This is a genomic window from Pseudomonas sp. B6(2017) (assembly GCF_002112765.1).
GTDB lineage: Bacteria > Pseudomonadota > Gammaproteobacteria > Pseudomonadales > Pseudomonadaceae > Aquipseudomonas > Aquipseudomonas piscis.
The window spans coordinates 112,803-223,819 of sequence record NZ_NEIQ01000014.1; the positions used below are offsets into that span (position 1 = coordinate 112,803).

The following is a 111,017-nucleotide window of genomic DNA, read 5'->3' on the forward strand; positions in this document are numbered from 1 at the left end:
AACCGCTGGTGGGCCATCGGCATCACCGTGTTGTTGTTCGTCGCCTCGGTGTTCGGCATGGGCCTGGTGCAGAACCAGTTCTTCCCGTCCTCGGACCGGCCGGAGATCCTGGTGGACCTGAACCTGCCGCAGAATGCCTCGATCAACGAGACTCGCAAGGCGGTGGATCGCCTGGAGGCGACCCTCAAGGACGATCCGGACATCGAGCGCTGGAGTACCTACATCGGCGAAGGGGCGATCCGCTTCTACCTGCCGCTGGACCAGCAACTGCAGAACCCCTACTACGCCCAGCTGGTGATCGTCAGCAAGGGCCTGGAGCAGCGCACCGCACTGACCGAGCGCCTGCAGAAGCGCCTGCGCCAGGACTTCGTCGGCATCGGCAGCTATGTCCAGGCCCTGGAGATGGGACCGCCGGTGGGCCGGCCGATCCAGTACCGGGTCAGCGGCAAGGATATCGACCAGGTACGCAAGCACGCCATCGAGCTGGCCGCCGAGCTGGACAAGAATTCGCACATCGGCGAGATCATCTACGACTGGAACGAGCCGGGCAAAGTGCTGCGCATCGACATCGCCCAGGACAAGGCGCGGCAGCTGGGCCTGTCTTCGGAAGACGTGGCGCAACTGATGAACAGCATCGTCAGCGGTTCCACCGTGACCCAGGTGCATGACGACATCTACCTGATCAAGGTGGTCGGCCGCGCCGACGACAGCGAGCGCGGTTCGCCGGATACCTTGCAGAACCTGCAGATCGTCACCCCCAGCGGCACCTCGATCCCGGTGCTGGCTTTTGCCAGCGTGCGCTACGAACTGGAGCAGCCCCTGGTGTGGCGCCGCGATCGCAAGCCGACCATCACCATCAAGGCGGCGGTGCGCGACCAGATCCAGCCCACCGACCTGGTCAAGCAGCTCAAGCCGACCATCGACAGGTTCGCTTCCGGGCTGCCGGCCGGCTATTCGGTGGCCACCGGCGGCACCGTGGAGGAGAGCGGCAAGGCCCAGGGGCCGATCGCCAAGGTGGTGCCGCTGATGCTGTTCCTGATGGCGACCTTCCTGATGATCCAGCTGCACAGCGTGCAGAAGATGTTCCTGGTGGCCAGTGTCGCGCCGCTGGGGCTGATCGGCGTGGTCCTGGCCCTGGTGCCGACGGGGACGCCCATGGGCTTCGTGGCGATCCTCGGGATCCTGGCGCTGATCGGCATCATCATCCGCAACTCGGTGATCCTGGTGACCCAGATCGATGAGTACGAGCAGGACGGCTACGAGCCCTGGGATGCGGTACTGGAAGCCACCCACCACCGACGGCGGCCGATCCTGCTGACCGCCGCGGCGGCCAGCCTGGGGATGATCCCCATCGCCCGGGAAGTGTTCTGGGGGCCGATGGCCTACGCCATGATCGGCGGCATCATCGTCGCCACCTTGCTGACCCTGCTGTTCCTGCCGGCGCTGTACGTGGCCTGGTACCGGATCAAGGAGCCCAAGCCGGACCAGGACAGCCGCTGATTCGTAGGCGCGAAGCGTGTTCGCGATGGCGGTGTATCAGGCGCCTCGCTAACGCGGGCAAGTCGGATCGCCGCCTGCTCGCTCCTACGCAGAGGGCGGCTCAGGCCTTGCGCCAGACGCTGGCCAGCCAGGGTTGTTGTTCCCGGGGCAGGCCGGCGGGGCGGTAATAGTGCTCCAGTTCGATGAAACCTGCGGCGGTGAGCAGTGCCTGCCAGGCCGCGAGGTCGTGGTAGGCGCCGTAGCGGGCGCCGTTCCAGCCTTCCTGGTTGTCGCCCCTGGGGTTGGAGCTGAACAGCACCCCGCCGGGCTTCAAGGTGCCATGCAGTTGCTTGAGTACCCGGGGCAGTTCCTGGCCGGGGACGTGGAACAGCACGGCGTTGGCGAAGATCCCGTCGAAGCGTGCCGCTGGCAGGTCGAGCTTGAGGAAGTCTTGCTGCCAGACTTCGCAGCCGCTGTCTTGCCGGGCCATCCGGGCGAACTCCTGGCTGCCGTCCAGGCCGACGGCCACATGGCCCAGGCGGGTGAAGGTGCGCAGGTCGCGCCCCGGGCCGCAGCCGAAGTCCAGCAGGGTGAAGGGCGCGGTGCCCTGGATATGCCGCAGCAGGGCGTCGATGTTCTGGCTGACGTCGTGGTCGCGGGTGCCTTCGCGAAAGCCTTCGGCCACCTGGTTGTAGTGGCCCAGGGTGGTGGCGGTGATGGTGTCGAGATCGTCGGGGGCAAGTTTCATGGCGGCAGGACGGCGTGATGGGGACCGGCTCAATATACACCTGTGCAAAGGCAAGGTTGGCGGGCGCTGCCTGCGGCAGCGGCTACACGAAGCGGGTCTTGTGGGTACGCGCTTGGAGCCGCTGCCGGGCCTGCGAGGCTGTGCCAAGGCCGCCGGGCCTTCAAGTGCGCGAAGCGGCTCAGCGCTTGTTGAGGCGCCGGGCCAGGCGGTCGCCGCCGAGCTGGATCGCCGCCACCAGGAGCACCAGCAACACGATCACCGTGAGCATGATCTGGCTGTCGAAGCGCTGGTAGCCGTAGCGGTAGGCGATGTCTCCCAGCCCGCCGGCCCCGATGGCCCCGGCCATGGCCGAGGAGTTGATCATGGTCACCAGGGTGATGGTGAAGCCGCCGACTATGCCCGGCAGCGCCTCGGGCAAGAGTACGTGCCAGACAATGTGCCAGCGTCGGCAGCCCATGGCCTGGGCCGCTTCGATCAGCCCGTGGTCGACCTCGCGCAGGCTGACTTCGGCGATCCGCGCGAAGAACGGCGTGGCGGCAATGGTCAGCGGCACCACGGCCGCCCATACCCCGTAGGTGGTGCCGACGATCAGCCGGGTGAAGGGGATCAGCGCCACCATCAGGATCAGGAACGGGATCGAGCGGAACAGGTTGACGAAGGCCCCCAGCGCCCGGTTCAGCGCCGGGGCCTGGTAGATCCCGCCCTTGCCGCTGGTGACCAGGATCACTGCCAGGGGAATCCCCGCCAGCAGGGCGATCAATGACGACACGCCGACCATCAGCAGGGTATCCAGGACGCCCTGGAGCAAACGTTCAAGCCACATAACCCAGCACCTCTACCTGTTGTGCCCATTGCCTGGCGCGCTGGCGCAGTTCTTCGGCGCCCAGGGACGAGCCCTGCACCGCCAGCAGCAGTTGGCCCAGGGCATGGCCCTGGATGCGCTCGACCCCGCCTTGCAGCAGCCGCACGCGCCCGCCCAAGGCGTTGAACAGCGCCGCCAGGTCTGGTTCGTCACGCTGCGTGCCGGTAAAGCGCAGGCTCAGTAGCACGGCCGCTGCGGCGCTCTCGGGATGGCTGCGCAGGCGTTGGCGCAACTCTTCGGGAAGTTCATGTTGCAAGGGCGCCAGCAGGGTCTTGCTGACCTCGTGCTGCGGGTCGCCGAAGACCTTCCACACCGGCCCCTGCTCGACGATCCCCCCACGCTCCAGGACCACCACCCGGTGGCAGATATCGCGGATCACCGCCATCTCGTGGGTAATCAGGATGATGGTCAGGCCCAGGCGCTGGTTGATCTCTTGCAACAGGCCGAGGATCGACTGGGTGGTCTCCGGGTCCAGGGCCGAGGTGGCCTCGTCGCACAGCAGGATCTCGGGGTCGTGGACCAGGGCCCGGGCGATTCCCACCCGCTGCTTCTGGCCGCCGGACAGCTGCGCCGGATAGGCCTGGTGCTTGTCCTTCAGGCCTACCAGTTCCAGCAGTTCGCGGACCTTGCGCTGGCGCTGGGCCTTGGGCACCCCGGCCACCTTCAGCGGCAACTCGACGTTGTGCCACACGGTCTTGGCCGACATCAGGTTGAAGTGCTGGAAGATCATGCCGATGCGTCGGCGCAGGGCCACCAGGCGGTCTTCGTCGTATTCGCCGATGTCCACCTGGTCGATCAGCACCCGGCCGCTGCTGGGGCGTTCCAGGCGGTTGATGGTGCGGATCAGCGACGACTTGCCGGCGCCGCTGCGGCCGATGATGCCGAACACCTCGCCGCGCTGGATCGCCAGGTCGATGTCGTGCAGGGCCTGGACCGGACCCTGCTGGCCCTGGTAGGTCTTGCCCAGGCCGATGAAGCGCACCTGGGCGCGGTTCAGGTCCGGATGCAGCTCGGTCCGTTCGGCGCTCTGGGGTTCGGGTTCGGGGAGCGCAAGCTTATGTGTGGCGACTGTCATCTCAACCTTCCCAACCGGCCTGGTAGAGCTTGCCGTGGGCCTGGTCCAGGGCGGCGCGCACGGCGGGCGAATGCTGGTAGATATCGACGAACTTGATCAGCCGCGGGTCGTTCTTGCTCTTGGGCTGGATCACGAACTGGATCACGTACTCCTTGTGGTCCAGGCCGTCGAACAGCAGCGCCGAGCCGGCATCGAAGGTCTTGGCCAGGCGGATGTAGGCCGGGTAGCCCTGGACCAGGTCGGCGTCGTCGTAGGCGCGCACCAGTTGCACGGCCTCGACCTGGAGGATCTTGATCTTCTTCGGGTTGGCGATGATGTCGTCCTCGGTGGCCTTGTAGCCGACCCCGGGCTTGAGCTCGATCAGCCCGGCCTTGGCCAGCAGTTGCAGGCCGCGACCGCTGTTGATCGGGTCGTTGGCGATGGCCACGCTGGCGCCTTGGGGCAGTTCGTCGAAGCTTTGGTACTTCTTCGAGTACAAGCCGACGTTGTTGATGATCCCCGGGGCGAAGGGCACCAGGTCGAAACCGGCGGCGGCCTTGGCGTTTTCCAGGAACGGGATGTGCTGGAAGTAGTTCACGTCGATGTCGCCGGCGGCCAGGCTGACGTTGGGCGCGATCCAGTCGCTGAACTCCACCAGTTCCACTTTCAGGCCTTGCTTGCCGGCTTCGGCGACGGCGGCCTCCAGGGGAATGGCGAAGGCGGCGGTGGTGCCGACCTTGAGTGGCGGTTCGGCGGCGAAGACGCTGCTGGCGAAGAGCCCGAGGGCGAGGGCCAGTGCTTTGACCGGATGGCGCGGGAGCTTGGTGTTCATGGTCTTGGATTCCAGTCAGTGCATCGAGGTTTTTGGGGTATTACGGTCTTATCCCGGGCAAGCCTCGCTCCTGCGCATGCATCTGCAGGAGCGAGCGGGCGGCGATCCGGCTTGCCCGCATGCCGTTAGCGGCGGTAGGCCGCACCGGTGTGGCGAACGGGCAGCTTGCGGTCCTGGTGAAAGAGCTTTTCGCGCAGGGTCCCGGTCTCGTAGGCGGTCTTGTAGGACCCGCGTCGTTGCAGCTCCGGGATCACCAGGTCGATGAAGTCGACATAGCTTTCCGGGGTGACGATGCGGGTCAGGTTGAAGCCGTCCAGGCCGGTCTCGGCGATCCAGGATTCCAGGTCGTCGGCCACCTGCTGCGGTGAACCGACCACGGTGAAATAGCGTCCGCCCAGGGCGTGCTGCTCCAGGAGCTTGCGCCGGGTCCAGTCGTTGTTCTGCAGGTGCTTGGTGGCCGACTGGATGGCGTTGTTCTTCACGTACTGGATAGGTTCGTCGAGCTCGTACTGGGCGAAGTCGATGCCGGTGGAGGCGGAGAAGTGCGCGACCCCGGCCTCGGCGCTGGCATGGCTGCGGTACTCGGCGTGCTTCTTCCAGGCCAGCTCCTCGGTGGCCCCGACGATCACGTTCAGGCCCATGAAGATCTTGATGTCCTCGGGATTGCGCCCGGCGGCCACGGCACTGGCGCGGACCTTGTCCACCTGGGCCTTGGTCGCGGCCTTGTTCTGCCCGCTGATGAACACGCATTCGGCGTGGCGTCCGGCGAACACCAGGCCGCGCTCCGAGCTGCCGGCCTGGAACAGCACCGGGGTGCGCTGGGGCGAGGGCTCGCACAGGTGATAACCGCTGACCTGGTAGAACTCGCCCTGGTGCTCGACCTTGTGCACCTTGTCCGGCCGGGCATAGATGCGCTGCTCACGGTCGTTGACCACTGCGTCGTCCTCCCAGCTGCCTTCCCAGAGCTTGTACAGCACCTCCAGGTATTCATCGGCCTGGTCGTAGCGGCGGTCGTGCTCGATCTGCTCCTTGAGGCCCATGGCCTGGGCGGCGCTGTCCAGGTAGCCGGTGACGATGTTCCAGCCGACCCGGCCACGGCTCAGGTGGTCGAGGGTGGAAAGCCTGCGGGCGAACAGGTAGGGCGCCTCGTAGGTGAGGTTGGCGGTGAGGCCGAACCCCAGGTTGCGGGTGACCGCGGCCATGGCCGAGACCAGCAGCAGCGGGTCGTTGACCGGCAGCTGGATCGACTCCTTGAGCGTCACGTCCACCGAGTCCTGGTAGACGTCGTAGACCCCGACGATGTCGGCGATGAACAGCCCGTCGAACAGCCCGCGCTCCAGCAACTGGGCCAGCTCGGTCCAGTACTCGAGGCTCTGGTACTGGGTGGAGGTGTCCCGTGGGTGGGTCCACAGGCCGTGGTTGATGTGCCCGACGCAGTTCATGTTGAAGGCGTTGAGCAGGATCTTCTTCTTGGTGGGGGCGAGGGCGCTCATCAGATGGTCCCCCGCAGTGGCGGGTTCTGCTGGTTGAGGTAGTAGTTGCCCACGGCGTGGTACTTCCAGCGCACCGGGTCGTGCAGGGTGTGCACCCGGGCATTGCGCCAGTGGCGGTCCAGGCCGTACTCGGCCAGGGTCGCCTGGCTGCCGGCCAGTTCGAACAGGGTGCTGCCGGCGGCCAGGGAAATCTCCGTGCTCAGGGCCCGGGCCTCGGCCACGGCGATGGAGGCGGCCGCCACGGTCTCGGCGTTGGTCTGGGCCTGGGCGCGGTCGAGGAATTCCCCGGCCCGTTCCAGCAGGGCCTCGGTGGCGTGCAGGCGAATGCTCAGGTGGCCGAAGCTCTTGATGGTCAGCGGGTCGTCGGTGGCCTTGTCGTGGCCGGAATCGATCCACGGCCGGCTCTTGGTCCGTACGAAGCGCAGGGCGTCTTCGTAGGCGGCGCGGGCGATGCCGGTGTCGATGGCGGCGTGGAGAATCTGCGCCAGGGGGCCGACCGGGGTCGGACGCTCGAAGGCGCTCTGGAAGGGCACCACGTCGGCGGCGTCCACCGCCACGCTTTCGAAGACCACCGAGCCACTGCCGGTGGTGCGCTGGCCGAAGCCGCTCCAGTCGTCGATCACGTTCAGGCCCTGGCTGTCGGCGGGGACGAAGGCCAGTTGCTGGATGCCGTCCTCATCCACCACCGAGGTAGGGATGCGCTGGGCGTAGATGGCGCCGGTGGCGTAGAACTTGCGCCCGTCGATGCGGTAGCCCTGGCCGCTGCGGTCGCGGCTCAGGCGGGTGGTGCGGTCGTGGGCGGTCTTGGTACCCAGCTCGGCCAGGGCGTTGCCGAAGCGTCGGCCGGCCAGGACCTCGGCGTACAGCCGTTGCTTCTGCTGCTCGCTGCCGTTCACCCGCAGCACTTCGAGGGCATAGAAATGGTTTTGCGGGATCTGGCCCAGGGAGGCGTCGGCCTCGGCGATCAGCGCGGTGACCTTGGCCAGGGTGACGTTGGAGACGCCAGCGCCGCCGTATTCCTTGGGTACGCTGATGCCCCACAGGCCGGAGCGGCTGAAGGCTTCCAGCTCGGGGTGCGGCAGGCGCCGCTCGCGATCGCGCAGGGCGCTGTCGCGCTTGAAATCTTCCGCCAGGTCGCTGGCGACAATCAGGGCTTGCTCGTCGCTGGTGATGACCGCGACGTGTTGAGAAAGAGACATGTGTTTCTCCAGAGATCTGGTCAAAAGCGTTCTGGGCGGTTAAATCCAGGAATGACGGGCCGGCAGCGTGCCGTTCAGGTGATAGGCGCCCACGGCGTGGTACTTCCAGCGCACCGGGTCGTGCAGGGTGTGCACCCGGGCGTTGCGCCAGTGACGGTCAAGGTTGAATTCGGCGAGGGTGGCGCGGCTGCCGGCCAGCTCGAACAGTTTCTCGCTGGCTTGCAGGGAGATCTCGGTGGTCAGCACCTTGGCTTCGGCCACGGCGATGGAGGCGCGGGCCGCGGCCTCGACGGTGACCGGTGCCGCGCTGACCTGGTCCAGTACTTGGCCGGCCTTGCGCAGCAGGGCCTCGGCGGCGTGCAGTTCGATCTGCAGCTTGCCGATGTCGGCGATCACATAGAGGTCGTCGCTGGCCCGTTCGACGTTGGCGTCGATCCACGGCCGCGAGCGTTCACGGACGAAGCCAATGGCATCGGCCAGGGCTTCGCGGGCGATCCCGGCGTCGATGGCGGCCTGGATCAGTTGCGAGGCGGCGCCCTGGATGTTCGGGGTCTCGTTGATCTTCCAGTTGTCCAGCACCAGCTCGGAGTCCACCCGCACGTTGTTCAGCAAGATGGTGCCGCTGGCGGTGGTGCGCTGGCCGAAGCCCGACCAGTCATCGATGATGCGCAGCCCCGGAGTGCCACGGCGGACGAAGGCCAGGACCTGGCGACCGTCGTCGTTGAGCGCCTTGACCGCCACCCAGTGGGCGAACAGCGCACCGGTGGAATAGAACTTCTGGCCATTGAGCACATGGCCGTCGGCGTCGGCGCTGATCCGCGCCTTGAGCTCCAGGGTGTTCTTGGTGCCGCGTTCCGGGCCGGCATTGCCGATGCGCCAGCCTTCCAGGACGCTTTGCAGCAGTTGTTTCTTCTGGCGCTCGGTGCCGCAACCGAGAATCAGGTTGAGGATCCCGAACTGGTTCTGCGGGATCTGCCCGAGGGCCGGGTCCGCCGCGGAAATGATCGCGAAGACCTCGGCCACGGTCACGTAGGACACCTGGGGCCCGCCATAGGCCCGGGGAATGGCGATACTGCCCAGGCCGCTGCGGGTGAACTGCTCGACCAGCGCCCAGGGCAGCTTGCGCTGGCGGTCGCGCTGGGCGGCCTGCTGGCGTGCCGCATCGGCCAGTTCATGGGCGGCTTGCAGGGCCTCGGCGTCGTTGAGCAATACCTGTGCGGGCAACAACAAGGGGGCAATGTCCAGGTCGCTCTGGACCTGTGCTTCTACCAGACTGGACATCAGTGCCACTCCTTGGCTGCACGCAATGCCCTGGCGATCTGCACTGGGGTGATTGTGTTCCGAACCATACCTACCTCACATCTTTGGATAGGCCGCGTCATGCGGCGAAATCAGGATCAAGAATGTCCGGTGGTCCGGTGGCATATACCCTAAACGTGGATAAAAATTAAATAAACTAACTTTTAGGAATATGCATAGAAGAGGGTTACGTATACGTCAGGCGGGGCATTGGGCGTGTGGGTATCGGGGCTTGTGCCGCCGCGCCGCAGGCTGCGTACGAGTGCGCAGCGGCTGTGGGTTTTGGGGTTTGAAGGCCCTGCGGGCCTTGGCGCAGCTCGACAGCGGCTACAGGCGAGGGTGGCGTTTGGCGTGGCCGCTGCCGCAGGTTGCGTAGCGGCCTTGGGGTTTGGAGGGTCAGGCCGAGGTGAGGAACTTGCTGAGGAACTGCCGGGTGCGTTCTTCCCGGGGGTGGGCGAACAGGGCCTTGGCTTCGCCCTGTTCGACGATCACCCCCTTGTCGAAGAAGATCACCCGGTTGGCCACGTCGCGGGCGAAGCTCATCTCGTGGGTGACGATGACCATGGTGCGTTTCTCCTCGGCCAGGCCGCGGATGGTCGCCAGCACTTCGCCCACCAATTCCGGGTCCAGGGCCGAGGTGGGTTCGTCGAACAGGATCACCTTGGGCTCCATGGCCAGGGCCCGGGCGATCGCCACCCGCTGCTGCTGGCCACCGGACAGGCGCCTGGGGTAGGCGTCTTCCTTGCCCGCCAGGCCGACCTTGGCCAGGAGCTTGCGGCCCAGGGCCAGGGCCTGCTCGCGTGGGGTCTTCTTCACCACCAGCGGGCCCTCGACGACGTTCTCCAGGGCGGTGCGGTGGGGGAACAGGTTGAAGTTCTGGAACACGAAACCCACTTGCTGGCGCAGTTGGCGGATCCGCCCTTGCTGCTGGCTCAGCGGGACATTGCTGTCGATGGCGATGTCGCCGATGCGGACCCGGCCGCTGGTGGGTTGTTCGAGGAAGTTCAGGCAACGCAGGAAGGTGGTCTTGCCCGAGCCACTGGGGCCGATGATGGCCACCACTTCGCCTTCCTTGACCTCCAGGTCGATGCCATTGAGCACCGTCTGGCCCTTGAACTGCTTGGTCAGTTTTTCCACCACGATCATGGCTTCAAGACTCCTGGTCGTGCCGATTGACCCGCTCTTCCAGACGGTGCTGCAGGTGCGCGAGCACGCTGGCCAGGACCCAGTAGATCAGAGCGGCGGCAAGATACATGGTGAAGATTTCGAAGGTCCGGGCGGTGATCAGCTGCGCCTGGCGGAACAGTTCCGGGACCTGGATGGTGGCGGCCAGGGCGGTGTCCTTGACCAGCGAGATGAAGCTGTTGCCCAGAGGCGGCAGGGCGGTGCGCATGGCTTGCGGCAGGATCGCCCGGCGCAGGGTCTGGGCCCGGGTCATGCCGATGCTGGCGGCGGCCTCCCACTGGCCACGCTCGATGGAGCCGATGGCGGCCCTGAGGATTTCACAGGCGTAGGCCGCCATGTTCAGGGAGAAGCCGATCAGCGCCGCAGGCAGCGGGTCCAGCTCCAGTCCCAGTTGCGGCAGGCCGTAGTAGATCACGAAGAGCTGCACCAAGAGCGGCGTGCCGCGAAAGAACGACACGTAGATCCGGGCGATCCAGCTCACCAGCGCGAAGCGCGACAAGCGCATCAAGGCCAGGCCGAAGCCCAGCAGCAGTCCGAAGAACATGCCGCCCAGGCTCAGGATCACCGTGTAGTACGCGCCCTTGAGCAGGAATGGCGCCGAGTCCAGCGCCAGTTGCAGGCCTGCTTCCATTATTGGGTGACGTCAGCGTTGAAGTATTTTTCCGAGAGTTTCTTCAGCGTGCCGTCGGCCCGCAGCTCCTCGATCGCCTTGTTCACTGCGGCCAGCAGTTCCGGTTCGCCCTTGCGCAGGGCCACGCCGGATTCCTGGCGGGAGAAGGGGGCGCCGGAGACCACCAGGGTGTCCTTGGTTTTCTTGATCAGCTCGAAGGCCGCCAGGCGGTCCACCAGGATGGCTTCGATACGGCCTACACGCAGGTCCTGGTACTTGGTCGGATCGTCGTCGTAGGTCTTGATGATGGCGTTGGGTACGTTGTCCTTCAGCCATTGCTCGTAGTTGGTGCCCAGGCCCACCCCGACCTTGTGCCCGGCCAGGTCGGCGGCGGTCTTGAACTTGCCCTCGTCCTTCTTCTGGGTCAGGGCCTGGATGCCGGAGACGGTGTAGGGAGTGGAAAAGTCGTATTTCTTCTTGCGCTCCTCGGAAATGGTCACCTGGTTGACCACGGCGTCCAGGCGCTTGGATTCCAGGGCCGCGAGGATGCCGTCCCACTTGGTCGGCTGCAACTTGACCTTGACCCCGAGCTTGTTGGCCAAGGCTTCGGAGAATTCCACTTCGAAGCCGGTCAGCTTGCCGTTTTCGTCGACGTAGCTGAACGGTGGGTAGGTGCCTTCCAGGCCGACGTTGATCACGCCCGCGTCCTTGATCTTCTGCAGTTGCTCGCCGGCAACCGCTTGCCCCATCAGTCCGGCACCGAGGGCCAGGCCCAGTGTGCCAATCAGCAGATTGCGACGCAGTACGGAAAGATTCATGACAAGCCCCTGTGGTTTCTTATGCACGATGCGAATGGGTGGTGCGGGTCGAACGGTGAGCCGGAATGCAGGTTTCATCCTGCCCTAAATGCAGCGTATGCGTCTCCCGGCAAATTCGCCTGCGGCGCGACTATAAGTGCTCTTTTATAGATGTAAAAATAATATAAATTCACATTTATATTCCTTTAGGGAATATTTGATCCGCCTTTCGCAGTCGCTGCCGCCGGCTGCGCACGAGCGCAAGGCGCTCGCCTTTGCCGATGTATTTCCTTGCTCTGATCTTCAGCTGAAAGCTCCAGCATAAGCGAACAGCGCCGGGGCTCCGCCGGTATGCAGGAACAGGATCGGACCCTCGTCGAATCGCTGGCGCCCGATGCCGTCCAGCAACCCGGCCATGGCCTTGCCGGTGTAGACCGGGTCCAGCAGCAAGCCCTCCTGGCTGGCCAGGAGCCTGACTGCGGCCAGGGTACCGGCATTGGGCTCGCCATAGCGCGGGGCGAAATACTCATCCCACAGCTGCACGTTGAAACTCTGCGGCAACGGCACGCCCAGTAGTTCGGCGGTGCGCTCGGCCAGCCCCTGGACCTTGGGGCGCTGGTCTTCCTCGGTGCGCGAGACGGTAACGCCGATCACCGGCAGTTGCGGCAAGGCTTCGCTCAGGCCCAGGGCCAGGCCGCTGTGGGTGCCGGCGCTGCCGGAGGCCAGGACCACGGCGGCAAAGCGCAGGCCGCTGTCCTCGATCTGTTGCGCCAGCTCCAGGCCGGCGCGCACGTAGCCCAGGGCGCCCAGGGCATTGGAACCGCCGATGGGCACCAGGTAGGGCTTCTTGCCGTTGCTGCGCAGGCGCGCGGCCAGGGCCTGGAGCTGCTCGTCGGCCTGGTCGAGGTTGTCCACCAGCTCGACCTTGGCATCGAACAGTTCCAGCAGCAGGCGGTTGCCGTTGCCCAGGTAGTTGGCATCGTCGGTGCCGGTGGGGTTTTCCAGCAGGGCGACGCAACCCAGGCCCAGTTGGGCGGCCAGGGCCGCGGTCTGGCGTACGTGGTTGGACTGGATGGCCCCGGCGGTGACCAGGGTGTCGGCACCCTGGGCCAGGGCATCGGCCGCCAGGTATTCGAGCTTGCGCAGCTTGTTGCCGCCCATGGCCAGGGGCGTGGTGTCATCGCGCTTGATGTAGATGTCGCGGCCGGTCCAGGCCGACAGGCGTTGGAGCTTTTCCAGGGCGGTGGCGTGGCCGAGCAGGTCGAGGCGGTCGAAACGGGCGAGCTGTTGTTTGATCATGAGTCCGCACGGAACAGGGAAGGTGCAACGACTATAGGCAGCGATATTTGGCCGGGCAACCGCCGATCGCTTATGCCAAAAAATGCTTATGTGCGCACAATTAGTTCTTAAGGGTGGCCGTGACCGGGCGTAAAGTGATCGCCGTTTGCGCGGCCTGACAGTCCGGCCGCCCGAGTCTAGGAGTCTTATCGTGAGCGAGCGTTCCAGCCATTGGCAATTGCAGACCATCGTCGGTCAACTGCGCGATGCCCGTGATCAGTGGCGTAGCCGCAACGGTCGGGTCAGCGGCGAGCAGGGTGGCCGCGAGCTGCCGTCGCGGGCGGCCATGGCGGAGATCCTCGAGGCCCTGTGCGGTGCGCTGTTCCCCATGCGCCTGGGACCGGTGGACCTGCGCGAGGAGAGCGAGGATTTCTACGTCGGCCACACCCTGGACGCGGCGCTCAACGCCTTGCTGGCCCAGGCGCGCCTGGAACTGCGCTACGTGGCCCGGCAGAACGGTGAAAGCGATACCGACGTCAATGCCCGGGCGATTCGCCTGATCCAGGATTTCGCCCTGGCCCTGCCCGGCCTGCGCGTATTGCTGGATACCGATGTGCTGGCCGCTTACCACGGCGATCCGGCGGCCCGCAGCGTCGACGAAGTGCTGTTGTGCTACCCGGGCATCCTGGCGGTGATCCACCATCGCCTGGCGCACCACTTGTATGGTGCCGGTCTGCCGTTGCTGGCGCGGATCAGCTCGGAAATCGCCCACTCGGCCACCGGTATCGACATCCACCCGGGGGCGCAGATCGGCAAGAGCTTCTTCATCGACCACGGTACCGGCGTGGTGATCGGCGAGACCGCGATCATCGGCGAGCGGGTGCGCATCTACCAGGCGGTGACCCTGGGGGCCAAGCGCTTCCCGGCGGACGAGGACGGCCAGTTGCAGAAGGGCCATCCGCGCCACCCGATCGTCGAGGACGACGTGGTGATCTACGCCGGCGCGACCATTCTCGGACGCATCACCATCGGCAAGGGCTCGACCATCGGCGGCAACGTCTGGCTGACCCGCAGCGTGCCGGCGGGCTGCAACCTGACCCAGGCCAACCTGCAGCACGACGACGGTTCGCAGAAGTAACCTGTGGCCGCTGGCGGGCTTGCATGGCCCGCTGGCCCTGCCATCCCCAATTTGCCGCCGCTGCGCGCCCGTGCGCAGCCTGCGACAGCGGCTACACGAAGCGGCTGCGCATGCCCGGCAGGGCCTTCCGGGGCCGGCCGGGCTTTCTCGCATCCGGTGCGGTCGCAGCGCTGAACGATTGCGCCCGGCATACGTCATACCCTTCCTTGAGCTAGCGTACTGACAGTACCGCTGAGCCCTGCAATTGGTCCTGAACCCCTTATCCATGTTTAACTTGAACGCTTGTTCAAGTTAAACCGGTGGTTCGCTGCCCGCTCACAACAGGAGGCTTGCCTTTGCTGAGTCCGTACATTTCAGCCATGTTTCACCCCTTCGAGGTGCGCCATTGATGAGTGCATCATCCACCCCCGCGAACAGCCTGGTTCGCATGAATCCCCCGGTGTTCTACTTCGCCGCCAGCTTCATCCTGATCTTCGGCGTGGTGGTGATCGGCCTGCCGGAACAGGCCGGTGCCTGGCTGCTGGCCGCGCAGAACTGGGCGGCCAATACGGTCGGCTGGTACTACATGCTGGCCATGACCCTGTACCTGGTCTTCGTGGTGGTCACCGCCCTGTCCGGCTACGGCAAGATCAAGCTCGGTGCCGACCACGACGAACCCGAGTTCAGCTACCTGTCCTGGGCCGGCATGCTGTTCGCCGCCGGGATCAGCATCACCCTGTTCTTTTTCTGCGTTTCCGAACCCCTGACCCACATGCTCCAGCCGCCCAAGGGCGAGGCGGGCACGGTGGAGGCGGCGCGCCAGGGCATGCAGTTGCTATTCCTGCACTGGGGCCTGCATGGCTGGGGCGTGTTCGCCTTCGTCGGCATGGCCCTGGCGTATTTCGCCTACCGGCATAACCTGCCGCTGGCCCTGCGTTCGGCGCTATATCCGTTGATCGGCAAGCGCATCAATGGCCCCATCGGCTATGCGGTGGATGGCTTCGGCATCATCGCCACGGTGTTCGGCCTGGGCGCCGACATGGGGTTTGGCGTGTTGCACCTGAACTCCGGCCTCGACTACCTGTTCGGCATCGCCCATACCCAATGGATCCAGGTCTTGTTGATCACCTTGATGATGGGCGCGGCGATCACCGTGGCGGTATCCGGGGTCGACAAGGGTGTGCGGGTGATGTCCGACATCAACATGCTGCTGGCGGTGGCGCTGCTGCTGTTCGTGCTGTTCGCCGGCCCGACCCAGCATCTGCTCAATACCCTGATCCAGAACCTGGGTGACTACCTGGGCGCGCTGCCGGCCAAGAGCTTCGACGTCTACGCCTACGACAAGCCCAGCGACTGGCTGGGTGGCTGGACGGTGTTCTACTGGGCCTGGTGGATTGCCTGGTCGCCGTTCGTGGGGCTGTTCATCGCGCGGATTTCCCGGGGCCGGACCATCCGTGAATTCGTCTTCGGCGTGCTGCTGATTCCCCTGGGCTTCACCCTGGCGTGGATGTCGATCTTCGGCAACAGCGCCATCGACCAGGTGCTCAACCATGGCATGAGCGCCCTGGGCATGTCGGCCATCGACAATCCGTCGATGACCCTCTACCTGTTGCTGGAGACCTACCCCTGGAGCAAGACCGTGATCGCGGTCACGGTGTTCATCAGCTTCGTGTTCTTCGTCACCTCGGCGGACTCCGGCACCGTGGTGCTCTCCACCCTGTCGGCGCGGGGCGGCAGCGCGGACGAAGACGGCCCGAAATGGCTGCGGGTGTTCTGGGGCGCGATGACCGCCCTGGTCACCAGCGGGTTGCTGTTCGCCGGTAGCGTCGATTCGCTGAAGTCGGCGGTGGTCCTGACCTCGCTGCCGTTCTCGCTGATCCTGCTGTTGATGATGTGGGGCCTGCACAAGGCGTTCTACATGGAGTCGCAGAAGCGCATCGCCCAGCTGCATTCCCTGGCGCCGGTATCGGCCTCGCGCCGGGGCCGGGGTGGTTGGCGCCAGCGCTTGAGCCAGGCGGTGCATTTCCCGTCGCGGGACGAGGTGTATCGCTTCCTCGACCAGACCGTGCGCCCGGCCATCGAGGAGGTGACGGCGGTATTCGTCGAGAAGGGCCTGAACGTGATCACCCAGCCCGATCCGGCCAACGACAGCGTCAGCCTGGAAATCGGCCACGGCGACCAGCATCCGTTCGTCTACCAGGTGCAGATGCGCGGTTACTTCACCCCGTCCTTCGCCCGGGGCGGCATGGGCCCGAAAGAGCTGCGCAACCGCCGTTACTACCGTGCCGAGGTGCATCTGTCCGAGGGTAGCCAGGACTACGACCTGATGGGCTACAGCAAGGAGCAGATCATCAACGATATCCTCGACCAGTACGAACGCCACATGCAGTTCCTGCATCTGGTGCGTTGATCCAGAGCCTCGCGGCCGGGGGCGCTGCTGCCCCTGGCCGGCGGCTCAAGCCTTCGCTCCGCCCATGGCCAGGTACAGCCCCAGGGCGGCCACCGGCAGGGCGAACACCAGGCAGCCGACCAGCAGTTCCGAACCCAGGGGCTGCTTGGCGCTGACCACTCCCACCGCACCGTTGAGCACGCTCAACGCCAGCCATAGCCCGCAAAAGACATAGCCCAGGGTCTGTTGGCCGAAGCCCAGCCGTTCACCGATATACAGCACCAGGGCCAGCAGGAGCAGGCCGAAGGCAATGACGATGGTGGTGTGCATGAGGGGCATCTCCTGGCGCCAGCCGACAGGCCGGAAAGAGTCCGGCGGCCCTGTTATCCAGCATAGGTCTCAAACCAGCCCGCCGTTGGCCCGCAGCACCTGGCCGTTGATCCAGCCGGCCGCGGGGCTGGCCAGGGAGGCGACGCTGGCGGCGATGGTCTGGTGGCCGGCCTGGCGCAACTGCACCACCAGCCGCGAGGCCTCCTGGTCGAATTCATGGTGGCTGGCGAGCGGCGTGAATTGGCCATCGATGGCGCGCTCTCGGTATCCGGTGCCCAGGTCTACGGCGCCGCGGCCCTGGCCGGGCTGGGCATCATCCAATGTCCGCGCTACCACCTGGCCGACTCCCTGGCCCGGGGATTGATGCGCGAGATCCTCGCCGACACCCCGCCACCGCCGATGCCGGTATCGGTGGTCTACCCCTACAACCGCCAGCTTGCGCCACGGGTGCGGGTGTTCGTCGACTGGCTGGCCCAGGTCTTCGCCGAAGCCGGCTGACCCACTCCCGCGCTTCCGGGCGCCTGGAGCGCCCCTTTCCACAGGCCTGTCACGGGCTGTTTTTTCCTGCCGACGGTGGCTGCCACGGCCCGGGCAGGAGTGGTTTTTGCCGTCTATAAACAATGGATGCGGCCTGCCTGATGCCGATCGGTCAAGGCAATGTCAGGAGCGCAGCTTGCCCGCGGTGAAGGCCAGGACGCTGCGTTTTCCAGTCAATACGCGCAGCCGTTAACGACCATCGCGAGCAATCGAGCATCGACCGGCTGCTCCTTCAGGAGCTCAACTCGCTTGACTGGCTGGCATATGGCTTTCGGCGAATTTTTTGCGCGTTGCAGGTGAGTGTCAGCGACTGCGAGCCCTGGGTATTTTCCAGGACCGGTGTTGGCGGCGGTTTTTGCCTCAGGGGCCGGTGTGGCTACTTTTGAGCATCGTCCAGGGGCTGAAAAGGCAAATTGCCATTAGCTACTAAGGATGATTTCGTATTGTGCTACGTGGTACGTAATATATTTCATGTCGTGCTTTTCGGCGCGATTCTTCGATCCGTCGATTTCAAGGTTGCATGGTCTGGGCTTCGTGGTACGAAGCGTCAGTCGTTACGCCTCGTTCAATGCCCATCTCGGGGTTTAAACCCAGTAAACACGGGGCTTCTCGCTGCTGTAGGAAGCCTGGGGCCTGATGCCCTGTGGCAAGCAATTTTTTGGCTGAAAACTGAGCAAAAGTTTGTTTTCCAGCGATTTTATAGTACGAAATTAAGTATGAATTCGGTATGAAATACGGCATCTCATATCGTTGCAGTTTTGCGGAACTGCCTTGAACGAGGTAGTTCACAACAACAGGAGGAGGCTGGCCGTTGCGCCAGCCGCCATGCCGGAACCGGCCATCCAGAGGTGGCCCCAGTCCAGATGAGGATTCGATGACTTATTCAGCTGCTGAACATCGCTACGACTCCATGCCCTATCGCCGCGTCGGCCGCAGTGGCCTGGTGCTGCCGGCCCTGTCCCTGGGGTTGTGGCACAACTTCGGCGACAGCACGCCGATCGATACCCAGCGTGCCTTGCTGCGCACGGCCTTCGACCTGGGCATCAACCATTTCGACCTGGCCAACAACTACGGCCCGCCCTATGGCAGCGCCGAGATCAATTTCGGCCGTCTGCTGCGCGAGGATTTCCAGGCCTATCGCGATGAGCTGATCATTTCCAGCAAGGCCGGTTGGGACATGTGGCCCGGGCCCTACGGCCAGGGCGGCGGCTCGCGCAAGTACGTGCTGGCCAGCCTCGACCAGAGCCTGCAGCGCATGGGCCTGGACTATGTGGATATCTTCTATTCCCATCGCTTCGACCCGGACACGCCCCTGGAGGAAACCGCCAGCGCCCTGGCCAGCGCGGTGCAGCAGGGCAAGGCGCTGTACATCGGTATCTCTTCCTACTCCGGAGCGAAGACCCGGGAGATGGTCGCCTTGCTCAAGGAGTGGAAGGTGCCGCTGCTGATCCACCAACCGGCCTACAACATGCTCAATCGCTGGGTGGAAAGGGACCTGCTGGAGACCACCGAGGAGCTCGGCGTGGGAGTGATCGCCTTCACCCCGCTGGCCCAGGGATTGCTCACCGACAAGTACCTGGACGGCATTCCCGAGGATGCGCGGGTCAACCGTCCTGGCGGCGGATCATTGCAGGCCTCCCACTTGTCCGAGACCAACATCGCCCATGTGCGGGCCCTCAACGATATTGCCCGGAACCGTGGGCAGAGCCTGGCCCAGTTGGCCCTGGCCTGGACCCTGCGGGATCCGCGGGTGACCTCGGCCCTGATCGGCGCCAGCCGGCCGGAGCAGATCGTCGAGAACGTCGGGGCCTTGCAGAACCTGGGCTTCAGCGTGGAGGAGCTGGCGGAAATCGATCATTTCGCCCGGGAAGGGCGGATCAACCTGTGGGAAAAACCTTCCACCGCCGAGTAGTGTGTACCGCCGCCAGGGCCATGGGCCTGGCGCCTGCCGGCCGCCTGGAGCATGGCGACCGGCAGTGGGCGTGAGCTTCACTGGCTGTTGGCGCTGACCTTGAGCTCGGAGTGGGTACCGCCTGCGTTGCGCTGCTGGGGTTCGTCCAGGTCGACCTTGGCGATCACCGACAGGCCCGGACGCAGCCGTTCCAGGCCTGGCTGGTCGGCATCGAAGCGGATGCGCACCGGCACCCGCTGGACGATCTTGGTGAAGTTGCCGGTGCCCGGCTCGAAGGGCAGCAGGGCGAAGGTCGAGCCCGAGCCCGGGGCCAGGCTTTCAACGGTGCCGGTAATGCTGACTCCCGGCAGGGCGTCGATCTTGATGCGCGTCGGCTGGCCTGGAAGCATGTGCTGGGTCTGGGTTTCCTTGAAGTTGGCCAGGACGTAGAGCTCGTGCAGCGGGACCAGGGTCAGCAGGCGCGAGCCCGGCTGTACGTAGTCGCCCACCTGGACCTGGCGATTGCCCACGGTGCCGTCCATGGGGGCATAGATGGTGGCGTGGCTCTGGTCCTGCTGCGCCAGCTCCAGCCGGGCCTTGGCGGTCACCACCTTGGCCTTGGCCATCTGCAATTGCGCCTGCAGGCGTTCGCGCTGGGCTGAAGTCACGGCCTGGTCGTTCTCGGCCACTTGCAGCATGGCCTGGGCATGGGCGTGGTTCTGCTCGGCGGAGATCGCCTGGGTGCTGTATTTCTCCACTTCGTTGCGCGCCACGGCGCCGGTGGTGACCAGGGTGTTGAAGCGGTTGCGCTCGTCCCCGGCGCGCTTGGATTCGGCCTGGGTGGTGCGGATCGAGGTGCGGGCCGCGAGTACCCGGGTGTTGGCCAGGCGCTGCTCGGCGTCCTGGATGGTCAGCGCCGCCTGGGCCAGGGCGACTTGGGCCAGGCTATCGGCCAGGTCGCCTTCGGCCAGGGTCACCCGGCTGTCGAACTCTTCGCTGTTGATGCGCACCAGGGGCTGGCCGGCGGTGACGCTCTGGTGGTCCTTGACCAGCACCTCGGTCACCAGGCCGTGTACCCGTGGCGCGACCGAGGTGGCGTCGGCGGCGATATAGGCATCGTCCGTGGATTCGGTGGACGGCGCCATCAGCACCCAACCCACTCCAACCGCCACCAGGGTCAGGGCGACGGCGCCTGCAATCAGCGGCCGCTTGGAGCGCTTGCGCGGCTTCTCCGTGTCCTGGGCGGCTTGCAGGATAGCGTTCTGGGTCTGGGTGCTCTGCTCCATGTTGAAGCTCCATGCGGTTTTGAATTACGATCATAATATTCACATGACGACCGCAATACTACAGGGAAGTAACCACGTGACGACAAGCGCATCCGACCTCCCTGGCGCGGGCGAGCAGCCGGCTCAAGCGACCCTGCGACGCAAGTTCCTGGTCTTCACCATCATGGCCTTCGGCATGTTCATGGCCCTGATCGACATCCAGATCGTGGCCGCTTCGCTCAACGACGTGCAGGCCGGCTTGAGCGCCGGTCCCGATGAAGTGAGCTGGGTGCAGACCGCCTACCTGATCGCCGAACTGATCATGATTCCCTTCTCGGCCTTCCTCGCCCAGGCGATTTCCACCCGCTGGCTGTTCGCGACCAGCGCGGCGCTCTTCACCTTGTTCAGCGTCGGTTGCGGCATGGCCTGGAACATCGAGTCGATGATCGTGTTGCGGGCGCTGCAGGGCTTCACTGGCGGGGCCATGGTGCCGACGGTGTTCGCCGTCGGCTTCGTGTTGTTCGAGGGCAAGCAGCGGGCGATGGTCCCGGCCATCCTCGGCATGACCGCGGTCCTGGCGCCGACCCTCGGGCCCACCGTGGGCGGCCTGGTGACCTTCTACCTGGACTGGCGCTGGATCTTCTTCATCAACGTGCTGCCGGGCCTGGTGATCTGCATTGGCGCGGCGTTGTTGATCGATGTCGACCGTCCCGACCTGCCCATGCTGCGGCGCATCGACTGGCTGCATTTCGCAGCCATGGCCCTGGCCCTGGGCTGCCTGGAATACGTGCTGGAGGAAGGGCCGCGCAAGGACTGGTTCAGCGATACCGGGATCGTCATCTCGGCCTGGGTGTCCCTGGTGTCCTTCGGGCTGTTCATCGAGCGGTCCTTGTATTCGGACAACCCCATCGTGTCGTTGCGACCGTTTCGTGATCGGACCTTTTCCATCGCCTGCCTGCTCAACCTGGTGATCGGCTTCGGCCTGTACTCCTCGACCTACCTGGTGCCGGTGTTCCTGGGCCGGGTGCGCGGCTTCGACAGCCTGGAGATCGGCACCACGGTGTTCGTCGTGGGCATCGGGCAACTGTTCAGCACCATCATCGCTGCCCGGGCCTCGGAGAAGGTCGACCGGCGCCTGATCATCTCGGTGGGGTTCCTGGGCCTGGCCCTGAGCCTGTGGTTGACCTCGCGGATCACTTCCAACTGGGGTTTCGACGAATTGCTGGTGCCCCAGGTGGCGCGTGGCCTGTTCCTGATGCTGTGCATCGTGCCCAGCGTCAACATGGCCTTGAGTTCGTTCCAGGGGGTGGAGCTGCGCCAGGCGTCCGGCCTGTTCAACCTGATGCGCAACCTGGGCGGGGCCATCGGTATCGCCACGGTCAACACCTGGCTGCAGGACGATGCGCGGACCCAGGTCCTGCACCTGTCGGAGTCCCTTGGCGCCAAGGCGGTGGCGGCCCAGGAGCTGATGAGCGAGCTGGCGCTGAAGATCGCCGCCGACACCCCGGACCCCAGCCATGGCTTCCTCATGGCCCAGGGCATTCTCGGCCGGCTGGTGGGGCGCGAAGCCCTGACCCTGGCCTTTGGCGACGTGTTCCGGCTGATGGCCATGATGTTCGTGGTGGCGCTGCTGCTGGTGCCGCTGTGCAAGGTGCCCCCGGCCGCCGCCGAGGCCGAGGAGGAACGGTGAGCAGGGCTACATGATGGGCGGGCCGGACCTGGCCTTGCGCAGCTGGCTGGGGGTGCAGCCCATGTTTTTCCACATCAGCCGGCGCAGTGCGGTGGAATCGGCATAGCCCACTTTGAAAGCAACTTCTTCAATACTCATATTGGTTGTTTCCAATAAGCTCTGGACATGTTGCAGGCGAACTTTCTGAATGAAAGCCATGGGCGGTTTACCTGTGGCGCTGCGAATCCTGCGGGACAAGGTTTTCTCGGTGATTCGCAGATGTTCGGCGATAGTGCTCAGCGGGGGAACGTTTGGCAGGCAGTCTTCGATAAACTTTTCCAGCATCAGGACTTCGCGATTTTCTGTCTGCAAGTTCGATAAAGCCATGTAGTGGTATTGTGCCGGGCGCCCATCTATCAGCAAGTAGCGCATGGTCAACTCAGCAACTTGATTGCCCATCTTGTTGCGCAGGATATATAGCATCAAGTCCATTTGCGACATGCCGGCCCCGGCGGTAATCATATTTCCGTCATGAATAAGCATGCGTTTGGTATCGAGTATCGCCTCGGGATAACGCTGCTTGAAAGTGTCATACAGTTGCCAGTGGGTAGTGACGGTCCGGTCCTGCAGGATGCCCGCTTCGCCGAGGACGAAAACCGCCGAGCAGGAGGCTGCGGTCTGCTGCCCGCGCAGGTGGTGTTCGCGGACCAGCTTGCTCAGCTTGTGGATGTCGCCATGGTCGAGCCGGGAGAGGAGCTCCGTGGACAGGCTCAGGCCTGGCTGGCGCTTTTCGGTGCGGCAACCGAACAGATTCAGCTCCTGGGTGTTCTCCAGGCCCAGCCCGGGGATGACCAGCATGCTGCCTTCGATGGCTTGGACGCGCTCCAGGGGCTGCGCATCCAGGCGCATGCCGTTCCTCATTCTTACCGATTCGCTGCTGCCGATGATTTGCCAGGTGATGGTGGGCCGCCCCATGACTTCGGCGACCTGATTGGCGGTGCGCAACACGTCCAGCGTGATCGCGACACTCGACCCCATAGCTCCTTCCAGTGCGATAAGAGTGAGTACATCCATGTCCATTTTCTCCCTGTAACTGTCCATTTGCGCATTAGCAAAATATACAAGCCGGTGGCAGACTTCACAACGCATCCAGGTTTCATTATCTCTGCCCGCGTTAGTTATCGCGGGACATAAAAATATGCAGTCACCAAGTGATTGCGTTGTTCTGTCAGCAAAATGACATCTTAACTACTGCCTCTGTAATAGCTCCCTGTCGTTGAGGGGGTGTTTGTTCGGTTCCTTAGTGCTGAAAATAATAAGAGACCATCAGGTCGATATAAGGCTCTCCATTTAAAAAGGATTTTGAATGAACTACGCCGTGCCTAGTGACTATCTAAGCGATGTCAATCAGACCTTCTCAGCACAACTAGCAGCCGATGATCAGTCGCTGGCTGCAAACCTGGGTATCGAATGTTTAAGTTCGGTTACCGAAGTGCTGGCCTACCGCGCCTGGCGCCAACCCGAGGCGATAGCCTTCATCCACCTGCTCGACGGCGAGCAGGAGCAGGTCGCCATCAGCTACGCGGAACTCTGGAAGCGTAGTCAACAACTGGCGGGTGCGCTGCAGATCTTCGAACCCCGGGGCAAGCGGGTATTGATGCTGTTCGAAACCGGCATCGACTACATCGTTTCCCTGTTCGGCCTGTTCCTGGCCGGCGCCGTGGCGATCCCGGCGTTCCCGCCCTTGGGCACCCGGGGGCTGGAGCGGCTGGCGCTGATCTGTGCCGATGCGCATCCGCAGATCGTGCTCACCAGCGCGCGCTTCATGCGTTCCCAGGAACGGGTGAACGCCCTGCTCAGCGGCGAGCTGCCGGCGCCGCAATGGGTCGACCCGGAGCAACTGGCCGCCACGGATTCGGCCTGGAGCGCCCGGGACATCCCTCCCGGCCAGTTGGCGCTGCTGCAGTACACCTCGGGTTCCACCTCGGCACCCAAGGGCGTGATGCTGACCCACGCCAATCTCTACAGTAATTGCCGCAGTGCCAGTCAGTGGATGGGCCCGGCGCAGCAGCGGGTGGGTTGCAGCTGGTTGCCGCCCTACCACGACATGGGCCTGATGGGCGGGATCCTGCAACCGATCTACGACGCTTTCCCGACTGTGCTCATCAGCCCCGGGCATTTCGTCCAACGGCCGTTGCGCTGGCTGGATGCGGTGTCGCGCTTCGGCGCCAGCGTGACCATCGCGCCGAACTTCGCCTTCGATTTGTGCGTGGACAACATCAGCGATGCCGAGCTGGCCGCGCTCGACCTGAGCAAGCTCAAGGCCATCTATTGCGGGGCCGAACCGGTCCGGCAAGGCACCCTGGCGCGTTTCGCCGAGCGTTTCGCCGCCGCCGGTTTCGATCCGGCGGCCCTGGGGCCTTGCTATGGCTTGGCCGAATCGACGGTACTGGTCTCGGGCAAGCCCCATGACGAACCGGCGTTCGGCGTCCAGGTCGACCGCGACCAACTGGCCACCGGCACCCTGGCGGTGGTCGAGGCCGGTCATGCCCTGGCCCTGCCGCTAGTCAGCAGTGGCCGGGTGGCGCCGGGCCTGCACCTGGCGATCGTCGACCCGATCAGCCTGCTACCCGTGGCGGACGGCCAGGTCGGCGAGATCTGGGTCCAGGGCGGCAATGTCGGCGCCGGCTACTGGGGCAAGGAAGTCCTGAGCGAGCAGGTGTTCCGCGCTCGCCTGCCGGGTGTCGAGGGGCACTTCATGCGCACCGGCGACCTGGGCGCGTTGCACCTGGGCGAGCTGTTCGTCACCGGGCGCCTCAAGGACCTGATCATCATCGCCGGGCGCAATCTTTATCCACAGGACCTGGAGCTGGCGGTGGAGAGCGCCGACCCGCGCATTCGCAGCAATGGCTGCGTGGCGGTGGGCCTGGATAACGGCCAGCAAGAGCAATTGGCGATCGTGGCCGAGATCAAGCGCAGCGAGAAGCTCGACGAGGCCCAGCAGGAACAACTGCGCCAAGTGCTCACCAGCGCCCTGGTCAGCCAGTTCGGCGTGGCTCCGGCGCGCATTCACCTGGCGCCCATGGGCGGCATTCCGCTGACCACCAGCGGCAAGGTCCAGCGCCAGGCCACCCGCAAGGCCCTGCTCGACGGCAGCCTGGCGCGGTACGGCGCCGGACGTGCGGCGGCACAACCTCTCAAAACTGCTACGGATGCCCTGTCATGACCGCGATGAATCCTCCTGTCGATCGTACTGGCCAGCGCGAGCGCCAACTGGCTTGGCTTACTGTCGGCGTACCGGCGCTCGGCACCGTGGTCGCCCTGGTCCTGGCCTGGCACCAGGGGATCAGCTGGCTGGAAGTCGGCGCCCTGGCCTGCATGTACCTGCTGACTGCCCTGGGGGTGGAGGTGGGGATGCACCGCTTCTTCTCCCACCACGCGTTCAAGGCCGGCCCGGTGGTCACCGCGTTCTTCGGGATCGCCGGGTCGATGGCGGCCCAGGGGCCGATCCTGTTCTGGGCCGCGACCCATCGCCAGCACCATGCGTTCACCGACAAGGAGGGCGACCCGCACTCGCCGCGCGCCCTCAAGGAAGGCCTGGCCGGCAGTCTCCAGGGGTGGTGGCATGCCCACCTGGGCTGGCTGTTCAGCCTGCGCAAGCAGAACTGGAGCCAGTTCGTCCCCGACCTGCTGCGCGATCGCCTGGTCATGCAGATCAACCAGCGCTACTACCTGTGGATCATCCTCGGCCTGTTGCTGCCGACCCTGGTCTGCGGGCTGATCACCCGTAGCTGGGAAGGCGCCCTGAGCGGCCTGCTGTGGGGTGGCTTCGTACGGATCTTCCTGGTGGACCACGCCACCTGGTGCATCAACTCCTTCGCCCACAAGGTCGGCGGCCGCGATCACAAGACCCGGGACACCAGCCGCAACGTGTTCTGGCTGGCGATCCCCACCGTCGGGGGCGGCTGGCACAACAACCACCATGCCTTCCCGGCACTGGCCCATGCCGGCCTCAAGCCCTGGCAGCTGGATATCGGTGGGCTGTTCATCGAGACGCTGGCGCTGTGCGGGCTGGTCTGGGACGTGAAGCGCCCTGGCCCGAGCGCGGCGGCGGAACCTTCAGAAAGCTGATAGTCGGTACTCACCTCACAGGAAGCCATTCATGGACGAAATACTTTCAACCACGGCTACTCCCGAGATCGGCGGGGTTGCCCAACTGAGCCCCCAGGCGGCGAAAACCAAGGCGCGCATCGCCCTGGCCGTGATGCTGGTGCCGCTGTTCGGGACCTTCGAGGCCATCCGCCTTTGGGTCACCGGCCAGGCCCATGCCCTGGACTTCATCCTCTTCGGGGTGTTCTACGCGGTGCAGATGTTCGGGGTTTCCATGGGTTACCACCGTTACCTGGCGCACCGGGCCTTCAAGACCTCGCGGTTGATGAGCGGCTTGATGCTGATCGCCGGCTCGATGGCAGCCCAGGGGCCGATCCTGTTCTGGGTCACCACCCATCGGCGCCACCACACCTACAGCGACCAGCAGGGCGACCCGCATTCGCCCAACCTGCTGGGCGAGGACCGTTGGGGCCGGGCCAAGGGCCTGTGGCATGCGCACATGCCGTGGATGCTGACCCCGGACATCTCCAGCTGGAACTACTTCGCCCCCGACATCCTGCGTGACCGGCGGCTGTTCTTCTACAACCAGACCTACCTGCTCTGGGTGGTCCTGGGCGTGCTGCTGCCCGGTGCGATCGGCGGCCTGGCCACCCAGAGCTGGGAGGGCGCCTGGAGCGGCCTGATCTTCGGTGGCCTGGCCCGGCTGTTCATCGCCAACCAGGCGGCCTGGTGCGTGGGCTCGGTCTGCCATCGCTATGGCAGCCGGCCGTTCGTGACCCACGACCAGAGCACCAACAACTGGTTCATCGCGTTCCTCACCTTCGGCGAGGGGCTGCAAAACAATCACCACGCATTTCCTGCCTGGTACCGGCATGGCGTGCATTGGTGGGAGCCCGACCTGTCGGGCTGGACACTGGCGTTAATGGGCAAGCTGAGACTGGTCTCAGACCTGCGTTCACCATCCCAGGCAATGATCGACAAGGTCCGTAAGCGTCAGGCCTCATCCTGAACAGCGGGATTCCCAGGTCGTACAACACCCCACTCATCAAGGAAGAAACCTATGTCCAACTTCATTTCCAATTTGCTGAGCACCTTGAGTTTTTCGGAGAAGAAACAGGCTCCGGTGGAACTCAACGAGGAAAACATCAAGCACTGGCTGGTGCAGCGCATGGCGACCCTGCTGAAGATCGAGCCGTCGCAGGTCGATACCGCGCGCACCTTCGAGGCCTATGGCCTGGATTCGCTGGTGGCGGTGAAGGTGGCGGGCGACCTGGAGAAATTCATGGAACAACGCCTGTCGCCGGCGTTGTTGTTCGAATACTCCAGCATCGATGACCTGTCCAAATACCTGGCCAGTGAACTGACCACATCCGAAGTTTGACTTCGCAGGAGCTAGGCCATGGCCTTTGTACAGATGCCCACGCAAAAAACGGACAAATTCAACGAGCTGCTCCGACGTTCACAGGAGATCGAGGGCCTGCGTCTGACCGACGCCATTCCCAAGCACCTGTATACGCCCCGCGTCTGGCGCGGGATGCTCAGCTTCGTCGTCAGCTATGCGCTCTATATCGGCGCGGTGGTGGCGGTCGCCCATGTGCACTGGGCCTTCTACCTGCCGCTGTGGCTGATTGCCGGCCTGGGGGGCTGGGGCCTGTTCTGCGTGGCCCACGATTGCGGCCACAACTCGTTTTCCCGCAACCGCAGCTTCAACCACATCCTGGGGCACATCGCCTTGCTGCCCCTGCTGTACCCGTTCCACGGCTGGCGCCACATGCACAACATGCACCACGCCAACACCAACAACCTGGAGATGGACGTCGACTGGCGCCCGGTGCTGCGCGTGCAATATGACGCCATGCCCTGGTGGGACAAGCTGGTCTACAGCAGCACCCGCACCTGGCTGTTCTGGCTGGGGACGGTGAACTACCAGCGGCACTCGGGGTTCCGGCCGGAGATGTTCCCCAAGCTCGAGGCGCGCAACGAAGTGCGTCGTTCGATCCTGTTCATGGCCGTGGCCGCGGTGATCTACCTGCCGACCCTGGTGTACTTCACCGGTTTCACCGGTCTGTTCCTGTACTTCGTCGCCCCGTGGCTGGCGATCCACGCCTGGTTCAGCCTGACCACCATGATGCATCACATCAGTGACGAGACTCCGTTCCTGACCAAGGAGCACTGGAGCTTCAACAGCAGCCGCCTGCTGCTGACCACCGACTACATGTATCCGAAGTGGCTGCTGTTCCTGACCCACTACATCTCGGTGCACACCGCCCACCACGTGGCGCCGATCATTCCCCACTACAACCTGCCCGAGGCCCAGGCCGCGCTGAAGTCCGCCTTCCCCGGGATGGTCCGGGAAAAACCCCTGACCGTGCAGGACGTCTGGCATGTGGCGCGCCATTGCCACCTGTACGATCCGGTCAATGGCTTCTACGAGTCTTTCGATCGGTCGCCGGCAGCCGGCGACACCCGCACCGGCTACAGCGGCCCGCTGACCATGAAGCAGCAGGCCCTGCGCAGCTACATGAGCGTGCTGGGCTCGCTGGCCCCCGATCGCGCCGGTGCCCGGGCCACCGACCTGTTCGGCTACACCCGCGAATACATCAAGCAGCCGGACAAGGAAATGAGCCCCCTGGGAGCCCAGCGCTTCCACATCAAGGGCATCCCCGGCGTTCCCCATGGCTACCAGTGGGGCACGGGCGAGCAGACCATCCTGCTGGTCCATGGCTGGGGCGCCGACAGCCGCAGCATGTACTCCTTCACCCGGGCACTGCAGCGCCAGGGCTTCAAGGTCGCGACCTTCGATGCGCCGGCCCACGGCATTTCGCCGGGCTCGCTGAGCACCATGACCGAGTTCAAGGACGCGGTAAAAGCCGCCATTGTCGCCCTGGGTGACGTGGTGGGCATCGTCGCCCATTCCCTGGGCGGTATCGCCGCTACCGGCGCCCTGGCCGAGCTGGCCGAGACCCATCGGATCAAGGCCATGTGCCTCCTGGGTTCGCCTGCCAACCTGCCGGTGGTGATCGATCGCTGGGCCAACGGCTACCTGCAGCTCAAGCCGCAGATCGTCCAGGCCATGCACCGCGAGCTGTGGAAGCGCAATGGCGTGCCGGTCCAGCACTGGGACATCCCCGCGCTGGGCAACGCCCTGCAACTGCCGATGCTGGTGCTGCACGACCAGGAGGACCCGACCGTGCCGTTCTGCGAGGCGCAGCAGATCACCACGCTGATGCCGTGGGCCAAGCTGGAGCCGGTATCCGGCCTCGGCCATGTGCGGATCCTCTCCGACGCCGCGGTGCTGGAGCAGGTGGCGCGGTTCCTCGCGCAGAACATCAAGGTGGCCGAAGTGGCCCAGGCCAGCGCATGAGAACGATATGACGACCTATGCTGAAAACGCTGTGGCCGAGTCCGGCCTGTGGATGTGCCTGATCTGCGGCTGGATCTACGATCAACGGCTGGGAGATCCGGATTCGGGGGTGCCTCCGGGCACTGCCTGGGACGACATCGCCGATGACTGGACCTGTCCTGAATGCGGCGTGGGCAAACTGGACTTCAACATGGTGAAGCTGTAACCCGACGCTTGAAATCTGTAGTCGATGAGGAAGGAAGATGGCGACTCAAGAACACCCGCCGGTGGCGGCCAGGGCCCGGCGCAGCAGTTTCAGGAAGGTGCTGTTCAAGGGCATCTACAACACGGTCCTGGGCGCGCTGCGCTGCAGCTTCTGGATTGAGTCGCGGCTTCTTCCGCAGCGGGCTGCGCAGCGGGCGTTGAAGATCTTCACCACGCCACAGCGGCTGCGCCAGCATTTCCCGCAGACGCTGCCCAGTGCCACGGTGCAGGACCTGGAAACCGGGGACGGGCGCTTGCGCTGCTTCCGCTGGACGCCTTCGCAGGTCCGGCGCCGGGTGGTACTGGTACATGGCTGGAGTGGTGCCAGTACCCAGTGGCAGTACTTGATCCCGCTATTGCTGGAGCAAGGCTGCGAAGTCTTGTCCTTCGACTGCATCGGCCATGGCGGCAGCGGTGGCCGGCAGGCGTCGCTGCCGACCTTCGTCAGCATGCTCGACCAGGTCCAGCAGCAGCTGGGCCCCTTCGATACCGTGATCGGTCATTCCCTGGGTGGCGCCGCAGCGGGCTACGCTTTGAGCACCGACATCGGCAAGGGTTTCCAGCGCGCGGTGCTGGTGGCGGCGCCGGCCGACATTGAAAACGTCGTCCGGCGTTTCGCGGCGTTCCTCTGGATCAACGACGACGTCAGGCAGCGCATGCAACGCCTGGTCGAGCAACGTTATCAGAAAGACATGGGCAGCCTGGCGGTCAGCCGTTACGGCCAACAGGTAGACATCCCGGTGCTGCTGGTCCATGACCAGCAGGACCAGGAGGTTCCGGCAGACGACCTGCAATCCTTCGCCCAGGGGTTGCGGCACCGGCAGGTCCTGCAGACCCGCGGGCTTGGTCATCTGAAAATTCTCAAGGACAGGGCGACCATGGGAGCCGTGGTCGATTTTGTCTGTGCAAAGGACGGCAACCTATGAGTGAAAGTTACGATGTGATCGTTATCGGCGCGGGCCCCGGTGGTTATGTAGCCGCGATCCGCGCGGCGCAACTGGGACTGAAGACGGTCTGTATCGAGCGCTACAAGGGCAAGGACGGCAAGACCGCCCTGGGCGGTACCTGCCTTAACGTAGGCTGCATTCCCTCCAAGGCGCTGCTCGACAGCTCCCATCACTACTATGAAGCGCGCCACGGCTTCGAGATTCACGGCATCGGCATCAGCAACCCGCAGATGGACGTGGCGACGATGCTGGCCCGCAAGGACAACGTGGTACGCAACTTCAACGGCGGCATCGCCTCGCTGTTCAAGGCCAATGGCGTGGCGGTGCTGGAAGGCCACGGCAAGCTGCTGGCCAACAAGGAAGTGGAGGTCACTGCCGCCGACGGCAGCACCCAGCGCATCCGCGCCGAGCACATCATCCTGGCTCCCGGTTCGCAGCCGATCGACATCCCGGCCGCGCCCCTGACCGGAGAGGTGATCGTCGACTCCACCGGCGCCCTGGAATTCACCAGCGTGCCCAAGCGCCTCGGGGTCATCGGCGCCGGGGTCATCGGCCTGGAGCTGGGTTCGGTCTGGGCCCGCCTGGGAGCCGAGGTGACGGTACTCGAAGCCCTCGACAGCTTCCTGCCGGCGGTGGATGCGCAGATCGCCAAGGAAGCGCAGAAGATCCTCGGCAAGCAGGGCCTGGATATCCGCCTCGGCGCCCGGGTGACCGCTTCCGAGGTGCAAGGCGATAGCGTCAAGGTCAGCCTGACCGAGGCTGGCGAGGACAAGCAGCAGACCTTCGACCGGTTGATCGTTGCCGTTGGCCGGCGTCCCTTGACCACCGACCTGCTGGCCGCCGACAGCGGCGTGCAACTGGACGAGCGGGGTTTCATCCATGTCGACGGCCAGTGCCTGACCAGCGTTCCCGGGGTGTATGCCATCGGTGACGTGGTGCGCGGGCCGATGCTGGCGCACAAGGCCTCGGAAGAGGGCGTGATGGTCGCCGAAAGCCTTGCCGGGCATTCGCATCCGCTCAACTACGAGCTGATTCCCTCGGTGATCTACACCCACCCGGAAATCGCCTGGGTCGGCCAGACCGAGCAGGCGCTCAAGGCCGCGGGCGTCGAGCTGAACATCGGCACCTTCCCCTTCTCCGCCAGCAGCCGGGCCATGGCGGCCAACGACACTGCGGGGCTGGTCAAGGTGATCGCCGATGCTGGCACCGACCGGGTGCTGGGCGTGCATGTGATCGGGCCCGGCGCCGCAGAGCTGGTCCAGGAAGGCGCCATCGGCATGGAGTTCGGCACCAGCGCCGAAGACCTGGGGATGATGGTGTTCTCCCATCCGACCCTGTCCGAGGCACTGCATGAGGCGGCGTTGTCGGTGAATGGCCACGCCATCCACATCGGCAACCGCAAGAAGAAACCGGCCGCCAGCGTCAACTAGCGAGCCGTGCCCGGCCCCGTGATTCAGCGGGGCCGGGACCTGTCAGCGCCGCCGCGTTTCAGCGGAAGAACGGCGCATCCCCGAGAATGGTCGCGCGCTGCATTACCCGGCGCTGTGGACGATAGTCGTCCACGGCGTAGTGCTGGGTCACGCGGTTGTCCCAGAACGCCACGTCGTTTTCCTGCCAACGCCAGCGAATGGTGAATTCCGGGCGCGTGGCGTGGGCGAACAGCAGCTTGAGAATGGCTTCGCTCTCACTGTCCGACAGTTCGTTGATCCGGGTGGTGAAGCCATCGTTGACGAACAGCGACTTGCGCCCGCTCACCGGGTGGGTGCGGATCACCGGGTGCGACAGCGGTGGGTTCTTGCGCCGGGTCTCTTCCCAGCGCGCCAGGTCTTCGGGGGTATTGCCGAAGCGCTCCAGGGGGAAGGACTTGATGAACTCGTGGGTGGCGGTCAGGCCTTGCAGCAGGTTCTTCATCGGTTCCGACAGCGCCTCGTAGGCAGCGATGCCGCTGGCCCACAGGGTGTCGCCGCCGAACTTGGGCAGCAGCTTGGCGCTGAGCACCGCGCCCAGTGCCGGGGTCGGCAGGAAGGTGACATCGGTGTGCCAGATAGCGTTGTCGCGCACATCGGTCTCGGCGGTGTCGAGGATCAGTACTTCCGGCTGTTCCGGTACGTTGGGGTAGATCGGGTGGATATGCAGGTCACCGAAATTGGCGGCAAAACGCGCCTGCTGCTGCGGGGTGACCGGCTGGTTGCGAAAGAACAGTACCTGATGCTCGAGCAGGGCCTGCTCGATGGCGTCGCGCTGCTTGTCGTCCAGGGGCTGGCTGATATCGATGCCGTCGATCTGCGCGCCAAGGGCGGAACTCAAGGGGGTGATGGTCAGGCTCATGCTGGTTCTCGTGTGCGGCGCCGAACGGTCGGCGTGGTCGGATTCGGTTCTATCTGTATCGATCTGAATGTTGCTGGCTTGCATGGGCTACAGACAGCCGACGCAGCAAGTAACGCAGTCGACGCAAGGCAGGCGCCAGTCAATGGCTCTGGCCATGCCAGGGCACCAGCTTGCGCTGCAGGGCCCGCAAGCCCATCTCCATGGCGAAGGCGATCACCGCGATCACCAGGATCCCCAGCACCACTACATCGGTGACCAGGAACTGCGCGGCGGACTGCACCATGAACCCAAGGCCGCTGGTGGCGGCGATCAGTTCGGCGGCCACCAGGGTCGACCAGCCCACGCCGAGGCCGATGCGGATTCCGGTGAGGATGTCCGGCAAGGCGCTGGGCAGGATCACATGGCGGATCAGCTGGGTCCGGGTCGCCCCCAGGGACTGCGCCGCCCGCAGCTTGGCCGGGTCGACGGTGCGCACGCCGGTGGCGGTGGCGATGGCGATCGGGGCGAAGATCGCCAGGTAGATCAGCAGCACCTTGGACAGCTCGCCAATGCCACACCAGATCACGATCAGGGGCAGGTAGGCCAAAGGCGGGATCGGCCGGTAGAACTCGATCAATGGGTCCAGCACGCCCCGGGCGACGCGGTTGGCGCCGATGGCGATGCCCACCGGGATCGCCGTCAGCACCGCGAGGCCCAGGCCCAGGCCGATACGTTGCAGGCTCGCGGCCAGGTGCTGCCACAAGGTGGCGTCCATGTAGCCGCTGGTGGCCAGCAACCAGCCCTTTTGCAGCACGGCCCCAGGCGAGGGCAGGAACAGCGGTTCCACCAGGCCGCTGGCGGTGACCGCCCACCACAGCGCCAGCAGGCCGACCAGCGTCAGCACGCTGATCCAGCGGGTGCTCAGGCTGCGCCGCGCCGGCAACGGCCTGGAATGGGCCTCGTGGCTGGCGGTGGCGGGAATTTCGTAGCTGCTCATGGGCGCTCCTGCTGCTGGCTGCTGCGTTGGGAGAACACCCGCGCCAGCACGTGCTCGCGGGTTTCGATGAAGCGTGGATCGGACTTGATCGCCCGGGCCGACTCGCCAGCGGCATACCGTTGACCGAAGTCCAGATGCAGGCGCTCGACGATCTGGCCCGGGTTGGGCGCCAGGAGAATCAGGTCGGTGGCCAAGAACACCGCTTCCTCGATGTCGTGGGTGATGAGGAACACCGGCTTGGCGGTGCGTCGCCAGACTTGCAGCAACAGTTCCTGCATCTGCTCGCGAGTGAAGGCGTCCAGGGCGCCGAAAGGCTCGTCCATCAGCAGCAGCCGTGGATCGGCGGCCAGGGCGCGAGCCAGGCCGACACGTTGCTTCTGACCCCCGGAGAGCTGCCAGATGCGCCGCTTGTCGAAACCGGCCAGGTCCACCAGGGCGAGCATTTCCCGGGCCCGGGCTTCGCGCTTCCCACGCGGCACGCCAGCCAGCTCCAGGCCGAAGGCGACGTTGGCCAGTACGTCCTGCCAGGGCAGCAGGGCATCGTCCTGGAACACCACGCCACGCTCGGCGCCAGGGCCTTGCACCGGTACGCCATCGAGGCTGATGCGCCCGGCGCTGGGCTCGACGAAACCGGCGATCAGGTTGAGCAGCGAAGTCTTGCCGCTGCCGGAGGGCCCCAGGGCGACCAGCAGTTGCTGTGGCCCCAGGGTCAGGGAGATATCGGCCAGCACCGGTTCGGCGGCGCCGGGGTACTGTGCGCTGATGCGCTCCAGTTGTAGCAAAGCCATGACGGCTGTCTCCTTTGCGAACGCGCAGCCTTAGTTGCTGATGAACCGGGCGCTGACGTAGGGGGCGTAGTCCGGCAGCACGGCTTCGACCTTGCCTTGTTCCTTGAGGAATACCGCAGTGTCGGTGATGGCCTTGGTGGTCGGCGCGCCGAGGCTTGCGACCTGGTCGGCGGCCAGCGGGTAGACGTTGCCTTGCAGCAGCAGGGGGATGTCGCCGGCCTTGGCTCCGGAAAGCTTCACCAGCTTGTCGACGTTGCCCTGGTTGGCCAGCCAGGCCTGCGGGTCCTTGCGGTAGTCGGCGTAGGCATCCAGGGTCACCTTGGCGAAAGCGCTGACGATTTCCGGGTGCTTCTGGGCGAAATCCTTGCGCACGATCCAGGCGTCGAAGGTCGGCGCGCCGGATTTGGCCAGCTCGCCCGAGGTGATCAGCACCTTGCCGTTTTCCTTGGCCACGCCCAGGGCCGGGTCCCAGACGTAGGTGGCGTCGATGTCGCCGCGCTTCCAGGCGGCGATGATCGCCGGCGGTGCCAGGTTGAGTACCTGGACCTTGGCCGGGTCGATGTTCCAGTGCTTGAGCGCCGCCAGCAGGCTGTAGTGGCCGGTGGAGACGAAGGGCACGGCAATCTTCTTGCCCACCAGGTCCTGGGGGGTGTTGATCCCGGAGCCGTCGCGGGCCACCAGGGCCTCGGCGGCGCCGATCTGGGTGGCGATCAGGAAGGTTTCCACCGGCACCTTGCGGGTGACGGCTGCGGTCAGGGGGCTGGAGCCCAGGTAGCCGATCTGCACGTCACCGGAGGCGATGGCGGCAATGATGTCGGCGCCGTTGTCGAACTTGCGCCAGTCGATGCTGGCCTTGGTGGCTTTTTCGTAGCTGCCGTCGGCCTGGGCGACCTTGGCCGGATCGACGGTGGTCTGGTAGGCGACGGTGAAATCGGCCGCCTGGGCAAGGAAGCTCGCTGCGGCCAGGGAGGCGGCCGCCAGGAGGCGAAGGGGGAAATGCAGTTTCACGATGAAGCTCCTCATAGGCGGCCGTTGATCGGCGTGGGAGGAGCCTAAATGATCTAAGAATTATAAAATAAATAACGTTTTAGAATTAGCTTAGAAAGAGAGAACGAGTTGAAGAGGGGAAGCGCGTCGCGCTTCATCGCGGGCAAGCCGGATCGCCGCCGCTCGCTCCTACAGGACGGTGCCGTGTAGGAGCGAAGCTTGCTCGCGATGCATGCAGCGCGGTGTATCTATCAGTTGCTGATGGCCAGGATGCTGGCCTGGTAGGCACCGACGAAGACGTCGAAATCCCCCACTTCGTTCTGTTCCAGTTCGGCCTGCTGTTCCAGGGACTTGCGCGCCGCGTCTTCGAACGCGGCCTGCTCTTCCTTGGCCAGGGCCTGGCTACGGAAATGCTCGGCGTGGGCCAGGCTCTGGCGCAGGGAGAACTGGCTGAAGCTCTCCTTGTGCTCGGTCATGGCCGCCAGGACCTGGGCCGATGGCGTCAGGGACGAATCCTTGACCTTGGCCAGCTGGGCGTCCAGCGCCTTGCTGTGCTCATCGCTACCGTGGCTCTGGTCCAGCAGGGCGGCCAGCGGGGCGATGTTCTCCAGCAGCTCGGCGGCCCATTCCTTCATGTCCACCGCTTGCCCGCGACGCTGCAACTGCAGGCCCGGACGCCGGCCTTCCTTGACCACGCTGAGGAAGTTCGAGGTGGCGTTGCCGCACTCGGTGTTCTCCAGCAGCGGGCTGTCGTTGAGGGCGCAGTACAGCAGGAAGGCGTCGAGGAAGCGGGCTTCCTGCACGTCGATGCCCAGGGGCAGGAACGGGTTGATGTCCAGGCAGCGCACTTCCACGTACTGCACGCCCCGGGCCATCAGGGCCTGGATCGGCCGTTCGCCGGTGTAGGTCACGCGCTTGGGACGGATGTTGGAGTAGTACTCGTTTTCGATCTGCAGGATGTTGGTGTTCAGCTGGACCCACTCGCCATCCTTGTGGGTGCCGACCTCCACGTAGGGTGCATAGGGCGTGGCCACCGCCTTGCGCAGGCTGTCGGTGTAGCTGTTCAGATCGTTGTAGCAAGGGGTCAGGCCGGCCTGGGCCTTGCTCTGGTAGCCCAGGTCGCTCATGCGCAGGCTGGTGGCGTAGGGCAGGTACAGGGTCTCGGCGTCGAACTGCTCCAGCTGGTGCGAGCGGCCCCGCAGGAAACCCGCATCCAGGGCCGGCGAGGCGCCGAACAGGTACATCAGCAGCCAGCTGTAGCGGCGGAAGTTGCGGATCAGGGCGATATAGGCGGCGGACTGGTAGTCACGGTCGGTGCCGACGAAGCCCTCGGCCTCCCTGAGCAGCGGCCACAACGGCTCGGGCAGGGAGAAGTTGTAGTGGATGCCGGCGATGCACTGCATGGTCTTGCCGTAGCGCAGGGCCAGGCCCTTGCGGTAGACGTACTTGAGCTGGCCGATATTGGAGGTGCCGTAGTAGGCGATCGGGATGTCTTCCTCGGCCGGCAGTGGGCACGGCATCGATGGACTCCACAGGTACTCGTTGCCGAGCTTGCTGTAGGCGAAGCGATGGATCTTGTCGAGGCTGGCCAGGGTGTCCGCCGGGTCCTTGAGGGCCGGGGTGATGAACTCCAGCAGCGACTCGGAATAGTCGGTGGTGATCTGTTCGTTGGTCAGCGCGGAACCCAGTTCTTCCGGATGCGGGGTCTGGGCCAGGCGGCCTTCGCCGGTAACCCGCAGGCATTCACGTTCGATGCCGTGCAGGCACTGCTCGAGCAGGGAGAGGTTAGCGCGCTCGCCGAGCAAGGCCAGGCGGCGGTTGAGAAGTTCGCTCAAGTTGGATTCCTTCACGCGTCAGTCGCCCCAATATGGGGGTGGGCAGGACGGTCTACAAGGGTGGAGTTAAAACTGGCGTTTTCGCCTGGTTCCTGAGTCAAGCCGACTCACCTGAAAACGCCAGTGCTCCGTCCCTGAATCTGGCTCTAGCGTGGGCAGGAAAACCCCGACGCCGCTTTCGCAGCGCCGAAATTAACCCAATTCGATGACGGGCAGCTATAGGACCGCGAAGGTGCCTTGCGCTTTTGCGACCAGTTTTTCGCCCTGGATCACGTCTGCCTCGACCACCAGGGTACGGCGGCCGGGGTGGATCACCCTGGCCCGGCACAACACCTCACCTTCGGCGACCGCGCGGATGTAGTTGATCTTGCACTCGATGGTGGCGCTTTGCTGGTCGAAGCCATGGGTACTGGAACAGGCCAGGCCCATGGCGATGTCCACCAGGCTGAAGATCGCCCCGCCGTGGAGCTTTTGCCCGCGATTGCGCAATTGCGGGGTCAGCTCCAGGGCCACGTCCGCCTCGCCGACCTCCAGGCGCTGCAGGCGGCAGCCGAGCAGTTGGCTGAAGGCGCTTTCGGTCAGGCCGGCTGGAATCTCCATCAGCGCTTCTTCAACTGCTTGGCGTTGGCGAACAGCGAGGCCATGGCGTTGTTGGCCGGTGCCGCGGTGGTGGTTTCCTTGCGCGGGGCATTGCCCTGGGAAGAGCGCGGGCTCGCCCCCGGACGGCTGCCGCGGGCGCCATCGATCTTCTCGCCGGGGGTGTCGCTCATGCGCATCGACAGGCCCACGCGCTTGCGCGGGATATCCACTTCCATGACCTTGACCTTGACTACGTCGCCGGCCTTCACCGCTTCACGCGGGTCCTTGATGAATTTCTCCGACAGCGCCGAGATGTGCACCAGGCCGTCCTGGTGCACGCCGATATCGACGAAGGCACCGAAGTTGGTGACGTTGGTCACCACGCCTTCGAGGATCATCCCCAGTTGCAGGTCCTTGAGGTCTTCGACGCCTTCCTGGAACTCGGCGGTCTTGAACTCGGGGCGCGGGTCGCGGCCGGGTTTGTCCAGTTCCTGGAGGATGTCGGTGACAGTGGGCAGGCCGAAGGTCTCGTCGGTGAACTTCGATGGCTCCAGGCGCTTGAGGAAGCCGCTGTCGCCGATCAGCGAGCGGATGTCACGGCCGGTGTCGGCGGCGATGCGCTGTACCAGCGGATAGGCTTCCGGGTGCACCGCCGAGGCGTCCAGTGGGTTGTCGCCGTTCATTACACGCAGGAAGCCGGCGGCCTGTTCGAAGGTCTTTTCACCCAGGCGGGCGACTTTCTTCAGGGCGGCGCGGGTCTTGAAGGCACCGTGTTCGTCGCGGTGGCTGACGATGTTCTGTGCCAGGGTCGCGTTGAGGCCGGAGATCCGCGCCAGCAGGGCCACGGAGGCGGTGTTGACGTCGACGCCCACGGCGTTCACGCAGTCTTCCACTACCGCGTCCAGGCCTCGGGCCAGCTTCAGCTGCGAGACGTCGTGCTGGTACTGGCCGACACCGATGGACTTCGGATCGATCTTCACCAGCTCCGCCAGCGGATCCTGCAGGCGGCGAGCGATGGACACCGCGCCACGGATCGACACGTCCAGGTCCGGGAACTCCTTGGCCGCCAATTCCGAGGCCGAGTACACCGAGGCGCCGGCTTCGGAGACCATGACCTTGGTCATGCGCATGGCCGGGTACTTCTTGATCAGGTCGGCGGCCAGCTTGTCGGTCTCGCGGCTGGCGGTGCCGTTGCCGATGGCGATCAGGTCCACCGAGTGCTTGGCGCACAGGGCGGCCAGGGTGGCGATGGTCTGGTCCCACTTGTTGTGCGGTACGTGGGGGTAGACGGTGGCGTGGTCCAGCAGCTTGCCGGTGGCGTCCACTACCGCCACCTTGCAGCCGGTCCGCAGGCCCGGGTCCAGGCCCAGGGTGGCGCGCGGGCCGGCCGGGGCGGCCAGCAGCAGGTCGTGCAGGTTGTGGGCGAAGACGTTGATCGCCTCGGTCTCGGCGCCGTCGCGCAGCTCGCCCAAGAGGTCGGTCTCCAGGTGGGTGTAGAGCTTGACCTTCCAGGTCCAGCGCACCACTTCGCCGAGCCACTTGTCGGCCGGGCGGTTCTGGTTCTGGATGCCCACATGCTGGCCGATCATGCCTTCGCAGGGGTGCATGGTGCCTGGCAGCTCGTCGCCGACCTTCAGCGCGGAGCTGAGGATGCCTTCGTTGCGCCCGCGGAAGATCGCCAGGGCGCGGTGCGACGGCATGCTCTTGAGCGGTTCGTCGTGTTCGAAGTAGTCGCGGAACTTCGCGCCTTCCTCTTCCTTGCCAGCCACCACGCGGGCGCTGAGGGTGGCTTCCTGCTTGAGGAAGTTGCGCAGCTTGTCCAGCAGGCCGGCGTCTTCGGCGAAGCGCTCCATGAGGATGTACTTGGCACCTTCCAGGGCGGCCTTGATGTCGGCCACGCCTTTTTCCCCATCGACGAAGCGTGCAGCTTCGGTTTCCGGAGCCAGGCTCGGGTCGTTGAACAGGCCATCGGCCAGCTCGCCGAGGCCGGCTTCCAGGGCGATCTGGCCCTTGGTGCGGCGCTTCTGCTTGTACGGCAGGTAGAGGTCTTCGAGGCGGGTCTTGGTGTCGGCCAACTTGATTTCGCGAGCCAGTTCCGGGGTCAGCTTGCCCTGTTCCTCGATGCTGGCCAGGATGCTGGCGCGACGCTCGTCGAGTTCGCGCAGGTAGCGCAGGCGATCTTCCAGATGACGCAGTTGGGTGTCATCGAGGCTGCCGGTGACTTCTTTGCGGTAACGGGCGATGAAGGGCACGGTGGAGCCTTCATCCAATAGGGCGACGGCCGCTTCGACCTGTTGTGGGCGTACGCCGAGTTCCTCGGCAATGCGGCTGTTGATGCTGTCCATAAAACCACCTGGCAAATGTGTGAAAGCAGGCTCGCGGGTACGACGAAAAAGCCCGGCGAGTCTGGTTGAGCGGCCTGGTACGCGCCGCCACCTGGATCAAAAGGCTGGCTGTTGACCCGTGAAATAGTGGAAATGCTGCCGGTCGTGGCAAAAAAACAAAGCGACCGCTGGGTACTGATCAAGGGTTGCCCGACACAAAAGGCGGCGCATTATACCCAGCTGTGAAGCGATCGCCGACCTCAGGCCGACAGCGGGTTTGCTGGCTATGGAGGAAAAATCTGCTAACAATGCACACGGTGCGCATAGCGGCAGCTACGCCATAATGCGCACCGAGATTAGAGGAGCATCCAATGAGCAGCACTGCACAAACTGCTGAAGGCGAAAAAATTCTTATTGTTGACGATGACCCGGGGCTGAGCAGCCTGCTGGAGCGTTTCTTCGTCAGCAAGGGCTACCGTGCCCGCGCGGTCCCGAACACCGAGCAGATGGACCGCCTGCTGGGTCGCGAGGTATTCAACCTGGTCGTCCTCGACCTGATGCTGCCCGGCGAAGACGGCCTGACCGCCTGCCGCCGCCTGCGTGGCGCGAACAACCAGATCCCGATCATCATGCTCACCGCCAAGGGTGACGAATTGAGCCGTATCAAGGGCCTGGAACTGGGCGCTGACGACTACCTGGCCAAGCCGTTCAACCCCGACGAGCTGATGGCCCGGGTCAAGGCCGTGCTGCGTCGCCAGTCGGCACCTGTCCCTGGTGCCCCGGGCAGCGAAGACGAAAGCGTGACCTTCGGTGACTACGAACTGTCCCTGGCCACCCGCGAGCTCAAGCGCGGCGACGAGGTGCACATGCTCACCACCGGTGAGTTCGCGGTACTCAAGGCGCTGGTGATGAACGCGCGCCAGCCGCTGACCCGCGACAAGCTGATGAACCTGGCCCGGGGCCGCGAATGGGATGCCCTGGAGCGCTCCATCGATGTGCAGATCTCCCGCCTGCGCCGGATGATCGAACCCGATCCTTCCAAGCCACGTTATATCCAGACCGTCTGGGGCGTGGGTTATGTGTTCGTGCCGGATGGCACAGCGACCAAGTGATCGGTGATTTGTAGGAGCGAGCGCCCGGGCCCTGACCCGGGCGTTCGCATTCCGCAACGCTGCGAGCGCGACTCGCTCCTGCAAAGTGTGTATTGGCTGTCATGAAAACCCCCTTGTGGTTCCCCCAGAGTTTCTTCTCCCGCACCCTGTGGCTGGTGCTGATCGTGGTGCTGTTCTCCAAGGCATTGACCCTGGTTTATCTGCTGATGAACGAGGACGTGCTGGTGGACCGGCAGTACAGCCATGGCGTAGCCCTCACCCTGCGCGCCTATTGGGCCGCCGATGAATCCAACCGCGACCAGATCGCCGAGGCCGCCGGCCTGATCAAGGTGGTGGGCAGCGGCGTGCCGGCCGGCGAGCAGCACTGGCCCTACAGCGAGATCTACCAGCGGCAGATGCAGGCGGAGCTGGGGGCCGACACCGAGGTGCGGCTACGCATGCATGCGCCGCCGGCGCTTTGGGTCCGGGCGCCGAGCCTGGGCGATGGTTGGCTCAAGGTACCGCTGTATCCACACCCGTTGCGCGGGCAGAAGATCTGGAGCGTGCTGGGCTGGTTCCTGGCCATCGGCTTGTTGTCCACCGCGTCGGCGTGGATATTCGTCAGCCAGCTCAACCAGCCGCTCAAGCGCCTGGTCTACGCTGCCCGGCAACTGGGCCAGGGGCGTAGCGTGCGCCTGCCCATCAGCGATACTCCGAGCGAGATGACCGAGGTGTACCGCGCCTTCAACCAGATGGCCGAGGATGTGGAACAGGCCGGGCGCGAGCGCGAGCTGATGCTGGCCGGGGTATCCCACGACTTGCGTACGCCGCTGACCCGATTGCGCCTGTCACTGGAACTGATGGGCGATCACACCGAGCTGACCGACGACATGGTGCGCGACATCGAAGACATGGACGCCATCCTCGATCAGTTCCTGGCCTTCATCCGCGATGGTCGCGACGAGTCGGTGGAGGAGGTGGACCTCAACGACCTGGTGCGGGAAGTGGCGGCGCCCTACAACCAGAACCAGGAGCGGGTGCACCTGCGCCTGGAGCCGATCCAGGCGTTCCCCTTGCGCCGGGTCTCGATGAAGCGCCTGCTCAACAACCTGATTGGCAACGCCCTGAACCATGCGGGGACGGACGTGGAAGTCGCCGCCCACCTGTCGGGCGACGTCAACGCGCCCTATGTGGTGCTGAGCGTGATGGACCGTGGCGCGGGGATCGACCCTTCGGAGCTGGAAGCGATCTTCAACCCCTTCACCCGTGGCGATCGCGCCCGGGGCGGCAAGGGCACTGGCCTGGGGCTGGCCATCGTCAAGCGGATCGCCGCCATGCATGGCGGTAATGTCGAGCTGCGCAACCGCCCGGACGGCGGGCTGGAGGCGCGGGTGCGCCTGCCGTTGGGCCTGCTGTTGCCACGTGATGCGGATTAGCGGCAGAGGCCAGTTTCAAGCTGCAAGCTCTTATCTTGCCGCTTGAAGCTCGCCGCTTGTAACTGCCTTTAACCTTTGCCCTTGGTGCGGGTCATGTTCGGCCCGCCATTCTTCTCGATGTGCTCGATGATGATCCCCGCCACGTTCTTGCCGGTGGTGGTCTCGATGCCTTCCAGGCCCGGGGAGGAGTTGACCTCCATCACCAGCGGCCCGTGATTGGAGCGCAGGATGTCCACCCCGGCCACGCTCAGGCCCATGACCTTGGCCGCTCGCAGCGCGGTCATGCGTTCTTCCGGGGTGATCTTGATCAGGCTGGCGCTGCCGCCACGGTGCAGGTTGGAGCGGAACTCCCCGGGCTTGGCCTGGCGCTTCATGGCCGCGATCACCTTGTCGCCCACCACGAAGCAGCGGATGTCGGCACCGCCGGCTTCCTTGATGTACTCCTGGACCATGATGTTCTGCTTCAGGCCCATGAATGCCTCGATCACCGACTCCGCCGCAGTGGCGGTTTCGCAGAGCACCACGCCGATGCCCTGGGTGCCTTCCAGCACCTTGATCACCAGCGGAGCGCCGTTGACCATCTCGATCAGGTCGGGGATGTCGTCCGGGGAGTGGGCAAAACCGGTCACTGGCAAGCCGATGCCACGCCGCGACAGCAGTTGCAGCGAGCGCAGCTTGTCCCGGGAGCGGGCGATGGCCACCGATTCGTTGAGAGGGAATACCCCCATCATTTCGAACTGGCGCAACACCGCGCAGCCATAGAAAGTCACCGAGGCGCCGATCCGCGGGATGACCGCATCGAAGCCTTCCAGGGGCTTGCCGCGATAGTGGATCTGCGGCTTGTGGCTGGCGATGTTCATGTAGGCGCGCAGGGTGTCGATCACTACCATTTCATGGCCACGCTCAGTGCCGGCCTCGACCAGGCGGCGAGTGGAATACAGACGCGGATTACGCGACAGCACGGCGATCTTCATGCAACACCTGTGGCAGAGGTAGTGGATACCGGGAACACCGGTTTGTCTTGTACGTACTTGAGGCCGGGATTGACCACCAGCTGGCCATCGATCAGGGCCTTGGAGCCCAGCAGCAACCGATAGCGCATGGCCTTGCGGCAGGCGAGGGTGAACTCCACCCGCCACACGTGATCGCCCAGGGCCAGGGTGGTGCTGATCACATAGCGGACCTGGGCCTGGCCGTTGGAGCTCTTGATGGTCTTCATCGCCACCAGTGGCGCTTCGCAACGCCGGTGACGCAATTGCACCACGCTGCCCAGGTGCGCGTTGAAACGCACCCACTGCTGGCCGTCGCGCTCGAACGGCTCGATCTCGGTGGCATGCAGGCTGGAGGTGCTGGCGCCGGTGTCGATCTTGGCGCGCAAGCCGGCCACTCCCAGGTCGGGAAGCGCCACCCACTCGCGTAGACCGACAACGGTCAAATGATCAAAGGTCTTCAATAAAGGAACATCCGTAATTGGTCTTTCCGGACCAGGGTTCTGATACGGGCCGGGCGTCGGGGCGAGCCTGCGCCAGGTGGACTCCACGCTTGCCGGAAGGGGCACGCCGAGTGCTGCTGGCGTGCCTTCTCGGCGACGACTCTAACTGCCGACTCCGCATAGATTGTGACAATCTCCCGAACGTTCGCCCGGTCTGTCCCGGGTCTTGGTCCGAGACCGCGGTATTCACGCAGAATCGGCGGCAAATGGCGATAGTTATCTCCATGACGGTCCCTCGGGCAACCTGAGGTATTTTAGGCAAGCGGTCAGGTTTTCGAGAGCTCGTCTGCGAGCCGTACCGTTGCCATATTTTTCATCGAGAGGAATCACCGTGGCGCAAAAGCAGCAACAGGAAGAAGAGGACAAGGTCCGCCTGGACAAGTGGCTTTGGGCAGCACGCTTCTACAAGACCCGGGCCCTGGCCAAGGCGGCCATTGAAAGCGGCAAGGTGCATCACCGGGGCGAGCGTTGCAAACCGGGCAAGGAGCCGCGGGTTGGCGACGAGTATGAGCTGCGTACCGGTTTCGACGAGCGCACGGTCGTGGTCCAGGCGTTGTCCATCGTGCGTCGTGGCGCGCCCGAGGCACAGGCGCTCTATGTCGAGACCCCGGCCAGCATCGCCAAGCGCGAGACCGCCGCAGCCCAGCGCAAGGCAGGCGCCCTGGGCGTGAGCACCGAGGGCAAGCCCACCAAGAAACAGCGTCGGGATCTATTCAAGTTCCATGGCCGCAGCCATGAGTGATGGAGGGCGAGGGAGCCTGCCCAGGCTGCCCTCGCCACAGCGGCTGGCTTAGCGCAGCAGGCTGCTGGCGCGAACCACGCTCATGTTCGACAGCACCGGCATTCGGCTCATCAGGTTGAACAGCGGGTGGGTCAGGCGCAGCAGGAAGTTCGACATCCGTGCCGCGTAGGGGGTGTAGTAGCCCCAGCCGAGGGCCAGTACGGCCAGCAGCACACCGCCGATGTAGTCATCCTGGCCCCAGTGGGCCCCGGCGACCAGGCGCGGCAGCATGAACAGCAGGGTCAGGCCCCAGACCAGCAGGAACTGGCCGACGCTGCGGCTGAACACGCCCATGAACAGGCCCCAGATCAGCAACACCGAGGCATGGTCGCCAGGGAAACTCTGGCTGGAGCGGTCCTTGAGTTCCCAGGTCTTTTCCCAGCCCGGGAAGTAGTCGCTCATGTGCACGGCACCTTCGAGCACCATGGACGGGCTGTTGTGCTGCCAGTTCATCACGGCCACCAGCTTGGAAAACAGCGCGCGAATCACCACCATCAGAATCAGGATCGACAGGAAACCGAAGAAGGCGCGGCGTACGTCCACCGCCTTGAAGACCCAGTCACCGCGGATCAGCAGGCCGAGCATGATCAGGCCCACCACCACGTCGAACGGCCGCAGGCTGGCCACGGCCCAGATATGCAGCCAGGTGGAGTTGTTGGCGAGGGGAGCGTTGAGCAGGTGAAACAGCCACTCGTCGAACATCGTGCAAAGCGCTTGCCCGGTGGGCCACAACCAGAAACCCAGCAGGGCCAAAGGGAGTACATTGCACAGAACCAGCTTGCCGAGGTTCCACCTTGCTTGGAACAAACCCGGATTGTTCATAAAATATCTCCAATCACCGCAAAAACTGCACCTTCATGGTGCAAAACCGTAATTTTCGGTGCTTGTAACCTTTTTGTCACCTTTCAGATGCCCAGACCTATGACTGATTTGCCGGATACCGACTTCACCCAACGCTTCATCTTCGATGAGAGCGACGCCCGTGGCGAACTGGTGACGCTGGAGCGCAGCTACGCCGAAGTCCTTGCCAAGCACGCCTATCCCGAGCCGGTGGCGCAACTGCTGGGCGAACTGATGGCGGCGGCGTCGTTGCTGGTCGGTACCTTGAAGTTCGACGGCCTGCTGATTCTCCAGGCTCGCTCCGAAGGCCCGGTTCCCCTGCTGATGATCGAGTGCTCCAGTGAGCGCGAGATTCGTGGCCTGGCCCGCTACGACGCGGCGCAGATCGCTGCGGATGCGACCCTGGCCGACATGATGCCCAATGGCGTCCTGGCCTTGACCGTGGACCCGACCCAGGGCCAGCGCTACCAGGGGATCGTCGACCTGGACGGCGCCACCCTGGCCGAATGCTTCACCAACTATTTCGTCATGTCGCAGCAGACCGGCACTCGTTTCTGGCTCTACGCCGACGGCCGCAATGCCCGTGGCCTGCTGCTGCAGCAACTGCCGGCCGACCGCCTGCGCGATCCCGAAGAGCGCGATGCCAATTGGCAGCACCTCACCGCCCTGGCCAGCACCCTGACCGCCGATGAGCTACTTAGCCTGGACAACGAAACCGTGCTCCATCGCCTGTACCACGAGGAGGCCGTGCGCCTGTTCGACGTGCAGCCGCTGCGCTTTCGCTGCAGCTGCTCGCGCGAGCGCTCGGGCAATGCCCTGGTCAGCCTGGGGCTGGAGGATGCGCAGCAACTGGTGGCCGAACATGGCGGTAGCGTCGAGATCGACTGTCAGTTCTGCAACCAGCGCTATCTGTTCGACGCAGCCGACATCACGCAATTGTTCGCCGGTGCGGGCGTCGAGTCACCGTCAGATACTCGTCACTAAAACGTTTCAGCGAAGGTAAATCACCTAGCGAACGCCGGAATTACGCCATGCTGACGGGAGGACCCTACTATTTTCGGGCTTTTCTGGCATAATCCGGCGCACTTTTTTCGCGGTAGTAGTGCGCGAGTTTCTACTACAAAACGTTTGAGCAATCGGCCATTGGCCGACGACGGGGAACCTCATGACGCAAGCCAAGAACACCGTGTACACCGACCTGAGCGTCGATGAGCTGGTAAAAGAAGCGCTGTCCCGCGGTGAAGGCGAGTTGGCCGATACTGGCGCGCTGACGGTCAAGACTGGCCACCGCACTGGCCGTTCGCCGGCGGACCGTTTCATCGTCGAAGAGCCTTCCACCCAGGATGCGATCGCCTGGGGCCCGATCAACCGCAAGTTCCCGGCCGACAAGTTCGATGCCCTGTGGGCTCGCGTCGAGGCGTTCAACAACGCCCAGGAACACTTCGTTTCCCACGTCCACGTAGGGGCTGCCGCCGAGCACTACCTGGCCGTCAAGATGACCACCCAGACCGCTTGGCAGAACCTGTTCGGCCGTTGCCTGTTCATCACCCCGGAGCAGTACAACCCGGCGGGTCGCGAAGAGTGGCAGATCCTCAACGTCGCCAACTTCGAGTGCGTGCCCGAGCGTGACGGCACCAACTCCGACGGCTGCGTCATCCTCAACTTCGCCCAGAAGAAAGTGCTGATCGCCGGCATGCGCTACGCCGGTGAAATGAAGAAGGCCATGTTCTCGGTGCAGAACTTCCTCCTGCCGGCTGTCGACGTACTGCCGATGCACTGCGCCGCCAACATCGGCGAAGAAGGCGACGTGACCCTGTTCTTCGGCCTGTCGGGTACCGGCAAGACCACCCTGTCGGCCGACGAAAGCCGCTACCTGATCGGTGACGACGAGCACGGCTGGGGCGAGGGCGTGGTGTTCAACATGGAAGGTGGCTGCTACGCCAAGTGCATCGACCTGTCCGAGAAGAACGAGCCGGTCATCTGGAAAGCCATCAAGCACGGCGTCGTGCTGGAGAACGTGGTCCTGGACGATGCCAAGCGCGCCGACTACGCCGATGCCAGCCTGACCCAGAACACCCGCGCCGCCTACCCGCTGGAACACGTCGAGAAGCGTTCCGAGCACAACCTGGGTGGCGAGCCCAACGCGGTGATCTTCCTGACCTGCGACCTGACTGGCGTCCTGCCGCCGGTGTCGATCCTGAACAACGAGCAGGCGGCCTACCACTTCCTGTCCGGCTACACCGCGCTGGTCGGTTCCACCGAAATGGGTTCGGGCGGCGGCATCAAGTCGACCTTCTCCACCTGCTTCGGCGCACCGTTCTTCCCGCGTCCGGCGGGCGAATACGCTGAGCTGCTTATCAAGCGCATCAACGGCTTCGGCTCCAAGGTCTACCTGGTCAACACCGGCTGGACCGGCGGTGGCTACGGCGTCGGCAAGCGCTTCAACATCCCGACCACCCGTGGCGTGATCGCAGCGATCCAGAGCGGTGCCCTGGTCGGTGCCGAGACCGAACACCTGGACATCATCAACCTGGACGTGCCTAAAGCCGTTCCGGGTGTCGATACCGAGTTGCTCAACCCACGCAACACCTGGACTGACAAGGCTGCCTACGACGAAGCTGCCAAGGCCCTGGCTGGCCTGTTCATCGAGAACTTCAAGAAGTTCGAAGTGAGCGACGCCATCAAGGCTGCCGGCCCGAAGCTGTAAGCCTCGACCTGCCATGAAAAAGCCGCCCTTCGGGGCGGCTTTTTTGTGCGCGCGTATCGGCAGGGCGGCGTTCCGGGTGCGGACGTTTACCTGGCTTCAACCCCTGGCTCAGCCCTTCAAGTGCAGCGCCAGCGCGCCCAGCAGCACCAGCGCCACTCCTGTCACTTGCACCTTGGACAGGCGTTCCTTGAAGAACAGGTAGCTGAGCACCGCGGCGATGCCGCCGGACAAGGTACTGATCACCGTCACCACCGACACCGAGCCGTGCATGGCGCCCCAGGAAAAGGCGAAGAACGCGCCGAGGTTCATCAGGCTGGAGCTGGCCAGGGTGCCGCAGCTCTTCAGGGGGGGCAGCTTCAAGCCGTCCGGGACCTTGAGCATCATCAGCAGCGATACGCTCGATCCCACCACGTAACCCAGCCACAGCATGCTGACCGGGCCCAGTTGCGGCAGGGTATAGCGCCCCTGCAACCAGAAACTGGTGCCGTACAGGCAGGCCGACAGCAGGGCATAGACGATCGAGCGACTGGCATCGGTGTTCTGCGGCAGCTTGGGGCCCGAATGAATGCTGGAGAGAATCACCCCCACCACGCAGACCAGGATGCACAGCAACTGGACCAGGCTGATGTGCTCGCCGCTGGCCCAGGACAGCAGGGTGGTGACCACACCGTAGGAGGTCACCAGCGGGGCGATGATGGCGGCCTTGCCCAGGGCGAAGGCCTTGCCCAGGGCCAGGGCGCCGGAGAGGGTGAAGCAGGCGGCGAGCATGCCCATCAGCCAGACATCCAGCGGCGCGGCCAGGGCCTTGAACAGGAAGGCGGGGAAGAGTGCCAGCAAAAGGCTCATGAGGATCACGCCCAGTGTCTGGCTGAAGAACACGGCGCGCTTGGCGCCCACGGCCCGGACATTCAGGCCCACGAGAAAGTCGGTGCCGCCCCAAAGCACGGCGGCGAGCAGCCCCATCAGTACATCCACGGTTTCTTCCTTGTCTTATTGTTGTAGGTCCTAGAGGCTTTCCAGCGCCCGGGTGTCCCAGCGGCGCAGCCTGATCGCCTGGTACAGCATGCCGATGGTCAATGGCAGCTTGTCGCCCCGGCCCTTGGCCCGGCGCTTGAGGTGTGGATCGAAACCTTCGGGCTGGAAGTAGCGATAGCTGTCGAAGTCGGCGAGGTCGAGCTCGAACTGTTCTTCCAGGGCCAGCAACAGATGCCGGGCATCGGCACCATCGCAACCCAGGTCAAGGTTGATCGCGGTCTTCAGATGCAAGGCCTTGCGCTCGGGCAGGCCGATCTCCTCATGCAGCAACTGCATCAGCTGGCGCATGTTCGCGTCGTCGGGAAAACCGGGGGCCAGATGCATGGTCGCGATTCGCTACGGTTCTTGGAAGGGATGGAGTGTAAGGCGATCCGGTGGTGGTTTTTCAAGCCCCTCGCAGCAGATCCGCACAAGTCCCTGCGAACTTTGGACTGCATCCCATTGCGCAGTATTTTCCTGCCCTGGGTCGAGCATTGGCGGGCGAAAATGTGTATGGTTCGCCGCTGGTTGATAGGCCGCGTTCGAGCTGCGGCCAGATTCGTTTACAGGGATTTTGCTATGGCTTGTATGCGCCTGTTGGCGGTGTTGTGGCTAGGGATGGTGATGAGCGTGGTGCACGCCCGGCCGTTGTCGATCCAGGTGCTGGACGCCGTGGCCAAGGGCTCGCCTGTGGCCGAGGCCCAGGTGCAGTTGCAGCGGGGTACGAACCTGGTCGCGGGGGCTACCGATGCCCAGGGGCGAGTGGTGCTGGACGTCCCTGGCGATGCCGGTGGCCTGTTGATCCGCAAGCCCGGTTACGCCGACCTGCGAACCCAATGCCCCTGCCAGGGCCTGGTCTACGCCCTGAGTCCGGTAATGGACAAACCCTCCAGCCTGCGGGTGGTGCTGACCTGGGATGCCCCGGGCGAAGACCTGGATGCCCGGCTGATCTATTCCCGCAAGGCCTTGTCGTTCGTTGCCAGCCAAGGGCCCGGGGCGCGCCTGGAAAGAACCAGCGATGACCATCATGGCGCGGAGACCATCACCATCGATGAGCTCTTGCCCGGCGAGGCCTACTTGTATGCCGTGCATGACTTCACCCATGGCAACCATCCCGAGTCCCTGCACCTGGGCCGCAGCCGGGCCCAGGTCTTCGTCTACCGTGGCGCCAGCCTCATTCGTAGCTACCTTGTACCGGAGCAGCGCCAGGGCAACCTCTGGGCCGTGTTCCGCCTGAATGCCGATGGCCAGATGGAGGATATCGACCGGGTGGCGCAGACCAGCAGCGAACCGAACGGCACCTACAGCGACCTGAATTCATTGCTCGAGCAGATGCGCACCAGCGACCAGCAAGTGCCTGAGGACATGGGCCCAGCCGAAGCCAAGGCGCTCAACCGCAAGGGCGAAGAGGCCTACCGCAAGGGCGACTTCGGCGGGGCGGGTATCTATTACCGCGAGGCCATCGAAATGGCGCCGGGTTTTGCCCAGGCCTACAGCAACCTGGCCTTGAGCCAGCGCAAGAACAGCCGGCCCGACGAGGCCATACGCGCCGACCGTCAGGCCATCGCGCTGGCCAGTGGTCCGGCGGCGGCGACGATCCGGGCCAGTGCCTACTACGACATGGGTAGGGTTTTCGAGGGGGCCGGGCAGTTGGCCATGGCCTTGGAGAATTACCGCAAGGCCCGCGAGCAGAAGGCCAGCCCGGTGTACGACCAGGCCATAGAGCGGCTGCAAAAACCCTGAGCCCCAGGCTGGACGTTGTTTTTGCGCGGCGCGCTGGCAGGAGCGTCCCGTGCATTCATGGAGATTGATATGCGCAATGCTGTTTTCCCCTGGCTGTTGGCGTTGTGCCTGTACAGCGTCTCGGTCCAGGCGGCAGGCCCTCTGGTGTTCGCCACCATCGACCGCAGTGGCTGGCCGACGCCCCTGACCAGTTCGGTGGACTTCGACACCGCCTCCCGGGCGGAAATCCTGATGTTCGGCAAGGCCTTGCTGGCCAGTGAGAGCCTGGATGAGGGAGCCCTGAAGCAACGTCTCGGGGTACGGCAGCTGGACCTCAAGTCCATCGAGCGGGTGCGCCAGCGCTTCTGGGAGTTGCTGCTGGTCAACTATCGTCTGGCCAGCCACGACTGTGACAGCGCACCGTTCTGCCAACCCGTGCGCAATCTCGCCGAGTTGCGCCAGCTGGTGGCCGGCTTCACCGGCGAGAGCAAGGACACCTACGATGCCTGGGCCCAGGCCAGTTCGCGCTTCCACCAGCAGTACCTGCATGAGCAACTGCGCCTGGCGGCCCTGTTTCCCACGGTCAGCAGCGAGATCCAGCGAATGGATCCAGCGGAAAGACTGGGCGACGAACTGGCTGACCGACAGTTCCTGCTGACCTTCGACGATGGTCCCAGCCCGCGCGGTGGTCATAGCGACGAGCTGGCGGCGGTGCTGCAAGCCCATGACCTGCATGGGCTGTTCTTCGTCCTGGGGGCGCCGTTCCAGGCCCGTTTGCAGCGGACCTCGATCGAGCAGTTGCGCGAGCTCTACAACGGTCAATGCGTGGGCCTGCATGGCTGGGAGCACAAGTCCCATGCCTCCTGGAGCCGGTGGCAGGATTCCCTGGTCGACAGCGCCAGCCTGGTCGGCCATTCCCTGGAAGGGGAATACCTGCCGTTGTTTCGCCCGCCCTATGGGCAACGTCGCGCCGACGCTGGTGTTTTCCTCAAGGGCCACGGCCTGCAACTGATGCTGTGGAACATCGATTCCCAGGACTGGAGCAAGAAGGTCAGCGCCCAGGCCGCCGCCCAGCGGGTACAGACGCTGATGCTGTTGTGGCGGCGCGGCATCGTGCTGTTCCACGACGTCCATCCCAAGGCGGCCCAGGCCGTACCGCTGCTGGTCGAGGGCAACCAGCACAATGGCGTGCAATGGCTGGACTGTCGCAGCCTGCGCTAGCCGCTACTTGCCAATGAACCGGCCACCGCCCTGGTGTGCCGGTATCATCCGGTAGCGCTTTGCTCCACGACCTTTCCTCGATCCGCCGGCCCACCGCGCTAGTCTTCAACGACGGTCAGCGGTCAAAGGAGTGACTCCCATGTACAGCACCCTCGAACAGGTCTTTGGTTATCCAGGCTTTCGCCCGGGCCAGGAGGCCACCATCAGCGCGGTGCTGGCCGGGCGCTCGGCGGCGGCGATCTTTCCCACCGGTTCCGGCAAGTCCCTGTGCTACCAGCTGCCGGCCCTGCTGCTGCCGCACCTGACCCTGGTGGTGTCGCCGCTGCTGGCCTTGATGCAGGACCAGCTGGCCTTTCTCCAGCACCATGGCATCGCCGCGGCGAGCATCGATTCGGCCCAGGGTCGCGATGAGGCCAACCAGGTGATGGCCCGCGCCCGCACCGGGGAACTGAAGATCCTGATGATCTCGGTGGAACGCCTGAAGAACGAACGCTTTCGCAACTTCCTGCAGCAGGTGCCCATCTCCTTGCTGGTGGTGGACGAGGCCCACTGCATTTCCGAGTGGGGGCACAACTTCCGGCCCGACTACCTGAAGCTGCCGGACTACCAGCGCCAGTTCAATATCCCCCAGGCCCTGCTGTTGACCGCCACGGCCACCCCCCAGGTGATCGCCGACATGCAGGCGCGCTTCGCCATCGCCGCCACCGATGTGGTGACCACCGGTTTCTATCGATCCAACCTCAACCTGCTGGTGGAGCCGGTCGCCGGGATCGACAAGCGCCGGCGCCTGGTGCAGTGGCTGGGCGAGCGCAATGGGCAGCCGAGCATCGTCTACGTGACCTTGCAGAAGACCGCCGAGCAGGTCGCCGAGTACCTGGGCCAGCAGGGCATTGCCGCCCAGGCCTACCACGCCGGTTTGCCCCATGAGCAGCGTGAGGCGATCCAGCGCCGCTTCATGCAGGGACACAGCCAGTGCATCGTCGCCACCATCGCCTTCGGCATGGGCATCGACAAGAGCGATATTCGCAACGTCGTGCATTTCGACCTGCCCAAGTCCATCGAGAACTACAGCCAGGAAATCGGCCGCGCCGGGCGCGATGGGCAACCCTCGGACTGCCTGGTGCTGGCCAACCGCGACAGTCTCAACGTGCTGGAGAACTTCGTTTATGGCGATACCCCGGAGCTGAGCGGGATCTGTTGCGTTCTCGATGAGTTGCTGGCCGCAGCGCCCACCGGGCAGTGGGAGCTGTTGCTGGGCCCCTTGGCGGACCAGAGCAACATTCGCCAGTTGCCGCTCAAGACCCTGCTGGTGCAACTGGAACTGCGCGGCCTGATCGCTCCGCGCTATGCCTATTTCGCCGAGTACCGCTTCAAGTTGCTGCTGGAGCCGGCTGATCTACTGGGGCGTTTCGAAGGTGAACGGCGGGACTTCGTCGAGGCCATCCTGCACACCTCCAGCCGCGCTCGGACCTGGGCCACGGTGGATTTCGACGCGCTCTACGACCACTGCCAGGCACCGCGCCAACGGGTGGTCAAGGCCCTGGACTACTTCCAGGAAAAAGGCTGGGTGGAGTTGGAAAGCAAGCAGATGACCGAGGTCTACAGCCTGCTGCAGGGCGACTTCGATGCGCCGGCGCTAAGTGCCGAGCTGCACGCCTACTTCACCCGCCATGAGGCTGGCGAGATCGCGCGGATCCACGCCATGCTCGACCTGTTCGCCAGCGAGCAGTGCCTGGGGCATCGGTTGGCGGAGTATTTCGGTGACCGGCAGGCACCTCGGCAGTGTGGGCATTGTTCGGTGTGCCGGGGCCAGGTGGCGCGCTTGCCCGAGCCACCCGCGCTGCCTGCGCTTGTGGATAAGAACTTCGCCGGCTTGTGTGGCGACTTTATCCACAGGCACCAGCAGCACACCGGGGTTCTTCCCGGGGCCGAGCGCCTGACGCGTTTTCTCTGTGGCATCAGCGTGCCGTTGTTCACCAAGCTCAAGGTCCGTGGTATCCCGGGGTTCGCCGCGCTGGAGGACTACCCCTACGCCGAGGTACGGCAATGGTGCGAGAGCCATGTGCCGGCCTGAAGCCGGGTCCCTTGCTCCTTATGGTGATCCATCTGCTGAATGTTGGGCATCACAGGAATAAATTTCAAAAATGATGCTCGCCTGACTATGGTGGTGCCTGACCCAGGATCACCTGCAGGAAGGAGAGCCGCCATGAGCCAGACAGCATTCGATATTCAGCGCGCCGCGGTGATTGGCGCCGGCACCATGGGCCGTGGCATCGCCATGTGCCTGGCCAATGCCGGCCTGCCGGTACTGTGGCTGGACAAGGACCCGCAGATGCTCCAGCAGGCGCTGGCGGCGGTGGCCGAGACTTATGCCCACAACGTGCGCCAGGGCCGTATCGAGCAGGCCGAAGCCGACGCGCGGCTGGCACGGATCGGCATTGCCGAAGGTTATCCACAGCTGGCGGAGGTGGACCTGGTGATCGAGGCGGTGTACGAGAACCTCGAGCTCAAGCAGCAGATCTTTCGCCAGCTGGACGCCGCCCTCAAGCCATCGGCGATCCTGGCCAGCAACACTTCGGCTCTGGATATCGATGCCATTGCCGCTGTCACCCAACGGGCGCCCCAGGTGTTGGGAATGCACTTCTTCAGCCCGGCGCACATCATGAAGCTGCTGGAGGTGGTGCGCGCGGCCAGGACGGCGCCGACGGTGCTGGATGCGGCCCTGGCCCTGGGCCAGCGCATGGGCAAGGTCAGCGTGGTGGCTGGCAACTGCTTCGGATTCATCGGCAACCGCATGCTCAACACCTATGTCCTCGAGGCCCGCAAGATGCTCCTGGAAGGGGCCTTTCCCTATCAGGTGGACGGCGCCTTGCAGGAGTTCGGTTTTGCCATGGGGCCGTTTCGCATGTACGACGTGGTGGGCATCGACCTGGGTTGGCGTGCCCGGCAACTGGCCGGTGCCGGGCAGGACGCGCCGCAGGTCCAGGTCGACAATCGCCTGTGCGAACTGGGCCGTTTCGGTCAGAAAAGCGGCGATGGCTATTACCATTACGAGCCCGGTAGCCGCCAGGCCGAACACGATCCGCAAGTGGATGCGCTGGTGCTGCAGGTCAGCGAGGGCCTGGGTTACCAGCGGCGGGACATCGGCCCCGAGGAGATCCTGGAGCGCTGCCTGCTGGCGCTGGTCAACGAGGGGGCGAAGATCCTCCAGGAAGGCATTGCCGGCTCGGCCCATGACATCGACCTGGTCTATCTCAACGGTTATGGCTTTCCCAAGGAGCGGGGCGGGCCGATGAGCTGGGCCGATAACCTGGGCCTGGAGCAGGTCCGGCGCCAGTTGCTGCGCCTGGAAGCCGAGCATGGTGCCCATTGGCGGCCGGCGCAGTTGATTGAGGATCTGGCCAGTGCAGGAAAAGGGTTTGCCCAGGTTTAGGCGCCTGGGGTGAAATGCCCGGCGACCAATCGCTCAACCCATGGGAGACCGTCCTGATGTCCGAGCTTGTGCCACAACGCAGCGACTACCGCCATTTCCAGCCGATCACCACCCGCTGGCACGACAATGATGTCTACGGCCACGTGAACAACGTCACCTACTACAGCTTCTTCGACACGGCGGTGAATACCTACCTGATCGAGCAGGGTGGCCTGGATATCCACGATGGCGAGGTGGTGGGGTTCGTGGTCAGCTCGGCTTGCGATTACTTCGCGTCCGTGGCCTATCCCGAACGTATCGAGGTCGGCCTGCGGGTCGGCAAGCTGGGCAACAGCTCGGTGCAATACGAGCTGGCGGTATTCAAGCTGGGGGAGGGGGAGCCGTGCGCGGCGGGGCGTTTCGTCCATGTGTTCGTGGATCGGGCGTCGAACCTTCCGGTGCCGATTCCAGCGGTCCTGCGCGCAGCCCTGGAACAGCTGCTGGTGGCCTGAGTCTCGAAACCTGATTGCACTGCAGGACCCGTAGCCGCTGCTGCAGGCTGCGATCGGCGCCGCAGCCTCTGGTCTGGCGAGGCCCTCGGCCTCGCGCCCAGTGAGCGGTAGCGGCTACGGGGTGCCGGGTCGATCAGTCATCGTAGTGACGATGCTTGCGATGGCCATAGGCATGGCCACGACCACGGTGGCCGTCGCGGTAGTAGCGGCGGTCGCGATCGCGGCGGTATTCGCGATCTTCCCGGGCGCTTTCGTTACCCATGTAGTTACCCAGTGCGCCGCCGGCACCACCGCCGGCCGCTGCACCGATCAGGCTGCCGGTGTTGCCGCCCATGCTGCGGCCCACGACGTTGCCGCCTGCCGCGCCCAAGGCGCCACCGATGGCTGCCTGGCCACGGCTGCGCTTATCGGCGCCGACCGCGCTGCCGCCCGCGCCGCCGATGGCCGCGCCAATGGCCGAACCGGTATTGCCGCCCAGCTGCTGGCCGACCACCGAGCCTAGAACCCCGCCCAATGCGCCGCCCACACCTGCTTCAGTGGTGCCACCGGCAGAGGCGACGCCGCTGACCAGGCCAAGGGACAACAAGAGAATCGAGGAGAACTTCATACATGAGCCTCAAAGGGATGACGGCGCGATCCTGAGGCTGTACCGCGAGGCTTACAAACGAAATCCGACGAATAGCACGAGTTGTACACAATCTCGCAACTTATTGTTTTTAATGGGGAACTTAAGTGATTTTCGCAGGTCTACGGTTACTTGACGAAGGCCGCTCCCTGCATGCAGGGGCGGCCTTTTTCGTGCCTGGGACAACGCTGTTGCAAACGCGGTGGATCAGGCCGAGCGGGCCATGATCAGGCCATTGTCGCTGGCAGCTTCCAGGCGGATGGCGATGAACTTGGAGGTCGGGGTGTGGCTGCCGTCGCCGGTGCTTTCCAGCGGTACCAGCGGATTCACCTCCGGGTAGTAGGCCGCGGCCTGGCCGGCCGGGATATCGAAGGCCAGCAGGGTGAAACCCTTGACCCGCCGTTCGCGGCCATCGTTCCACAACGACACGATGTCGGCTTTCTGTCCCGGCTTGAAGCCCAGGCGGATGATGTCCGCCTCGTTGGCGAACAGCACGTCGCGCTGGCCCTTGACCCCACGATAGCGGTCATCGAGGCCGTAGATGGTGGTGTTGTACTGGTCGTGGGAGCGCATCGACTGCAGGATCAGGTCCGGCAACTGGCCACTGGCCCGGGTGCGTTCGTCGATCAGGTCCCTGGGCAGCAGGTTGGCGCGGAAGTTGGCGCGCCCCGAGGAGGTGTTCCATTGGCGGGCGCCGGCGGCGTTGCCCAGGTAGAAGCCGCCTGGGTGCTTGAGCCGCTCGTTGAATTCCTTGAAGCCCGGGATGGTGTCGGCGATCAGGTCGCGGATGCGCCCGTAGTCTGCTGCCAGCCAACTCCAGTCCACCGGGCGGTTGCCCAGGGTGGCCGAGGCGATGCCGGCGAGGATCCAGGGTTCGGAACGCATGTGCACCGACAGCGGCTGCAATTGGCCGTTGGAGGCGTGGACCATGCTGAAGGAGTCTTCCACGGTCACCGCTTGCGGACCGCCGGCCTGCAGGTCGATGTCGGTGCGGCCCAGGCACGGCAGGATCAGTGCATCCTTGCCGTGGGCCAGATGGCTGCGATTGAGCTTGGTGCTGATCTGCACGGTGAGGTCGCAGTTGCGCAGGGCCTGGAACGTCCGCTCGCTATCCGGAGTGGCCTGGGCGAAGTTGCCCCCAAGGCCGATGAATACCTTGGAACGGCCTTCGAGCATGGCGTGAATCGCCTCGACCACGTTATGGCCGTTGTCCCTGGGCACCTTGAACTGGAAACGCCGCTCCAGCGAATCGAGGAAGGCCACCGGCGGCCGCTCGTTGATGCCCATGGTGCGGTCGCCCTGGACGTTACTGTGGCCGCGGACCGGACACAGGCCGGCGCCGGGCCTGCCGACGTTGCCGCGCAGCAGCATCAGGTTGGCGATTTCCTGGATGGTCGCCACCGAATGGCGATGCTGGGTAATGCCCATGGCCCAGCACATGATGACGTTCTTGCCCTTGGCGTACATGCGCGCCGCCTGCTCGATCTCCACCAGGGTCAGGCCCGACTGCTCGACGATCTGCTCCCACGGGGTGTCGTCGATGGTGCCCAGGTATTCCAGCACCTGGGCGGTGTGGGTGTTGAGGAAGTCGTGGTCGAACACGGCCGCGGTCCCGGCCTTTTGCGCATCGCGTTCCCATTGCAGGAGGAACTTGGCCATGCCGCGCAGCAACGCCATGTCGCCACCCAGGGCCGGGCGCAAGTACGCGGTGTTGGTCGGACGGTTGCCGTTGGTGAGCATCTCCAGGGGGTTCTGCGGGTGCTGGAAGCGTTCCAGGCCGCGCTCTTTCAGCGGGTTCACGCACACTACCTGGGCGCCGCGCTTCACCGCCTCGCGCAGGGGCTCGAGCATCCGCGGATGGTTGGTGCCGGGGTTCTGGCCCCAGACGAAGATCGCGTCCGAGTGCTCGAAGTCGTCGAAGGTCACCGTGCCCTTGCCCACCCCGACGCTCTGCGCCAGGGCCACGCCACTGGCTTCGTGGCACATGTTCGAACAGTCGGGGAAGTTGTTGGTGCCGTAGGCCCGCACGAACAGCTGGTAGAGATAGGCCGCCTCGTTGCTGGCCCGGCCCGAGGTGTAGAACTCGGCCATGTCCGGGCTCGGCAGGTTCAGCAGGTGGCGGGCGATCAGGCTGAAGGCGTCTTCCCAACTGATGGGACGATAGCGGTCGGTCTCGGCGTCGTAGCTCATCGGCTCGGTCAACCGGCCCTGGTATTCGAGCCAGTAGTCGCTCTGTTCCAACAGGGAGCTAACGCTGTGCTTGGCGAAGAAGGCGCCGTCCACCCGGCGTTTGGTGGCTTCCCAGTTCACTGCCTTGGCGCCGTTTTCGCAGAACTTGACCATGCCGCTTTCCGGCGAGTCGCCCCAGGCGCAGCCCGGGCAGTCGAAACCACCGTTCTGGTTGGTCTTGAGCATCATGCGGATGTTCTTCAGGGCGTTGTCGCTGGTCAGCCAGGCCTGGGCCACGCTGATCAGGGCGCCCCAACCGCCGGCCGGTCCCTTGTAGGGCTTGTAGCGGGCCACGGGTTTCTGGTCGGCTTGGTTATGTGTACTCACGGGCGACTCTCCATCGCGGGGCTGTCGGGACGCAGTGCGCTGCGATGCGGCAGGTGGACAAGATAGTGACGGTGATGACGCGGCCCTTGCCGGGTGTGGCGCAAGCTCGAGAAGCGAGCGCGGGGGGGCGGGCCTCGCAGGAGCTGGCGCTGCGCAGGGCGGGCGTTTGGCGTTCATCGGGGGATCAGCGGCGTACTGGGGGGCAAGCCTAAGCGCGGCATTGTGTCGCGTCTAATTGCTAGTACTGATCCTTTGATAGATGGCGTCGATCAAAGACCGCCGAGGAGCTTGCGGTAGAGGGCGAAGCAGGCCTCGGCCAGGGCCGAGCGTGGCGCGCTGCGGCGCATGATCAAGCCCAGGCGGGCCAGGGTCTGGGCATCCTCTATCGGCTGCAGGCGCAGGTGTTCGGTCATGGCTTCCAGGCCGCTGTCCAGGGGCATCACCGCACAGCACAGGCCGCCGTGGACCATCTGCACCAGCTGATGGACGGCATCGGTCTGCAGGACGGGGCGTGGGTGCAGCCCGCGGATATGGAAGTTGTGATCGATGGACTGGCGAAAATGCATGCCGCTGGTCAGCAGGCCCAGGGGCAATTCGGTCAGCGCCTCCCAGCTCAGCGGTTGCTCGCCGAAGCTGAAGTGCCGTTGGTCGTACAGCAGTCCCATATGCGTCTGGGCCAGGGTCAGGGAGTCGAAGTGCTCGCCGTCCAGGCGTTCCAGGTAGGAAACCCCGAGGTCCAGGCGATTGCTCGCCAACTGCTCGAGAATCTGTTCCGAGCTCAGGGACGAGAGTTCGAAGCGCAAGTGCGGGTGCTCGGCGTGCAGGCGCTGCATCAGTGGCTGTGGGTCGAAGCTCGACAACGGGACAACTCCCAGGCGCAGGGTGCCCACCAGGTTGCCGCGGCAGGCAGCGGCTTCGGCCAGCAGCCCGTCATAGGCGGTGAGCACGGTGCGGGCCCAGGCCAGGACGCGCTCGCCGGGTGCGGTGAAACCTTCGAAACGCTGGCCACGATTGACCAGCGGCAGTTCGAGTTCTTCCTCGAGGTTGCGCAGGCGCATCGACAGGGTCGGCTGGGTGATATGGCAGCGCGCGGCGGCCTGGCCGAAGTGGCGGGTTTCGTCCAGGGCGATGAGGAATTTCAGCTGCTTGATGTCCATCTTCGCTCCGGTGCGACAAAAGGCCGGGATTCTACCGTGCCGGCGCGGCCTTGGTCAGTGGTCGGCCGGGAACCACGATCGGCCGGGCTGGTCTAGTCTTTCGCATCTGGATCTATCAACCAAGGAGTGTGCGACATGAGCATTTTCAGCTTTGTGAAGGAAGCGGGCGAGAAACTGATCGACCTGCTGACCCCCGGTAACGCCAACGCCAGTGAGCAGCTCAAGGAGCACATCGCCAAGGTCGGCCTGGGCAACCCCAACGTCCAGGCGACGGTGGAAGGCGACAAGGTCATCGTCAAGGGCGAAGTGGCGAGCCAGGAAGAGAAGGAAAAGATCCTCCTGGCCCTGGGCAACATCGCCGGCGTCGGCAGCGTCGAGGACCAGATCATCGTCAGCGGCCCGGTCGCCGCTACGGCGGTCTTCGTCACCGTGAAGAAGGGCGATACCCTGAGCGCCATCGCCAAGGCGCAATACGGCGATGCCAACAAGTACAACAAGATCTTCGAGGCCAACAAGCCCCTGTTGTCCCATCCGGACAAGATCTATCCGGGCCAGGTCCTGCGCATTCCCGAGTGAGCCGATAGCCCGGGTTGCCAACAGGCCCGCACGGATGCGGGCCTGTTACTCGGCCAACCCGTCGAGCAATTCCCGATAATCCCCTACCGCAGCGAATTCCGCCGTGTCCTTCGGCCCCTTGCGGCTGTCCGGCTGGCTGACCGCGAGCAATTGCGCGACCCCGAAGTCCCGGGCGCTGCGCAGGATCGGCAAGGTGTCGTCGATGAACAGGCTGCGGGTCGGATCGAAGCGGATATCGGCCTGCAGGGCTTCCCAGAACTGCGGGTCCTCCTTGGGAAAGCCGTAGTCGTGGGAACTGATCAGGCGTTCGAAGTAGGGCGCCAGCTCGATCCGCTCCAGCTTCAACGACAGGGAGTCGCGGTGGGCGTTGGTGATCAGGATCACCCGCTTGCCGGCGCGTCCCAGTGCTGCGAGGAAGGTGTCGGCGTCCGGACGCAGGGCGATCAGGTGGGCGGTCTCCAGCTTCAGCTCGCGCACAGGCAGCTTCAGCTCGGTGCTCCAGAAGTCCAGGCAATACCACTGCAACCGACCGGCGTTACGCTCGAACAGCGGGCGCAGTTCCAGCTCCGCCATGGCCCGGCTCACCCCGTGCAGCTCGGCATAGCGCTGGGGCAGGTGCTCCAGCCAGAAATGGTTGTCGTAGTGCAGGTCCAGCAAGGTGCCGTCCATGTCCAGCAGGACGGTATCGATATCGCGCCAGGGCATCAGGGCCATTGACTACTTCTCCAATGGAAAACGGTCGACCGGCAGGGCCGACGAAGCGGGAGGGGCCGAGGCCGTGCACCCGGCGTAAAAAAACGCCCCCGGCAGGGGCGATCAGATGCAGTAGACAATAGGCCTCGCAGCGCCTGTGCGCTGCCGCAATCTGCAACCCAGTCACTTTCAAACAGGCTGTATAGTAACCCGCTATCGCCAAGGAGCCCGCCATGCGTCAGAAACCCACCGTACTTGCCCGAGAGATCGTCGCTTCCAGTCGCCTGTTCTGTGTCGAACAGTTGCAGCTGCGGTTCGCCAATGGTGCCGAACGTACCTACGAGCGGCTGGTGGGGCGGGGCGCGGGTTATGGCGCGGTGATGGTCGTGGCCATGCTCGATGCCGAGCACGCGGTGCTGGTGGAGGAATACTGCGGCGGCACCGATGCCTACGAGCTGTCCCTGCCCAAGGGCCTGATCGAGCCTGGCGAGGACGTGCTGGCGGCGGCCGAGCGTGAGCTCAAGGAAGAAGCCGGCTTCGGGGCGCGCCAGCTGGAGCACCTGACCGAGCTGTCGTTGTCCCCGGGCTACATGAGCCAGAAGATCCAGGTGGTGCTGGCCACCGACCTGTACGAAGAACGCCTGGAGGGCGATGAACCCGAGCCGATGCGGGTCGACAAGGTCAACCTGCGAGAGTTGTCTGGCCTGGCGCAGAATCCCCAGTTCAGCGAAGGCCGGGCCCTGGCCGCGTTGTACCTGGCCCGCGACCTGCTGAGCCAGCGCGGGGTCTTTCAAGCATGAGTGAGATAGCGATGACGCTTCCCCATCCTTTCCTGGCTCCGGTAATGGAGTTGGCGCTGCGTGCCGGCGACGCCATCCTGCCGTTCTGGCGCGCCGATGTGGCGGTCGAGCACAAGGCCGACGAATCCCCGGTGACGGCGGCCGACCTGGCCGCGCACCACCTGATCGTGGCCGGCCTCAAGACCTTGGCCCCGGACATCCCGGTGCTGTCCGAGGAAGACGCCGACATTCCCCAGGCGACCCGGGCCAGCTGGCAGCGCTGGTGGCTGGTGGACCCGCTGGACGGCACCAAGGAGTTCATTGCCGGTAGCGAGGAGTTCACCGTCAACATCGCCCTGATCGAGCAGGGGCGCGTGGTGTTCGGCGTGGTGGCGATGCCCACCAATGGCCGTTGCTACCTGGGTGGCGCCGGCCTGGGTGCCTGGCGTGCCGAGCGTGGCCAGGCGCTGCAGGCGATCGCCGTGCGGGAGCAGCCGGTGGGCCAGGCCTTCACCGTGGTGGCCAGCCGGCGCCATTCGAGCCCGGCGCAAGAACGCCTGCTCGGTGGCTTGAGCGCTACCCTGGGTGAGCTGCAACTGGCCAACATCGGCAGCTCGTTGAAGTTCTGCCTGCTGGCCGAAGGGACGGCGGATTGTTATCCACGGCTGGCGCCCACGTCGCAATGGGACACGGCGGCGGCCCAGGGCGTGCTTGAAGGCGCCGGGGGCGAGGTGCTGGATCTTGCCGGCGCGCCGTTCTGCTATCCGCCTCGGGAGTCGCTGCTCAACGACTTCTTCGTGGCGTTGCCCGCCAAGGCCCCTTGGCGGTCCAGGCTGCTGGAACTCTGTGGCGCCCAGGACGGGCAGCGCTGATACCACAGGCGAGCCGAGCCCCCGGGTAAAGTCCCGGAGCAGGCCGATTTCAGCGGTGCAGCACGTACTGGCCGGCGAACAGCACCGCGGCTTCTTCGCTGCCGGCATTCACCACCTTGGTGTGCAGGGTCAGGCGTGCCCGACCGTAGCGCTGGTACATCGACAGGAATCTCTTCCAGACCTTGTCCTCGGGGGCCGCGCAGATCGCCTGGGCGTCACCGGTGACCGGCAGCGGGTAGCTGATCTGCCCTTCCTGGATGACGATGTGCCCGTCCTCGATTCCCTCCTCCCGCAGCCGCAGGTGCAGCCAGCCCCAGCCAGCCAGTACCGCGCCGCAATAGAGGCTGCCACCGAACATGGTGCTCTTGTGGTTCACGTTGGCTTCCAGGGGCAATTGCAGGCGTAGTTGCTGCGCCTGCCAGTCGAGCACCTTCAGGCCCATTTCCCGAGTCAGGGGAATGTCATGGTGGAGGATGGATTCCAGGTATCGACTGTCGCGGTTCATGCATGGGCCTCGGGGGTCGGGAGTTGGCTGGGAGTGGTTCATTCCGATTCGTCGCCGGGTTGTCCGGCGCCGCTGTCTGCGAAGTTCAGGCCATGCTTGCGCAGCTTGTCGTGCAGGGTCTTGCGCGGGATGCCCAAGGCCTCGGCGAGACTGCGCAGCGAGCTGTGGGGCTGGGCCATTTCGGCGGCGATCAGCGATTTCTCGAAATGCTCGACCTGTTCGCTCAGGCCGCCGCTGATCAGCGGTGCGGTCGCGGCTGGGGCCTGTCCCGGATCGCCGTTGTCCAGGGCCAACTCCAGGCCCAGGGCGAAGCGCTCGGCGACGTTCTGCAACTCGCGCACGTTGCCCGGCCAGGTGTGGCGCAGCAGCAGGGCACGGTGCCCCGGTTGCAGCTCCTGGACCGGCAGGCCGTGGCGGCTGCTGGCTTCATCGGCAAAGTGCTGGAACAGCATCAGCACATCCTCGCCGCGCTCGCGCAGTGGCGGAATCCGCAGTGGCGCCACGTTCAGGCGGTAGTAGAGGTCGGCGCGGAAACGCCCCTGGTCCGCTGCCTGGCGCAGGTCTTCCTTGGTCGCGGCGATGATGCGGATATCCAGCGGGATCAGTTGGTTGCCGCCCAGGCGCTCCACCACTCGCTCCTGGAGCAGGCGCAGCAGCTTGACCTGGACATCCAGGCTCATGCTTTCGATTTCATCGAGGAACAGCGTGCCGCCATTGGCGAACTCGAACTTGCCGATGCGCCGCTTCTGCGCGCCGGTGAAGGCTCCAGGTTCGTGGCCGAACAGCTCGCTCTCCACCACCGACTCCGCCAGGGCCCCGGCGTTGATCGCGACGAACGGTCCGTTACGTCTTCCTGACAGATCGTGCAGGGCCCGGGCCACCACCTCCTTGCCGGCCCCGGTTTCGCCGAGGATCAGCACATCGGCGCGGGTCGCCGCCAGGGCGCCGATCTGCTGGCGCAGGCGCAGGATGGAAGCCGACTGTCCCACCAGCCTGGCGCTCAGTTCCTGGCGATCGCTCAGGGCCAGGCGCAGGCTGCGGTTGTCCAGCACCAGGCGGCGCCAGGCCAGGGCGCGGCGCACGCTGTCCAGCAGGGCATCGCTGGCGAAGGGTTTTTCCAGGAAGTCGTAGGCCCCGGCGCGCATCGCCTGTACCGCCAGGGGCACGTCGCCATGCCCGGTGATCAGCAGCACTGGCAGTTCCGGGTCCTGGGCATGCAACTGGCTCAGCAGTTCCATGCCGTCGATGCCGGGCATGCGGATGTCACTGACCACCACCCCCGGCCAATCCCGCTCCAGGCGCTCGGCCAGGCCCTGGGCCTCGCCCAGGGACAAGACCTTGAGCCCGGCCAGGTCCAGGGTCTGGCTCAAGGCCTGGCGCAGGTGCGGGTCGTCGTCGATCAACACCACTTGCAACTGGGGGTCGAGGCTGTCGGGACGGGTCATCGGTGGCTTTCCAGATCGTGTCGTGGCCGGCCATGCCAGGCCGGTCCATGGATTATCGGCTTGCGGGCTGCGTCGTGTCTCATACTCCGCGATCCTCGGACGGCTGCGGGCTGACGCCCGGAGCCCCGGCACGCAGGCGCAGGGTGATCAGCGCACCGCCTTCGCGGTGGTTGGCGAACGACAGCTCGCCGCCGAAGGCCCGCATCAGGGTGTCGCAGATCGCCAGTCCGAGCCCCAGGCCCTGGGTGCGCGTCTTGGTGGTGTAGAACGGTTCGCCAGCACGGCCCAGGGCTTCCATGCAGAAGCCCGGGCCGTTATCGCGAATGCACAGGTTGACGCCCGTGGCGGTGGATTCGGCACTCAGCCACAGTTTGCGCGGTGGGCCTTTTTCAGTGAGGGCATCCAGGGCGTTGGCCAGCAGGTTGCCCAGCACCTGGCGCAGGCGGGTTTCCCCGGCTTGGACCCAAAGGGTAGCGGCCGGCAGGTCGCGGATCAGCTCCACATCCATGGCCCGGCGCCGCTTGGCCAACAGGGCCAGGGCATCGTCCAGGGCCGGCTGCAGGGCGACGCTCTCCGGTGCGTGGTGATCGCGCCGGGCAAAGGCCCGCAGGTGGGTGATGATCGAGGCCATGCGTCCGGTCAGTTCGCTGATCAGCTTGAGGTTGCCCCGGGCGTCGTCGGTGCGTTGATGGTCCAGCAGCACTTCGGCGTTCTCCGCGTAGCTGCGGATCGCTGCCAGGGGCTGGTTGAGTTCGTGGCTGATACTGGCGGACATGGTGCCCAGTGCCGAGAGCTTGCCGGCCTGGACCAGATCGTCCTGGGCGCGCACCAGATCCTGCTGGGCGTTCTCACGCTCCAGCACTTCCTGTTTCAGGCGTCGGTTGAGGTTTTCCAGGTCGCTGGTGCGTTCGGCCACGCGCATCTCCAGCTCGCGCCGCGCCTTGCCTTCGAAGGCGATCCGTTCCAGGTAGTGCCGGCGCCGCTGCATCATCAGCCCGAGCAGCAGCATCAGCACCAGCAGCGCGGCGGCGCCCACCGCCACCACGGTTCGTACTGGACGGTCGATGAGCGTGCGCGGGGCGAGGATGCTGACGCTCCAGCCGGTCTCCTCGATCTGCTGGGTCTGGGTCAGCCAGGCATCGGGAGTGAGGTTCAGTGGGCGCGGGTCGCGGGTCGGGTAGGGCTGGATGGCGATGATCGCCTGGTGTTCCTGCTCGCTCAGGGCCCGGGTCGCGCGAAAGCGCCATTCCTGGCGCGAGGTCAGGATCACCACGCCATTGTGGTCGGTCACCAGCAACTGCTCCGGGGTCTTGCCCCAGAGTCTCTCGGTGTGGTCCAGGTCCACCTTGACCACCAGCACGCCGAGCATGCGCTCGCCGTCGCGCACCGCGGCGGCGAAGAAATAGCCACGTTTGGCCGAGGTGGTGCCCAGGCCGAAGAAGCGCCCCAGGCGCCCGGCCATGGCTTCGCTGAAATAGGGGCGGAAGGCGAAGTTGCGCCCGACGAAGCTGTCGTGCTTGTCCCAGTTGGAGGCCGCCAGGGTATTGCCGCTGGTGTCCATCAGGTACATGACCTCGGCACCGGTCTGGGCACTGATGTTCTTCAGCAGGCGGTTGGCGTTGCCTTGGGTCACGCCATCGTCCGGGGCGCCCAGTACCGCCCGTAGTGCGGGCAGGTCGCCGAGGATCTGCGGCAGCACCTCGTAGCGGTGCAGGGTGCCCAGCAGGTTGGCCACGTACAGGTCCAGGGTCTGGCGATTCTGCCCGGCCAGCTCATTGCGGTAGTAGCGTTCCGCCAGGTGCTGCAGTGGCCACAGCAGTGGAGCCAGGCACAGCGCCAGCAGGGCCAGGCTGCGCCAGCGGGGACGACGGGGAAGGGGTGGGGTCATGGAAACGGCGCCTGTGGTTACAGGCGCATTATGCCTAGCCCTGCTCGGCAAGACACTCGCGCAATGCGGTGTGCCAGTCCGGCTGGATCACGCCCCACTCCCGCTCCAGGCGGCTGCAGTCCAGGCGCGAGTTCAGCGGTCGTGGCGCCGGGGTCGGGTAGGCGCTGGAAGGAATGGCCTCCAGTACCGCGCAAGGCTTGTCCATGGCCAACAGCTGCTCGCCGATGGCCTGGGCAAAGCCGAACCAGGACGTCTCGCCATGGGCGGTCAGGTGGTAGGTGCCCCAGGCTCCGGGGTTTCCTGCCTGCCAGCGTTCGATCAGGGCCCGGGTGCTATTGGCGATGGTGCCGGCCCAGGTCGGGGCGCCGACCTGGTCGGCTACCACGCGCAGTTCCGGGCGTTCCTGCAACAGGCGCTGCATGGTCAGGAGGAAGTTCTTGCCATGGCTGGAATAGACCCAGCTGGTGCGCAGGATCAGGTGCTGGCCCTGCACCAGGTTGATGGCCCGTTCGCCGGCCAGCTTGCTCTGGCCATAGACGCTCAGCGGATGGGGCTCGTCTTCCTCGACGTAGGGGCTGTCCTTGCTGCCGTCGAATACATAGTCGGTGGAGTAGTGGATCAAGGGGATGCCCAGCTCGAAGGCCTCCTGGGCGAAGATCCCGGGCGCGGTGGCGTTGATCGCGTAGGCCAGTTCCGCCTCGCTTTCGGCCTGGTCGACCGCAGTGTGGGCGGCGGCGTTGATGATCAGGTCGGGGCGCAGTGTGCGCACCTGCTGGCGGATCTGCTCCGGATGGCTCAGGTCCAGCTGGTCGCGGCCCAGGACCAGCAGTTCGCCCAGGTCGCCCAGGCGCTTTTGCAGTTCGCGGGAAACCTGGCCGTGCTGGCCGCTGATGAGGATCTTCAGTGGAGTGTTCATGGGAACAGGTCGGCCTCAGTCAACAGGCTCGCTGCCTGGTCCTTGGCGGAGAGTTGCGGGGGCTCGCTGAGCTCCCAGTCGATGGCCAGCGTCGGATCGTCCCAGCGGATACTGCGCTCTGCCGATGGCGTGTAGTAGTCGGTGGTCTTGTAGAGGAACTCGGCGTAATCGCTTAGCACCACAAAACCATGGGCGAAGCCCTCGGGTACCCACATCTGGCGATGATTGGCCGCCGATAGGCGTACTGCCACCCACTGGCCGAAGTGTGGTGAGCTGCGACGGATATCGACGGCGACGTCGAGCACTTCGCCCTGGGTCACGCGCACCAGCTTGCCCTGGGTGTTCTGCAACTGGTAATGCAGGCCGCGCAGCACGCCCTTCTGCGAGCGCGAGTGGTTGTCCTGGACGAACTGCACGTCGACCCCGGTCGCTTCGGCGAAGACCTTGGCATTGAAGCTTTCGTAGAAGAAACCACGTTCGTCGCCGAACACCTTGGGCTCGATGATCAGCACGCCGGGCAGTTCGGTGGCAATGACCTTCATTGGTTTTCTCCAGCCAGGGTGAACAGGTACTGGCCGTAGCCGGTCTTGCCGAAATAGGCTGCGCGCTCGAGCAGATGCTCGCGGCTGATCCAGCGGTTTTCGTAGGCGATCTCTTCCAGGCAGGCGACCTTCAGGCCCTGGCGGTGCTCGATGGTCTGCACGTATTGCGAGGCTTCCAGCAAGCTGTCGTGGGTACCGGTATCGAGCCAGGCGAACCCACGGCCGAAGCGCTCCACATGCAGGTCGCCGCGCTTGAGATAGGCGTTGTTGACGTCGGTGATCTCCAGCTCGCCCCGTGGCGAAGGCTTGACCTGCTTGGCGATCTGCACCACGTCGTTGTCATAGAAGTACAGGCCGGTGACGGCATAGCTGGACTTGGGTTTCTTGGGCTTTTCCTCGATGGACAGGGCCCGTCCTTCGTTGTCGAAGTCGATGACCCCGAAACGCTCGGGATCCTTGACCCAATAGCCGAACACCGTGGCGCCGCTGGAGCGCTTGGCAGCCATGCGCAATTGCTCGCCGAAATACTGGCCGTGGAAGATGTTGTCACCCAGGATCAGGCACACCGGGTCATCGCCGATGAACTGCTCGCCGATCAGGAAGGCCTGGGCCAGGCCGTCTGGCGAAGGCTGCTCGGCGTAGCTCAAGCGCACGCCGAACTGGCTGCCATCGCCCAGCAGGTTGCGATACTGGGGCAAGTCCTGGGGGGTAGAGATGATCAGGATGTCCTGGATGCCAGCCAGCATCAGCACCGAGATCGGGTAGTAGATCATCGGCTTGTCATAGATCGGCAGCAATTGCTTGGAAACGCCGAGGGTGATGGGATGCAGGCGGGTGCCGGATCCGCCTGCCAATACGATGCCCTTGATCATGCAATCAGATCCTTGATGTCGGTGGAGCCCAGGCGTTCGCCCTGGTAGCTGCCGTCTTGTACCCGACGGCACCATTCGAGGTTTTCCAGATACCACTGCACGGTCTTGCGCAGCCCGCTGGTAAAGGTCTCCTGGGGTACCCAGCCCAGTTCGCGTTCGATCTTGCCGGCGTCGATGGCATAGCGCAGATCGTGGCCGGGACGGTCCTGGACGAAGGTGATCAGGTCGGCGTAGTGGCCCACGCCCTCGGGTTTGTGTGGGGCCAGTTCTTCCAGCAGGCTGCAGATGCCGCGCACCACGTCGATGTTCTTCTGTTCGTTATGGCCGCCGATGTTGTAGGTCTCGCCCACCACGCCCTCGGTAACCACCTTGAACAGGGCCCGGGCATGATCCTCGACGTACAGCCAGTCCCGTACTTGCAGGCCATTGCCATAGACCGGTAGTGGCTTGCCCGCCAGTGCATTGAGGATCACCAACGGGATCAGCTTCTCGGGGAAGTGGAACGGGCCATAGTTGTTGGAGCAGTTGGTGATCAGGACCGGCAGGCCGTAGGTGCGCTGCCAGGCGCGGACCAGGTGATCGGACGCGGCCTTGCTCGCGGAATAGGGCGAACTGGGGGCATAGGGCGTGGTTTCGGTGAACAGGTCGTCGACGCCATGCAGGTCGCCGTAGACCTCGTCGGTGGAAATATGGTGGAAACGGAAGGCGGCTTTTTCCGCCTCGGGCAACCGGTGCCAGTAAGCGCGGGTCGCTTCCAGCAGGCTGTAGGTGCCGACGATGTTGGTCTGGATGAAGTCCGACGGTCCGTCGATGGAGCGGTCCACATGGGATTCGGCTGCCAGGTGCATGATGGCATGGGGCTGGAAGCGGGCCAGTATGGCACTGACGGTGGCCTGGTCGACGATGTCGGCCTTGACGAATTCATAGCGGCTGTTGCTGGCGATGCTATGCAGCGATTCCAGGTTGCCCGCATAGGTCAGCTTGTCCAGGTTCAGGACTTCATGTTCCGTGTGCTGGATCAGGTGGCGGACCAGGGCCGAGCCGATAAAGCCGGCTCCGCCGGTGACAAGAATGCGCATGTGTAAGGGCCTGTGTCCTTGAAAGATCATTTACTGCGGAAAATGCAGCATAGCTTGTCGGCACGAAGCCCGTGGTGCAATAGGGTGCTGGCCATCGATTACATCCTTGGCGCGCTGAATATCCCGGGGACGCGGCCGGAACCGACGTCCGCTCGACGAACCGGGGGTTGCGCAACGTTCCGGCCAGTGGCGATATAGGCGGCCAATGACAATTTCCAGGGGTCGTCGTATGTTGCTCGCCACTTTGATCCATCGTGCCAGCCTGCCCAGTCCACAGGTCACGGCGCAGCAGGCGCTGGAGTTGCTGCAGGCCCACTATGGGCTGCACGGCACCTTGCAGTCCCTGGGCAGCCAGCAGGACCTCAACTATCGCGTCGACACTGCCCAAGGCCGCTTTGTCCTGAAGATCTGCCGTGGCGACTATGCCGCCCTGGAGTTGCAGGCCCAGCACGAGGGCCTCAGGCATTTGCGCCAGTATCCCGGGCTGCGGGTTCCCCGCGTCATCCCGGCCAGCAACGGTGAAGAACTGCTGACCCTGGAGATTGCCGGGCAAGCCCTGCATGTGCGCCTGCTCGACTATATAGACGGCCGCTCCCTGACCCACTTGCCGCACTTGGGGGTGGAACTGGTGGCCGGCCTGGGCCGGCTCTGCGGGCAGATGGACCTGGCCCTGGCGGATTTCCAGCACCCAGGGCTGGAGCGCACCCTGCAGTGGGACGCCCGGCATGCCCAGGCCCTGATCGAACACCTGTTGCCGGTCATTGAGGATCCCCAGCAGCGTGCCCTGCTCGCCGCTGCCGCCCAGGGTGCCGAGCATCGCCTGCGCCCGCTGGTCGAGCAGTTGCCAGTGCAGGCGATCCACATGGACATCACCGATGACAACGTGGTCTGGCAGCGTGACGCGGCGCGCCACTGGCAGGTGCAGGGAGTGATCGACTTCGGCGACCTGGTCCGTACCTGGCGCATCACCGACCTGTCGGTGACCTGTGCCTCACTGCTGCACCATGCCGAGGGCGATCCGCTGCGCATCCTGCCGGCGATCCAGGCTTATCACCGGGTCAATCCGCTGCAGCGGGCGGAGCTGCTGGCGCTCTGGCCGCTGATCGTGGCCCGGGCCGCGGTGCTGGTGCTCAGTGGCGAGCAGCAGTTGGCTATCGACCCGGACAACCAATACAGCCGCGCCAACTTGAACCATGAGTGGGAGATCTTCCGGGTCGCCGCCTCGGTGCCGTTCGAGCTGATGGAGGCGGCCATTCTCAGCGCCGCCGGCCAGGCACTGCCGGCCATTGCCAGCGAAGGCTTCGCTGCGCTGTTGCCGAGCCTGGTGGGACGCGAGTTCGCCCTGATCGACCTGGGGGTGCTAAGCCCGCATTTCGAGGCGGGCAACTGGGAGCAGCCAGGCATCGACGACCGCTTGCTGGCCGAAGCCGGGGCTGCCCATGGCCTGGCCGCCAGCCGCTACGGTCAGTACCGCTTGTCCCGGACCCAGCCCGACTGCGCGCACGAACCCCAGACCTGCCCGTTGCATGTGCAGTTGCAAGTGCCTGCGGGCACAACGGTGGAGGCGCCGTTCGCCGGCGTCCTGCACGCGGCCGCGGATGGCTTGCTACGCCTGGACGGCCCGGGCTCGAGCCTGCGCCTGTGGGGCGTCGAGGCCTCGGTGCATGCAGGGGCGGCGCTGGTCAAGGGCCAGGTGCTGGGAGCAGTGGCCGCCGACGGCCGGCTCAAGGTCCAGCTCTGCCGCAGTGCCGAACTCGCGCCGCCGCTGTTCTGCAGCCCTTCATGGGCCCCGGCCTGGCAGGCCCTGTGTCCGTCGCCGGCGGCGCTGCTGGGACTGGCCTGCGATGCCGAGCCGGAAATGGACGCCCAGGCCCTGCTGGCCCGGCGCGACGCCAGCTTTGCCCGTACCCAGAAGCATTATTACGTCGATCCGCCACGGATCGAGCGCGGCTGGCGCAACCACCTGATCGACATGCAGGGGCGTTCCTACCTGGACATGCTCAATAACGTCGCGGTGCTCGGTCATGGCCACCCGCGCATGGCCGCCGAGGCGGCGCGCCAGTGGTCGTTGCTCAATACCAACTCGCGCTTTCACTACGCGGCCATCGCCGAGTTTTCCGAGCGCCTGCTGGCCCTGGCCCCGGACTCCATGGACCGGGTGTTCCTGGTCAACAGCGGCACCGAGGCCAACGACCTGGCGATCCGCCTGGCCTGGGCCTACAGCGGCGGCCGCGACATGCTCAGCGTGCTGGAGGCCTACCACGGCTGGTCGGTAGCCGCCGATGCGGTCTCCACCTCCATCGCCGATAACCCCCGGGCCCTGGACAGCCGTCCGGACTGGGTCCATCCGGTGACCGCGCCCAACACCTACCGCGGCCAATTCCGTGGTCCGGACACCACGCAACAGTACCTGCGCAGCGTCGACCAGCAACTGGCCAAGCTCGACGAGACGGGCCGCCAGCTGGCCGGTTTCATCTGCGAGCCGGTATATGGCAACGCCGGCGGCATCTCGTTGCCCCGCGGCTACTTGCACGAGGTCTACCAGCGGGTCCGGGAGCGGGGCGGGGTGTGCATCGCCGACGAGGTCCAGGTGGGTTATGGCCGCATGGGCGAATTCTTCTGGGGCTTCCAGGAGCAAGGCGTGGTGCCGGACATCATCACCATGGCCAAGGGCATGGGTAACGGCCAGCCCCTGGGCGCGGTGATCACCCGGCGCGAGATCGCCGAGGCGCTGGAGGCCGAGGGGTACTTCTTCTCCTCGTCCGGCGGCAGCCCGGTCAGTTGCCGCATCGGCATCGCGGTGCTGGATGTGATGCGCGACGAAGGGCTCTGGGACAACGCGCGGGTAGTAGGCGAGCATTTCCGCCAGCGCCTGGAAGCGCTCAAGGAGCGGCATCCGCTGGTGGGCGCGGTGCATGGCTCGGGGTTCTACCTGGGCCTGGAGTTGATCCGCGATCACCAGACCCTGGAGCCGGCCACCGAGGAAACCGCCCTGCTCTGCGAGCGCCTGCGCGAGCTGGGGATCTTCATGCAGCCCACCGGCGACTATCTCAACATCCTCAAGATCAAGCCGCCGATGGTCACCACCCGGCAGAGCGTCGATTTTTTTGTCGACATGCTGTCCAAGGTGCTCGACGAAGACCTCTAGGATCCTTGCCCATCCTGGTTCTTTCCTGGCCGGCCATCCGCCCGCAGCGTCCTGCCTGCGGGAGAGGAGGCCGGCCAAATGTTTTATCCGCCGATTACGTGGCCTAAAAATCGATTTATATCTGTGTTTTATCAATTATTTATTTATCAGACTGATTTATAGGCTTCTAAAGTCGATTTTTATCGGATATAAAATGGCCGTTATCGGGCCCGCAGTGCTGCGTCCTGCCCATTCCCGTCGTCATCGACTGCGTCCATTCGTCCAGGAGTTGATCCATGAGCCGTACCGTTACCGTCGCCGCTACCCAGATGGCCTGTTCCTGGGACCTTGAGGCCAACCTCGAAACCGCCGAGAAGCTGGTGCGCGAAGCCGCCGCCAAGGGTGCGCAGATCATCCTGGTCCAGGAGCTGTTCGAGACCCCGTACTTCTGCCAGAAACCCAATCCGCACTACCTGCAACTGGCCACTGCGGCCGAGTCCAATGTGGCCATCGCGCATTTCCAGAAGCTTGCCCGGGAGCTGCAGGTGGTGTTGCCCGTCAGCTTCTTCGAGCTGGCCGGCCGGGCGCGTTTCAATAGCATCGCGATCATCGATGCCGATGGCAGCAACCTTGGGATCTATCGCAAAAGCCATATCCCGGACGGCCCCGGTTACCACGAAAAGTACTACTTCAACCCGGGGGATACCGGCTTCAAGGTATGGAACACCCGCTACGCCAAGATCGGCGTGGGCATCTGCTGGGACCAGTGGTTCCCCGAGTGCGCACGCAGCATGGCCTTGCAGGGGGCAGAGATCCTGTTCTACCCCACCGCCATCGGCAGCGAGCCCCACGATTCGAGCATTTCCTCCCGCGACCACTGGCAGCGGGTGCAACAGGGCCATGCCGGTGCCAACCTGATGCCGCTGGTGGCCAGCAACCGCATCGGCAACGAGGAACAGGACGGCTACGACATCACCTTCTACGGTTCGTCCTTCATCGCCAACCAGTTCGGCGAGAAGGTCCAGGAGCTCAACCAGACCGAAGAAGGTATCCTTGTGCACAGTTTCGACCTCGACGAGCTCGAGCACATCCGCAGCGCCTGGGGCAGTTTCCGTGACCGCCGTCCGAACCTCTATGGCGCCCTGAAAACCCTCGACGGTTCCCTGGAGTCCTGAACACTATGAGTACTTTGCACAGCACGCCGCGCGCCGACGGTTTCTACATGCCGGCCGAGTGGGCCCCCCAGACCCAGGCCTGGATGATCTGGCCCGAGCGCCCGGACAACTGGCGCCTGGGCGGCAAGCCGGCCCAGGCGGCCCACGCCGCGGTGGCCAAGGCCATCGCCCGCTTCGAACCTGTGACCGTGGCAGTCTCCGCGGCTCAATATGAAAACGCCCGGGCGCGCCTGGACGTACCCAACATCCGTGTGGTGGAAATGTCCAGCGACGATGCCTGGGTTCGCGACACCGGCCCGACCTTCGTCATCAACGACGCCGGCGAAGTGCGTGGCGTGCACTGGGGCTTCAATTCCTGGGGTGGCTTCGAGGGCGGCCTGTACGCGCCGTGGAACCGCGACGAGCAGGTAGCCAGCAAGGTGCTGGAGATCGAGCGTTGCCAGGAATACCGCACCGAAGGCTTCGTGCTCGAGGGCGGTTCGATCCACGTCGATGGCGAAGGCACCCTGATCACCACCGAGGAATGCCTGCTCAACCACAACCGCAATCCACACCTGTCCCGCGAGCAGATCGAAGCGGTGTTGCGCGATCACCTGGCGGTGGAGCAGATCGTCTGGCTGCCCGATGGCCTGTACAACGACGAGACCGACGGCCATGTGGATAACTTCTGCTGCTACGTGCGCCCGGGTGAAGTGCTGCTGGCCTGGACCGACGATCCACAGGACCCGAACTATCCGCGTTGCCAGGCGGCCATGAAGGTCCTGGAAAACACCCGTGACGCCAAGGGACGCGCCTTCAAGGTGCACAAGATGCCGATTCCCGGCCCGCTGTTCGCCACCGAAGAAGAGTGCGCCGGGGTCGATGTGGTGGCCGGTAGCCAGGAGCGCAACCCCTCGGTGCGCCTGGCCGGTTCCTACGTGAACTTCCTGATCGTCAACGGCGGGATCATCGCCCCGAGTTTCGATGATCCGATGGACGCGCCAGCCAAGGCGATCCTGCAGCAATTGTTTCCCGAGCACGAAGTGGTGATGGTGCCTGGGCGCGAACTGTTACTGGGCGGCGGGAATATCCACTGCCTTACCCAACAACAGCCCGCCCCGCGCCGGGTTTGAGTGCCGTTGTAACAGAACTTGTTGCCTGTTCGACGGCCTCGACCCCGGGCCTGCCCCGGGGTCTTCCAGCCAGCCCGCGGCCCAGATGGGCCGCGGGCTTTTTCATGGCCGCACATCGGCGCGCCAGGCACATTGGCATAGCTCTTGTATCTGCCTGGTAGTGATTCTGAGACATGTGGAACTCTGATGTTCTGTCATAAACCTTGGATAAGTTAGGCCGCTCAGAAACCGGGAGAGAGCGCTGGAATGAATATAGTCAGCGAGCGGGCATCGCATCCCTTGGCAATGAGCAATGAAGCGCTGCAAGTTCTGGTGCAATGGTTGAAATCCAATGGAACGCGTCAGATCAGGGAACCTGATCCGCGCCGGATCATCATTGAGCGTTACCCCGCTGGTTTGCTCAGCGAGGCGGAACTGCAAGCGTTGTGGGACGTGGTGAAAGGATAGAAAGACAAGGATCGTGAAAAAGCGCTGCCAGGATGGCAGCGCTTTTTTTTCGCCGGTGATCCGGGTGGATCAGAAGCTGTAGGTACCGGTGACCACCAGGCTGCGCGGATCGCCCGGCTGGATCTGGGAAGCGCTGGTGGCGGAGCTGTAGTAGTCGCGGTTGGCGATGTTGTTCAGCGCCGCGCGTACATCCCAGTCCTTGTGCCGGTAGCCGGCCAGGGCATCCCAGCGGCCGTAGCCGGGGAGTACGAACTTGTTCTGCGGATCGGCATAGCGGTCGCCTACCAGGGTCAGGCCGGTCTCGGCATACCAGCCCAGTTCCGGCTTCCAGGTGACGAACAGGCTGGCATTGCGCTTGGCCACATCGTTGACACGATTGCCCTGGTTGCCGTTGTCGTCCTTGACGATAGTCGCGTCCTGCAGGCCCATGCCGCCGCGCACATACCAGTTGCCGATCACATTGCCGGTGGCGGTGAGCTCGATGCCTCGCGAGCGCTGCAGGCCCGTCATCAGGTAGGTCCCCTTGTTCAGTGGATCCTCGGTGCGACGGTTGTACAACTCGATTTCGTACAGGGCCAGGGTGGTGCTCAGGCGCTCGTCGAGCCATTCGCTCTTGATCCCGATTTCCTTCTGCCGGGTCAGCTCCGGATCGGTCTGGTTGGTGTTGCCCTTGGCCCCCGGGGTGATGCCGATGAGGCCGCCACCGACCGGGGCAAAGGATTTGCTCCAGGACGCGTAGAACGAGTGATCTTTCCAGGGGGTGTAGACCACGCCCACGCGCGGGCTGGTGCTGGTGCTGTCCTGCTTCTCCCGCAGGCCTGAAAGTCTGCTGGTGGTGTCCACTTCGAACCGGTCGAAGCGTGCGCCGGCCAGCAGTTGCCACTCATCGTTCAGGCGAATCTGGTCTTGCAGGTACAGGCCGGTGCTGTCGACCTGGGTCAGGTTGTTGCTGAACACTTTCATCGCGCCATTGTGCTGGGCACCTGGCGTGGAACCACTCAATGGCACCGAGGGCACGCCCACTCCCTGGTTGAGCAGCGAGTGACGGCGCTGCTCGCCCATCTCCAGGCCCACCAGCAAGGTGTGTTCGATGTCGTAGGTCTGGACATGGCCTTCGAGCTCGACGGTGTTGTACAGGTTGCGGGTGCTCAGGTCCTGTTGCCAGCGCTGGCGGTCCACCAGGCCCGTCGCCGGTTTGTAGGTGGTCAGGTAGGTATTGTCGAAGTCACTCTCCAGCTTGAACAGGCTGAAGGTATGGCGCAGTTGCCACTGCTCGTTGAGCTCATAGTTCAGGCGCGAACGCAGCGATTGGGCGCGGTCGTTGATGTAGTCGCGCTGGGTATCGCCATAGGTGGTCTTGCGGCTGACGTCGGCGGGGCGCCCGGTCAGCGGGTTGCCCGGGATGCCGCGATCCGGGGTGCGGTCGTAGCGGCTGTACTCGTACTGCACCAGCCAGTTCAGCTCCGGTGTCAGTTGCCAGCTCATCGAGGGGGCGAACAGTTGGCGGTGATTGCCGTCGATGCCATCGCGAAAGCTGTTCTTGTCCTCATTGCCCAGGTTCAGGCGCAGGCTGATGTTGTCCGTCGGGTCAGCGCTGAGATCGGCGTACAGGCTGCGCAGGTCCTGGCTGCCGCCCTGGACTTCGACGCTGGAGCGGCGGCCGGCTTCGGGCAGCTTGCTCACCCGGTTGATGATGCCGCCCTGGCTGCCACGGCCATAGAGCACTGCCGCAGGACCTTTGAGTACTTCGATCCGCTCGATGTTGTGCAGGTCGCGCACATATTGGCTGTCGTCACGGACACCATCCAGGTAGAAGTCGTTGCTGGCGTCGAAACCACGGATGCGCACGCTGTCGAAGCGGGTGTCGGCACCGCTGCTGACGTTGGGGATGCCGCTCAGGGCGCTGCCCAGGTCGTTGGTGCCGTAATCCCGCAGGTTGGCGGTCTTGACCGTGTCGATGGCCTGGGGCACGTAGCGTGCGGGAGTCGAAGTGCGGGTCGCGGTACTGACTTCCCTGACCCGCGGATCATCAGGGTCGGACTCTGCCTGGGCACGAATGGAAGTCGTCGGCAGGGTGGTACCGGCGGCGCAGGCGAAACCGGCGGCCAGCAGGGTGCAAAGTCCCAGGGACAGGGGAGTGAGGCGGAAATGGGCAGGCATTTTTGTCGCGCATCCGAGAGGGGGGTGATTCGGGAAGGCGCGAATGGTAATGGTTGCTATTTGCTTGTGTTAACTATTTGCTAAAACTATTCCGCTTCTATTGTTTCTAATTATGTCAAAGCTGTAACGGTTCATCTCCTGGCATCCACCTGCCCATTCATGGGCATCTAGCGGCGCGATTCGACCGGATCCTGAAACAGTCTGGAAGGCATTTCGAGGTTTTTCCCCTGGCCTTTGGGGCATAGGCTGCACCTGTCGAATTTTCAAGATCCTGCTGGAGCCCCCGTATGTCCTCAGCCACCCTTCATTACATTCACGACCCCCTGTGTGGCTGGTGCTATGGCGCCAAGCCACTGGTCCAGGCCGCCCAGGCAGTGCTGCCGGTGGTGGCCCATGGTGGCGGCATGATGACCGGTCGCAACCGCCAGCCGGTATCGCCGCAATTGCGCGACTACGTCATGCCCCATGATCGGCGCATTGCCCAGTACACCGGGCAGCCGTTCGGCGGGGCCTATTTCGAAGGTTTGTTGCGCGATCACACGGCGGTCTTCGACTCGGCGCCGCCGATTGCCGCCGTACTGGCGGCGCAGGCCCTGGCTGGCCGTGGCCTGGAAATGCTTGGCCGGTTGCAAACCGCCCACTACGTGGAGGGGCGGCGGATTGCCGAGCCTGAGGTGCTGCTGGAGCTGGCGCAAACCTTGGGTTTTTCCCGGGAAGCTTTTGCCGCGGCTTTCGACCAGGCGCTGGCCCACGAGGTGGACGAACATATAAAGGCCAGCCGGGCACTGCTGTCCGAGGTTGGCGGCCAGGGCTTCCCGACCCTGGCCCTGGAGCGCGACGGGCGCTACCAGTTGCTCGACATCAGCCCCTGGCTGGGCAAGCCCGAGGCCTTCGCCCGATGGCTGCAGGATTCACTGGGCCTGGACAGCGGCGTGCGCGCCGGTGCGGCCCCAACCTGTGGCCTGGACGGTTGCACACCCTGAATTCACCTGAACCCAGTGGAGTCACCCATGGATAACCTTGCGTTGATCAAAAGCACCTATGAAGGTGCCAACTCCCAGGAAAACGCGCGCAATACCGCGGCGGCCCTGGCTCCCGATGCGCGCTGGACCGAAGCGGCGGGCTTCCCCTATGCCGGTACCTACATCGGCTTCGAAGAAGTGCTGGAGCATGTCTTCAAGCGCCTTGGCAGCGAGTGGCAAGACTTCACTTTCAAGGTCGAGAACTATGTGGCCCAGGGTGACAAGGTCTTCGCCTATGGCAACTACCGGGGCATCTATAAGGCCTCGGGTAAACCTATCGATGTGCGGGTCGCCCACCTGTGGACGCTAAAGGATGGCAAGGTGACTCATTTCGAGCAGTTCGTAGACAGTCACAGCGTGCAGCTGGCGATGCTCTAGCCCGCTATTCTTAGAACATTTTCAGCTATTCAAAGACGATTCACGAAATTGACACGTTATTGAGGGCGCAGATAGGATTCGCCCCAACGCCTGTGGCTAAGAGCCATATTTCAGAATGATAAAAGGCCCGCCACCATCCCATGTGGGCGGGCTTTTTGTTTCGACGGTAGAAGAGCGTTCAAACGCCATAGCCGCACAAGCTCACAGCGCGTCATCAAACCGTAATAAGGAAAATAAAATGTCTAAACAGCGGATCTGCTTGATTGCACTGGGGATTTTGAGCGCTACACAAGCCATGGCCGACGGCCAGGCCGACGCCAAGGGTTTCGTTGAAGACAGCAGCCTGAAAGTGCTGCTGCGCAATGCTTACATCAACCGTGACAAGAAAGATGGCAACGACGACCAGCGTGAGTGGGGCCAGGCAGCCATCGGTACGTTCTCGTCGGGCTTCACTCAGGGCACCGTGGGCGTGGGCGTTGACGCCTTTGGCCTGTACGCGCTGCGCCTGGACAAGGGCAGCCACAGCGGCGGCCAGGGCATCGACTTCTTCAAGCGCAGTGAACACGGTAACAAGACCCCAGCGGGCGACCTGGCCAAGGCTGGCGCCGCGGTCAAGTTCCGTTTCTCCAACACTGTGCTGGCTTACGGCGACCAGATGCCGGCCCTGCCGGTGCTGAACTACGACAACGCGCGCCTGCTGCCGGAAAGCTACACCGGTACCCTGATCACCTCCAAGGAGATCAAGGGCCTGGAACTGAACGCCGGTCGCTTCACCGCCGAATCGCGCAAGAGCGCTGAAGGTCGTGACAGCGGTGGCCTGAAGTCGATCAACGTCCTGGGCGGTAGCTACCAGTTTACCGAGCAGTTCAAGGGCGCCCTGTACGCTTCCGACGTCGAAGACGTGCTGAAGAAACAGTACGTGAACCTGAACTATGTGTTCCCGCTGGCCACCGACCAGTCCCTGACCCTGGACTTCAACGGCTACCGCACCAAGCTGGACAAGTCCTACGCCGAGTTCAAGAACGCCGGCGGCCAGGACAACAAGATCTGGAGCCTGGCAGCCACCTACGCCACCGGCCCGCACTCCTTCACCCTGGCGCACCAGCGCAGCACCGGCGACAGCCACCTGGGCTATGCCTACGGCGGCTACCAGCGTGAGCAGCGTCGCGTGGGCGATGGCGGCAACACCATCTACCTGGCCAACTCCTACTGGTCCGACTTCAACGCCGAAGACGAGCGCAGCTGGCAGCTGGGCTACGGTCTGGACTTCGGCGCCTTCGGCGTACCGGGCCTGACCTACAACGTGGCCTACGTGCGTGGTGACAACATCACCACTTCGACGTCCTCTGGCGGCACTGAGCGGGAAATCTTCAACCAGCTCAAATACGTGGTACAGAGCGGCCCGGCCAAGGACCTGAGCGTGAAGGTTCGCAGCTCGATCCTGCGCGTATCGCAGAAGTCCAGCGAGTACAACGACAGCGGCAACGAGCTGCGCGTATTCGTCGACTACCCGATCAACGTGTTCTGATGAACGCCTGATCACCACCTGGCGACAGGTGCGCAATGCAAGAAGCCCCGACTGGTTCGGGGCTTTTTCATGCCTATAGGGTCGCGGACGACTTGTGGCCGTTTGATATCGATCTTGCTAAATTCCGTTCCCACTTTCCCCCTCACGGATGATCTTGATGTTCCGTTCCCTGTTGTCCGGCCTGTGCCTGCTGGGTGTCGCCAGCATCGCCCAGGGCCAGCAAGCGACCTCGCCCGAGCAGTTGCTGAGTGATTTCTCCCGCTGCGACGCGCAGTTCTTCCAGAGCTTGAACACCGCCCAACTGCCGGCCGGTACCTTGAGCCTGGCCCAGTACGGCGCGGTCAAGGCGCCCCAGGTCATGAACCCGCTGCAGGAAGGCGGTCGCTACCAGCCGTTCGCACAGCCCTTGGTGGTCAAGGGCGTGCGCCTGGTGGGCTACTACAACGAAGCCATGTCGATGAAGTCGGTGGGCAACATGCTGTTCTGGGGTTTCGTCGCTGACGGCACGCCCCAGGACGTGGCCGCGCGCCTCAAGCCGCTGCTGGCGGATAACGCCCGCTTGAAGGACGACCGCGGTGCTTTCAGCCGAGTGGAGATTCGCCGGGTCGGCGATCCGATCCTGCAATGGCGGACCCAGGGCCAGGCCGGTGGTGGCGTGGCTACGCCGTTCGGTTTCGTCGAGCGGGTCCTGAGTATCGACAAAGGTATCGACAAGGAGCCGATCGCCGGCCGCACCACGATCTTCTGCAGTTTGCAGGGCACCGTCACCACGCCGTTGCTGCAAGTCTATCGCCCTGACCTCAACGCCCATCTGCTGGATTGAAAGCCATGCCTTCATCGTCTGTTCGTGGAGCGCTATTGCTCCTGGGATCCGTGCTGCTGACCGGTTGTGCCGGCCTGCAGAGCCAGGACCAGATCAACTATGCCCATTGCCGCATGGTGGGCCAGGCCGCCAAGGCCGAGAAATTCGACGTGGTGCTGCAACAGGCCGACCTGTGCCTGGAGAAGAACCAGCTGCCGCCGGGCATGCAGAGTCTGGTGTACTGGCTCAAGTCCGATGCCTACGCCAGCTTCAAGCGCTATCCGCAAGCGATTGCCGCCAAGGAAAAGTCCATCGCCCTGGAAGGCAAGCCCGATGCCCGCGCGGTGCTGGACCTGAGCCGCCTGTATCGTGAGGCGGGCAACCCGCAGAAGTCCCTGGAGTTGGTGCAATCCAACCTCGACGCCAATCTGGGCGAGACGGGCAAGGGCGGCGGCTTCAACATGCCGACCTACTACCATCTGGGCCAGACGCTCTACGACCTGGGGCAATACCGCGAGGCCGCCGAAGCCTACAGCACCGGCCTGCTACGCCAGCCAGACTATGCCTGGGCCTTCTATCACCGCGGTCTTGCCTACGACAAACTGGGCCTGACCGACGATGCCCGTAGTGACTTCAGCAAGTTCGCCAAGCTGGTGAACCAGAAGTACGTCGAGCCCCAGCACCAGGCCAAGCTGGCCCAGTACAAGATCAGCCTGCCCTGAGGCAGAGGCGGATCGCACCATGAAAAAAGGCTCGTCATTGACGAGCCTTTTTTGCCCTGGCACCTGCCCTCAGTCGTCGTACTTGAAGGCGAACTTCAGCTGGTCACCTTCCAGGTAGACCACCGCCTCGCGGCCATGCAGGTCGATCGGGCGTGCCGAGACGGCTTCATGCTCGGGCACGATCTTGAACAAGGTCTTGTACTGCGTGTCGACTCGCCAGATGCAGGCCCGCGGCCCTTCGTTGTCGAAGTACATGATCGGGCGGGTAGCGCTCCAGGTCGGGTTGACGATGCTCCAGCCCTCCTCGGTGTCGTTGTGCGCGGTGACATTTTCACTGTAGGTATTGTGGCTCTGCTGGTCGTAGTCCAGGGACAGGCTGTAGTTATCCACATTCAAGTCCTGGCCCACCCGCGCCCGGGCATGGCGCAGGGTATTGGAGGGCGTCTGGTACGACTTCAGGCTGGCCTCGGGCGCGCTGCGTGAACCCAGGCGGTAGCTCATGCTTTGCTGCAAGTCGCCACCGATACGCTGGCGGTAATACAGTAACCCACCGTCGAACCCGGCGAAGCGCAGGCCCTGGTCGTTGCTGCCCTGGGCGGCCCAGCCGGTGAAGGCGATGTCCCGGGCGATGGGATACAGGCCCGGCTGGTCATCGGCATATTCATACAGGGTCCCGACAAAGCCGCCTTGCTCCTGCTGGTACAGGCCGGTGAACAGCACCACGCGCAACACGCCATCGATCACCTGGGCGTCGACGATCTGCTTGTCGCCCCGAGGGGGCACGGCAGGGAAGGAAGCCAGTGGGAAGCGCTGCCAGTGCTCGGCTTCATCCAGGCGGTACTGGCGCGTCGGGTCCATGGGCAGCAACTGGTTCTTGCCCGGGGCCGGGGGGATAGGCAGCGGCGCGAGCATCTTCAACTGGGCGCGGTAGGCCCCCTCCAGGCAGTCGTCCGAGGTACAGGTATCGCGAACCTCGCGCAACCAGCGCACTTGCAGCAGGCGAAACACCTGCAGGTGCTTGAGCCCGTTGTAGCGACGATTCAATTCATCGTCCTGGGCGGAGAGCTTAGGCGCGTTGCAAACCGCCTTCTCGACCGAGGTCGAGGCCTTGGCACAGTCGAAACCGGCGGCGCCCGCTTGCGGCGCGAGCACGGCCAGGGCCAGGCCGGCGGTCGCCAGGGACAGCAGGGAAAGCTTCATCGAAACATCCTTGTAGGGAAGCGAAACGGGATCAGGGATTGGGGAAGGTCTGTAGATAGGCCAGCAGGTTGTCGATTTTCTCTTCGTCGCTCAAGCCCCAGAAAATCATCCGGGTGCCGGGCACCACGCCCTTGGGATCTTGCAGGTACTGGGTGAGCTTGTCCCGGGTCCAGACGATGCCCGAGGACTTCATCGCTGTCGAATACTGGTAGTCCTGGGCGCTGCCGGCCGGGCGGTCGATGATGCCGTTGAGCTCTGGACCGAACGAACTGCGCACCGAGGGCCCGATATTGTGGCAACCACTGCACAGGCGCTTGAACAGCTTGGCGCCGACTTCGGCATCGCCGGCCACAGCCGGGGAGCTGAACAGCATGGAGTGGAGCAACAGGGCGAGGATGGATGCTGCGATGGGTTTCATGGGGGGCCTGCGTGCAACTGGAATCGGCGGCTATTGGAGCATGAAGCGCATGCCTGGGGGGAGCCTGGCCCTGTAGGCACTCCCAACTCTTGGGTGTTTAGGTTTTATGTGGATACAGCCCGTTAGAGTTTCACTGGGAAATGCTGGCCTTATTGATCACTCGCGTTATTTGGTCTGGTAAGCGCAGTAGCGCTCGGTCGCTGGGATAGAGTCGGTGCGGGCATGGCTGTCTTTGTGATGCAGCAAGAAGGGGCGGCGCTCATCACCCATTCCTGCATTGGAATGCGGTTTTGATCTTGCCTGGATGCAGCACGCTCGGCCGTTAAAACGCTAACCGAATAATGTAAAAAAACGACGATGCGCATTTCATGCGCATCGCCTGCCAACATTAAGCGATAGCTACTACAAAAGCGTTCAATTGATAATCCGCCACTACTTGCGCAAAGGCGGTGCGCGGCTTTTGGGTTGCGGTGCCTAGATTCGAATCATAAACCTGCATTTGTGTGGCGCTGATGATGTAGATGCCGATGACATGCCTATCATTTCCCGCCCAAACTTTAGTGCCGGTTTTGTATGTCGAGAAGTCCTGGGTAACCTGGTCCTTCGACTTGGACTTGCCGTGTATCGCCTGTTCCGCCGCTTTTACTTGTGAGGCCAAACTATTGGATGCATCAATCACTTGCTGAGCCAACTGGATTTTGCCCGGATCGTCAAAACTGCGAATGTCGAACTTTTCCGGATGTTTGGCATCATTGAGCCAGGCGCTGGATAGCACCGCGCAGAACTGCCCTACATCTACCCAGTCGCCTTTGGGGGCATTTGATTGAATGACGTAGACAACATCGGGCAGGCCTAATGTGTCCGGATTCAACCAAAGAAAAGGGTTAGGGGTTGTAATGCTGCCTACGGTAATAATATTAGCCATGATTTTTTCCTGCGCGTCATGATGAATGAGATCAAGGTTTCCAGCATGGCTGGCCTGCGGCATCCGCGATGTCATGCGCTGCCATGGTCAGGAAATACTCCTTTTTTTTTGCAGGGGTCGCTGCCGGATCTTCCCAGTTAGCAAAAATAACGGTATAGGCCGCATCGTGGTTAACAACTTTCAGGCAGTTATAGGCAACCTGATCAAACTTGCTACCGGGGTCATCTGGGCGAGTACTGGTTCCCACGACCAGATTCCCCTGAGTCCAGGCCAGTAATGATTGCCAGACTTCTACAGCCTCGGGATTTTGCGGCGTATGCAGTCCGGCGACCAACTGCGGGACATTGCCCTGGAATGAGCCGAGGTTGACAGTACGGGTACCGATAATGGCATTGATCAAGTCCGTTCTGTCTGCATCGCTGGTGAAGTTGTCGGTGCCAAATTTGACCAGTTCTTCCCACGGAATAATATGGTGGCGCGACAAGCCACTGGCGATTTTATCATTAAAGGGATAGCTGGGACGGCCTGCTGCCATAGCAAAACTGCATGTAAAGCTAAATAACAAGGCGAAACAAAGCATTACTTTCTTCATGGTGAACTCCTTTCGTTATTAACACCGATGGCCGTGGCCTATCGATCAGGCAAACTCACTTTTGCTCGAATAGTCCAACTTATAAATCGACGGGTTCTGGTTTGGGAAACCTCCTTTGCCGCGCAGTATTTCGTTGCTTGGTAGATAGAGCCTGGCGCTATAGTTCAGCCGGGTGTCGTAACCAGACAATTAACGATCTTTGCGTCGCAACCACCGATCCGGTGGCGGATCGGATCGACCCTGCCTTTATGGCCAAAGGCTTGGTTGTAGTCGAGAGGGGACGAACCCAGAACAGCCAGGGCATCACGCACTTGTATCTGGCTCGCCTGAGCCCACCCCATATAAAGATTGGTCTCGGCACGAGCAAAGTTATCGCCATCTAGCTGCACCGTCGCGTCAGCGGATGGCTGAGCGTGTGCATTGGCAAGAGTGGCCAGCATCAGGGCGACGATACAGGCCGTTGATAAATCGGGCATGTAGACCTCTAGCTCTTTCAAGTAGGCATTTCCTTTCAGACTTTATAAGAGCCCCCCCTCTTGAAACTTGCCATTTGATGCCAAAAGCACAACCAGCAAGTGCCGCGAAGTGCGCCATTGCTAGGTGCCCGATAGTGGGAGAGGGGCAGGCGAAGAGGTTAACGACCATCTTTCAAAAGTGCGCTGTAGCGCGATGGTGAACTTCCGGTCCAGCGTTTGAAGGCTCGGGTAAAGTGCGCTTGGTCACTGTAGCCAACCATGTAGGCAATCTCGGTTGCGCTGTACTTGCCGCTGGCAATCAGTTGTAGCGCTTCGCTGCGACGGGTTTTGTCCCGCAGGTCTTCGAAGTCGATGCCGCAGTATTTGAGGCGACGCTGTAGCGTTCGGGAAGACAAGCCGAGGTTTCTTGCTATGGCGGCAAGTGTGGATCGATCCTGATCCCCGATCCGTTCGATAAGCATGCCGGCGGCTTTCGCGGTCGACCTCAAGGCCTCGGCGACTTTCCAGGCGTCATCCCGGCCGAGCGGCAGAGAGATGTCGAGCAGCTCGCGATCGAATTCGATCATGTTGTGCTGCGCGTTCATGTGCAGATTCGGCCCCAGGTATTTCTCCAGCGCCTCATTTCCCCGTTGCCTCGGGTTTTGCAAATGCACACGGACGGCGCTTGGCTCACCGGACATGAGCGGCACCTTTCTTAGCAGCGCCAGAGTGCCGAGAATGACCTGCTTCGGATTCGCCCCGTGCTGTCCGGTGGATTGCCGGATCAGTTTCAGCGTACGGCCTTCGGTGACGATTCTTACGTCGCTTCCTTGATGCAGTAAGTTCGTATGGATCGCCGCCACTGCGCACGTCTGAGCGAGGTTGGACGAACCCAGGATCAACTCGCCCCAGGCCCCGAGCGAGCGTACTTCGATCAAATGCCCCACCGTTGCACCTGCGAAGGGGTCCTGTGTGAGCGCGGCCATTTCACTGGCTATATGAAAGCAGGTCGCTCGCGGCACCCAGGCATCCGGGTATTGAAAGACCTGCGGGGAAATACCGTAACGTCGAAAGAATTCCAGCGGCGATACCCCGTGCATGCTCAAGTAGGGCGCTAGTTGCTGAAGAGTGCTGAGTTTGATGGAGGGCGTTGGGTAGGCCATGAGCGTTTGCACCTGCGTCAAAGGACCGTCCTGGTCCGCAGGGAAACACTAGCGCAAAACGTTTGACACAGCCGTACCGACGGCCGCGCAGCAACCACAGGGGGCGAACCGGCAACAGTATCCGCGTGGTTTCAGGCAGGGCGCGGCTTCACAGGTGAAGCCAGAGGCTGGCGAGGGGGCAGGGGCGGGTCTGAAGCTCTCGGGCACCGAGATCAAAACCGTGCTCAAGGCATTAGGACAGGATTTCTTGATCCTGGAAACGACAAAGCCCTCGCATCGCTGCGAGGGCTTTGTCTTATATGGTGCCGGCACCAGGAGTCGAACCCGGGACCTACTGATTACAAGAACCCTGCTCAGAGCATGTAAATCAACATGTTACGGCGTTTTCTGGTACGTGCTTGGCAAGCGGAATGCCAGAAGCCATGCGGTCTCTAGCTTTGTTGGTACGTAGGAGCTGTCCACAAAAAAGCCCCACGTCCAGCCGGAGTGAGGCCTGTAGGAGGTTACTGCCCGGCGCACGCCGCCACCGGGGTGAGACTCAGCCCAGAGTAGTGTTGCCTACCGCGTGTTCGTTTACTGCGTTGCTTTCCACGTGGGGCACAAGTTGGAAGCGAGTGACGGGCTCTGGCGATGTGCGAATCAGCTCTAACCCTTCGCGGTGCCCTGCTTTCTTACCGTTGTGCCAGAAGTCTTCGCCGTTCAGGCCGCCGGCTTCATCGCCTTGCTCGTAGTAGATCCCTTTGCGCAACTCACCCAGCTTTTCATCGGCGAGTAAAACATCGTAGTGGCCTTGCGGGTCATAGCTCATCGGTAATGCTCCTTGCGTGTGTGATGGCCCAGTTTAATCACCCCTCGGCCAAACTGTCGCTTTTGTCGGTATGAGCACCGTGCCAGGTGTTCACTCGGCAGATGGGGAGACGCGCGGAAGGCTGAAGTCGTAGATGTCGAGCATGGCCTCGTCGCGGTGGCCGCTGGCGTCTTGTTTCTGCTTGCGGTCGCCTGGAGTGTCGGTGATGCCGCGGCGCTTGAGGTCGTGCAATGCGAATCTCTGCTCCTCGGTGATGACGCCCTCCTTGATTGCCCTGGTGATGAAGCGCTGCCAGGTGCTGTCCAGACTACTCTTCTGCAACTGGCCGCCGTGGGCCGCTACGATGATGAATCGGCGCTCGGCTGCGGCTGGAACAGGATGGGCCTGGCTGGCCCATACGCGGCGCCTGTACGCCTTGGCCCCTTCCCAAGCTGCCCGGAGCCTGGGAGTCCAGCGCACCACGTTGTCGCGGCTGCCCTTGCGCCTGTTCGTCTGGACTCCGTCCTCCAGCTCGTTCGCATCGGTCAGGGTGACGGCCTCGATGCCGCGCAGGCGGCACAGGTAGGCCAGCTCCATTACATAGCCCAGGTAGGCCGGGCACGCCCCCGGCTGCCCTCGCGTGAGTTGGCCCATGGCGTGTGCTCGTGCGATCAGTTCTCTCATGACCTTAGGGTTTGGCAGGCGGCGCTGCTTGCGCTCGGCCGGCGCTTCGATGCCCAGGGCGACATTAATCTCCAGATAGCCGCGGTTGCGGCCCCACTGCATGACCCGTCGCAAGTATCGAAGAACGTGCGCGGCCTTCGACGGGGTCCCCTCGTCGGCGATCCGGTCGACCAGGCGTTGCACCAGGGCCGAGGTGAACTTGCGGACGGAAAGCTCGCCGAGTGGCTTCTGCAGCTTGGTCGGGATGGCCAGCAGCACGTCGCGGGAGTATTCGTAGTCGTCACGGGTTTTCTTCGCGAGCCGCTTGCACTGTGCGCTGGCGTGGAACTCCTTGCACAGGTAGTTGAGGCTTTCCCGATCAATGCCTTTCCTTTCCTCCATGATCCGGTGCAGGTCGCTGAGCGTTGCGGTACGGCCGGCGATGTTCATGCGCTTGCGGTTGCCGCCTTCGTCGCGCCACGACGTGTACCAGACGCCCTCCCAGCGATGGTCAAAAAAAACGGCCGCCGGAATGGCGGCCTGATCAATGTGGACGGGTATGTGCGGGTTGTGTTTACGGGGCCGCCTCATAGAATCTCGCTGTCATATTTCTCGGTTGCCGGCGTCTTGCCGCCGGCCTGGTTGACCAGGTCGATGGTGGTCCAGGGGCCATGGCGACCCCAGAACCAGCGGATGCCCTGCCTTCGCAGGGCTTGTTCCACTCCAGACCGGCGGGTATATCCCGTGAGGTGTTGCAGGTCCTGGAACGTCAGGACCTTGCTGGTCTGCTGATGGTCGATCATACGGCGGGTTCTCCTTCCGCCACGACTAGAATCGACTTCTCAGGTTTCTGGAGAAAGTCGGTCATGGGCAGTTACTCGCGCCGCAGTTCGGGCAGTCGTCGAATCGCTGCCGCTCGCTTAGAAAACGTCCGCAGCCTTCGCAATGCGTGAGGCTGTTGTAGCTCCTGGTGCTCTGGTGCTTCACTTTTGGCAGCTTGAGGCCCACCGCGCGTAGGGCTTGCTTGTGATCGAGCAGCGATGCCCGAACGACTGGACGGGATCGCTCAGCAATGTAGCCGCACGGCCACAGTTCGCAACCCTGCGATAGGTAGCCAGCGGCATCTGTTGCACCTGGATGGATGGCGTCCGCCAGGTTGGCGGTAGGACCTTTGCCGCCGAGCCAGACCAGGTCGTTGCCGTCCCACTCGCGAGCATGGGCCACATACACGCGGCCGTCCTCGTTGCGGTAGGCCTCGGCTTCGGATTTGCTGAGGTACTGAAAATCGACGCCGACCTCCGCTCGAGCACGGACGTAGTCCACGGGCCAGGGGAGATCGCTCTCGCGACTTTCGAACTGCCTTACAGCGCGCTCACGGGTGAACTGTTCAGCCTCATCGAGGTTAGAGGTATAGCTGCCTCCCAAGCGCCAGAACATTGCCCGGGTACCCACGTTGCTGCGGCTGTCCTGTAGATAGAAATGCTCAGACATTGTGGTCCTCCTGTTCAGAGCTGGAACAACTGACGGGGCAGTGGTGGTTGGGATTGCTCGGCTACATCGACGTCACCGGCCGACTGGATGTCGCAGACGAAATAGTTCAGCTTTCGGTTCTGGTCGGTGAGGTCTGCGGTGAGCTGGCGCGCGGTGGCGCCACATTGTTGGTATGAGTCAGGCCCCATCCAGCGCTGGACCGGGAACACCTGGCAATCGGTTCGAGCCGCGCTGGTGCAGAGATATAGCAGGAGGAAGACATTCATCGTTGACGTTCTCCGTAGGCGCAACCTTGAAATGCCATATTTTTGCGTCCGCCTGGGCAGCAAACTGGAATTGGCGTCTTCTCCGGTTCGTTCTTGTCGATTGGCTGCAAAATCTCTTTCTTGCAGGTCCTGCAGACATAGCGGAAATGCGATGGCGTTCCGTTGCTCATGGCCTGCGCTCCAGGGCGGCGCGAGCCTGCCAGCCTTCAAAGCGCAAAGCTTTGCGTTGCCTGTGGTCAGATTGGGTAGCCGGACCGTACTGAGACGGGAAAGGCCACAGGCGTTCATGCTCAAGATCAAACTTCGCCCGCTCGTCGCGCTCGGCGGATGGCGATTCACGATCAACACGGCAACCGTTAGTACATCCAGCGCACGCACCGCAGGTTGCCGGCTCTGCACTGGCGGATAAGGAGGCCTGTGTGATGGTCCCCGGTACGGTTTCAGGCAGTAAGGCGGCGATATGCAGATGATGGGCATGGATAGCGCGGTCATGCTCCTTGCTTCCAGTTCTCACAACCCAGTTATGGCCATCCGGGTGGGTCACCAATAGCCAATCTTGCTTTGGAGGGGCTGCTTGGCAGGTGCATGGCAGCCGGTCCTGGTTACAGTTACAAAGAGGAATCTGGCTCATGCTGCACCTCCTACTTGTTGCCCGGGCATGCTAAAGGCGATGGCCAGCGGACGAACCCATACCGGTACGCTGCTAAGCGTGAATGTCTCGCCCATTTCGTTAAGCATCAGCGTACTAAGCATCACGTCTGCAATGGCCTTGCCGGCCTTGCGGGGAACAGCGTTCCCGATGCGTTCACGCCAGGCGCCGTCGTTGTTGCCGTGTAGCACGAAGGGTTTGCCGATCGGCTCCAGGGCGCCGGTGTCCTGGTTCGGTCGCCACATTTCCTCGGGGTCGAACATGGATTGCAGCGCGGCCAGTTCTAGGGTGGTGAATGGCCTGTTCCAGGTGTTCGAAGGGCTACGGATCACACACGCCAGGCGGTCGTTGGCTGCCGGCATCCGGTTGTCAGCGACGGACCAGCGGCCATTGTCGTGGCGAGCATTCGCCGAAACTGCGCCGGCGCTGCCGCCCCATTCGACAACCCCATAATGTCCACCGGTGAGGTAGGCGTCGCCCTTCTTGCGATTGAGGACGCGAGGATCTGCGACGGACTGCCAGCCCCCTTGCACGCCCTTGCCGCCGGCGATGATGGTGCCGGCGAAGTTCGCGAAGGGCACCACCCGGTAGTTGTTGGAATGACGTTTCCAGTTCGGACGGGGATCGGCCACGCTGAACGTGCCCTGGCCCGGGCTGCGCTGCCCGGTGACGACCCCGCAATGCCGCTCCCATGGGATCACCCCGAACTGCGCGTACTCGGCCGAGCTGGTGGGGCGCGGATCTGCTACCGAGTAGTTGCCGTTGGTGGGTGTGTTGCGGCCGGCAATGACGCCTGTCGCATCTTCCCAGCGGTTGACGCCGAGGTATCCCGCTCGGTACTCCGGAACGATCAGGAAGTCGCGCAAGAACCCATCCTCAACGTTCAGGCGGTTCAGTGAGCGCCAGTCTTTCCCGGGCTCCACAAGTGCAAGGCGAACCCAGGTTTTCCAGTGCAGGGCGGGCACGCGGTGCATGGGGCCTGCCAGTTCGATATCGCCCGCCAGAGGCATGCGTCCGAGGATCTCGCCAACACCGCGCAGGCGGTGTTGCTGAGGCTGGTACAGGAACGCCCGGACCTTCTCGATGTGTCGGGCCACCAACAAGAAGCGCTTGCGGCTCTGTGCCAGGCCGGCAATCTCCCCGCAGTCGTGGACTGTCTCGTTTACCGCGTAGCCGTAGTGTGCAAACAGCTTGACGATCTGGTCGAGCAGATGCCGGCCGCGTGACGCCAAGCGAGGGACGTTCTCGAACACAATCAAGCTGACGGGGTTATGTTGCCAGGCTTCAAGCATCAGCCAGACGCAACGAAGGGTCAGCTGATTGAGGGCCTGGTACTTGGGGGTCAGGCTCATTGACTCAGGCAGCAAGCCACTGGCGCCCTTGCAGGGGCTGGAAATGAATACGGCGTCCGGATCTTCGTTTCCGGCGGCGCGGCGAATGTCTTCGGCGGTGGCCTCGATCCAGCCTGCAGGTGGCTCCGTCCCGTGGAATGCGGTGTACTGCTCGCGGGTGAACAGATCCCGGAGCGTACCCTTCACGCCTGTGAGGCTTTCGAAGTCGGCCAAACCGGCGGGGTCAACGTCAACCCCGCCCAGGCAGCGCCAGTTGCCGAGCATTTGGGCGATCTGCAATGAACTGTCATTAAAACCTGCAGCCCCGGAGCCCAGGCCGCAGCAGAAACCGAAGTGGGTGTAGGTTCGCTTAACGAGCATGGCGACGACCTCCCTGAGCTTTCTTGGCCTCGATGTTGGCCATATAGGCGGTCCAATCCTCGTTCTTGAGTTGCTGGCGGGCACGGCTGCATGCCGCATGCTTGCGGGTTGAGCGGGCTTTGCCGCAGATATCGCAGATGCTGGGCAGGTCCAGGCGGTGACTAGCCATGGTTGGACGCTCACGCATGGCACACCTCCTTGGTCGAGAACTCGACGAGCCATTGGCGGGCACCGCCTTCCGGAACTACGCCGTTACGGTCGCCGTTATTGGTGTCGTACAGGGTGTGGCGGACAAATACGTCGACGGCCCCCAGGTTGTGGAACCACTCGGCCACAGCGGTGGAATCGTTGAAATTGGCGTTCCAGATGTACAGCGCGGCCGTCCAGCTGTTGCCACTGCACCAAATGGCCGCACACTCGCCCAACGAGCCAGCAATCGGGCACCCACCACCGGTCATTTGCTCTTGGATCTGCTCGCAGGTGATCGGCAGCTGCGGAGCTATGGTTTCTGGCTCACAGGCCAGCAACAACCCGGCCATGTAGTCGACGGCCTGCATGGCATCGTCGTTGTTTTCGCCGAAAACCCGGCGGGCCATTGATTCTGCTCGGGCCACAGCAGTCCGCCAGTCTGCGGGAGCTTGTGCGGTTGGTTCGTCTGCACTCCAGCCGATGGCGCGCCGGCGGCGCATGAGGTTCAGAGCATCGGCGGCGCCCTGAGTCAGGTGTACTGGCTGCTTGCAGTTGCCGGCGGCCAGGTCATCGACGAATTCTTCCAGGGCGTCCATAGCCGCGAGTCCGTGGCCAAGGCTCCAGGCGACTACCTCGGCGCCGTTGACTTCTCTCGGGATGGTTTGGTCGTCTGCACCGCAGATAACAATGGTGTCGTAGCGCGGTGTGATAGCCTTATCAGCGCCAACTTCGGGGGTTTCTACTTGCATGTCGTTTCTCCTTGGGGTTGGTCGGCGCCGGGGAGTTGCAGCTCTCCGGCGCCTTCTTCTACAGCTTCATGGATTGGCCGCAGTGGCCTGCATGTCCTTCTCGATCAGCATCACCACTTCTTCCCGATTGCTCGCGTAGGTGAACGGCTGTTCCGCACCTGGTCGAGTGATGGGGTAGCGGCTGTGAGGCAGCCGACACTCCGCCACGGTGTAGCCGTGGTCAGTGACCCAGCATTTCGGGATGGTTTGCCCGTCTCGATCGCGCTTGGCCTGCCACTTCATCCCCAGTACTCGCACAACTGGTTGAAGATCATCTGCCCCCGGGGCAAGTACTCGTGCACCTCCTGTTCGGGGGTGTTGTCCAGCTGCAGCACGGCCAGGCAGTCGTCGAACAGGCCCGAATCCAGGTTGCGCAGATCTGTGAGTTGGAAGGGGAAGGCCGGAGCGTTGTAGAGGCCGAGCAGGAAACGGCCGATCACGCGGCTTTGGCCGGTATCGCGCAGCGCTACAGGTACCAGGCGGGCGAGGGCCTTGATGCCAGCGTCACGAATCGCGGGCCGTTCCTCCTGGTATTGCACCAGGGTGTCGAACAGGACGTCGCGTTTGGCGGGTTGGATGGTTTGCATGTCGTTTCTCCTTGGGGTTGCGTCAAGCGTTACAGCACCGCAGGGCTGGTCGGCTTTCCTATACATCAGCGGGTTGGGGGTCGACTCAGGCGTCGGCGTAGGCAATCGCCGGCACGCCCAAGGCGGCGCGAATCCGCACAGCGCGGGCCTCGCTACCTACTAACTGCCCCTGGCGGTAGGTCACTGTGGCGAAACGCAGCGCCTGGACGATCTGCTCGTCGGTCATGTCCGCCGTGAAGCTGAACAGCCGGGTGCTCTCTTCTACATCGCGCAGGATCGCCTGACCTGGCGTGTGCTTGCGGTCGATGTACACATCAAGAATCGCGTGGTACGGCTGGGTTTCGGCGGGTTGGATGGTTTGCATGTCGTTTCTCCTTGGGGTTCTGTCAGGCGTTGCAGCGCCTGGGCGGGTGGGTCAGCGAACGATGGCCAGCAGTACGTCCGGGGCGAGGTTGCCCAGGACGAGCAAGACAGCCAGCGCGGCAGCGCTGCAGGTCAGCGTGATTGCGTTGTCACTCAAGGTCGGTTTGTTGTCGTCTTGCATGGTGCTTCTCCTCTGGGGTGCCGAAGCGTTGCAGCGCCTGGCGGTTGGGTAGATCAGGCCTGGAAGTGCCAGCACTTCATGATGGGTTGCTTGGCTATGACGGCGTTGCTGGTCCGGGCCTGGTGGGCACGAACAGCGCTATCAGTCGATTTGTTTGGGTGGAGCAGCTTCCGGGACCGGGAGTCTTTCAAGCGGTCCCGCAGCTCGCTGATGTCCGCGATCTTCTGGCGGTGCTCAGTGGCCACCTTCACGAAGTCGTTGAGGTTGATGGCGATTACGCTCTCGTTCTTGCTGTGATTGACCACCGGCCCATCGGCGTCGAGACCTTCGAGGTACTCGTAGACCTCCCAGAATTCAGCCACCACCGGATGATCCGAGCTGATCGAGGCTTGGCGCTCTATGGCCATGCTGATGATCAGCGCGCGGGTGCCGCTGATTTGTTGGTCGGTGAGCGGCACAACGGTCTGCAAGCAATCGAGAAGGGCGAGCAGTTGCGCGTGGTTCTTGTTGATCCGCTCCACTCGGATGTAACCCCGCAGGCTGTTGCCGCAATGCTTACAGGCGCTTTCCTCGTCGAGGAATGGGGTATCGCAAGCGAAACAGTGGGAGTGGAGGGCGCGCAGCTTGGCCTCGTAGCCCGGGAGGCGCTGGCCGAGCAGTTCCAGTATTTCCTGTTCTTTGCGCACGGCCTGGAGCAGGAAGTTGCTCAAGGTCGAACCCTCCAGGGAATTAAGCAGATCGGCTGCGGCCCGGCTTTCGGGGGTGACGTTGGGGCGAACGAAGTGCAGCTTGACGATCCTGGTCATGATCGCCTCGGAGGCCACTACAGGGGCGTTCTGGCTGATGGCAATGGTGCCGCGGAACGGGGGCTCGTAGGTTTCGTTGCCGGCGGTCTTGACGCCTTTGGTGGCCAGGGTGCCGCCGCCGAAGTAGTCCTTGAGCTCGTCCCATTCGAAGGTTTTTGCATGGGCCTTGTCGTCGCCGCTGCGGTCGGACTCGAGCAGAACGATGGGCATGCCTGATACCTGGCCCATCAGGCGGCTACGACCGGCCTTTGTGGACTTGGACGGGTCGAACCCCTCATAGCCCTCGCGTCCCAGTAACTTCCACAGCAGGGTTAGCAAGGTAGTCTTGCCGGCACCGGCTTCGCCGGTGGCTTCCAGGAACGGGAACGACTGGTACCGGCTGCGGATCTGCTCGGCGAACAGGGAGCCGAACCAGAAGGCCAGCGCCACGATTCCCTGAGTACCGAAGCACTGCCAGAGCAAGCCCAGCCAGCGCGAGTCGTAGTTCTTGTTGTCCTTGGCCAGGTTGATTTTCACGCCCTTTTGCAACGACTTCAGCTTGAGCTTGCCCATTTCGAAGAACTCCTCCTCGTTGATGCTGATGAGTTGGCCTTCGCGCACGGCAATGTCGTTGAAGATGTAACAGCCGTATTCCTTGCTGTAGCCAACGTAATCGATGGTCTGAACGGTCTTGATGCCGAACAGCTGATCCTCCATGAGCTTGTCCAACTGGTGACCGCTGCCGGTGAACACGGCGCCAGCGGCCATCCCGAGCAGGCGTTTCTTGAACTCGCTGGCAGCAGCGACCTGGGCACCGGTGAAGGTGTTCTTGACTGAGCCGCCGTCGTGCGGGAAGTCGACCCGAAAGAAGTACCAGGACTCGTCCGTGATCTCGTTGCGCTGGAAATAGAGAGCTTTGGGGTAGCAGTTGGCTATCTGGACGACGCAGCCTGCAACGTTCAACGCCTTCTCCCGCAGTTGCCTTTCGTTTAGGACCTGGGTGTCGTGGTCGTCGCTTTTCTCCAAGGCCTGTTTGGCGCTGTTGTATTTGGCAAGGTCCAACTTCCACCAGTACAGGCGGGAGTCAAAGCCGAAGTGGAACTCCTCGCGCTCGTGCCACTGGTACATGAGCAGTGCCTTGTCCGCAGCGCTTTGAGCTACCAACAGGGCGCCATGGTGGCGGGCTTCGGTGAGATCCTTGTCGATCCGGTGCGCTCGCTCAGCCTCATCCTCGATGAAGTCCCAGCGCTGGTGCAGGTCGTTCCAGTCGACCTTGCGGGCGTCGGGTTGTGGGATCTGGGCTGCCTCGCAGATGAACCCCAGTTCGCGCGCACGCTTAACCCAGGTCTTGGTGTATTGATGTGCACCTGGTTCGTTGTCCAGCGCCCAGACCAGTTTGGGCGGCCGGCCCGCCCTGGCCGCAATCAGGGCCTTGAGCGACTCCTCAGGAAAGGCATTTGAAGACAGGGCCGCTACCGCTGATATGCCGTTATGGATCAGCGCAATGGCGTCGAAGATGCCCTCGACGATCCAGAGCTCGTTGACCTGCAGCAGGTCCAGGCACGGTGGGCACCACCAGTACCCTTTGTAGCTCTGGCCGGGTTGGAACCGGGCTTTCTTCTTGCCGAAGCGCGCGGGCTGGTCGATCAGGCGCTCCCAGTAGCCGCCGTGGTCAAGGGGAAAGCGAACAGTCGCAGAGCCGATGTTTAACTCGCTATCAAAATAGTTTTCCTGGGTGAACCAACCGGTGATCAACTCCAGGCGAAAGCCGCGGGCATAGGTCAGGTAGGCCTTGGCACTGGCTGTCGGGTTGTCATTGGTGGAAGGGGCACGCTTGCTCCAGTCGTCGAACAGGTCGGGATACAGCTCCTTGGTCGGCGCCATGTACTTGCAGTTTTTTTCTCTGCCGCAGCGGATAAACCATGGTTCGTCGTAGCGCGAGAACAACCGGCGCTGGTTGCACTGGGGGCAGGTTCCTTTGCGCATGTAGTTGGTTTTGGCCATATGTTGCAGGCCAAAGTCCGACTCCAGGCGCTTGATCACGTCGGCGCGGATCTGTTGTTCCATGGGCTTGCGGTTCACAGCAGCGGCTCCACAGGGGGGAATTGGTCTTGCAGGTTCATCGGGTTACTTCCCTTCGCCGAGACTGTGTTTAAGGGCGCCGATCAGGCGTTTCTGTGCGGCCATTACAGGGAAGGCCGCGAGTAGCGAGCCATGCCGCAAACCCGCGGGGATCAGGCGAAAGCGGTCGTCATACCAGTGTTCGTTGAACTGGGCGCTGTAGTCGGCACGCAGCGCCTGGAGCAGCGCTTCGGCCTGGCCCCGGGGCAGTTTTGCGGTGATGTCGATGTCGATTTCCATGGTCCACCTCGGATTTCGGGCAAAGCTCACCCAAACCCACGGGAAGCGGGGCAGGGTGGGTGTTTTAAACGGGGGTTATCGAGGGTGGTGCTTGTGCGCTGGGTCGCGCTTGTCGAGCAAGGCCTGCGGTAGCAGCCTCGCTGGTACCGGGTAGCGCAGCCCGGCCCGGATATCGATCAGGTGCACAACGGTGCCACCAGGGCTGCTGCTCCAGTCCACGCCTATCCACTTGCGCTGGTTGGCGACCTGCAGGTCGCTCCAGGCGTTGTGCACCAGTTGCTGGGCCATAAACACTGGTACTTCCAGGGAGGTGGTCAGGTGGCGGACGCAGCTGTCGTACAGCAGGTCAGAGTCCACCAGGTACTGCGCTTCATGGCTCAGCAGATAGGCATAGGCCGCCCGTTGCATGCTGCTGCGGTAGTCGTGGGGCAGTTGTTCGTGATTCATCGCGCACACTCCATTTCCAGTTGATCGAGCAGATCGGGGTGATCGTTGGCGGTCCGCATTGCGGCCCGGCGTAGAGCAATGTCAGCGATGGGCAGGTGCACGGCGGGATTGGCCATGCCGCTGGGGCTCATTTCGTGTGTCATTGTGAATTCCGCCCGCACAGACCAGCCGCAGGCCTCGTTCACGCACTGCAGATATGCAATGCGCAGGAAAATGTGTGTCCCCTCGCTGGTGCGAATGCGCATACGGCCCAGGCAGTGAGGGCAGACCAGTTTGTAGGTGCTCATCACACATCCTCCGTTGGCTGAGACTTCCGGTGGAGGGTAATGACAGCCCCTACCTCGGCATGGCAGGCGGCAACGTGATCTCGGTGAGCTGCGATGATCTCGGCGATCTCTCCCTCGTCAATCTCTCCGTCCTCAAGTGCTCGGGTGATCAGCTGATTAAGCTGCCCGTCTTTCACATCAGCCCGCAGAGCCAAAGTGTATAGATCGAGATTGTCGAGGATCTCGGCGCTGGGCATTGGAACAAAAACGCCTCCATACATGCCGCAGATGTAGTCGGGGAGAAACGTTGTTTCTAGAACCTGTTCCAGCATGCAGAGTTGATGGTCCTCGAGCGGGCGATGCCCCGCGCTCCCATAGGCTTGGTTGTCGAATTTTTTGATATCCAAACCGAGAAGGGCAGCACAGCCATCGCGGCCGCCAGGGTATGCATTGATCAAGGCGCTGATCACCTTGCGGCGGCTATCGAGAAGAACGCGCTTGTCCCTCTCGTTTTTTTCAAGATGCCTGCGCATTAGTGTTTCACCACGCCGTCTTTAATGCCGAGCAGCACGGCAGCCCGATGGGCTTCACCGCGGCGGCCTTTTTTCCTGCCGTTCAAAAGGTCGCTGACCAAATTTTTGTTCAAGCCGTGTTGGCGGCTGAATTCAGCAATGCTCTTGCCCTCGCGCTCAAGAAGCGCGCGGGCTTGCTCGGGGGTCTGTAGGGCATGCATAGTGTTCGTCCGTGTTTAATCGTGTTTGACGAAAAGGATTCTTGGGCAGATTTCTGTTCAAGTCAACTCATATTGATCAAAAAAATGCTCATTTCTTCAGGGGTAGGTGAACGCCTGCGGGATGAACGCGAGCGGCTGGGCATGAACCAGACCGATTTCGGATCCGCTGTGGGCGTCAGTCGGGGAACTCAAAAGGCGTATGAGCTTGAGTCCAGCTCGCCGGATCTTCGATATCTACTTGGCCTCCAAGCACTGGATGTAGATGTGCATTACATCCTGACTGGATATCGCGCCGGCGCTGATCTCGGTAACCTCAGCGAAGTTGAAAACGTCGTTCTGGGGCACATGCGAGAAATGTCCGACTCTGACAGGAGCACCCTTGCTCACCTGGCATTTGCGATGGCGAAAGTCTCAGGGCAAGGGTCCGAATAGTACGAACTCCAGGGAGGAGAAAATGCGTGCATGTTTAATGCTTTCTGCTGCGCTGGTCTTGGCCGGCTGCGGTGGGGAACACGTCGTTACTGTTGGTCAAGCTGAATATGGCGAAAAATGGCCATTTACGGTCGCAACGGTAGAGCTGGTTTGCCAGGATGGGCCTCCGTCAGCGCTCGCGAAAGTCGAGGGGCAGCTCTATGCATTGAACGGAAGTGCGCGCTCCCGAGCAGCGCAAAACGGTTGGCTGGATGGTCGTGATATCACCAAACCTGATCCTGCCATGCCCACTGTTAAAATGGATTACAGCGAAATTTCTACCCGTGCCTTAAAACTCTGCTCGTCGTATGCCGGATAGACCACATTGATGTCCCTCCATTAGTCCTAGGTTGCGTTTTCAGGACTACCCGTAAGGTTTCTAGACGCAAGCGCGTGGAAACCAACGGATCAATGGAGTAGCGGCATGTTTGATCAACGTAGCGACAAGGGAGAGCAGTCGGGGTCCACCGAGACCTGCCTCAGTGTGAAAGAGCAGATTCTGTTGGCACTGTTTAGGCAACTGTCGATCGCTAATCAAGAGCATGTGCTTCGGTGTGCTGAGGTGCTTACGCACATTCCTGATGAGTAGCCCTTGGCAAGTTGGAGCATTACAGGCGAACGGCAGGCATTACACTGCCTTCGCTTCTTGCATCTTCTTCCACTCCCGGTCCACGGCACGCTTTGCTGTGGTCTTGCTCGCATACAACCATTTCAGCCGCCGTGGCTTAGTCTGATCCCCTGCCGTGATGGTCATTTGTTTACCGGTCTTCTTGTCGCGGTAGTAAGCGATGATCCCCGTGTAATCCTGCCGATTCTCCTCGGCCAACCCTTCGACGGTGTCCTCGGGCAGCTTGCTCTCCAGCTCCAGGCTGACGGTGTACCCGCTATCGGCGCTGAGGCTGTGTTGTACGTTGCCGCCGTACCAGATAATTGCATCGATCTCGGGCTTCACGCCTTCCAAGGTATAGGTCAGTTCGGGGATCAGATCCGGGCGGCCCACGGCCAGGGTGTAGCTGAGCGTGGCGCTGCCGCGTTGCAGGCGGTTGAACTCGGCCCGGGCGGCGCGCAGGGCGGACTGGCGGTCGCTGTAGGTGTGACGCAGATCCTTGATGTTGTCGCCGCCGCCGGCGATGGCCTCCTGTTTTTTTGCGCTGTTCACGTCGTAGAAATAGGCCCGCACACCGTCGTAGCTGTCGCGGTCGGCCAGCAGGTAGCGATGCTGGTCGCCATCGGCCCGGACCAGGGTGATGTGTGGTAGATCCAGACCGCTGGCGGTCTTGCCACCACCAGCAGGGAGGCACATCAGGCAGCCGGCCTTGACGGTGATTACCGCGTCGAATTCCTCGCCGATCCGGCTGATCAGGTTTGCGTCTGACTCGTTGGCCTGGTCCAACTGCAGGATCGGCAAACCATCCAGGGCGCCGGCAATGGTCGCGGTAAGGCCGTTGCCGATAGCGATGTCGCCCAGGACGTCGCCCAGGGTCGAGTTGCTCCAGTTCCGTTCACGCTTGGTCTTCAAGCCCTTGCGCAGATCGGCAGAGCGCGCCCGGATGCTGAGCACATCCGGCGCGCCACTGTGCTCAGTCTCGTCGACGGTGTAGGTGCCCTTGTCTACCAGGCCCGTATCACTCCAACCGAGCCACAGTCGCAGCACAGCGCCCTTGGGTGGGATGGTCAGCAGCCCGTCATGGTCGCTCAAGGTGATGCTGAGTTGATCGGCCTCGATGCCGCGGTTGTCGGTCAGTTGCAGGCTGATCAGGCGCGGGCTGATGAGCTGGGCGATATCGTTTCCATCGACAGTGATGCGGAAGGCCGGCACCGGGTAGGAGGTCTCGCGGCAGTACTGGTCTACGGCGTCTTCGACAAATCCCGTCACCCGGGCGAGAGCAGCATCGATCACAGCAGCATCCTCAAGATATTGACGCCTGTGCTGGCGGCGGCGCCGAGCAGGTCGATCCGGTCGTCATCAATGCGTTTGAGGCTCAAGGTGAACTCCAGGCGCCGCGGTGTACCGTCCCTGAAGAAAATCGTCTTGGTTTCGCTCAGACTTTCGATCACCCACAGGCCGTAGATCCGGCCGCTGCCCTCGACCATCGGCCAGGCCTTTCCGGTGTTCGCCATGAGCCGCAAGGTGTCGAGGCTGAGAACCGAGCCGGCAAGTTCTGGCAGGATCACGCCAGGCAGGGTGATCGAGTCGTCACCACGGCCGACGAACTGGCGGGCCGGCGCGGCGCCGATCCGGGTATTGCTGACGTGCCGCCATTCGGTTTGCCGCTGTAGCTCCTGGTAGGCAGCGGTGGACAGGCTGAAGACGAACATTCCCAAGGCCATCATCATGGCGGTTACTCCAGGTCAGCGAGTTTGCTGCGCTTGCGAGCGCCTTTCTCGCTCTCAATGCGGGCCAGCTCGGCCCGGACGGCGCGGCCAATCGCGACGGCATCCATGCCTGGAGCGGTGTGGATGTTGATTTCGTAAACGTCGTGGCTGTCGTATGTGGCCATGGCGGTGGGGCTGATGGGCGCGCGGGTGTCCACCGACAGGTTGGGCAGCGCGGCGATGCCCAGGCCCATGCTGCCTGCGGAGGTCAGCTTGCGACTCAGATCGTTCACGGCGTTGAGCGGCCCCTGCTGGCCCGCCTCGAGACCCTGGGCCAGGCCGGCCATGGTGAAGCCTCCGAGCTCGGCGAACACCCGCGATGGGCTGTGGATATCGAGCTTTTCCTTGAACCAGCCGATTGTTGAGTCGCCGATTGCTGTAATGGTCTGCTTGACTGCGCCCAGGCCGCTCATCAGGCCATTGACCAGGCCGTTGATGATCATGCTGCCGAACTCGGTAAAGCGGGTCGGCAGATCCAGGCCCAGGTAGTTCAGAACCTCGGCGAAGGCCCGGTAGAGGATGCCTATCGGCGTAAAGTTGGTCAGCACCGTGATGATGCCGCCGATGCCCCCGGAGAAGCCGGCCTTAATCTCGTTCCAGAGCTCTGTTACATAGCCATTCACTATGCCCAGTCCACTCATCAGGCCATTGGCCAGGCCGTTGATGATCATGCTGCCGAACTCGGTAAACCGGGTCGGTAGATCCAGGCCCAGGTAGTTCAGAACCTCGGCGAAGGCCCGGTAGATGATGCCTATTGGCGTAAAGTTGGTCAGCACCGTGATGATGCCGCCGATGCCTCCGGAGAAACCGGCCTTAATCTCGTTCCACAGCCCTATGACATAGGCTTTCACTGCATCCCAATTCTTGTAAATCAGGTATGCCGCACCTGCGACGGCTACGACTATGGCTGCGATGGCCAGGGCGATAGGGTTGGCTGCGAGGCCCCAGAGGGCAATGCTGACGGTGCGAATGGCTGCGATCAGCGGTCCGCCCAGGGCCACGGCCAGTACGCGGATGCCTCGCCCGAGAAGGCTGAGTACGCCTCCACCCTTGATGCCGAATAGGGTCAGGGCATAGCGAACCATGGCGAACGGACCCAACATGCTGGCCAGGCCAATGCTGAGTCCGCCCATGACGGTCATCAGCAAAGCGATTCCGGCGACGGTCTTGGCGATTTGGCGAGTCAATTCGGGGTTGGCCTTCACCCAGGTACCCACACGGTTTGCAACATCTCCCAGCGATTGGATGAGCTCCTTCAGTTCTGGGGCCATCACCTTGCCTACGTCGGCCATGGCGTTGGTCCAGCTGCCCTCGGCAGCTTCCAGAACGTTCGCCAGCGTCGACAGTTGCTCGTTCACCCTGGTCCGCAAATCGGCCTGGGTCTGCATCTTGCCCTCGACTTCGCGATAGCCGGCAATACCCTTGGCCATCATGGTGTTGAGGGTTGTCAGAGTCTCACTGTCGTCGCCGAACATGCTCTTGATCAGATCGAGGCGGACCTCTGTGTTCAGCCCCTTGAGCTTCTCCAGCTGGGCATACATTTTCTCGATGCCCCCGAACTCTCCCCTGCCGTCTGTGAAGTCCAGCTTGAGTGAGATCCCGCGCTCGGCCTTCAGATCGTCCAGGGCCTTCTGGATTTTGGCGTTGGCCATCGCTCCTTGGAAAATTTTCCGGTAGGCGTTACCAGCAGACCCACCCTCCATACCAGCCTGGTCCATCATCACCAGTAGCGGGGTGAGGATCTGGCTGGCCTCCAGGCCCTGTTTTTTGATGATGTCCATCACCGGGGAGATCTTGCTGAAGCCCTGCAGCATGTTGCCGCTGTCGACACCCAGATAGTAGGTGCGCTGGATGGTGTCCATCAGCGCCATCATGTCGCCTTCGGTGGTCCGGGTGGCGTCCTGCATTTTTGCTGCGAACTCAGCCGCGGACGTGACGGGCATTTGCAGTTGAACGCCCAGGTACGCAGCCGCCTCGCCCGTACCGCCCAGGATGTTGGTTGCCGTGAGCCCCTGGCGCCGGAGCATCGTCATCATTTCTTGAAAATCGGCCGTTGTTCCGGGCAGTCGGTCGCCGAGCTGGGTTGCTAGAGTTGTCAGCTTCTCGAACTCGGGGGCGACGGAACCGTCGGGTGCCATCATCGACACTTTCAGTTGTGTAGCGGCATTTTCGGCGGGTGCGAAGGCGTCTACTGCTGCTTTCAGTGGCCGGCTCAGCGCATAGCCGCTACCGAGGCCAGCGGCACCGCTGGCGGCCATGCCACCTGCAACACCCTGAGCCTTCTCGTAGCTCTTCTTGGCGTTGGCAAGCTGTCGTTGCTGGCCAGCCAAGCGCCTAAGCTTGGCCTCCTGTTGACCTATGACTTGGTTGGTTTGGGTAATTTTACTGCGCAGGTCACGCTCGGCCTGCCCGAGGTTGCGCGTGCTGATGCCGGCGTCGTAGAGCTTCGTGCGTAAGCTCTGGAGCTGCTCGCCCTGTTGCTGGTGCTGTTGCTTGAGTCGCTGCGCCTCTCGAATCGCTGAGCGCATGTCGCGGGTCATGGCCTTTGTAGGCGCACCAGTGGCTGCGAATTGCTGGCTGAGCGCTCGCACGCGATCACGGGCGGCGCCCAAGGCCTGCTCTGTCTGCTCGGCAGCGGCGCGCTGGGTGCGCCAGGCGCTGATGTCTTTCTGCTGCGCGTTGAGCTGCTTGAGGTTGTCCCGAGCATCCTTCAATGCCCGGGCTGCGCCGATGCTGCTCTTATCGATCGAGCGCAGGGGGCCTGTGGCGCGGTCAATGGCGTTGAGCAACACCTGCAGCTTGAGGTCATTCGCCATCGTTGGAGCTCCGTACCCTGGCGCGCTCGCGCCAGTCCATCAGTTCGGGCAGGTCCAGCTGGTCCATGTCAGCCGGTGCCCAGTGAAAAACCACGGCCAGGTCGGCCATGGCGTCCTCTACGCGATGAGGGATACTTCCGTCTTCACCGACTTGCGCAACAAAAAACCGGCGATCTTGCTGCCGCATTCCAGCAGGTCGGCGGGGTCCATCGCTGCGGCCTCGGGGGAGGTGATGCTCGGGGTGCTGATTCGCGGCAGGATCTTGATCAGCGAGGCGACGTCCATGTTCAGCAACTCGACTAGGTTCACGCCGCGCAGCTCGCCCGCCTGGGGCTTGCGCAAGATGATGGTGTCGACGGTGCTCTTGCCGCGGCTGATTGGCGTGTCGAGGACCACGGTGTTGTTCTCGGCTTCGGGCATGGCTTGGTTGGTGTCTTCGGTGCTCATGAGGTGGTGTTCCTGGTGCATGGTTAATCGCCCGGCTGATGGGCGAAGGGGTCAGATGCCGAGGGCGGTGCGCTGCTTGTCGAGCATGTCCTTGCCTGCGACCTTCTCGATGAAGTTGAGCAGGTCGATCTCGATGATCTCCTCGTTGTCCACGGTCAGCTTGTAGTAGCTGCAGGTGGTCTTGATGCTGTGCTCGGTGTCTTCGCCGGATTTGGCATCGCCCATCTCGATCGACTCATGCCGGCCGCGGACAACGATCTCGACCGAGCTGACGTCGCCAGTGTCGTCCTGCTGAAAGGCGCCGGCGAAGCGCAGCATGATGCCTGCCGCGTTGACCGAGCCGAACTGGCGCAGGCCGATCAGATCCAGGCCGCCGGTCTTCCACTCGAATTGGATACCGTCGTCGGAGAAGCCCAGGTCGGCCTTGACCGGGCCGTTCATGCCACCGCCCCGGTAGGCTTCCATCTTGCGGCCCAGGGGTGGCAGGGTGACCGAGTGGGCTACGCCCAGGTAGCTGTTGCCGTCGTTGAACAGGTTGAGGTTTTTCAGTTTGCGAGGCAGGGCCATGGCGGCGTTCTCCGGTGTCCTGGTGCGAGGTGGCTCCCTTCGTGCGGGAGACCCTGGTTAGCTGTTGATCTTGCTGGCGAAGTCCATCAGGTAGCGGTCAGTGATCCGCTGGCGCAGGGTCAGGTCTTCCAGCGGTGGCACCGGCGTGTAGTCGTAGTCGAGGAACAGCTTGCCGGCCTTGAGGGTGTCCTTGTCGTTCGCGTCGTCCGGGTACCAGCAGCTACCGCCAATCAGATAGCCCTGGGCGACCATTTCCCGGAACTTCGCGTTGACGCCTTCGATGATGTCGCGCACCAGGGACGGGTGGAGCGGTCTGTCGACGGCCCACATATGCGCGGCGGCCATGGTGTCGGCCAGGATCTGCGCGGTACGGGTGTAGTTCTCGAACGCGAACAGCGGATCGTCGGTGCAAGTGCGACTGCCCCAGAAGCGGAAACCGCCCTCGTTGATCAGCGTGGTGATCTCGTTGCTGTTGAGGTAGTTGGCATCGGTAGCGGGGTTCTGCAGGTCCCAGAACACGTCGGCGCTGATGCCCGTCACGCCGCTGACCGGCACGTTGGACAGGGTCTTGTGCCACCCGGTCTCCTGGTCGATCTTCGCGCGTAGGCCCAGGGCACGGGCCACGGCCGAGGCGGTGACGGTCTTGCTCGTCACGGTGTCGAAGTTCAGGAACTCCGGCCAGATCACCATCATTTCCCGACCGCCGAAGTTCTCGCGGTAGGCGACCACTTCTTCCTTGGTCTTGCAGTTCCAGGCGCTGACGTAGGCGAAGCCGCGCAGGTCCTTGGCGATGGCGCCCAGGGCGGTGGCCACTGGCAGGCTGTCGAGGCCTGGCACGCCCAGGATGCGCGGCACCATGCCGACCCTGGCCTTGGCTGCGAGCAGGGCTTTCATGCCGGTGTACTTGCCCTCGGCCGTGGTGGTGCCGATCAGCGCGCTGGTGGTTGCGGCTTCATCTGCGCCTTCCTTGACCCGTACCACGATGGTGTAGGGCTTGGTCTGGTCGGCGATGGCCTGGAGCGAGGCGCGGAGTGTGCCCTTGGTACCGGCCTTGCCCACGGCTGCCTGCACATTGGTCAACAGGACCGGGGTATCGAGCGGGAAGGTATTGGCATCGGCGTCGTCGGCAGTGCAGACCAGGCCGATAACAGCGGTGGGGATTGTACGAATGGGGCGGGTGCCGTCGTTGAGTTCGAGGACCCGCACGCCGTGGAGATAATCGGCCATGGGTTTTGCCTGCGCAGTGTGGAAGTGACAGTGCACAGGCTGCCGCGCGCGCGCCGGATCAGCGAGCGCGCGGGCTTGTAGGGGAGGGGGTTACAGGTGCTCGTGTAGCCAGGCGGGCGCCGGTGGACGGTGTTCGCTGAGCGGGAATTCGCCGGATTCGGGCCAGCCGCGTAGAGCCCGGCGGTAGGCTTGGAGCTGGCTGTACTGCTCGGCTGTGAGGGTTGTGGCCGCGCCGTCCTCCAGCTCGTCGCGATGCCGAGTTACAACGCCATCGGTTTCAGTCAACTGCTGATCTCGCCATGCCCGTTCAACGCCCGCCAGGTCCTCAGCGCTCGGTAGCGGTGGGTCGGTAAGCACTGGGAAGCCGTCTTTGCCCCAGTCAATGACCTTGCCGGCGGCCTGACCTGCCATTAGCTGAGCGTGCCTGTCAGCGGTTATTTCGACGACATCTTTCGGCATAGAGATGTGAACAGTGGGGTCGTAGAAGCTGCGAGTGGATTTTGAACTGAACATAGACCCTCCTCAATTTCCTAGGGCGATGAAGAAACCACCGAGGTCGGCAGTTGGCACCGCTGTAGTACTCAACATCGCCGTGGCTTTAAGGCCGTTTGTGCCCTTGTTCACTAGGGAAAACACTGTCGCGCCCCCGTTGCCGAGTATTGCCGCGCTGAGGCACGCATTCGGGAACGCAATGTAAAAAACAGCATTCCAGTTACCCGGCGCCCCTCCTGCTGACACAGCACTTCCCCATTGCATGATCAGGCCCCCCGGCAACCTCTGATAACCCGCCGGTGCTAGGACTCCGGCAAATGCAGCCGAGGAACCGAGTTGAACCCCACCCCATCCATACCATTGACCGGCCCCAACACAAGAGATCGTTACCGTGTCACCTGACCCCAGTACGAAGGTTCGCGGTGCTGAGTTGCCTACCCCGTAAAGCGCCTGTCCGGCCGCAGCCTGCACAGTCACTACACCATTGCCGGCGTTGTTGATTTGATATGTCGCGCCGATGTTTTGAGCGGTTACGGCTGGAAGCGTGAGGGTTACCGTGCCGCTCGCATTGATAAGTACACCGGCCTGGGCAAGCGTCAGCGTCTGGCTTGAAGACGCGCCGTATTGCCCGGAAAAATTCCCGACCGCTCGCTGCACAAACTCTGTCGTGGCCAGGGTCTTACTGACGTCAAACTGTGCTGCCGTTGGAGCAGTCGGCGCCCCGGTAAACGCCGGCGAGTTAATCGGCGCCAGGCCCTGGGTCACATTCTTGAACGCCAGCGGCGTGGTGCCGAGGATAATCGGTCCATCCGTCGACAGCAGCCACAGGGTGTCAGCGCTGGCGGTGCCTTGCTCGACAGCGACCAGCAGACCCGGAGTAACCTTTGCGCTACTGTCTGCATCGGCGGCCCGCCTCCAGATCTCGGCCGTGAGGTAGATCCCGTTGTCCTTCCCCTGGGCCTGATCCTTCACCAGCACCCGCGAGCCCAGCGGCACCGGTATACCGTCAATGGTCGGGGTGCCGGCGAGCTGAATCGGCCCCGTGGTCGCCACTAACACCGACGCCTTGGCGTCCTGCCGGTTGACCGCATCGGCAATCGAGTCATCGACATATTGCCGAGTGGCCAGCACCACGGCCGGATCGATTTTCAGCACCACGCTGGCAGCGCTGGAGACGATGAAGTTCATCCGCACGACTTGCGTCCGGCCGGAGCCCTGGGACATCAGCGGCTTGTAACTGGGGGCGCAGTTCGCCACCGCGACCAAGGCGCCATCGGCGTCATACAAGCCAATCTCCCGAATCCACCAGCCACCCTCGTCGGCCGGGATGATCTGCTCGGCCACGATGATGTTCGGGTTAGCCGGATCCACCGACAGCTTGTTCAGCGGTCGGCGCCGACGCTCGTTGATCAGCCGGGTTTGCGCACGGTCGGGGATTGGGTCGGTGCCGTTGGCATCGCCCACCCCCATCTCGGTTAGCTTCCAGGGTATGCCCAGGGCATCGGCGTTGGCCTGCTTGGCCTCACCCGCCGTTGTGAGTATCGCGAAGAACTGACTATTCGGGTCGATCATGGGTAGGTGTCCAGGTAGTCGATGGAATGTTCACGCCCAGGGGCGCCGATGTAGCAAGTCAGGGCAATGGCCCCCGAGGCAGGCGGGTACACGTCGACGCTGTCGGTTGAGGACTCGCGGCCGGTGTTGCCGAGGACGCCAGTCGTGACGATGTCGCGCAGCACAGGCGGATACACGTCGATTTCGTCCCCGTCCGCAACGCCGGCAAAGATGTTGAACCCCCCGGTGGTCTCCAGGCTGATGGCCATTCCGGTCAGGTGCCGGGTGACGGGCCGGGCGTCATCCACAAGCCAGGTGAGCTCCTGGT

General features: G+C 63.5%; 110 protein-coding genes and 1 pseudogene (2 of these 111 cut by a window edge). 39 read left to right on the plus strand and 72 right to left on the minus strand.

Features of this window, described 5'->3' with window-relative positions; translation table 11 throughout:
• Positions 1-1,500: the end of an efflux RND transporter permease subunit gene (locus tag CAG11_RS23185; RefSeq protein ID WP_085598111.1), read on the plus strand. Its footprint begins 1,572 nt before the window's first position; 1,500 of the gene's 3,072 nt are visible here — the last part of the coding sequence; the start codon falls outside the window, past its left edge; it ends in the stop codon at positions 1,498-1,500.
• Between the two features lie 100 nt (positions 1,501-1,600).
• On the opposite strand, the gene CAG11_RS23190 is transcribed toward CAG11_RS23185, so the two are convergent.
• From CAG11_RS23190 to CAG11_RS23240, 11 genes are all read right to left on the minus strand, one after another.
• The gene (locus CAG11_RS23190) at positions 1,601-2,227 is read right to left on the minus strand and encodes a bifunctional 2-polyprenyl-6-hydroxyphenol methylase/3-demethylubiquinol 3-O-methyltransferase UbiG (protein ID WP_022644171.1); all 627 of its coding nucleotides are present in this window, start codon (positions 2,225-2,227) and stop codon (positions 1,601-1,603) included.
• 178 nt (positions 2,228-2,405) lie between these two features.
• Entirely contained in the window at positions 2,406-3,050 is a 645-nt protein-coding gene (locus tag CAG11_RS23195; RefSeq protein ID WP_085598112.1) for a methionine ABC transporter permease, read from the minus strand.
• Positions 3,040-4,164, minus strand: a complete 1,125-nt coding sequence (locus tag CAG11_RS23200) for a methionine ABC transporter ATP-binding protein (RefSeq protein WP_085598113.1) — start codon at positions 4,162-4,164, stop codon at positions 3,040-3,042. The genes CAG11_RS23195 and CAG11_RS23200 overlap by 11 nt, the downstream gene beginning before the upstream one ends.
• A 1-nt stretch (position 4,165) precedes the next feature.
• Complete coding sequence (locus tag CAG11_RS23205; RefSeq protein ID WP_085598114.1) at positions 4,166-4,975, minus strand: MetQ/NlpA family ABC transporter substrate-binding protein; 810 nt, start codon at positions 4,973-4,975, stop codon at positions 4,166-4,168.
• A 125-nt stretch (positions 4,976-5,100) separates the two neighbouring features.
• Positions 5,101-6,468 carry an LLM class flavin-dependent oxidoreductase gene (locus tag CAG11_RS23210; protein WP_085598115.1) on the minus strand — a complete coding sequence of 456 codons (1,368 nt, stop codon included), beginning with the start codon at positions 6,466-6,468 and terminating at the stop codon, positions 5,101-5,103.
• Positions 6,468-7,667: an SfnB family sulfur acquisition oxidoreductase gene (locus tag CAG11_RS23215; RefSeq protein WP_085598116.1), complete on the minus strand. Its 1,200-nt coding sequence runs from the start codon at positions 7,665-7,667 to the stop codon at positions 6,468-6,470. The genes CAG11_RS23210 and CAG11_RS23215 overlap by 1 nt, the downstream gene beginning before the upstream one ends.
• A 39-nt stretch (positions 7,668-7,706) precedes the next feature.
• A complete protein-coding gene (locus CAG11_RS23220; RefSeq protein WP_085598117.1) occupies positions 7,707-8,948 on the minus strand; it encodes an SfnB family sulfur acquisition oxidoreductase in 1,242 nt (413 codons plus the stop codon).
• Between the two features lie 414 nt (positions 8,949-9,362).
• Positions 9,363-10,112 carry an L-cystine ABC transporter ATP-binding protein TcyN gene (gene tcyN / locus CAG11_RS23225; protein WP_053132714.1) on the minus strand — a complete coding sequence of 250 codons (750 nt, stop codon included), beginning with the start codon at positions 10,110-10,112 and terminating at the stop codon, positions 9,363-9,365.
• Between the two features lie 4 nt (positions 10,113-10,116).
• Positions 10,117-10,782 (minus strand): cystine ABC transporter permease, encoded by a 666-nt coding sequence (gene tcyL / locus CAG11_RS23230; RefSeq protein ID WP_022644179.1) that lies wholly within the window; start codon positions 10,780-10,782, stop codon positions 10,117-10,119.
• Positions 10,782-11,579, minus strand: coding sequence for a cystine ABC transporter substrate-binding protein (gene tcyJ, locus CAG11_RS23235; protein WP_085598118.1), 798 nt, complete (start codon positions 11,577-11,579; stop codon positions 10,782-10,784). Before tcyJ ends, tcyL begins: the two co-directional genes overlap by 1 nt.
• 282 nt (positions 11,580-11,861) lie before the next feature.
• Entirely contained in the window at positions 11,862-12,857 is a 996-nt protein-coding gene (locus CAG11_RS23240; protein ID WP_085598119.1) for a D-cysteine desulfhydrase, read from the minus strand.
• 190 nt (positions 12,858-13,047) lie between these two features.
• Here CAG11_RS23240 and epsC point away from each other — a divergent pair, with 190 nt between their 5' ends.
• A complete protein-coding gene (gene epsC, locus CAG11_RS23245) occupies positions 13,048-13,974 on the plus strand; it encodes a serine O-acetyltransferase EpsC (protein ID WP_022644182.1) in 927 nt (308 codons plus the stop codon).
• Between the two features lie 427 nt (positions 13,975-14,401).
• Positions 14,402-16,363 carry a choline transporter BetT gene (gene betT, locus CAG11_RS23250; RefSeq protein WP_177409171.1) on the plus strand — a complete coding sequence of 654 codons (1,962 nt, stop codon included), beginning with the start codon at positions 14,402-14,404 and terminating at the stop codon, positions 16,361-16,363.
• A 45-nt stretch (positions 16,364-16,408) separates the two neighbouring features.
• On the opposite strand, the gene CAG11_RS23255 is transcribed toward betT, so the two are convergent.
• A complete protein-coding gene (locus CAG11_RS23255) occupies positions 16,409-16,672 on the minus strand; it encodes a hypothetical protein (RefSeq protein WP_085598121.1) in 264 nt (87 codons plus the stop codon).
• Positions 16,673-16,882: 210 nt separating this feature from the next.
• Between CAG11_RS23255 and CAG11_RS23260 the strand changes: the two are divergent.
• Together CAG11_RS23260 and mgrA are read left to right on the plus strand one after the other, a co-directional pair.
• Positions 16,883-17,170: pseudogene (locus CAG11_RS23260) on the plus strand (LysR substrate-binding domain-containing protein); the annotation flags it as partial.
• A 913-nt stretch (positions 17,171-18,083) separates the two neighbouring features.
• Positions 18,084-19,121 (plus strand): L-glyceraldehyde 3-phosphate reductase, encoded by a 1,038-nt coding sequence (gene mgrA / locus CAG11_RS23265; protein ID WP_053132700.1) that lies wholly within the window; start codon positions 18,084-18,086, stop codon positions 19,119-19,121.
• 77 nt (positions 19,122-19,198) lie between these two features.
• Here the strand turns inward: mgrA and CAG11_RS23270 are convergent, their stop codons facing one another.
• A complete protein-coding gene (locus CAG11_RS23270; RefSeq protein WP_085598122.1) occupies positions 19,199-20,386 on the minus strand; it encodes an HlyD family secretion protein in 1,188 nt (395 codons plus the stop codon).
• A gap of 76 nt (positions 20,387-20,462) precedes the next feature.
• On the opposite strand from CAG11_RS23270, the gene CAG11_RS23275 reads away from it, so the two are divergent.
• Positions 20,463-22,055 (plus strand): DHA2 family efflux MFS transporter permease subunit, encoded by a 1,593-nt coding sequence (locus CAG11_RS23275; RefSeq protein ID WP_085598123.1) that lies wholly within the window; start codon positions 20,463-20,465, stop codon positions 22,053-22,055.
• A gap of 6 nt (positions 22,056-22,061) precedes the next feature.
• On the opposite strand, the gene CAG11_RS23280 is transcribed toward CAG11_RS23275, so the two are convergent.
• Positions 22,062-23,108 (minus strand): GlxA family transcriptional regulator, encoded by a 1,047-nt coding sequence (locus tag CAG11_RS23280; protein ID WP_235777385.1) that lies wholly within the window; start codon positions 23,106-23,108, stop codon positions 22,062-22,064.
• A 292-nt stretch (positions 23,109-23,400) separates the two neighbouring features.
• Between CAG11_RS23280 and CAG11_RS23285 the strand changes: the two genes are divergently transcribed.
• Genes CAG11_RS23285 through lpdA form a run of 8 tightly spaced genes read left to right on the plus strand, consistent with a single transcriptional unit; the run spans position 23,401 to position 32,128 of the window.
• A complete protein-coding gene (locus tag CAG11_RS23285; protein WP_085598124.1) occupies positions 23,401-25,260 on the plus strand; it encodes a fatty acyl-AMP ligase in 1,860 nt (619 codons plus the stop codon).
• A complete protein-coding gene (locus CAG11_RS23290; protein ID WP_085598125.1) occupies positions 25,257-26,165 on the plus strand; it encodes an acyl-CoA desaturase in 909 nt (302 codons plus the stop codon). The genes CAG11_RS23285 and CAG11_RS23290 overlap by 4 nt, the downstream gene beginning before the upstream one ends.
• A 31-nt stretch (positions 26,166-26,196) precedes the next feature.
• Positions 26,197-27,153 (plus strand): acyl-CoA desaturase, encoded by a 957-nt coding sequence (locus tag CAG11_RS23295; RefSeq protein ID WP_085598126.1) that lies wholly within the window; start codon positions 26,197-26,199, stop codon positions 27,151-27,153.
• A 51-nt stretch (positions 27,154-27,204) separates the two neighbouring features.
• Positions 27,205-27,525, plus strand: a complete 321-nt coding sequence (locus CAG11_RS23300) for an acyl carrier protein (RefSeq protein ID WP_022644195.1) — start codon at positions 27,205-27,207, stop codon at positions 27,523-27,525.
• A gap of 18 nt (positions 27,526-27,543) precedes the next feature.
• Positions 27,544-29,508 (plus strand): alpha/beta fold hydrolase, encoded by a 1,965-nt coding sequence (locus CAG11_RS23305; protein ID WP_085598127.1) that lies wholly within the window; start codon positions 27,544-27,546, stop codon positions 29,506-29,508.
• Between the two features lie 7 nt (positions 29,509-29,515).
• A complete protein-coding gene (locus CAG11_RS23310; RefSeq protein ID WP_022644198.1) occupies positions 29,516-29,713 on the plus strand; it encodes a rubredoxin in 198 nt (65 codons plus the stop codon).
• Positions 29,714-29,750: 37 nt separating this feature from the next.
• A complete protein-coding gene (locus tag CAG11_RS23315; RefSeq protein WP_177409170.1) occupies positions 29,751-30,677 on the plus strand; it encodes an alpha/beta hydrolase in 927 nt (308 codons plus the stop codon).
• Positions 30,674-32,128 (plus strand): dihydrolipoyl dehydrogenase, encoded by a 1,455-nt coding sequence (gene lpdA, locus CAG11_RS23320; RefSeq protein WP_085598128.1) that lies wholly within the window; start codon positions 30,674-30,676, stop codon positions 32,126-32,128. The genes CAG11_RS23315 and lpdA overlap by 4 nt, the downstream gene beginning before the upstream one ends.
• A gap of 58 nt (positions 32,129-32,186) precedes the next feature.
• Here lpdA and tauD read toward each other — a convergent pair whose 3' ends face one another.
• The 7 genes from tauD to CAG11_RS23355 form a co-directional block, all read right to left on the minus strand.
• Complete coding sequence (gene tauD, locus CAG11_RS23325; protein ID WP_085598129.1) at positions 32,187-33,026, minus strand: taurine dioxygenase; 840 nt, start codon at positions 33,024-33,026, stop codon at positions 32,187-32,189.
• Between the two features lie 139 nt (positions 33,027-33,165).
• Positions 33,166-34,002 carry a taurine ABC transporter permease TauC gene (gene tauC, locus CAG11_RS23330; protein WP_085598130.1) on the minus strand — a complete coding sequence of 279 codons (837 nt, stop codon included), beginning with the start codon at positions 34,000-34,002 and terminating at the stop codon, positions 33,166-33,168.
• A complete protein-coding gene (gene tauB, locus CAG11_RS23335; RefSeq protein ID WP_085598131.1) occupies positions 33,999-34,790 on the minus strand; it encodes a taurine ABC transporter ATP-binding subunit in 792 nt (263 codons plus the stop codon). The genes tauC and tauB overlap by 4 nt, the downstream gene beginning before the upstream one ends.
• A 30-nt stretch (positions 34,791-34,820) precedes the next feature.
• Positions 34,821-35,798, minus strand: coding sequence for a taurine ABC transporter substrate-binding protein (gene tauA, locus CAG11_RS23340; protein ID WP_022644203.1), 978 nt, complete (start codon positions 35,796-35,798; stop codon positions 34,821-34,823).
• Between the two features lie 230 nt (positions 35,799-36,028).
• Complete coding sequence (gene gshA, locus CAG11_RS23345) at positions 36,029-37,612, minus strand: glutamate--cysteine ligase (protein ID WP_022644204.1); 1,584 nt, start codon at positions 37,610-37,612, stop codon at positions 36,029-36,031.
• Positions 37,613-37,828: 216 nt separating this feature from the next.
• Complete coding sequence (locus CAG11_RS23350) at positions 37,829-38,212, minus strand: PaaI family thioesterase (protein ID WP_022644205.1); 384 nt, start codon at positions 38,210-38,212, stop codon at positions 37,829-37,831.
• Positions 38,212-40,536, minus strand: a complete 2,325-nt coding sequence (locus CAG11_RS23355) for a Tex family protein (protein ID WP_085598132.1) — start codon at positions 40,534-40,536, stop codon at positions 38,212-38,214. The genes CAG11_RS23350 and CAG11_RS23355 overlap by 1 nt, the downstream gene beginning before the upstream one ends.
• A gap of 350 nt (positions 40,537-40,886) precedes the next feature.
• Between CAG11_RS23355 and ompR the strand changes: the two genes are divergently transcribed.
• Both ompR and CAG11_RS23365 read left to right on the plus strand, forming a co-directional pair.
• A complete protein-coding gene (gene ompR, locus CAG11_RS23360) occupies positions 40,887-41,627 on the plus strand; it encodes a two-component system response regulator OmpR (RefSeq protein WP_022644207.1) in 741 nt (246 codons plus the stop codon).
• Between the two features lie 101 nt (positions 41,628-41,728).
• A complete protein-coding gene (locus CAG11_RS23365; RefSeq protein ID WP_085598133.1) occupies positions 41,729-43,042 on the plus strand; it encodes an ATP-binding protein in 1,314 nt (437 codons plus the stop codon).
• Positions 43,043-43,110: 68 nt separating this feature from the next.
• Here the strand turns inward: CAG11_RS23365 and rimK are convergent, their stop codons facing one another.
• The gene (rimK, locus tag CAG11_RS23370) at positions 43,111-44,016 is read right to left on the minus strand and encodes a 30S ribosomal protein S6--L-glutamate ligase (protein WP_022644209.1); all 906 of its coding nucleotides are present in this window, start codon (positions 44,014-44,016) and stop codon (positions 43,111-43,113) included.
• A complete protein-coding gene (locus tag CAG11_RS23375; RefSeq protein WP_022644210.1) occupies positions 44,013-44,495 on the minus strand; it encodes an ATP-dependent zinc protease in 483 nt (160 codons plus the stop codon). The genes rimK and CAG11_RS23375 overlap by 4 nt, the downstream gene beginning before the upstream one ends.
• A 370-nt stretch (positions 44,496-44,865) precedes the next feature.
• On the opposite strand from CAG11_RS23375, the gene CAG11_RS23380 reads away from it, so the two are divergent.
• Positions 44,866-45,276 (plus strand): RNA-binding S4 domain-containing protein, encoded by a 411-nt coding sequence (locus tag CAG11_RS23380; RefSeq protein ID WP_085598134.1) that lies wholly within the window; start codon positions 44,866-44,868, stop codon positions 45,274-45,276.
• Between the two features lie 48 nt (positions 45,277-45,324).
• On the opposite strand, the gene CAG11_RS23385 is transcribed toward CAG11_RS23380, so the two are convergent.
• On the minus strand, positions 45,325-46,137 hold the full coding sequence (locus tag CAG11_RS23385; protein WP_085598135.1) for a phosphatase PAP2 family protein: 813 nt from the start codon (positions 46,135-46,137) through the stop codon (positions 45,325-45,327).
• Positions 46,138-46,236: 99 nt separating this feature from the next.
• Between CAG11_RS23385 and hslO the strand changes: the two genes are divergently transcribed.
• Positions 46,237-47,139 carry an Hsp33 family molecular chaperone HslO gene (gene hslO / locus CAG11_RS23390; RefSeq protein ID WP_022644213.1) on the plus strand — a complete coding sequence of 301 codons (903 nt, stop codon included), beginning with the start codon at positions 46,237-46,239 and terminating at the stop codon, positions 47,137-47,139.
• Positions 47,140-47,320: 181 nt separating this feature from the next.
• Positions 47,321-48,862 (plus strand): phosphoenolpyruvate carboxykinase, encoded by a 1,542-nt coding sequence (locus CAG11_RS23395; protein ID WP_022644214.1) that lies wholly within the window; start codon positions 47,321-47,323, stop codon positions 48,860-48,862.
• A gap of 108 nt (positions 48,863-48,970) precedes the next feature.
• Here the strand turns inward: CAG11_RS23395 and CAG11_RS23400 are convergent, their stop codons facing one another.
• Entirely contained in the window at positions 48,971-49,825 is an 855-nt protein-coding gene (locus CAG11_RS23400; protein ID WP_152899190.1) for a DMT family transporter, read from the minus strand.
• Between the two features lie 42 nt (positions 49,826-49,867).
• Positions 49,868-50,221: a DUF1493 family protein gene (locus CAG11_RS23405; RefSeq protein WP_085598136.1), complete on the minus strand. Its 354-nt coding sequence runs from the start codon at positions 50,219-50,221 to the stop codon at positions 49,868-49,870.
• Positions 50,222-50,455: 234 nt separating this feature from the next.
• On the opposite strand from CAG11_RS23405, the gene CAG11_RS23410 reads away from it, so the two are divergent.
• The 5 genes from CAG11_RS23410 to CAG11_RS23430 all read left to right on the plus strand — a co-directional run bounded on the left by CAG11_RS23410 (position 50,456) and on the right by CAG11_RS23430 (position 56,743).
• Entirely contained in the window at positions 50,456-51,619 is a 1,164-nt protein-coding gene (locus tag CAG11_RS23410) for a tetratricopeptide repeat protein (protein ID WP_085598137.1), read from the plus strand.
• A 69-nt stretch (positions 51,620-51,688) separates the two neighbouring features.
• Positions 51,689-52,819 (plus strand): polysaccharide deacetylase family protein, encoded by a 1,131-nt coding sequence (locus tag CAG11_RS23415; RefSeq protein WP_085598138.1) that lies wholly within the window; start codon positions 51,689-51,691, stop codon positions 52,817-52,819.
• A 139-nt stretch (positions 52,820-52,958) separates the two neighbouring features.
• The gene (locus CAG11_RS23420; protein WP_085598139.1) at positions 52,959-54,893 is read left to right on the plus strand and encodes an ATP-dependent DNA helicase RecQ; all 1,935 of its coding nucleotides are present in this window, start codon (positions 52,959-52,961) and stop codon (positions 54,891-54,893) included.
• Between the two features lie 132 nt (positions 54,894-55,025).
• Complete coding sequence (locus tag CAG11_RS23425; RefSeq protein ID WP_085598140.1) at positions 55,026-56,252, plus strand: 3-hydroxyacyl-CoA dehydrogenase; 1,227 nt, start codon at positions 55,026-55,028, stop codon at positions 56,250-56,252.
• Positions 56,253-56,308: 56 nt separating this feature from the next.
• Positions 56,309-56,743, plus strand: a complete 435-nt coding sequence (locus CAG11_RS23430) for a thioesterase family protein (protein ID WP_085598204.1) — start codon at positions 56,309-56,311, stop codon at positions 56,741-56,743.
• A 133-nt stretch (positions 56,744-56,876) separates the two neighbouring features.
• On the opposite strand, the gene CAG11_RS23435 is transcribed toward CAG11_RS23430, so the two are convergent.
• The 3 genes from CAG11_RS23435 to CAG11_RS23445 all read right to left on the minus strand — a co-directional run bounded on the left by CAG11_RS23435 (position 56,877) and on the right by CAG11_RS23445 (position 61,081).
• Complete coding sequence (locus CAG11_RS23435; protein ID WP_085598141.1) at positions 56,877-57,350, minus strand: YMGG-like glycine zipper-containing protein; 474 nt, start codon at positions 57,348-57,350, stop codon at positions 56,877-56,879.
• A 225-nt stretch (positions 57,351-57,575) separates the two neighbouring features.
• Positions 57,576-59,924: an FdhF/YdeP family oxidoreductase gene (locus tag CAG11_RS23440; RefSeq protein ID WP_085598142.1), complete on the minus strand. Its 2,349-nt coding sequence runs from the start codon at positions 59,922-59,924 to the stop codon at positions 57,576-57,578.
• A 269-nt stretch (positions 59,925-60,193) separates the two neighbouring features.
• Positions 60,194-61,081, minus strand: a complete 888-nt coding sequence (locus CAG11_RS23445; RefSeq protein ID WP_085598143.1) for a LysR family transcriptional regulator — start codon at positions 61,079-61,081, stop codon at positions 60,194-60,196.
• Positions 61,082-61,216: 135 nt separating this feature from the next.
• Between CAG11_RS23445 and lysM the strand changes: the two genes are divergently transcribed.
• Positions 61,217-61,657, plus strand: a complete 441-nt coding sequence (gene lysM / locus CAG11_RS23450; RefSeq protein WP_085598144.1) for a peptidoglycan-binding protein LysM — start codon at positions 61,217-61,219, stop codon at positions 61,655-61,657.
• A 45-nt stretch (positions 61,658-61,702) separates the two neighbouring features.
• Here the strand turns inward: lysM and yrfG are convergent, their stop codons facing one another.
• Entirely contained in the window at positions 61,703-62,371 is a 669-nt protein-coding gene (yrfG, locus tag CAG11_RS23455) for a GMP/IMP nucleotidase (protein WP_022644225.1), read from the minus strand.
• Between the two features lie 212 nt (positions 62,372-62,583).
• Here yrfG and nudE point away from each other — a divergent pair, with 212 nt between their 5' ends.
• Together nudE and cysQ are read left to right on the plus strand one after the other, a co-directional pair.
• On the plus strand, positions 62,584-63,150 hold the full coding sequence (gene nudE / locus CAG11_RS23460; protein ID WP_053132652.1) for an ADP compounds hydrolase NudE: 567 nt from the start codon (positions 62,584-62,586) through the stop codon (positions 63,148-63,150).
• Between the two features lie 11 nt (positions 63,151-63,161).
• Positions 63,162-64,001: a 3'(2'),5'-bisphosphate nucleotidase CysQ gene (gene cysQ / locus CAG11_RS23465; RefSeq protein ID WP_085598145.1), complete on the plus strand. Its 840-nt coding sequence runs from the start codon at positions 63,162-63,164 to the stop codon at positions 63,999-64,001.
• Positions 64,002-64,050: 49 nt separating this feature from the next.
• On the opposite strand, the gene CAG11_RS23470 is transcribed toward cysQ, so the two are convergent.
• From CAG11_RS23470 to rfbB, 7 genes are all read right to left on the minus strand, one after another.
• Complete coding sequence (locus CAG11_RS23470; RefSeq protein WP_085598146.1) at positions 64,051-64,506, minus strand: YiiD C-terminal domain-containing protein; 456 nt, start codon at positions 64,504-64,506, stop codon at positions 64,051-64,053.
• A gap of 38 nt (positions 64,507-64,544) precedes the next feature.
• Entirely contained in the window at positions 64,545-65,951 is a 1,407-nt protein-coding gene (locus CAG11_RS23475) for a sigma-54 dependent transcriptional regulator (protein WP_085598147.1), read from the minus strand.
• Between the two features lie 79 nt (positions 65,952-66,030).
• Positions 66,031-67,839: an ATP-binding protein gene (locus tag CAG11_RS23480; RefSeq protein WP_085598148.1), complete on the minus strand. Its 1,809-nt coding sequence runs from the start codon at positions 67,837-67,839 to the stop codon at positions 66,031-66,033.
• A 34-nt stretch (positions 67,840-67,873) separates the two neighbouring features.
• Complete coding sequence (gene rfbD / locus CAG11_RS23485) at positions 67,874-68,755, minus strand: dTDP-4-dehydrorhamnose reductase (RefSeq protein ID WP_022644231.1); 882 nt, start codon at positions 68,753-68,755, stop codon at positions 67,874-67,876.
• Positions 68,752-69,297 (minus strand): dTDP-4-dehydrorhamnose 3,5-epimerase, encoded by a 546-nt coding sequence (gene rfbC / locus CAG11_RS23490; protein WP_085598149.1) that lies wholly within the window; start codon positions 69,295-69,297, stop codon positions 68,752-68,754. Before rfbC ends, rfbD begins: the two co-directional genes overlap by 4 nt.
• The gene (gene rfbA / locus CAG11_RS23495) at positions 69,294-70,169 is read right to left on the minus strand and encodes a glucose-1-phosphate thymidylyltransferase RfbA (RefSeq protein ID WP_085598150.1); all 876 of its coding nucleotides are present in this window, start codon (positions 70,167-70,169) and stop codon (positions 69,294-69,296) included. Before rfbA ends, rfbC begins: the two co-directional genes overlap by 4 nt.
• Entirely contained in the window at positions 70,166-71,248 is a 1,083-nt protein-coding gene (gene rfbB / locus CAG11_RS23500) for a dTDP-glucose 4,6-dehydratase (protein ID WP_085598151.1), read from the minus strand. Before rfbB ends, rfbA begins: the two co-directional genes overlap by 4 nt.
• A 229-nt stretch (positions 71,249-71,477) precedes the next feature.
• Here rfbB and CAG11_RS23505 point away from each other — a divergent pair, with 229 nt between their 5' ends.
• The 4 genes from CAG11_RS23505 to CAG11_RS23520 all read left to right on the plus strand — a co-directional run bounded on the left by CAG11_RS23505 (position 71,478) and on the right by CAG11_RS23520 (position 77,109).
• Positions 71,478-74,396 (plus strand): aminotransferase, encoded by a 2,919-nt coding sequence (locus tag CAG11_RS23505; RefSeq protein WP_085598152.1) that lies wholly within the window; start codon positions 71,478-71,480, stop codon positions 74,394-74,396.
• A 275-nt stretch (positions 74,397-74,671) separates the two neighbouring features.
• Positions 74,672-75,550, plus strand: a complete 879-nt coding sequence (aguB, locus tag CAG11_RS23510; RefSeq protein WP_085598153.1) for an N-carbamoylputrescine amidase — start codon at positions 74,672-74,674, stop codon at positions 75,548-75,550.
• A gap of 5 nt (positions 75,551-75,555) precedes the next feature.
• Positions 75,556-76,662: an agmatine deiminase gene (gene aguA / locus CAG11_RS23515; protein ID WP_085598154.1), complete on the plus strand. Its 1,107-nt coding sequence runs from the start codon at positions 75,556-75,558 to the stop codon at positions 76,660-76,662.
• 246 nt (positions 76,663-76,908) lie between these two features.
• Positions 76,909-77,109 carry a hypothetical protein gene (locus CAG11_RS23520; protein ID WP_085598155.1) on the plus strand — a complete coding sequence of 67 codons (201 nt, stop codon included), beginning with the start codon at positions 76,909-76,911 and terminating at the stop codon, positions 77,107-77,109.
• 69 nt (positions 77,110-77,178) lie between these two features.
• Here CAG11_RS23520 and CAG11_RS23525 read toward each other — a convergent pair whose 3' ends face one another.
• Positions 77,179-79,269, minus strand: a complete 2,091-nt coding sequence (locus CAG11_RS23525; protein WP_085598156.1) for a TonB-dependent siderophore receptor — start codon at positions 79,267-79,269, stop codon at positions 77,179-77,181.
• A 287-nt stretch (positions 79,270-79,556) separates the two neighbouring features.
• Between CAG11_RS23525 and CAG11_RS23530 the strand changes: the two genes are divergently transcribed.
• The 5 genes from CAG11_RS23530 to CAG11_RS23550 all read left to right on the plus strand — a co-directional run bounded on the left by CAG11_RS23530 (position 79,557) and on the right by CAG11_RS23550 (position 83,721).
• Positions 79,557-80,252 carry a DsbA family protein gene (locus CAG11_RS23530; RefSeq protein ID WP_085598157.1) on the plus strand — a complete coding sequence of 232 codons (696 nt, stop codon included), beginning with the start codon at positions 79,557-79,559 and terminating at the stop codon, positions 80,250-80,252.
• Between the two features lie 27 nt (positions 80,253-80,279).
• Positions 80,280-80,669 carry a nuclear transport factor 2 family protein gene (locus CAG11_RS23535; protein WP_085598158.1) on the plus strand — a complete coding sequence of 130 codons (390 nt, stop codon included), beginning with the start codon at positions 80,280-80,282 and terminating at the stop codon, positions 80,667-80,669.
• A 238-nt stretch (positions 80,670-80,907) separates the two neighbouring features.
• Positions 80,908-82,197 (plus strand): OprD family porin, encoded by a 1,290-nt coding sequence (locus tag CAG11_RS23540; protein WP_085598159.1) that lies wholly within the window; start codon positions 80,908-80,910, stop codon positions 82,195-82,197.
• Between the two features lie 157 nt (positions 82,198-82,354).
• Complete coding sequence (locus tag CAG11_RS23545) at positions 82,355-83,020, plus strand: hypothetical protein (RefSeq protein ID WP_256578700.1); 666 nt, start codon at positions 82,355-82,357, stop codon at positions 83,018-83,020.
• Positions 83,021-83,025: 5 nt separating this feature from the next.
• The gene (locus CAG11_RS23550; RefSeq protein ID WP_031319894.1) at positions 83,026-83,721 is read left to right on the plus strand and encodes a tetratricopeptide repeat protein; all 696 of its coding nucleotides are present in this window, start codon (positions 83,026-83,028) and stop codon (positions 83,719-83,721) included.
• Positions 83,722-83,790: 69 nt separating this feature from the next.
• On the opposite strand, the gene CAG11_RS23555 is transcribed toward CAG11_RS23550, so the two are convergent.
• From CAG11_RS23555 to CAG11_RS23665, 24 genes are all read right to left on the minus strand, one after another.
• The gene (locus CAG11_RS23555; RefSeq protein WP_085598161.1) at positions 83,791-84,921 is read right to left on the minus strand and encodes a lysozyme inhibitor LprI family protein; all 1,131 of its coding nucleotides are present in this window, start codon (positions 84,919-84,921) and stop codon (positions 83,791-83,793) included.
• 31 nt (positions 84,922-84,952) lie between these two features.
• The gene (locus tag CAG11_RS23560) at positions 84,953-85,339 is read right to left on the minus strand and encodes a c-type cytochrome (protein ID WP_085598162.1); all 387 of its coding nucleotides are present in this window, start codon (positions 85,337-85,339) and stop codon (positions 84,953-84,955) included.
• Between the two features lie 388 nt (positions 85,340-85,727).
• Positions 85,728-86,327, minus strand: a complete 600-nt coding sequence (locus CAG11_RS23565; protein WP_085598163.1) for a hypothetical protein — start codon at positions 86,325-86,327, stop codon at positions 85,728-85,730.
• A complete protein-coding gene (locus CAG11_RS23570; protein ID WP_085598164.1) occupies positions 86,296-86,856 on the minus strand; it encodes a hypothetical protein in 561 nt (186 codons plus the stop codon). The genes CAG11_RS23565 and CAG11_RS23570 overlap by 32 nt, the downstream gene beginning before the upstream one ends.
• Positions 86,857-87,020: 164 nt before the next feature.
• A complete protein-coding gene (locus CAG11_RS23575) occupies positions 87,021-87,353 on the minus strand; it encodes a hypothetical protein (RefSeq protein WP_256578702.1) in 333 nt (110 codons plus the stop codon).
• A gap of 137 nt (positions 87,354-87,490) precedes the next feature.
• The gene (locus tag CAG11_RS23580) at positions 87,491-88,474 is read right to left on the minus strand and encodes an AraC family transcriptional regulator (protein ID WP_085598205.1); all 984 of its coding nucleotides are present in this window, start codon (positions 88,472-88,474) and stop codon (positions 87,491-87,493) included.
• A gap of 538 nt (positions 88,475-89,012) precedes the next feature.
• Positions 89,013-89,282 (minus strand): hypothetical protein, encoded by a 270-nt coding sequence (locus tag CAG11_RS23585; RefSeq protein ID WP_085598165.1) that lies wholly within the window; start codon positions 89,280-89,282, stop codon positions 89,013-89,015.
• Between the two features lie 90 nt (positions 89,283-89,372).
• Positions 89,373-90,515 carry a tyrosine recombinase XerC gene (gene xerC, locus CAG11_RS23590; protein ID WP_085598166.1) on the minus strand — a complete coding sequence of 381 codons (1,143 nt, stop codon included), beginning with the start codon at positions 90,513-90,515 and terminating at the stop codon, positions 89,373-89,375.
• Entirely contained in the window at positions 90,512-90,727 is a 216-nt protein-coding gene (locus CAG11_RS23595; protein WP_085598167.1) for a DUF4224 domain-containing protein, read from the minus strand. The genes xerC and CAG11_RS23595 overlap by 4 nt, the downstream gene beginning before the upstream one ends.
• Positions 90,728-90,788: 61 nt before the next feature.
• Entirely contained in the window at positions 90,789-91,415 is a 627-nt protein-coding gene (locus tag CAG11_RS23600; RefSeq protein WP_085598168.1) for a hypothetical protein, read from the minus strand.
• Positions 91,416-91,429: 14 nt separating this feature from the next.
• A complete protein-coding gene (locus CAG11_RS34165; RefSeq protein WP_256578703.1) occupies positions 91,430-92,173 on the minus strand; it encodes a hypothetical protein in 744 nt (247 codons plus the stop codon).
• 135 nt (positions 92,174-92,308) lie between these two features.
• On the minus strand, positions 92,309-94,042 hold the full coding sequence (locus tag CAG11_RS23610; RefSeq protein WP_085598170.1) for a DNA cytosine methyltransferase: 1,734 nt from the start codon (positions 94,040-94,042) through the stop codon (positions 92,309-92,311).
• Positions 94,032-94,229, minus strand: coding sequence for a hypothetical protein (locus CAG11_RS23615; RefSeq protein WP_085598171.1), 198 nt, complete (start codon positions 94,227-94,229; stop codon positions 94,032-94,034). Before CAG11_RS23615 ends, CAG11_RS23610 begins: the two co-directional genes overlap by 11 nt.
• Positions 94,222-94,980: a hypothetical protein gene (locus CAG11_RS34170; RefSeq protein ID WP_256578704.1), complete on the minus strand. Its 759-nt coding sequence runs from the start codon at positions 94,978-94,980 to the stop codon at positions 94,222-94,224. The genes CAG11_RS23615 and CAG11_RS34170 overlap by 8 nt, the downstream gene beginning before the upstream one ends.
• A 66-nt stretch (positions 94,981-95,046) precedes the next feature.
• Positions 95,047-95,262 (minus strand): hypothetical protein, encoded by a 216-nt coding sequence (locus CAG11_RS23625; protein ID WP_085598172.1) that lies wholly within the window; start codon positions 95,260-95,262, stop codon positions 95,047-95,049.
• Entirely contained in the window at positions 95,259-95,606 is a 348-nt protein-coding gene (locus CAG11_RS23630) for a hypothetical protein (protein ID WP_085598173.1), read from the minus strand. The genes CAG11_RS23625 and CAG11_RS23630 overlap by 4 nt, the downstream gene beginning before the upstream one ends.
• Positions 95,607-95,691: 85 nt before the next feature.
• Complete coding sequence (locus CAG11_RS23635; RefSeq protein WP_085598174.1) at positions 95,692-95,970, minus strand: hypothetical protein; 279 nt, start codon at positions 95,968-95,970, stop codon at positions 95,692-95,694.
• Positions 95,971-96,021: 51 nt separating this feature from the next.
• Positions 96,022-96,150 (minus strand): hypothetical protein, encoded by a 129-nt coding sequence (locus tag CAG11_RS34175; RefSeq protein WP_256578705.1) that lies wholly within the window; start codon positions 96,148-96,150, stop codon positions 96,022-96,024.
• Positions 96,151-96,203: 53 nt separating this feature from the next.
• A complete protein-coding gene (locus tag CAG11_RS23640) occupies positions 96,204-99,002 on the minus strand; it encodes a toprim domain-containing protein (protein ID WP_178081830.1) in 2,799 nt (932 codons plus the stop codon).
• Between the two features lie 60 nt (positions 99,003-99,062).
• Positions 99,063-99,296, minus strand: a complete 234-nt coding sequence (locus CAG11_RS23645; protein ID WP_085598176.1) for a hypothetical protein — start codon at positions 99,294-99,296, stop codon at positions 99,063-99,065.
• Between the two features lie 75 nt (positions 99,297-99,371).
• Positions 99,372-99,743: a hypothetical protein gene (locus CAG11_RS23650; protein WP_085598177.1), complete on the minus strand. Its 372-nt coding sequence runs from the start codon at positions 99,741-99,743 to the stop codon at positions 99,372-99,374.
• Positions 99,740-100,030 (minus strand): ogr/Delta-like zinc finger family protein, encoded by a 291-nt coding sequence (locus tag CAG11_RS23655; protein ID WP_085598178.1) that lies wholly within the window; start codon positions 100,028-100,030, stop codon positions 99,740-99,742. The genes CAG11_RS23650 and CAG11_RS23655 overlap by 4 nt, the downstream gene beginning before the upstream one ends.
• Complete coding sequence (locus CAG11_RS23660) at positions 100,030-100,542, minus strand: YmfL family putative regulatory protein (protein WP_085598179.1); 513 nt, start codon at positions 100,540-100,542, stop codon at positions 100,030-100,032. The genes CAG11_RS23655 and CAG11_RS23660 overlap by 1 nt, the downstream gene beginning before the upstream one ends.
• Positions 100,542-100,742 (minus strand): DNA-binding protein, encoded by a 201-nt coding sequence (locus tag CAG11_RS23665; protein WP_085598180.1) that lies wholly within the window; start codon positions 100,740-100,742, stop codon positions 100,542-100,544. The genes CAG11_RS23660 and CAG11_RS23665 overlap by 1 nt, the downstream gene beginning before the upstream one ends.
• A gap of 21 nt (positions 100,743-100,763) precedes the next feature.
• Here CAG11_RS23665 and CAG11_RS23670 point away from each other — a divergent pair, with 21 nt between their 5' ends.
• From CAG11_RS23670 to CAG11_RS33855, 3 genes are all read left to right on the plus strand, one after another.
• Entirely contained in the window at positions 100,764-101,174 is a 411-nt protein-coding gene (locus CAG11_RS23670) for a helix-turn-helix domain-containing protein (RefSeq protein WP_371857944.1), read from the plus strand.
• A 22-nt stretch (positions 101,175-101,196) separates the two neighbouring features.
• Positions 101,197-101,532 carry a DUF2511 domain-containing protein gene (locus CAG11_RS23675; RefSeq protein ID WP_085598182.1) on the plus strand — a complete coding sequence of 112 codons (336 nt, stop codon included), beginning with the start codon at positions 101,197-101,199 and terminating at the stop codon, positions 101,530-101,532.
• A 105-nt stretch (positions 101,533-101,637) separates the two neighbouring features.
• A complete protein-coding gene (locus CAG11_RS33855) occupies positions 101,638-101,802 on the plus strand; it encodes a hypothetical protein (protein ID WP_177409207.1) in 165 nt (54 codons plus the stop codon).
• Between the two features lie 39 nt (positions 101,803-101,841).
• On the opposite strand, the gene CAG11_RS23680 is transcribed toward CAG11_RS33855, so the two are convergent.
• The 10 genes from CAG11_RS23680 to CAG11_RS23725 form a co-directional block, all read right to left on the minus strand.
• Positions 101,842-103,113, minus strand: a complete 1,272-nt coding sequence (locus CAG11_RS23680; RefSeq protein ID WP_085598183.1) for a phage late control D family protein — start codon at positions 103,111-103,113, stop codon at positions 101,842-101,844.
• Positions 103,110-103,550, minus strand: coding sequence for a phage tail protein (locus CAG11_RS23685; RefSeq protein WP_085598184.1), 441 nt, complete (start codon positions 103,548-103,550; stop codon positions 103,110-103,112). The genes CAG11_RS23680 and CAG11_RS23685 overlap by 4 nt, the downstream gene beginning before the upstream one ends.
• Before the next feature lie 5 nt (positions 103,551-103,555).
• The gene (locus CAG11_RS23690; protein WP_085598185.1) at positions 103,556-106,405 is read right to left on the minus strand and encodes a phage tail tape measure protein; all 2,850 of its coding nucleotides are present in this window, start codon (positions 106,403-106,405) and stop codon (positions 103,556-103,558) included.
• A complete protein-coding gene (locus tag CAG11_RS23695) occupies positions 106,395-106,514 on the minus strand; it encodes a GpE family phage tail protein (RefSeq protein ID WP_085598186.1) in 120 nt (39 codons plus the stop codon). Before CAG11_RS23695 ends, CAG11_RS23690 begins: the two co-directional genes overlap by 11 nt.
• Positions 106,515-106,522: 8 nt before the next feature.
• Complete coding sequence (locus tag CAG11_RS23700; protein WP_085598187.1) at positions 106,523-106,852, minus strand: phage tail assembly protein; 330 nt, start codon at positions 106,850-106,852, stop codon at positions 106,523-106,525.
• Between the two features lie 51 nt (positions 106,853-106,903).
• Positions 106,904-107,419, minus strand: a complete 516-nt coding sequence (locus CAG11_RS23705; RefSeq protein WP_085598188.1) for a phage major tail tube protein — start codon at positions 107,417-107,419, stop codon at positions 106,904-106,906.
• 57 nt (positions 107,420-107,476) lie between these two features.
• Positions 107,477-108,646: a phage tail sheath protein gene (locus tag CAG11_RS23710; protein ID WP_085598189.1), complete on the minus strand. Its 1,170-nt coding sequence runs from the start codon at positions 108,644-108,646 to the stop codon at positions 107,477-107,479.
• A 90-nt stretch (positions 108,647-108,736) separates the two neighbouring features.
• The gene (locus CAG11_RS23715; protein WP_085598190.1) at positions 108,737-109,159 is read right to left on the minus strand and encodes a phage tail assembly chaperone; all 423 of its coding nucleotides are present in this window, start codon (positions 109,157-109,159) and stop codon (positions 108,737-108,739) included.
• Between the two features lie 9 nt (positions 109,160-109,168).
• A complete protein-coding gene (locus CAG11_RS23720; RefSeq protein ID WP_085598191.1) occupies positions 109,169-110,710 on the minus strand; it encodes a phage tail protein in 1,542 nt (513 codons plus the stop codon).
• On the minus strand, positions 110,707-111,017 hold the end of the coding sequence (locus CAG11_RS23725) for a phage tail protein I (protein WP_085598192.1). It continues 391 nt past the right edge of the window; only the last 311 of its 702 coding nucleotides appear in the window; its start codon lies beyond the right edge, outside the window; its stop codon occupies positions 110,707-110,709. The genes CAG11_RS23720 and CAG11_RS23725 overlap by 4 nt, the downstream gene beginning before the upstream one ends.

Excerpts from the sequence above, each read along its gene's own strand:
- CAG11_RS23480 (WP_085598148.1), bottom strand. The coding sequence starts at position 67,839 with ATGACCCCACCCCTTCCCCGTCGTCCCCGCTGGCGCAGCCTGGCCCTG.
- CAG11_RS23615 (WP_085598171.1), bottom strand. The coding sequence starts at position 94,229 with ATGCGTGAGCGTCCAACCATGGCTAGTCACCGCCTGGACCTGCCCAGC.
- tauD (WP_085598129.1), bottom strand. The coding sequence starts at position 33,026 with ATGAGCCTGACCATCACCCCCTTGAGTTCCGCCCTTGGCGCGCAGATC.
- CAG11_RS23295 (WP_085598126.1), top strand. The coding sequence starts at position 26,197 with ATGGACGAAATACTTTCAACCACGGCTACTCCCGAGATCGGCGGGGTT.
- CAG11_RS34170 (WP_256578704.1), bottom strand. The coding sequence starts at position 94,980 with ATGCAAGTAGAAACCCCCGAAGTTGGCGCTGATAAGGCTATCACACCG.
- CAG11_RS23475 (WP_085598147.1), bottom strand. The coding sequence starts at position 65,951 with ATGACCCGTCCCGACAGCCTCGACCCCCAGTTGCAAGTGGTGTTGATC.
- CAG11_RS23240 (WP_085598119.1), bottom strand. The coding sequence starts at position 12,857 with ATGATCAAACAACAGCTCGCCCGTTTCGACCGCCTCGACCTGCTCGGC.
- lpdA (WP_085598128.1), top strand. The coding sequence starts at position 30,674 with ATGAGTGAAAGTTACGATGTGATCGTTATCGGCGCGGGCCCCGGTGGT.
- cysQ (WP_085598145.1), top strand. The coding sequence starts at position 63,162 with ATGACGCTTCCCCATCCTTTCCTGGCTCCGGTAATGGAGTTGGCGCTG.
- CAG11_RS23445 (WP_085598143.1), bottom strand. The coding sequence starts at position 61,081 with ATGGACATCAAGCAGCTGAAATTCCTCATCGCCCTGGACGAAACCCGC.
- CAG11_RS23425 (WP_085598140.1), top strand. The coding sequence starts at position 55,026 with ATGAGCCAGACAGCATTCGATATTCAGCGCGCCGCGGTGATTGGCGCC.
- CAG11_RS23220 (WP_085598117.1), bottom strand. The coding sequence starts at position 8,948 with ATGTCCAGTCTGGTAGAAGCACAGGTCCAGAGCGACCTGGACATTGCC.
- CAG11_RS23305 (WP_085598127.1), top strand. The coding sequence starts at position 27,544 with ATGGCCTTTGTACAGATGCCCACGCAAAAAACGGACAAATTCAACGAG.
- CAG11_RS34175 (WP_256578705.1), bottom strand. The coding sequence starts at position 96,150 with ATGCAAGACGACAACAAACCGACCTTGAGTGACAACGCAATCACGCTG.
- CAG11_RS23285 (WP_085598124.1), top strand. The coding sequence starts at position 23,401 with ATGAACTACGCCGTGCCTAGTGACTATCTAAGCGATGTCAATCAGACC.
- rfbD (WP_022644231.1), bottom strand. The coding sequence starts at position 68,755 with ATGAACACTCCACTGAAGATCCTCATCAGCGGCCAGCACGGCCAGGTT.
- CAG11_RS23720 (WP_085598191.1), bottom strand. The coding sequence starts at position 110,710 with ATGATCGACCCGAATAGTCAGTTCTTCGCGATACTCACAACGGCGGGT.
- CAG11_RS23705 (WP_085598188.1), bottom strand. The coding sequence starts at position 107,419 with ATGGCCCTGCCTCGCAAACTGAAAAACCTCAACCTGTTCAACGACGGC.
- CAG11_RS23555 (WP_085598161.1), bottom strand. The coding sequence starts at position 84,921 with ATGAAGCTTTCCCTGCTGTCCCTGGCGACCGCCGGCCTGGCCCTGGCC.
- CAG11_RS23600 (WP_085598168.1), bottom strand. The coding sequence starts at position 91,415 with ATGTCTGAGCATTTCTATCTACAGGACAGCCGCAGCAACGTGGGTACC.
- CAG11_RS23200 (WP_085598113.1), bottom strand. The coding sequence starts at position 4,164 with ATGACAGTCGCCACACATAAGCTTGCGCTCCCCGAACCCGAACCCCAG.
- CAG11_RS23505 (WP_085598152.1), top strand. The coding sequence starts at position 71,478 with ATGTTGCTCGCCACTTTGATCCATCGTGCCAGCCTGCCCAGTCCACAG.
- CAG11_RS23400 (WP_152899190.1), bottom strand. The coding sequence starts at position 49,825 with ATGGGGCTGCTCGCCGCCGTGCTTTGGGGCGGCACCGACTTTCTCGTG.
- CAG11_RS23635 (WP_085598174.1), bottom strand. The coding sequence starts at position 95,970 with ATGCAAACCATCCAACCCGCCGAAACCCAGCCGTACCACGCGATTCTT.
- aguA (WP_085598154.1), top strand. The coding sequence starts at position 75,556 with ATGAGTACTTTGCACAGCACGCCGCGCGCCGACGGTTTCTACATGCCG.
- CAG11_RS23630 (WP_085598173.1), bottom strand. The coding sequence starts at position 95,606 with ATGCAAACCATCCAACCCGCCAAACGCGACGTCCTGTTCGACACCCTG.
- CAG11_RS23535 (WP_085598158.1), top strand. The coding sequence starts at position 80,280 with ATGGATAACCTTGCGTTGATCAAAAGCACCTATGAAGGTGCCAACTCC.
- CAG11_RS23550 (WP_031319894.1), top strand. The coding sequence starts at position 83,026 with ATGCCTTCATCGTCTGTTCGTGGAGCGCTATTGCTCCTGGGATCCGTG.
- CAG11_RS23665 (WP_085598180.1), bottom strand. The coding sequence starts at position 100,742 with ATGCATGCCCTACAGACCCCCGAGCAAGCCCGCGCGCTTCTTGAGCGC.
- CAG11_RS23645 (WP_085598176.1), bottom strand. The coding sequence starts at position 99,296 with ATGGAAATCGACATCGACATCACCGCAAAACTGCCCCGGGGCCAGGCC.
- CAG11_RS23675 (WP_085598182.1), top strand. The coding sequence starts at position 101,197 with ATGCGTGCATGTTTAATGCTTTCTGCTGCGCTGGTCTTGGCCGGCTGC.
- CAG11_RS23595 (WP_085598167.1), bottom strand. The coding sequence starts at position 90,727 with ATGATCGACCATCAGCAGACCAGCAAGGTCCTGACGTTCCAGGACCTG.
- tcyL (WP_022644179.1), bottom strand. The coding sequence starts at position 10,782 with ATGGAAGCAGGCCTGCAACTGGCGCTGGACTCGGCGCCATTCCTGCTC.
- yrfG (WP_022644225.1), bottom strand. The coding sequence starts at position 62,371 with ATGGCCCTGATGCCCTGGCGCGATATCGATACCGTCCTGCTGGACATG.
- CAG11_RS23715 (WP_085598190.1), bottom strand. The coding sequence starts at position 109,159 with ATGTTCAGTTCAAAATCCACTCGCAGCTTCTACGACCCCACTGTTCAC.
- CAG11_RS23215 (WP_085598116.1), bottom strand. The coding sequence starts at position 7,667 with ATGTCTCTTTCTCAACACGTCGCGGTCATCACCAGCGACGAGCAAGCC.
- CAG11_RS23580 (WP_085598205.1), bottom strand. The coding sequence starts at position 88,474 with ATGGCCTACCCAACGCCCTCCATCAAACTCAGCACTCTTCAGCAACTA.
- CAG11_RS23420 (WP_085598139.1), top strand. The coding sequence starts at position 52,959 with ATGTACAGCACCCTCGAACAGGTCTTTGGTTATCCAGGCTTTCGCCCG.
- CAG11_RS23530 (WP_085598157.1), top strand. The coding sequence starts at position 79,557 with ATGTCCTCAGCCACCCTTCATTACATTCACGACCCCCTGTGTGGCTGG.
- CAG11_RS23520 (WP_085598155.1), top strand. The coding sequence starts at position 76,909 with ATGAATATAGTCAGCGAGCGGGCATCGCATCCCTTGGCAATGAGCAAT.
- hslO (WP_022644213.1), top strand. The coding sequence starts at position 46,237 with ATGACTGATTTGCCGGATACCGACTTCACCCAACGCTTCATCTTCGAT.
- CAG11_RS23290 (WP_085598125.1), top strand. The coding sequence starts at position 25,257 with ATGACCGCGATGAATCCTCCTGTCGATCGTACTGGCCAGCGCGAGCGC.
- CAG11_RS23280 (WP_235777385.1), bottom strand. The coding sequence starts at position 23,108 with ATGGATGTACTCACTCTTATCGCACTGGAAGGAGCTATGGGGTCGAGT.
- CAG11_RS23695 (WP_085598186.1), bottom strand. The coding sequence starts at position 106,514 with ATGGCCGACCTGGCCGTGGTTTTTCACTGGGCACCGGCTGACATGGAC.
- xerC (WP_085598166.1), bottom strand. The coding sequence starts at position 90,515 with ATGAGGCGGCCCCGTAAACACAACCCGCACATACCCGTCCACATTGAT.
- CAG11_RS23195 (WP_085598112.1), bottom strand. The coding sequence starts at position 3,050 with ATGTGGCTTGAACGTTTGCTCCAGGGCGTCCTGGATACCCTGCTGATG.
- CAG11_RS23405 (WP_085598136.1), bottom strand. The coding sequence starts at position 50,221 with ATGCATCTGGCCCCCGGTTTTCCCGACGACGCGAACATGCGCCAGCTG.
- rfbB (WP_085598151.1), bottom strand. The coding sequence starts at position 71,248 with ATGCGCATTCTTGTCACCGGCGGAGCCGGCTTTATCGGCTCGGCCCTG.
- CAG11_RS23540 (WP_085598159.1), top strand. The coding sequence starts at position 80,908 with ATGTCTAAACAGCGGATCTGCTTGATTGCACTGGGGATTTTGAGCGCT.
- CAG11_RS23415 (WP_085598138.1), top strand. The coding sequence starts at position 51,689 with ATGCGCAATGCTGTTTTCCCCTGGCTGTTGGCGTTGTGCCTGTACAGC.
- CAG11_RS23585 (WP_085598165.1), bottom strand. The coding sequence starts at position 89,282 with ATGAGCTATGACCCGCAAGGCCACTACGATGTTTTACTCGCCGATGAA.
- CAG11_RS23640 (WP_178081830.1), bottom strand. The coding sequence starts at position 99,002 with ATGGAACAACAGATCCGCGCCGACGTGATCAAGCGCCTGGAGTCGGAC.
- CAG11_RS23655 (WP_085598178.1), bottom strand. The coding sequence starts at position 100,030 with ATGAGCACCTACAAACTGGTCTGCCCTCACTGCCTGGGCCGTATGCGC.
- aguB (WP_085598153.1), top strand. The coding sequence starts at position 74,672 with ATGAGCCGTACCGTTACCGTCGCCGCTACCCAGATGGCCTGTTCCTGG.
- CAG11_RS23395 (WP_022644214.1), top strand. The coding sequence starts at position 47,321 with ATGACGCAAGCCAAGAACACCGTGTACACCGACCTGAGCGTCGATGAG.
- CAG11_RS34165 (WP_256578703.1), bottom strand. The coding sequence starts at position 92,173 with ATGACCGCGCTATCCATGCCCATCATCTGCATATCGCCGCCTTACTGC.
- CAG11_RS33855 (WP_177409207.1), top strand. The coding sequence starts at position 101,638 with ATGTTTGATCAACGTAGCGACAAGGGAGAGCAGTCGGGGTCCACCGAG.
- CAG11_RS23430 (WP_085598204.1), top strand. The coding sequence starts at position 56,309 with ATGTCCGAGCTTGTGCCACAACGCAGCGACTACCGCCATTTCCAGCCG.
- rimK (WP_022644209.1), bottom strand. The coding sequence starts at position 44,016 with ATGAAGATCGCCGTGCTGTCGCGTAATCCGCGTCTGTATTCCACTCGC.
- tcyJ (WP_085598118.1), bottom strand. The coding sequence starts at position 11,579 with ATGAATCTTTCCGTACTGCGTCGCAATCTGCTGATTGGCACACTGGGC.
- CAG11_RS23470 (WP_085598146.1), bottom strand. The coding sequence starts at position 64,506 with ATGAACCGCGACAGTCGATACCTGGAATCCATCCTCCACCATGACATT.
- CAG11_RS23560 (WP_085598162.1), bottom strand. The coding sequence starts at position 85,339 with ATGAAACCCATCGCAGCATCCATCCTCGCCCTGTTGCTCCACTCCATG.
- CAG11_RS23690 (WP_085598185.1), bottom strand. The coding sequence starts at position 106,405 with ATGGCGAATGACCTCAAGCTGCAGGTGTTGCTCAACGCCATTGACCGC.
- CAG11_RS23570 (WP_085598164.1), bottom strand. The coding sequence starts at position 86,856 with ATGAAGAAAGTAATGCTTTGTTTCGCCTTGTTATTTAGCTTTACATGC.
- CAG11_RS23545 (WP_256578700.1), top strand. The coding sequence starts at position 82,355 with ATGTTCCGTTCCCTGTTGTCCGGCCTGTGCCTGCTGGGTGTCGCCAGC.
- betT (WP_177409171.1), top strand. The coding sequence starts at position 14,402 with ATGAATCCCCCGGTGTTCTACTTCGCCGCCAGCTTCATCCTGATCTTC.
- rfbC (WP_085598149.1), bottom strand. The coding sequence starts at position 69,297 with ATGAAGGTCATTGCCACCGAACTGCCCGGCGTGCTGATCATCGAGCCC.
- CAG11_RS23315 (WP_177409170.1), top strand. The coding sequence starts at position 29,751 with ATGGCGACTCAAGAACACCCGCCGGTGGCGGCCAGGGCCCGGCGCAGC.
- CAG11_RS23385 (WP_085598135.1), bottom strand. The coding sequence starts at position 46,137 with ATGAACAATCCGGGTTTGTTCCAAGCAAGGTGGAACCTCGGCAAGCTG.
- CAG11_RS23710 (WP_085598189.1), bottom strand. The coding sequence starts at position 108,646 with ATGGCCGATTATCTCCACGGCGTGCGGGTCCTCGAACTCAACGACGGC.
- lysM (WP_085598144.1), top strand. The coding sequence starts at position 61,217 with ATGAGCATTTTCAGCTTTGTGAAGGAAGCGGGCGAGAAACTGATCGAC.
- mgrA (WP_053132700.1), top strand. The coding sequence starts at position 18,084 with ATGACTTATTCAGCTGCTGAACATCGCTACGACTCCATGCCCTATCGC.
- ompR (WP_022644207.1), top strand. The coding sequence starts at position 40,887 with ATGAGCAGCACTGCACAAACTGCTGAAGGCGAAAAAATTCTTATTGTT.
- CAG11_RS23365 (WP_085598133.1), top strand. The coding sequence starts at position 41,729 with ATGAAAACCCCCTTGTGGTTCCCCCAGAGTTTCTTCTCCCGCACCCTG.
- CAG11_RS23700 (WP_085598187.1), bottom strand. The coding sequence starts at position 106,852 with ATGAGCACCGAAGACACCAACCAAGCCATGCCCGAAGCCGAGAACAAC.
- CAG11_RS23355 (WP_085598132.1), bottom strand. The coding sequence starts at position 40,536 with ATGGACAGCATCAACAGCCGCATTGCCGAGGAACTCGGCGTACGCCCA.
- tauC (WP_085598130.1), bottom strand. The coding sequence starts at position 34,002 with ATGAGCAGCTACGAAATTCCCGCCACCGCCAGCCACGAGGCCCATTCC.
- CAG11_RS23610 (WP_085598170.1), bottom strand. The coding sequence starts at position 94,042 with ATGCTCGTTAAGCGAACCTACACCCACTTCGGTTTCTGCTGCGGCCTG.
- tauB (WP_085598131.1), bottom strand. The coding sequence starts at position 34,790 with ATGGCTTTGCTACAACTGGAGCGCATCAGCGCACAGTACCCCGGCGCC.
- CAG11_RS23270 (WP_085598122.1), bottom strand. The coding sequence starts at position 20,386 with ATGGAGCAGAGCACCCAGACCCAGAACGCTATCCTGCAAGCCGCCCAG.
- CAG11_RS23685 (WP_085598184.1), bottom strand. The coding sequence starts at position 103,550 with ATGATGATGGCCTTGGGAATGTTCGTCTTCAGCCTGTCCACCGCTGCC.
- CAG11_RS23435 (WP_085598141.1), bottom strand. The coding sequence starts at position 57,350 with ATGAAGTTCTCCTCGATTCTCTTGTTGTCCCTTGGCCTGGTCAGCGGC.
- CAG11_RS23565 (WP_085598163.1), bottom strand. The coding sequence starts at position 86,327 with ATGCCGCAGGCCAGCCATGCTGGAAACCTTGATCTCATTCATCATGAC.
- CAG11_RS23210 (WP_085598115.1), bottom strand. The coding sequence starts at position 6,468 with ATGAGCGCCCTCGCCCCCACCAAGAAGAAGATCCTGCTCAACGCCTTC.
- CAG11_RS23300 (WP_022644195.1), top strand. The coding sequence starts at position 27,205 with ATGTCCAACTTCATTTCCAATTTGCTGAGCACCTTGAGTTTTTCGGAG.
- tcyN (WP_053132714.1), bottom strand. The coding sequence starts at position 10,112 with ATGATCGTGGTGGAAAAACTGACCAAGCAGTTCAAGGGCCAGACGGTG.
- CAG11_RS23190 (WP_022644171.1), bottom strand. The coding sequence starts at position 2,227 with ATGAAACTTGCCCCCGACGATCTCGACACCATCACCGCCACCACCCTG.
- rfbA (WP_085598150.1), bottom strand. The coding sequence starts at position 70,169 with ATGATCAAGGGCATCGTATTGGCAGGCGGATCCGGCACCCGCCTGCAT.
- CAG11_RS23525 (WP_085598156.1), bottom strand. The coding sequence starts at position 79,269 with ATGCCTGCCCATTTCCGCCTCACTCCCCTGTCCCTGGGACTTTGCACC.
- nudE (WP_053132652.1), top strand. The coding sequence starts at position 62,584 with ATGCGTCAGAAACCCACCGTACTTGCCCGAGAGATCGTCGCTTCCAGT.
- CAG11_RS23310 (WP_022644198.1), top strand. The coding sequence starts at position 29,516 with ATGACGACCTATGCTGAAAACGCTGTGGCCGAGTCCGGCCTGTGGATG.
- CAG11_RS23350 (WP_022644205.1), bottom strand. The coding sequence starts at position 38,212 with ATGGAGATTCCAGCCGGCCTGACCGAAAGCGCCTTCAGCCAACTGCTC.
- CAG11_RS23650 (WP_085598177.1), bottom strand. The coding sequence starts at position 99,743 with ATGAATCACGAACAACTGCCCCACGACTACCGCAGCAGCATGCAACGG.
- CAG11_RS23410 (WP_085598137.1), top strand. The coding sequence starts at position 50,456 with ATGGCTTGTATGCGCCTGTTGGCGGTGTTGTGGCTAGGGATGGTGATG.
- CAG11_RS23660 (WP_085598179.1), bottom strand. The coding sequence starts at position 100,542 with ATGCGCAGGCATCTTGAAAAAAACGAGAGGGACAAGCGCGTTCTTCTC.
- CAG11_RS23255 (WP_085598121.1), bottom strand. The coding sequence starts at position 16,672 with ATGCACACCACCATCGTCATTGCCTTCGGCCTGCTCCTGCTGGCCCTG.
- CAG11_RS23625 (WP_085598172.1), bottom strand. The coding sequence starts at position 95,262 with ATGAAGTGGCAGGCCAAGCGCGATCGAGACGGGCAAACCATCCCGAAA.
- CAG11_RS23205 (WP_085598114.1), bottom strand. The coding sequence starts at position 4,975 with ATGAACACCAAGCTCCCGCGCCATCCGGTCAAAGCACTGGCCCTCGCC.